The 110,135-nt window shown below is 57.1% G+C and carries 116 protein-coding genes, 1 tRNA gene and 1 pseudogene; 73 read left to right on the top strand and 45 right to left on the bottom strand.

Going from position 1 to position 110,135, the window contains the following annotated elements; all coding sequences use genetic code 11:
• Positions 1 to 664: 664 nt before the first annotated feature.
• The gene (locus ACFO5Q_RS12455; protein WP_068143105.1) at positions 665 to 1,012 is read right to left on the bottom strand and encodes a PilZ domain-containing protein; all 348 of its coding nucleotides are present in this window, start codon (positions 1,010 to 1,012) and stop codon (positions 665 to 667) included.
• A gap of 213 nt (positions 1,013 to 1,225) precedes the next feature.
• Here ACFO5Q_RS12455 and ACFO5Q_RS12460 point away from each other — a divergent pair, with 213 nt between their 5' ends.
• From ACFO5Q_RS12460 to cysK, 3 genes are all read left to right on the top strand, one after another.
• Complete coding sequence (locus ACFO5Q_RS12460) at positions 1,226 to 1,984, top strand: lysophospholipid acyltransferase family protein (RefSeq protein WP_197420905.1); 759 nt, start codon at positions 1,226 to 1,228, stop codon at positions 1,982 to 1,984.
• A gap of 129 nt (positions 1,985 to 2,113) precedes the next feature.
• Entirely contained in the window at positions 2,114 to 2,989 is an 876-nt protein-coding gene (gene epsC / locus ACFO5Q_RS12465; protein WP_068143108.1) for a serine O-acetyltransferase EpsC, read from the top strand.
• A 48-nt stretch (positions 2,990 to 3,037) separates the two neighbouring features.
• Positions 3,038 to 3,961 carry a cysteine synthase A gene (gene cysK, locus ACFO5Q_RS12470; RefSeq protein WP_068143110.1) on the top strand — a complete coding sequence of 308 codons (924 nt, stop codon included), beginning with the start codon at positions 3,038 to 3,040 and terminating at the stop codon, positions 3,959 to 3,961.
• Positions 3,962 to 4,066: 105 nt separating this feature from the next.
• On the opposite strand, the gene ACFO5Q_RS12475 is transcribed toward cysK, so the two are convergent.
• From ACFO5Q_RS12475 to ACFO5Q_RS12495, 5 genes are all read right to left on the bottom strand, one after another.
• Positions 4,067 to 4,420: a hypothetical protein gene (locus ACFO5Q_RS12475; RefSeq protein WP_068143113.1), complete on the bottom strand. Its 354-nt coding sequence runs from the start codon at positions 4,418 to 4,420 to the stop codon at positions 4,067 to 4,069.
• Between the two features lie 77 nt (positions 4,421 to 4,497).
• Complete coding sequence (locus ACFO5Q_RS12480) at positions 4,498 to 5,571, bottom strand: AI-2E family transporter (RefSeq protein ID WP_068143117.1); 1,074 nt, start codon at positions 5,569 to 5,571, stop codon at positions 4,498 to 4,500.
• Between the two features lie 77 nt (positions 5,572 to 5,648).
• Positions 5,649 to 6,443 carry an SDR family NAD(P)-dependent oxidoreductase gene (locus tag ACFO5Q_RS12485; RefSeq protein ID WP_068143120.1) on the bottom strand — a complete coding sequence of 265 codons (795 nt, stop codon included), beginning with the start codon at positions 6,441 to 6,443 and terminating at the stop codon, positions 5,649 to 5,651.
• Between the two features lie 52 nt (positions 6,444 to 6,495).
• Positions 6,496 to 7,587, bottom strand: a complete 1,092-nt coding sequence (locus ACFO5Q_RS12490; protein ID WP_156431831.1) for a ZIP family metal transporter — start codon at positions 7,585 to 7,587, stop codon at positions 6,496 to 6,498.
• A 157-nt stretch (positions 7,588 to 7,744) separates the two neighbouring features.
• Positions 7,745 to 8,848 carry a serine hydrolase domain-containing protein gene (locus tag ACFO5Q_RS12495; protein WP_068143123.1) on the bottom strand — a complete coding sequence of 368 codons (1,104 nt, stop codon included), beginning with the start codon at positions 8,846 to 8,848 and terminating at the stop codon, positions 7,745 to 7,747.
• A gap of 176 nt (positions 8,849 to 9,024) precedes the next feature.
• On the opposite strand from ACFO5Q_RS12495, the gene ACFO5Q_RS12500 reads away from it, so the two are divergent.
• Positions 9,025 to 9,561 carry a winged helix-turn-helix domain-containing protein gene (locus ACFO5Q_RS12500; RefSeq protein ID WP_197420906.1) on the top strand — a complete coding sequence of 179 codons (537 nt, stop codon included), beginning with the start codon at positions 9,025 to 9,027 and terminating at the stop codon, positions 9,559 to 9,561.
• Here the strand turns inward: ACFO5Q_RS12500 and ACFO5Q_RS12505 are convergent.
• Positions 9,558 to 10,526 (bottom strand): GNAT family N-acetyltransferase, encoded by a 969-nt coding sequence (locus tag ACFO5Q_RS12505; RefSeq protein WP_068143127.1) that lies wholly within the window; start codon positions 10,524 to 10,526, stop codon positions 9,558 to 9,560. The two genes, ACFO5Q_RS12500 and ACFO5Q_RS12505, sit on opposite strands and share 4 nt — an antisense overlap.
• Before the next feature lie 28 nt (positions 10,527 to 10,554).
• Here ACFO5Q_RS12505 and ACFO5Q_RS12510 point away from each other — a divergent pair, with 28 nt between their 5' ends.
• Positions 10,555 to 10,758: a hypothetical protein gene (locus ACFO5Q_RS12510; RefSeq protein WP_156431832.1), complete on the top strand. Its 204-nt coding sequence runs from the start codon at positions 10,555 to 10,557 to the stop codon at positions 10,756 to 10,758.
• Here the strand turns inward: ACFO5Q_RS12510 and ACFO5Q_RS12515 are convergent.
• Positions 10,755 to 11,783 (bottom strand): FKBP-type peptidyl-prolyl cis-trans isomerase, encoded by a 1,029-nt coding sequence (locus ACFO5Q_RS12515; protein WP_068143132.1) that lies wholly within the window; start codon positions 11,781 to 11,783, stop codon positions 10,755 to 10,757. The genes ACFO5Q_RS12510 and ACFO5Q_RS12515 overlap by 4 nt on opposite strands.
• A gap of 99 nt (positions 11,784 to 11,882) precedes the next feature.
• Here ACFO5Q_RS12515 and ACFO5Q_RS12520 point away from each other — a divergent pair, with 99 nt between their 5' ends.
• Together ACFO5Q_RS12520 and ACFO5Q_RS12525 are read left to right on the top strand one after the other, a co-directional pair.
• Positions 11,883 to 12,137, top strand: coding sequence for a DUF3253 domain-containing protein (locus ACFO5Q_RS12520; protein ID WP_068143133.1), 255 nt, complete (start codon positions 11,883 to 11,885; stop codon positions 12,135 to 12,137).
• Between the two features lie 67 nt (positions 12,138 to 12,204).
• On the top strand, positions 12,205 to 12,552 hold the full coding sequence (locus ACFO5Q_RS12525; RefSeq protein WP_068143135.1) for an Hpt domain-containing protein: 348 nt from the start codon (positions 12,205 to 12,207) through the stop codon (positions 12,550 to 12,552).
• 26 nt (positions 12,553 to 12,578) lie between these two features.
• Here the strand turns inward: ACFO5Q_RS12525 and yihA are convergent, their stop codons facing one another.
• From yihA to rpmH, 5 genes are all read right to left on the bottom strand, one after another.
• A complete protein-coding gene (gene yihA, locus ACFO5Q_RS12530; RefSeq protein WP_068143138.1) occupies positions 12,579 to 13,271 on the bottom strand; it encodes a ribosome biogenesis GTP-binding protein YihA/YsxC in 693 nt (230 codons plus the stop codon).
• Positions 13,234 to 14,973 carry a membrane protein insertase YidC gene (gene yidC, locus ACFO5Q_RS12535; protein ID WP_068143139.1) on the bottom strand — a complete coding sequence of 580 codons (1,740 nt, stop codon included), beginning with the start codon at positions 14,971 to 14,973 and terminating at the stop codon, positions 13,234 to 13,236. Before yidC ends, yihA begins: the two co-directional genes overlap by 38 nt.
• Positions 14,966 to 15,310 (bottom strand): membrane protein insertion efficiency factor YidD, encoded by a 345-nt coding sequence (yidD, locus tag ACFO5Q_RS12540; RefSeq protein WP_082719688.1) that lies wholly within the window; start codon positions 15,308 to 15,310, stop codon positions 14,966 to 14,968. The genes yidC and yidD overlap by 8 nt, the downstream gene beginning before the upstream one ends.
• A 32-nt stretch (positions 15,311 to 15,342) precedes the next feature.
• Complete coding sequence (rnpA, locus tag ACFO5Q_RS12545) at positions 15,343 to 15,759, bottom strand: ribonuclease P protein component (RefSeq protein ID WP_068143143.1); 417 nt, start codon at positions 15,757 to 15,759, stop codon at positions 15,343 to 15,345.
• A gap of 110 nt (positions 15,760 to 15,869) precedes the next feature.
• A complete protein-coding gene (rpmH, locus tag ACFO5Q_RS12550) occupies positions 15,870 to 16,004 on the bottom strand; it encodes a 50S ribosomal protein L34 (protein ID WP_074519531.1) in 135 nt (44 codons plus the stop codon).
• 313 nt (positions 16,005 to 16,317) lie between these two features.
• Here rpmH and ACFO5Q_RS12555 point away from each other — a divergent pair, with 313 nt between their 5' ends.
• Positions 16,318 to 17,712: a sensor histidine kinase gene (locus ACFO5Q_RS12555; RefSeq protein WP_082719626.1), complete on the top strand. Its 1,395-nt coding sequence runs from the start codon at positions 16,318 to 16,320 to the stop codon at positions 17,710 to 17,712.
• A 43-nt stretch (positions 17,713 to 17,755) separates the two neighbouring features.
• Positions 17,756 to 18,646, top strand: coding sequence for a P1 family peptidase (locus tag ACFO5Q_RS12560; protein ID WP_068143145.1), 891 nt, complete (start codon positions 17,756 to 17,758; stop codon positions 18,644 to 18,646).
• Here the strand turns inward: ACFO5Q_RS12560 and ACFO5Q_RS12565 are convergent.
• On the bottom strand, positions 18,643 to 19,185 hold the full coding sequence (locus ACFO5Q_RS12565) for a hypothetical protein (RefSeq protein WP_068143146.1): 543 nt from the start codon (positions 19,183 to 19,185) through the stop codon (positions 18,643 to 18,645). The genes ACFO5Q_RS12560 and ACFO5Q_RS12565 overlap by 4 nt on opposite strands.
• A 159-nt stretch (positions 19,186 to 19,344) precedes the next feature.
• Here ACFO5Q_RS12565 and ACFO5Q_RS12570 point away from each other — a divergent pair.
• Together ACFO5Q_RS12570 and ACFO5Q_RS12575 are read left to right on the top strand one after the other, a co-directional pair.
• Positions 19,345 to 19,421, top strand: a tRNA-Arg gene (locus ACFO5Q_RS12570).
• Between the two features lie 277 nt (positions 19,422 to 19,698).
• Positions 19,699 to 21,264, top strand: coding sequence for a PAS domain-containing sensor histidine kinase (locus ACFO5Q_RS12575; RefSeq protein WP_068143148.1), 1,566 nt, complete (start codon positions 19,699 to 19,701; stop codon positions 21,262 to 21,264).
• 35 nt (positions 21,265 to 21,299) lie between these two features.
• Here the strand turns inward: ACFO5Q_RS12575 and ACFO5Q_RS12580 are convergent, their stop codons facing one another.
• The 3 genes from ACFO5Q_RS12580 to ACFO5Q_RS12590 all read right to left on the bottom strand — a co-directional run bounded on the left by ACFO5Q_RS12580 (position 21,300) and on the right by ACFO5Q_RS12590 (position 22,557).
• Positions 21,300 to 21,890 (bottom strand): GNAT family N-acetyltransferase, encoded by a 591-nt coding sequence (locus ACFO5Q_RS12580; RefSeq protein WP_068143150.1) that lies wholly within the window; start codon positions 21,888 to 21,890, stop codon positions 21,300 to 21,302.
• A gap of 78 nt (positions 21,891 to 21,968) precedes the next feature.
• On the bottom strand, positions 21,969 to 22,208 hold the full coding sequence (locus tag ACFO5Q_RS12585) for a hypothetical protein (RefSeq protein WP_068143151.1): 240 nt from the start codon (positions 22,206 to 22,208) through the stop codon (positions 21,969 to 21,971).
• A gap of 133 nt (positions 22,209 to 22,341) precedes the next feature.
• Positions 22,342 to 22,557, bottom strand: coding sequence for a DUF3126 family protein (locus ACFO5Q_RS12590; RefSeq protein WP_068143154.1), 216 nt, complete (start codon positions 22,555 to 22,557; stop codon positions 22,342 to 22,344).
• 177 nt (positions 22,558 to 22,734) lie between these two features.
• Here ACFO5Q_RS12590 and ACFO5Q_RS12595 point away from each other — a divergent pair, with 177 nt between their 5' ends.
• Entirely contained in the window at positions 22,735 to 23,127 is a 393-nt protein-coding gene (locus ACFO5Q_RS12595) for a hypothetical protein (RefSeq protein WP_068143156.1), read from the top strand.
• A gap of 100 nt (positions 23,128 to 23,227) precedes the next feature.
• Positions 23,228 to 23,710, top strand: a complete 483-nt coding sequence (locus ACFO5Q_RS12600) for an MmcB family DNA repair protein (RefSeq protein WP_068143158.1) — start codon at positions 23,228 to 23,230, stop codon at positions 23,708 to 23,710.
• A 3-nt stretch (positions 23,711 to 23,713) separates the two neighbouring features.
• Here the strand turns inward: ACFO5Q_RS12600 and ACFO5Q_RS12605 are convergent, their stop codons facing one another.
• On the bottom strand, positions 23,714 to 25,786 hold the full coding sequence (locus tag ACFO5Q_RS12605) for an HD-GYP domain-containing protein (protein ID WP_068143160.1): 2,073 nt from the start codon (positions 25,784 to 25,786) through the stop codon (positions 23,714 to 23,716).
• A 213-nt stretch (positions 25,787 to 25,999) separates the two neighbouring features.
• Here ACFO5Q_RS12605 and ACFO5Q_RS12610 point away from each other — a divergent pair, with 213 nt between their 5' ends.
• The gene (locus tag ACFO5Q_RS12610; RefSeq protein ID WP_068143161.1) at positions 26,000 to 26,689 is read left to right on the top strand and encodes a transglutaminase-like cysteine peptidase; all 690 of its coding nucleotides are present in this window, start codon (positions 26,000 to 26,002) and stop codon (positions 26,687 to 26,689) included.
• A gap of 60 nt (positions 26,690 to 26,749) precedes the next feature.
• A complete protein-coding gene (locus ACFO5Q_RS12615; protein WP_156431834.1) occupies positions 26,750 to 28,075 on the top strand; it encodes a hypothetical protein in 1,326 nt (441 codons plus the stop codon).
• Positions 28,076 to 28,117: 42 nt separating this feature from the next.
• Here ACFO5Q_RS12615 and ACFO5Q_RS12620 read toward each other — a convergent pair whose 3' ends face one another.
• The 4 genes from ACFO5Q_RS12620 to ACFO5Q_RS12635 all read right to left on the bottom strand — a co-directional run bounded on the left by ACFO5Q_RS12620 (position 28,118) and on the right by ACFO5Q_RS12635 (position 31,547).
• Positions 28,118 to 28,666 (bottom strand): ActR/PrrA/RegA family redox response regulator transcription factor, encoded by a 549-nt coding sequence (locus tag ACFO5Q_RS12620; protein ID WP_068143165.1) that lies wholly within the window; start codon positions 28,664 to 28,666, stop codon positions 28,118 to 28,120.
• A gap of 4 nt (positions 28,667 to 28,670) precedes the next feature.
• The gene (locus ACFO5Q_RS12625) at positions 28,671 to 30,029 is read right to left on the bottom strand and encodes an ActS/PrrB/RegB family redox-sensitive histidine kinase (RefSeq protein ID WP_068143166.1); all 1,359 of its coding nucleotides are present in this window, start codon (positions 30,027 to 30,029) and stop codon (positions 28,671 to 28,673) included.
• 20 nt (positions 30,030 to 30,049) lie between these two features.
• On the bottom strand, positions 30,050 to 30,781 hold the full coding sequence (locus ACFO5Q_RS12630; protein ID WP_068143168.1) for a hypothetical protein: 732 nt from the start codon (positions 30,779 to 30,781) through the stop codon (positions 30,050 to 30,052).
• Positions 30,782 to 30,977: 196 nt separating this feature from the next.
• Positions 30,978 to 31,547, bottom strand: a complete 570-nt coding sequence (locus ACFO5Q_RS12635) for an ankyrin repeat domain-containing protein (protein ID WP_068143170.1) — start codon at positions 31,545 to 31,547, stop codon at positions 30,978 to 30,980.
• Between the two features lie 150 nt (positions 31,548 to 31,697).
• Between ACFO5Q_RS12635 and ACFO5Q_RS12640 the strand changes: the two genes are divergently transcribed.
• From ACFO5Q_RS12640 to ACFO5Q_RS12655, 4 genes are read left to right on the top strand one after another with little or no spacing between them, the layout of a single operon-like run.
• A complete protein-coding gene (locus tag ACFO5Q_RS12640) occupies positions 31,698 to 32,291 on the top strand; it encodes an SCO family protein (protein ID WP_068143171.1) in 594 nt (197 codons plus the stop codon).
• A complete protein-coding gene (locus ACFO5Q_RS12645) occupies positions 32,291 to 32,719 on the top strand; it encodes a YcgN family cysteine cluster protein (RefSeq protein ID WP_068143173.1) in 429 nt (142 codons plus the stop codon). Before ACFO5Q_RS12640 ends, ACFO5Q_RS12645 begins: the two co-directional genes overlap by 1 nt.
• A gap of 47 nt (positions 32,720 to 32,766) precedes the next feature.
• Positions 32,767 to 33,408, top strand: coding sequence for a hypothetical protein (locus ACFO5Q_RS12650; RefSeq protein WP_068143175.1), 642 nt, complete (start codon positions 32,767 to 32,769; stop codon positions 33,406 to 33,408).
• The gene (locus ACFO5Q_RS12655) at positions 33,405 to 34,103 is read left to right on the top strand and encodes a M48 family metallopeptidase (RefSeq protein WP_068143177.1); all 699 of its coding nucleotides are present in this window, start codon (positions 33,405 to 33,407) and stop codon (positions 34,101 to 34,103) included. The genes ACFO5Q_RS12650 and ACFO5Q_RS12655 overlap by 4 nt, the downstream gene beginning before the upstream one ends.
• Before the next feature lie 5 nt (positions 34,104 to 34,108).
• On the opposite strand, the gene ACFO5Q_RS12660 is transcribed toward ACFO5Q_RS12655, so the two are convergent.
• Together ACFO5Q_RS12660 and ACFO5Q_RS12665 are read right to left on the bottom strand one after the other, a co-directional pair.
• A complete protein-coding gene (locus tag ACFO5Q_RS12660; protein WP_068143180.1) occupies positions 34,109 to 34,513 on the bottom strand; it encodes a group III truncated hemoglobin in 405 nt (134 codons plus the stop codon).
• Between the two features lie 104 nt (positions 34,514 to 34,617).
• On the bottom strand, positions 34,618 to 36,606 hold the full coding sequence (locus tag ACFO5Q_RS12665) for a transglycosylase domain-containing protein (protein ID WP_197420907.1): 1,989 nt from the start codon (positions 36,604 to 36,606) through the stop codon (positions 34,618 to 34,620).
• A 146-nt stretch (positions 36,607 to 36,752) separates the two neighbouring features.
• Here ACFO5Q_RS12665 and ACFO5Q_RS12670 point away from each other — a divergent pair, with 146 nt between their 5' ends.
• Both ACFO5Q_RS12670 and ACFO5Q_RS12675 read left to right on the top strand, forming a co-directional pair.
• The gene (locus ACFO5Q_RS12670; RefSeq protein ID WP_082719627.1) at positions 36,753 to 37,322 is read left to right on the top strand and encodes a TetR/AcrR family transcriptional regulator; all 570 of its coding nucleotides are present in this window, start codon (positions 36,753 to 36,755) and stop codon (positions 37,320 to 37,322) included.
• Between the two features lie 148 nt (positions 37,323 to 37,470).
• Positions 37,471 to 38,034, top strand: coding sequence for a NifU family protein (locus ACFO5Q_RS12675; RefSeq protein WP_068143186.1), 564 nt, complete (start codon positions 37,471 to 37,473; stop codon positions 38,032 to 38,034).
• A gap of 8 nt (positions 38,035 to 38,042) precedes the next feature.
• Here ACFO5Q_RS12675 and ACFO5Q_RS12680 read toward each other — a convergent pair whose 3' ends face one another.
• Positions 38,043 to 39,086, bottom strand: a complete 1,044-nt coding sequence (locus ACFO5Q_RS12680; RefSeq protein WP_068143188.1) for a polysaccharide deacetylase family protein — start codon at positions 39,084 to 39,086, stop codon at positions 38,043 to 38,045.
• A gap of 160 nt (positions 39,087 to 39,246) precedes the next feature.
• Here ACFO5Q_RS12680 and ACFO5Q_RS12685 point away from each other — a divergent pair, with 160 nt between their 5' ends.
• The 3 genes from ACFO5Q_RS12685 to rimI are packed head-to-tail and all read left to right on the top strand — an operon-like array spanning position 39,247 to position 41,003.
• A complete protein-coding gene (locus ACFO5Q_RS12685) occupies positions 39,247 to 39,849 on the top strand; it encodes a malonic semialdehyde reductase (protein ID WP_068143190.1) in 603 nt (200 codons plus the stop codon).
• Between the two features lie 12 nt (positions 39,850 to 39,861).
• The gene (gene tsaB, locus ACFO5Q_RS12690) at positions 39,862 to 40,527 is read left to right on the top strand and encodes a tRNA (adenosine(37)-N6)-threonylcarbamoyltransferase complex dimerization subunit type 1 TsaB (protein ID WP_197420908.1); all 666 of its coding nucleotides are present in this window, start codon (positions 39,862 to 39,864) and stop codon (positions 40,525 to 40,527) included.
• The gene (gene rimI / locus ACFO5Q_RS12695; protein WP_068143195.1) at positions 40,524 to 41,003 is read left to right on the top strand and encodes a ribosomal protein S18-alanine N-acetyltransferase; all 480 of its coding nucleotides are present in this window, start codon (positions 40,524 to 40,526) and stop codon (positions 41,001 to 41,003) included. The genes tsaB and rimI overlap by 4 nt, the downstream gene beginning before the upstream one ends.
• A 33-nt stretch (positions 41,004 to 41,036) precedes the next feature.
• Here rimI and ACFO5Q_RS12700 read toward each other — a convergent pair whose 3' ends face one another.
• Entirely contained in the window at positions 41,037 to 41,336 is a 300-nt protein-coding gene (locus ACFO5Q_RS12700; RefSeq protein ID WP_156431835.1) for a sulfurtransferase TusA family protein, read from the bottom strand.
• 108 nt (positions 41,337 to 41,444) lie between these two features.
• On the opposite strand from ACFO5Q_RS12700, the pseudogene ACFO5Q_RS12705 reads away from it, so the two are divergent.
• The 19 genes and pseudogenes from ACFO5Q_RS12705 (at position 41,445) to ACFO5Q_RS12795 (ending at position 61,930) form a co-directional block, all read left to right on the top strand.
• Positions 41,445 to 41,854 (top strand): annotated as a pseudogene (locus ACFO5Q_RS12705) (MucR family transcriptional regulator).
• 152 nt (positions 41,855 to 42,006) lie between these two features.
• On the top strand, positions 42,007 to 42,429 hold the full coding sequence (locus ACFO5Q_RS12710; protein ID WP_068143199.1) for a Fur family transcriptional regulator: 423 nt from the start codon (positions 42,007 to 42,009) through the stop codon (positions 42,427 to 42,429).
• A gap of 33 nt (positions 42,430 to 42,462) precedes the next feature.
• A complete protein-coding gene (locus tag ACFO5Q_RS12715; protein ID WP_068143201.1) occupies positions 42,463 to 43,398 on the top strand; it encodes a lysophospholipid acyltransferase family protein in 936 nt (311 codons plus the stop codon).
• Between the two features lie 135 nt (positions 43,399 to 43,533).
• Complete coding sequence (miaB, locus tag ACFO5Q_RS12720; protein ID WP_068143202.1) at positions 43,534 to 44,937, top strand: tRNA (N6-isopentenyl adenosine(37)-C2)-methylthiotransferase MiaB; 1,404 nt, start codon at positions 43,534 to 43,536, stop codon at positions 44,935 to 44,937.
• A 4-nt stretch (positions 44,938 to 44,941) separates the two neighbouring features.
• A complete protein-coding gene (locus tag ACFO5Q_RS12725) occupies positions 44,942 to 46,012 on the top strand; it encodes a PhoH family protein (RefSeq protein WP_231727040.1) in 1,071 nt (356 codons plus the stop codon).
• 19 nt (positions 46,013 to 46,031) lie between these two features.
• Complete coding sequence (ybeY, locus tag ACFO5Q_RS12730; protein WP_082719629.1) at positions 46,032 to 46,598, top strand: rRNA maturation RNase YbeY; 567 nt, start codon at positions 46,032 to 46,034, stop codon at positions 46,596 to 46,598.
• A gap of 13 nt (positions 46,599 to 46,611) precedes the next feature.
• Positions 46,612 to 47,544 carry a hemolysin family protein gene (locus ACFO5Q_RS12735; RefSeq protein WP_231727041.1) on the top strand — a complete coding sequence of 311 codons (933 nt, stop codon included), beginning with the start codon at positions 46,612 to 46,614 and terminating at the stop codon, positions 47,542 to 47,544.
• Positions 47,545 to 47,609: 65 nt separating this feature from the next.
• Positions 47,610 to 49,223 carry an apolipoprotein N-acyltransferase gene (lnt, locus tag ACFO5Q_RS12740; protein ID WP_068143204.1) on the top strand — a complete coding sequence of 538 codons (1,614 nt, stop codon included), beginning with the start codon at positions 47,610 to 47,612 and terminating at the stop codon, positions 49,221 to 49,223.
• 74 nt (positions 49,224 to 49,297) lie between these two features.
• Complete coding sequence (gene trmB / locus ACFO5Q_RS12745) at positions 49,298 to 50,038, top strand: tRNA (guanine(46)-N(7))-methyltransferase TrmB (protein WP_068143206.1); 741 nt, start codon at positions 49,298 to 49,300, stop codon at positions 50,036 to 50,038.
• 183 nt (positions 50,039 to 50,221) lie between these two features.
• Positions 50,222 to 50,740, top strand: a complete 519-nt coding sequence (gene rimP / locus ACFO5Q_RS12750; protein WP_068143207.1) for a ribosome maturation factor RimP — start codon at positions 50,222 to 50,224, stop codon at positions 50,738 to 50,740.
• A gap of 57 nt (positions 50,741 to 50,797) precedes the next feature.
• Positions 50,798 to 52,444 (top strand): transcription termination factor NusA, encoded by a 1,647-nt coding sequence (gene nusA, locus ACFO5Q_RS12755; RefSeq protein ID WP_068144048.1) that lies wholly within the window; start codon positions 50,798 to 50,800, stop codon positions 52,442 to 52,444.
• Positions 52,445 to 52,464: 20 nt separating this feature from the next.
• On the top strand, positions 52,465 to 53,124 hold the full coding sequence (locus ACFO5Q_RS12760; RefSeq protein ID WP_269448940.1) for an RNA-binding protein: 660 nt from the start codon (positions 52,465 to 52,467) through the stop codon (positions 53,122 to 53,124).
• A gap of 1 nt (position 53,125) precedes the next feature.
• Positions 53,126 to 55,762, top strand: a complete 2,637-nt coding sequence (gene infB / locus ACFO5Q_RS12765; protein WP_068143210.1) for a translation initiation factor IF-2 — start codon at positions 53,126 to 53,128, stop codon at positions 55,760 to 55,762.
• An 80-nt stretch (positions 55,763 to 55,842) separates the two neighbouring features.
• Positions 55,843 to 56,247, top strand: coding sequence for a 30S ribosome-binding factor RbfA (gene rbfA / locus ACFO5Q_RS12770; RefSeq protein ID WP_068143212.1), 405 nt, complete (start codon positions 55,843 to 55,845; stop codon positions 56,245 to 56,247).
• 2 nt (positions 56,248 to 56,249) lie between these two features.
• A complete protein-coding gene (gene truB / locus ACFO5Q_RS12775; protein WP_068143215.1) occupies positions 56,250 to 57,149 on the top strand; it encodes a tRNA pseudouridine(55) synthase TruB in 900 nt (299 codons plus the stop codon).
• Positions 57,150 to 57,169: 20 nt separating this feature from the next.
• A complete protein-coding gene (gene rpsO / locus ACFO5Q_RS12780; protein WP_068143217.1) occupies positions 57,170 to 57,439 on the top strand; it encodes a 30S ribosomal protein S15 in 270 nt (89 codons plus the stop codon).
• A gap of 213 nt (positions 57,440 to 57,652) precedes the next feature.
• Positions 57,653 to 59,815, top strand: a complete 2,163-nt coding sequence (pnp, locus tag ACFO5Q_RS12785) for a polyribonucleotide nucleotidyltransferase (protein WP_068143220.1) — start codon at positions 57,653 to 57,655, stop codon at positions 59,813 to 59,815.
• Between the two features lie 176 nt (positions 59,816 to 59,991).
• Positions 59,992 to 61,386: an NAD(P)H-dependent flavin oxidoreductase gene (locus ACFO5Q_RS12790; protein WP_068143222.1), complete on the top strand. Its 1,395-nt coding sequence runs from the start codon at positions 59,992 to 59,994 to the stop codon at positions 61,384 to 61,386.
• Between the two features lie 79 nt (positions 61,387 to 61,465).
• The gene (locus tag ACFO5Q_RS12795; protein ID WP_068143225.1) at positions 61,466 to 61,930 is read left to right on the top strand and encodes a YybH family protein; all 465 of its coding nucleotides are present in this window, start codon (positions 61,466 to 61,468) and stop codon (positions 61,928 to 61,930) included.
• On the opposite strand, the gene ACFO5Q_RS12800 is transcribed toward ACFO5Q_RS12795, so the two are convergent.
• The 5 genes from ACFO5Q_RS12800 to ACFO5Q_RS12820 form a co-directional block, all read right to left on the bottom strand.
• On the bottom strand, positions 61,927 to 62,394 hold the full coding sequence (locus ACFO5Q_RS12800; RefSeq protein ID WP_068143226.1) for a GNAT family N-acetyltransferase: 468 nt from the start codon (positions 62,392 to 62,394) through the stop codon (positions 61,927 to 61,929). The genes ACFO5Q_RS12795 and ACFO5Q_RS12800 overlap by 4 nt on opposite strands.
• Entirely contained in the window at positions 62,391 to 62,888 is a 498-nt protein-coding gene (locus ACFO5Q_RS12805) for a GNAT family N-acetyltransferase (RefSeq protein WP_068143228.1), read from the bottom strand. The genes ACFO5Q_RS12800 and ACFO5Q_RS12805 overlap by 4 nt, the downstream gene beginning before the upstream one ends.
• Positions 62,866 to 63,837: a bifunctional helix-turn-helix transcriptional regulator/GNAT family N-acetyltransferase gene (locus tag ACFO5Q_RS12810; protein ID WP_068143230.1), complete on the bottom strand. Its 972-nt coding sequence runs from the start codon at positions 63,835 to 63,837 to the stop codon at positions 62,866 to 62,868. Before ACFO5Q_RS12810 ends, ACFO5Q_RS12805 begins: the two co-directional genes overlap by 23 nt.
• Positions 63,838 to 63,967: 130 nt before the next feature.
• Positions 63,968 to 66,019: a hypothetical protein gene (locus tag ACFO5Q_RS12815; RefSeq protein ID WP_380084376.1), complete on the bottom strand. Its 2,052-nt coding sequence runs from the start codon at positions 66,017 to 66,019 to the stop codon at positions 63,968 to 63,970.
• Between the two features lie 157 nt (positions 66,020 to 66,176).
• Positions 66,177 to 66,692 (bottom strand): SH3 domain-containing protein, encoded by a 516-nt coding sequence (locus ACFO5Q_RS12820; protein WP_068143235.1) that lies wholly within the window; start codon positions 66,690 to 66,692, stop codon positions 66,177 to 66,179.
• A 116-nt stretch (positions 66,693 to 66,808) separates the two neighbouring features.
• Here ACFO5Q_RS12820 and ACFO5Q_RS12825 point away from each other — a divergent pair, with 116 nt between their 5' ends.
• The 4 genes from ACFO5Q_RS12825 to ACFO5Q_RS12840 all read left to right on the top strand — a co-directional run bounded on the left by ACFO5Q_RS12825 (position 66,809) and on the right by ACFO5Q_RS12840 (position 72,181).
• Positions 66,809 to 67,801, top strand: a complete 993-nt coding sequence (locus tag ACFO5Q_RS12825; RefSeq protein ID WP_068143237.1) for a 2-hydroxyacid dehydrogenase — start codon at positions 66,809 to 66,811, stop codon at positions 67,799 to 67,801.
• An 84-nt stretch (positions 67,802 to 67,885) separates the two neighbouring features.
• Complete coding sequence (gene lepA, locus ACFO5Q_RS12830; RefSeq protein WP_068143239.1) at positions 67,886 to 69,688, top strand: translation elongation factor 4; 1,803 nt, start codon at positions 67,886 to 67,888, stop codon at positions 69,686 to 69,688.
• The gene (locus ACFO5Q_RS12835; RefSeq protein ID WP_068143241.1) at positions 69,689 to 70,996 is read left to right on the top strand and encodes a 2OG-Fe(II) oxygenase; all 1,308 of its coding nucleotides are present in this window, start codon (positions 69,689 to 69,691) and stop codon (positions 70,994 to 70,996) included. It abuts the gene before it with no gap.
• A 306-nt stretch (positions 70,997 to 71,302) separates the two neighbouring features.
• A complete protein-coding gene (locus ACFO5Q_RS12840) occupies positions 71,303 to 72,181 on the top strand; it encodes a hypothetical protein (protein WP_068143243.1) in 879 nt (292 codons plus the stop codon).
• Here the strand turns inward: ACFO5Q_RS12840 and ACFO5Q_RS12845 are convergent.
• Positions 72,178 to 72,390, bottom strand: a complete 213-nt coding sequence (locus ACFO5Q_RS12845) for a hypothetical protein (protein ID WP_068143245.1) — start codon at positions 72,388 to 72,390, stop codon at positions 72,178 to 72,180. The genes ACFO5Q_RS12840 and ACFO5Q_RS12845 overlap by 4 nt on opposite strands.
• 4 nt (positions 72,391 to 72,394) lie before the next feature.
• Positions 72,395 to 74,005 carry an EAL domain-containing protein gene (locus tag ACFO5Q_RS12850; RefSeq protein ID WP_068143247.1) on the bottom strand — a complete coding sequence of 537 codons (1,611 nt, stop codon included), beginning with the start codon at positions 74,003 to 74,005 and terminating at the stop codon, positions 72,395 to 72,397.
• Positions 74,006 to 74,192: 187 nt separating this feature from the next.
• On the opposite strand from ACFO5Q_RS12850, the gene ACFO5Q_RS12855 reads away from it, so the two are divergent.
• Positions 74,193 to 76,250, top strand: a complete 2,058-nt coding sequence (locus ACFO5Q_RS12855) for an alpha/beta hydrolase family protein (protein ID WP_068143249.1) — start codon at positions 74,193 to 74,195, stop codon at positions 76,248 to 76,250.
• A gap of 145 nt (positions 76,251 to 76,395) precedes the next feature.
• Positions 76,396 to 77,829: a dicarboxylate/amino acid:cation symporter gene (locus tag ACFO5Q_RS12860; protein WP_068143251.1), complete on the top strand. Its 1,434-nt coding sequence runs from the start codon at positions 76,396 to 76,398 to the stop codon at positions 77,827 to 77,829.
• A gap of 44 nt (positions 77,830 to 77,873) precedes the next feature.
• On the opposite strand, the gene ACFO5Q_RS12865 is transcribed toward ACFO5Q_RS12860, so the two are convergent.
• Entirely contained in the window at positions 77,874 to 79,574 is a 1,701-nt protein-coding gene (locus tag ACFO5Q_RS12865; protein ID WP_068143252.1) for an amidohydrolase, read from the bottom strand.
• 101 nt (positions 79,575 to 79,675) lie between these two features.
• Between ACFO5Q_RS12865 and ACFO5Q_RS12870 the strand changes: the two genes are divergently transcribed.
• Entirely contained in the window at positions 79,676 to 81,106 is a 1,431-nt protein-coding gene (locus ACFO5Q_RS12870) for a putative O-glycosylation ligase, exosortase A system-associated (protein WP_068143254.1), read from the top strand.
• Here the strand turns inward: ACFO5Q_RS12870 and ACFO5Q_RS12875 are convergent.
• Together ACFO5Q_RS12875 and pspF are read right to left on the bottom strand one after the other, a co-directional pair.
• Positions 81,103 to 81,456, bottom strand: a complete 354-nt coding sequence (locus ACFO5Q_RS12875) for a hypothetical protein (protein WP_068143256.1) — start codon at positions 81,454 to 81,456, stop codon at positions 81,103 to 81,105. The genes ACFO5Q_RS12870 and ACFO5Q_RS12875 overlap by 4 nt on opposite strands.
• Positions 81,457 to 81,545: 89 nt before the next feature.
• Entirely contained in the window at positions 81,546 to 82,571 is a 1,026-nt protein-coding gene (gene pspF / locus ACFO5Q_RS12880) for a phage shock protein operon transcriptional activator (protein WP_068143257.1), read from the bottom strand.
• A 219-nt stretch (positions 82,572 to 82,790) separates the two neighbouring features.
• Here pspF and ACFO5Q_RS12885 point away from each other — a divergent pair, with 219 nt between their 5' ends.
• From ACFO5Q_RS12885 to ACFO5Q_RS12905, 5 genes are all read left to right on the top strand, one after another.
• Entirely contained in the window at positions 82,791 to 82,958 is a 168-nt protein-coding gene (locus ACFO5Q_RS12885) for a hypothetical protein (RefSeq protein WP_156431836.1), read from the top strand.
• Positions 82,959 to 83,113: 155 nt separating this feature from the next.
• Entirely contained in the window at positions 83,114 to 83,812 is a 699-nt protein-coding gene (gene pspA / locus ACFO5Q_RS12890; protein ID WP_068143259.1) for a phage shock protein PspA, read from the top strand.
• A 38-nt stretch (positions 83,813 to 83,850) separates the two neighbouring features.
• Positions 83,851 to 84,081 carry an envelope stress response membrane protein PspB gene (gene pspB / locus ACFO5Q_RS12895; RefSeq protein ID WP_068143261.1) on the top strand — a complete coding sequence of 77 codons (231 nt, stop codon included), beginning with the start codon at positions 83,851 to 83,853 and terminating at the stop codon, positions 84,079 to 84,081.
• The gene (gene pspC, locus ACFO5Q_RS12900) at positions 84,068 to 84,457 is read left to right on the top strand and encodes an envelope stress response membrane protein PspC (protein WP_068143263.1); all 390 of its coding nucleotides are present in this window, start codon (positions 84,068 to 84,070) and stop codon (positions 84,455 to 84,457) included. The genes pspB and pspC overlap by 14 nt, the downstream gene beginning before the upstream one ends.
• Positions 84,458 to 84,679: 222 nt before the next feature.
• On the top strand, positions 84,680 to 84,910 hold the full coding sequence (locus ACFO5Q_RS12905) for a hypothetical protein (RefSeq protein ID WP_068143265.1): 231 nt from the start codon (positions 84,680 to 84,682) through the stop codon (positions 84,908 to 84,910).
• 15 nt (positions 84,911 to 84,925) lie between these two features.
• Here the strand turns inward: ACFO5Q_RS12905 and ACFO5Q_RS12910 are convergent, their stop codons facing one another.
• Positions 84,926 to 86,263 carry a spinster family MFS transporter gene (locus tag ACFO5Q_RS12910; protein ID WP_068143267.1) on the bottom strand — a complete coding sequence of 446 codons (1,338 nt, stop codon included), beginning with the start codon at positions 86,261 to 86,263 and terminating at the stop codon, positions 84,926 to 84,928.
• Positions 86,264 to 86,412: 149 nt separating this feature from the next.
• Between ACFO5Q_RS12910 and ACFO5Q_RS12915 the strand changes: the two genes are divergently transcribed.
• On the top strand, positions 86,413 to 86,829 hold the full coding sequence (locus ACFO5Q_RS12915) for a SufE family protein (protein ID WP_068144050.1): 417 nt from the start codon (positions 86,413 to 86,415) through the stop codon (positions 86,827 to 86,829).
• 147 nt (positions 86,830 to 86,976) lie between these two features.
• Here ACFO5Q_RS12915 and ACFO5Q_RS12920 read toward each other — a convergent pair whose 3' ends face one another.
• The 4 genes from ACFO5Q_RS12920 to pdxR all read right to left on the bottom strand — a co-directional run bounded on the left by ACFO5Q_RS12920 (position 86,977) and on the right by pdxR (position 91,671).
• Positions 86,977 to 88,413 carry a sodium-dependent transporter gene (locus ACFO5Q_RS12920; protein ID WP_082719635.1) on the bottom strand — a complete coding sequence of 479 codons (1,437 nt, stop codon included), beginning with the start codon at positions 88,411 to 88,413 and terminating at the stop codon, positions 86,977 to 86,979.
• Positions 88,414 to 88,548: 135 nt separating this feature from the next.
• Complete coding sequence (locus ACFO5Q_RS12925) at positions 88,549 to 89,349, bottom strand: hypothetical protein (protein WP_068143271.1); 801 nt, start codon at positions 89,347 to 89,349, stop codon at positions 88,549 to 88,551.
• A complete protein-coding gene (locus ACFO5Q_RS12930; protein ID WP_068143272.1) occupies positions 89,333 to 90,091 on the bottom strand; it encodes a carbonic anhydrase in 759 nt (252 codons plus the stop codon). Before ACFO5Q_RS12930 ends, ACFO5Q_RS12925 begins: the two co-directional genes overlap by 17 nt.
• A 110-nt stretch (positions 90,092 to 90,201) precedes the next feature.
• Complete coding sequence (gene pdxR, locus ACFO5Q_RS12935) at positions 90,202 to 91,671, bottom strand: MocR-like pyridoxine biosynthesis transcription factor PdxR (protein WP_068143275.1); 1,470 nt, start codon at positions 91,669 to 91,671, stop codon at positions 90,202 to 90,204.
• A gap of 105 nt (positions 91,672 to 91,776) precedes the next feature.
• Between pdxR and ACFO5Q_RS12940 the strand changes: the two genes are divergently transcribed.
• Genes ACFO5Q_RS12940 through ACFO5Q_RS12950 form a run of 3 tightly spaced genes read left to right on the top strand, consistent with a single transcriptional unit; the run spans position 91,777 to position 93,455 of the window.
• Positions 91,777 to 92,439, top strand: a complete 663-nt coding sequence (locus ACFO5Q_RS12940) for a pyridoxamine 5'-phosphate oxidase family protein (protein WP_068143277.1) — start codon at positions 91,777 to 91,779, stop codon at positions 92,437 to 92,439.
• A 7-nt stretch (positions 92,440 to 92,446) separates the two neighbouring features.
• Positions 92,447 to 92,755, top strand: a complete 309-nt coding sequence (locus tag ACFO5Q_RS12945; protein WP_068143279.1) for a DUF1272 domain-containing protein — start codon at positions 92,447 to 92,449, stop codon at positions 92,753 to 92,755.
• Between the two features lie 4 nt (positions 92,756 to 92,759).
• Positions 92,760 to 93,455, top strand: a complete 696-nt coding sequence (locus ACFO5Q_RS12950; protein ID WP_231727044.1) for a GNAT family N-acetyltransferase — start codon at positions 92,760 to 92,762, stop codon at positions 93,453 to 93,455.
• A gap of 189 nt (positions 93,456 to 93,644) precedes the next feature.
• On the opposite strand, the gene ACFO5Q_RS12955 is transcribed toward ACFO5Q_RS12950, so the two are convergent.
• Positions 93,645 to 94,565 (bottom strand): DMT family transporter, encoded by a 921-nt coding sequence (locus tag ACFO5Q_RS12955; protein ID WP_068143281.1) that lies wholly within the window; start codon positions 94,563 to 94,565, stop codon positions 93,645 to 93,647.
• A gap of 143 nt (positions 94,566 to 94,708) precedes the next feature.
• Between ACFO5Q_RS12955 and ACFO5Q_RS12960 the strand changes: the two genes are divergently transcribed.
• Positions 94,709 to 95,179 (top strand): Lrp/AsnC family transcriptional regulator, encoded by a 471-nt coding sequence (locus ACFO5Q_RS12960; protein ID WP_068143283.1) that lies wholly within the window; start codon positions 94,709 to 94,711, stop codon positions 95,177 to 95,179.
• Positions 95,180 to 95,212: 33 nt separating this feature from the next.
• Entirely contained in the window at positions 95,213 to 95,506 is a 294-nt protein-coding gene (locus ACFO5Q_RS12965) for a hypothetical protein (protein WP_156431837.1), read from the top strand.
• Between the two features lies 1 nt (position 95,507).
• Here the strand turns inward: ACFO5Q_RS12965 and ACFO5Q_RS12970 are convergent, their stop codons facing one another.
• Positions 95,508 to 96,023: a J domain-containing protein gene (locus tag ACFO5Q_RS12970; RefSeq protein WP_068143286.1), complete on the bottom strand. Its 516-nt coding sequence runs from the start codon at positions 96,021 to 96,023 to the stop codon at positions 95,508 to 95,510.
• Positions 96,024 to 96,178: 155 nt separating this feature from the next.
• Here ACFO5Q_RS12970 and ACFO5Q_RS12975 point away from each other — a divergent pair, with 155 nt between their 5' ends.
• Together ACFO5Q_RS12975 and ACFO5Q_RS12980 are read left to right on the top strand one after the other, a co-directional pair.
• Positions 96,179 to 96,934 (top strand): LytR/AlgR family response regulator transcription factor, encoded by a 756-nt coding sequence (locus ACFO5Q_RS12975; RefSeq protein WP_068143288.1) that lies wholly within the window; start codon positions 96,179 to 96,181, stop codon positions 96,932 to 96,934.
• A 160-nt stretch (positions 96,935 to 97,094) separates the two neighbouring features.
• Entirely contained in the window at positions 97,095 to 98,210 is a 1,116-nt protein-coding gene (locus ACFO5Q_RS12980) for a serine hydrolase domain-containing protein (protein ID WP_068143290.1), read from the top strand.
• Here ACFO5Q_RS12980 and ACFO5Q_RS12985 read toward each other — a convergent pair.
• On the bottom strand, positions 98,149 to 98,556 hold the full coding sequence (locus tag ACFO5Q_RS12985) for a VOC family protein (protein ID WP_068143292.1): 408 nt from the start codon (positions 98,554 to 98,556) through the stop codon (positions 98,149 to 98,151). The two genes, ACFO5Q_RS12980 and ACFO5Q_RS12985, sit on opposite strands and share 62 nt — an antisense overlap.
• 152 nt (positions 98,557 to 98,708) lie before the next feature.
• Here ACFO5Q_RS12985 and ACFO5Q_RS12990 point away from each other — a divergent pair, with 152 nt between their 5' ends.
• From ACFO5Q_RS12990 to ACFO5Q_RS13005, 4 genes are all read left to right on the top strand, one after another.
• Positions 98,709 to 99,377 (top strand): DNA-3-methyladenine glycosylase I, encoded by a 669-nt coding sequence (locus ACFO5Q_RS12990; RefSeq protein WP_068143294.1) that lies wholly within the window; start codon positions 98,709 to 98,711, stop codon positions 99,375 to 99,377.
• 135 nt (positions 99,378 to 99,512) lie between these two features.
• Complete coding sequence (locus ACFO5Q_RS12995) at positions 99,513 to 101,597, top strand: sensor histidine kinase (protein WP_068143296.1); 2,085 nt, start codon at positions 99,513 to 99,515, stop codon at positions 101,595 to 101,597.
• Positions 101,598 to 101,672: 75 nt separating this feature from the next.
• Positions 101,673 to 102,782, top strand: a complete 1,110-nt coding sequence (locus ACFO5Q_RS13000; RefSeq protein ID WP_068143298.1) for an FG-GAP repeat domain-containing protein — start codon at positions 101,673 to 101,675, stop codon at positions 102,780 to 102,782.
• An 89-nt stretch (positions 102,783 to 102,871) separates the two neighbouring features.
• Positions 102,872 to 103,312, top strand: a complete 441-nt coding sequence (locus ACFO5Q_RS13005) for a tellurite resistance TerB family protein (protein ID WP_068143302.1) — start codon at positions 102,872 to 102,874, stop codon at positions 103,310 to 103,312.
• A gap of 53 nt (positions 103,313 to 103,365) precedes the next feature.
• Here ACFO5Q_RS13005 and ACFO5Q_RS13010 read toward each other — a convergent pair whose 3' ends face one another.
• A complete protein-coding gene (locus ACFO5Q_RS13010) occupies positions 103,366 to 104,985 on the bottom strand; it encodes a phosphoenolpyruvate carboxykinase (protein ID WP_082719636.1) in 1,620 nt (539 codons plus the stop codon).
• Between the two features lie 430 nt (positions 104,986 to 105,415).
• Here ACFO5Q_RS13010 and ACFO5Q_RS13015 point away from each other — a divergent pair, with 430 nt between their 5' ends.
• From ACFO5Q_RS13015 to ACFO5Q_RS13040, 6 genes are all read left to right on the top strand, one after another.
• Positions 105,416 to 106,126 (top strand): response regulator transcription factor, encoded by a 711-nt coding sequence (locus tag ACFO5Q_RS13015; protein ID WP_068143305.1) that lies wholly within the window; start codon positions 105,416 to 105,418, stop codon positions 106,124 to 106,126.
• Between the two features lie 31 nt (positions 106,127 to 106,157).
• Positions 106,158 to 107,828: a sensor histidine kinase gene (locus ACFO5Q_RS13020; RefSeq protein WP_068143307.1), complete on the top strand. Its 1,671-nt coding sequence runs from the start codon at positions 106,158 to 106,160 to the stop codon at positions 107,826 to 107,828.
• Between the two features lie 42 nt (positions 107,829 to 107,870).
• Entirely contained in the window at positions 107,871 to 108,320 is a 450-nt protein-coding gene (locus tag ACFO5Q_RS13025) for an HPr kinase/phosphorylase (RefSeq protein ID WP_156431838.1), read from the top strand.
• A 4-nt stretch (positions 108,321 to 108,324) separates the two neighbouring features.
• Positions 108,325 to 109,212, top strand: coding sequence for an RNase adapter RapZ (rapZ, locus tag ACFO5Q_RS13030; RefSeq protein ID WP_068143311.1), 888 nt, complete (start codon positions 108,325 to 108,327; stop codon positions 109,210 to 109,212).
• Positions 109,213 to 109,260: 48 nt separating this feature from the next.
• Positions 109,261 to 109,659: a PTS sugar transporter subunit IIA gene (locus ACFO5Q_RS13035; RefSeq protein WP_068143312.1), complete on the top strand. Its 399-nt coding sequence runs from the start codon at positions 109,261 to 109,263 to the stop codon at positions 109,657 to 109,659.
• Between the two features lie 90 nt (positions 109,660 to 109,749).
• Positions 109,750 to 110,031: an HPr family phosphocarrier protein gene (locus ACFO5Q_RS13040; RefSeq protein ID WP_068143314.1), complete on the top strand. Its 282-nt coding sequence runs from the start codon at positions 109,750 to 109,752 to the stop codon at positions 110,029 to 110,031.
• Positions 110,032 to 110,135: the final 104 nt, after the last annotated feature.

Consider the following 110,135-nt stretch of genomic DNA (forward strand, 5'->3'; position numbering starts at 1 on the left):
GCCCCCGGCTATCATATCAACCATATCCATACTGGCTCACTTTTACGCCGCCCTATGGCCTAATTTTGCTCCGCCCTTGACACCTGGATGGGAGTTTCGTCTGCAAAGGGTCAGCAGCTGACTTCATGATGATAATGTTAGAAAGTCCTGTTAGTTCCTGAAGCGGACACTATTGAATTGGCTGGAGGTAGGGCTGTGAATATAGCCGTTCCAACTTATGAGTCGGACAGTTATTAATTTTCAAACTTTATTCAAAATAATTGAATTAATTTTCAAACTTTATTGTTTCTGCACACCTTTGAAATACAGTCATTTTATATTTTGGCATGCCCGTTGCTGATATGAGAGGCAACAGGCCAAAAGGCCGAACGACACGACGACAGCAAAAAACACAGGTTTCAGACAGATCCAAAAACGGACAGCGGAAACCAGAAAAACGATAGCGAGGAGAAAAACAATGACCTTCTTGAACGAAGTGACAAAGCCCGAGCCAAGAGACAGCAAACCAGAAGGCGCGAAGGTATTTACCGGCTTTAGCCGCCGGCGCCAGCGCCGCTACAAATAAGCATAGAATAAAGGAGGGTAGAACCCTCCAGACACTCAGCGAGGAAGTTTGAGCGGCCCGTTTTCCAAGCCACGGGGCCGCTCTTTTTTTGGAATGCCTTCAACTGGTCTTGAGGGGATCCTCGCCCAGTTCTACCGGCCGCTTGGAGAGGTTGGCGCCTGACCCTTCGGCAAATTTCTTGAGCACGAGATCGGGCCCCGCCAGAATCATCAGGCCCAGTTGTTGCGACCCCTGCCATTTCACCACGCCTGCAAATTCGCCCAAGTCCTCGATCATCAGGATCAGTTCCGTGCCCATGGGGAATTCTTCCTCACACGTCACCAGTGTGCCAGCGTGCGATACGTCGCGTATTTCGCACGGGTAGCTGAATTCCGCTTCGTCGATCAATGTGCCGTGCCACAGGACCGGAAGCCTGTCATCGCTGCGCTTGTCGTCGGTGTCTGTCATTATTTTTCCTCTGGCTCAAGGAGGGCCGGTTTTCTTGGGGCGGCCTTTTTTGACTAACTTAATCAGAAGGTTACCTGATTTTTTTGCCAAGCGAAAGCCAGTTAGGCTGGCGTTCCCGTTGCGGGGCGGCTAAAAGACTCTGACCAAAGGTCGTCTGTATGGACAGTCATGGTCGCCAAGAAGGCGGTGCAGCCAAGCGAATGGAGTAAAAGCGTGAAAGCTTTGATGAACGGGATACGGTCTATTCTTTTCAATCTGACCTTTTATCCATTCACCCTGATTTATTGCGGCTTGATTCTGGCGCCGATCAGTCTGTTTGTATCCGAAGCCAAAACCCGTAAGGGCGTTGATATATTTTGCCGGAGCTGCCTTTGGATTGCGCGCGTGTTCGGCGGTATCAAGTATGAATATCGCGGCGTCGAGAAACTGCCGAAGGAGGGCGCCCTGATCCTTGCGGCCGCCCACCAGAGCAATATGGACCCGATTATGACCTTCCCGCTCAGGAATGATGTGACGGCCCTGGCGAAACGCCAGCTGTTCAGCGTTCCCTTCATCGGGATGCTGCTCAAGAAAATGCGCATCGTTCGCATCGACCGCGAGTCCCGCACCGCCCACAAGGGGATGGACGAGGTTGCAAAGCATGTGGTGGACCTGGGCCGCCCGCTGATCGTTTATCCGCAGGCTACTCGCGTGCCGCCGGGGCAGACGCGTCGGCTCAAGTCGGGCGCTTTCCACTTGCAGGAAGCAACCGGACTGCCGGTCTACACCGTTTCCACCAACACAGGCCTTTTCTGGACTAAGGGTTTCTGGCACCGGGCGGGCACGGCTGTGTTCGAGATAGACGGTCCTTTTGCGCCGGGGCGCACCAAGGAAGAGTTCATGGCGCTCCTGCAAGATAAGGTGGTGGACCGGTCCCACGAGTTGATGGCAGAAGCCGGTTACGAGCATTTCATTCCAAAAAAGGCGGGTTAACCCCACCTTTTCCCGGCCTATACAAAAGCTTTCCTCTCGGTTTTGTGAAGAAATTCTAGCGCGCTTTGGCCTTGTAGATGGCTGTGGCGCTCCTAAACTGTTATAAAGATAAAAACGCGAGGGCATCCAATGACGGTGACGCCAAAGAATCAGTCAGCTTCGGCAAGCAGTTTTGACGATATTGCGGCCAGGCTGAAAAATCATCATGAGAAATATGGCGACCTGTCTGGCATGTCGCTTGGCAAGATCGGCAATCTCCTGAAAAAGACGGCGGCGGTGATGTTCCCGCATTATGCGGTCGCAGAAGAGGATGATCTGTCGCTTGAAGAGCGGCTACGCGTTCTTGAAGATTCTTTCTACGATCTGGTTGATCCGCTATGCCGGGGCAAGGATGTTGGTTGCGCACGACTTCTGGTGCATGGCTTCCTTTCCGATCTGCCGGACATCGCGGACCTGTGTTATCTGGACGCCCAAGCGCTTGTGGCCGGTGACCCGGCGGCCCAGTCTATTGAGGAAGTGATCCTGTGCTATCCGGGGTTTTATGCCGTGGTGGCCTATAGACTGGCCCATGCGCTTCATAAAAGAAGTGTGCCGCTGCTGCCGCGGATGATCACCGAATACGCCCACCAAAAGACGGGTGCGGATATCCACCCAGGCGCACAGATCGGCCATTCGCTGGCGATTGACCACGCAACTGGCGTGGTTATCGGTGAGACGGCGGTCCTTGGCAACAATGTGAAAATTTACCAGGGCGTGACACTGGGCGGCCTGAGGGTGGACCCTGACCAGCGGTCGAAAAAACGCCATCCCACCATTGGCGACAATGTGGTGATTTATGCGGGTGCCACCATTCTTGGTGGTGAAACCATTGTTGGGCACAATTCCGTGATTGGCGGCAATGTCTGGATCACCCGGTCTGTGCCGGCCTGGTCCCGCGTGATGTTCCGGCCCGCAGACACTGATGAGATTGTACCGATGCGCAGCAAGAAGGCTGTGGAACGGTAAACCGGCACAACAGCAGAAATTCAACCGACCCAAAGAGGGGGAAACACGATGAAAGCTGCATCCATTCTTGATGCAATTGGCGGCACGCCGCATGTGCGCGTTTCGCGCCTTTTCCCGGACCATGAAGTCTGGATCAAGCAGGAACGATCCAACCCCGGCGGTTCGATTAAAGACCGGATCGCCCTTTCGATGGTGGAGGAAGCCGAAAAAGATGGGTCGCTGAAGCCCGGCGGCGTGATTATTGAGCCAACGTCCGGTAATACAGGCATCGGTCTTGCCATGGTGGCGGCGGTGAAAGGCTACCGCCTTATTCTGGTGATGCCAGAGAGCATGTCTATCGAGCGCCGCCGCCTGATGTTGGCCTATGGCGCCGAATTTGTGCTGACGCCGAAGGAGCTGGGCATGAAAGGGGCGCTTGCCAAAGCCAGCGAGCTTGTCGAGGAAACTGACGGCGCCTGGATGCCGCAGCAGTTCCAGAACCCCGCTAATGTGAAAGTGCACCGTGAGACAACAGGCCCTGAAATCCTGGCGGATTTCCCTGAAGGGCTGGATTATATGATCACCGGCGTTGGTACGGGCGGCCACATCACAGGCTGCGCCGAGGCGCTTAAGGCCAAGTGGGCGGATATCAAGGTCCTGGCGGTGGAGCCGACCCTGTCGCCTGTGATGTCGGGCGGTGAGCCTGGTCCGCACCCTATTCAGGGCATTGGCGCCGGCTTCATCCCCGACGTGATGAACATGGACCTGATCGACGGTGTGGTGAAGGTTGACCCGGCTGACGCCAAAGACATGGCGCGCCAGTCGGCAGCCAAGGAAGCCATGCTTGTGGGAATTTCCTCCGGTGCGACGCTCGCAGCGATTGCCCAGACCATCAAGGAAAAGAACTTGCCCAAGGGCACGCGGATCCTTGGTTTCTGCTATGACACCGGCGAGCGGTATCTGTCCGTGCCGGATTTCTTGCCAGAGGAGTAGGCCGGAAGAGTAGGTCGTGAGATTACGATATCCTGCGATAAAATAAGAAAGGGCTGCCATCTGGCAGCCCTTTTCTTCGTCTGGCGCGATTGCGCTAAGGCGCGGTTATTCCTCGTCTTCGTCGATCCCCGAACTGACCTTGCCACTTTCAAGGCGTACAATCAGGGCGACATGGTCACCGCGGATCGCAAGCTCCTTGTAGGACCCGCGCGGCAAAGGCACGCCCTGGTCGATACAGTGGTTGAGCACGGCGGCACCAACCTCACGGCTGTTGAAAAGGATGTTGTCAGACCCGTCAGACAGGATCATCTGAACGGATACTTCGCCTTCTTCATCCAACTCAGAGATGATGTTCTTGAGTGGTGGATTGGTAGACTGGCCCCGCCCTTCAAGAACAGGACGAAGTGCGAGGACGAGTTCTTCATCGGAGAAGATGATACTGCGAGACTCAAGAATCATAAAACTTACTTGCCTGTGTTTGGTTTCGCTGCCCTAATTTAGGCAGAATTGAACCCACTTGAAAAGTTTTTTTAAAATCAAGCCTTAGCCGTGCCGTTGTTGCCCTGCGAACGGTCGCGCCATGCGCGGATGATGGCGTTGGCCACCGTCGCCAGCGGAATAGCAAAGAAAACACCCCAGAAGCCCCAGATGCCGCCAAAAACCAGGATGCCGATGATGATGGCATTGGGATGCAGTTTGACGGCTTCAGAGAACAGAAGCGGCACCAGAAGGTTGCCGTCGAGCGCCTGAAGGACAAGGTAAGCAATGACTGCTGTCGCCATCTCGCCGCCCAGGCCCCATTGGAAATAGGCCACAAGCGCCACCGGGAAGGTAACCATGGCCGCACCGAAATACGGGATGATCACGCTGAGGCCAGTGGCCACCGCAAGGAGCGTGGCATAAGGCAGGCCAAGAACGCTGTAGGTGACGAAAGCGGCACTGCCGACGATCAATATTTCATAGACCTTGCCACGGGCATAGTCCCCGGCGCGTTCCAGCACTTCGCCCCAGACTTGCTCGAGCACAGGCTTGTCGCTGGGCAGGAAGCTGGCGAACCAGCCAAGGATCTGTGCCTTGTCCTTGAGGAAGAAAAAGACCATCACCGGCACCAGTACCACATAGACGACCACGGCTACAGCCCCGGTCAGACCGGACAGGGAATATTGCAGAAGCTTCGGTCCAAAGTTGGCGATCTCGTTGCCAAGGCCGGTCAACCAACTGTTGACCTGTGCCTCAGAGATCAGGTCCGGGAAGCGCTGCTGCAGCGACAGAAGCGCGTTACGCATGCTGCCGACCATGGCCGGGCTGTCATTGATGAACTGGCTGACCTGCTGAATAAGCAGCGGTACCACGGTGAGCATGGCGATAACTGAGAGAAGGATAAAGCCCAGGTAGACGGCGGAGAATGCCATCCAACGCCGTGCACCGCGCCGGATCAACCACTCTGTGGGCCCGTCCAGAAGGAAGGCGATCACAACAGCCGCAATGGCTGGGGCAAGCATATGGCCGAAGAGTGAGATGGCAAGCACGGCCGCCAGCGCGAACAGCACCAGAAGTACCATTTGCGGGTCCGAAAAAGTCCGGCGATACCATTCGCTTAGCATATTCATTCGTGCGTGCTCCCGGGGTGGGCCCTATGAGTATTATTGGTGTTCGGCCATCAGTTTCAAGCCAAACTGTGGCAATTTCATGCGTGCTGGCCCGATGACGTACCGCCGTCGACGATCACGTTGGCGCCGTTCATATAACCGGCTTCATCGCTGGCGAGATAGAGCACCGTTTTGGCGACATCATGCGGGTCTGCCGGCCCGCCCTTCGGAAGGCCGCCCGCGAATTTGCTCATGTCTCCCCCGATGTCTGCCAGCGCCCGCTCGAACATGGGTGTCAGCATCGGCCCTGGTGAGACGGCATTGATGCGGATGCCGTGGTCGGCATAGTCCAGCGCCGCGCTTTTTGTCAGGCCCACAACGGCATGTTTGCTGGTGCCGTAGGCTGCCATCCACTCAGCGCCGGATCGGGACAGGATGGAAGCTGTGTTGACGATGGCGCCAGCGCCTTGCCTCAGCATGACCGGAATTTCGTGGCGCATGGCAAGCCAGATGCCCATCACGTTGGTGCGGAAAACGTCTTCTACCATTGCCATGTCCTGGTCAGCGAAGCGCGCGGCCGTGTGGCTGATGCCCGCGTTATTAACCGCGATATCCAGAATCTCATGCCCGTCGGTCGCCTTCTCAATGAAGGACTTGACCGAGGCCTCCTCACGTACGTCGGCGTGGTGATAGTGTGCGCTGCCTTCAAGGCCTTGGGCCTGAGCCGCGACACGCTCGCCCTCTGCGTCGATCAAGCCACAGAAATGCACATGTGCGCCTTCAGCTGCGAAAGCCTTAACAATGGCCTCGCCGAAGCCCGACGTGCCGCCGGTGACTATCACTCGTTTCGCCTTGAAGCGCATGAAATGGTCCTGCTTGTTTGCGTGCGCCATGGCTACCGCCAAACGACTTGCGGTGCAAGGAAAACTAGGGGGGCGAGATTAGCTAGTGGCTGTGCCCGTGACTATGCTTGTGCCCCCGCATGGTGGGGAGAAGCTGGGAGAAAAAAACACGGGCGCCGGTGTGCACAAGCACTGCGCAGATGATGGCCAGCCACAAGGTGAACATGATCTGCCCACCTGAGGGGGTCGGGATTTCATAGGGCAACAGTTCGGCAACGACAGTCATGGCGAACCAGGCCACCAGTGTCCAGGGCGCTATCCGGCGCAGTGTCTGGTACGCCGCTTTAACGGTGCCTCCGTAGATTTTGGTATAGGTCGCAGCCCCCAACAAAATCAGGATCATCAGTGGTGCGGCCAACCGGCCGATCGATGCCATCAAGTCCACAACATGATGGGCTTCATGGGCCAACATCATTGTCACGTCGCTCGGCGCATGGTGCAGGTAATGGGCGCTGACCAGCGCAAAAAGAAACCCTATGCCGGCCCCTGTGCCAATCCGGTGGGCCCACAGGTTTTTGGCGTTTGGCGCGGTGTTATGATCGTCAAGTGGATGCAGAACCACATGAAGGAGCGACCCTGCAGCAAACGCCTGCCAATAGCCGACAAGCGGGATGTGATACCAATCGCCCGCGTAAACCACCATGACATAACCGATGATGGTCATGACCCCAAGTGCGGCCAATACAGCAACACCGGCCCAGGTGGTCAGGACTGGCCTGAGAAGCCACCAGACGGCGACCGCTACACCGATGCGGTGCAACAGGATCCCGGTGGCGACAAAGGAACCGTGTTCGCTCTGGCCTGCGAAAGCCAGGATGGCGCCATCGGATGCCGCATGCACCACAAGCGCCAGGGCCGCGACCAGCATAACGACGCGGTGGGTCATTTCTTCAGCGCGGTGGAACAGGAATTCAGCGATCCAGGGCAGGCAGAAGCCGAAGACGGCGATCAGGATTGCCCAGACACCGCTGTGTGCGAGTGCTTCAGGAAGCAGGGTGAGGGTGACAAGGCCCAGGACTGTCACCAGCACGAATCCGTCCAGCCCGCCCTTCAGGGCAGGTAGGCGTGCAACAAGCCGAGCCAACAGCGGCGCAGCCAGCAGCAGCAAGACAGACAGGATCAATGCCAGTTCCAAAACTCAAACCTCATACGTACCGGTTATGTACAGTTATAATATCACAATATGGAAAGCCAGCCAAAAAACGTCAATAAGCGGAGGTAATTTTGCATGAAAAATCCCGCAGATGGTTCTTGCCACCTGCGGGAGCCACCTTGTGAACCAAGAACTGGCGTTATTTGCGTTCAGGTGCCGATGACGAACTGTTTAAAATTTTCGCCAGCGCATCTGCCATGAAATAGGGCTCTACATCCTTTGAATGGGTGGCGATGAAGATGGCCATACCCGTTTCGGGAAAGCGCCAGAATTCTGCCCGGCTGAAATGGCTGCCGCCATTGTGCCAAACCAGTTTTTTACCCTTATAGTCCGGTACGATCGACCAGCCATAACCGTAATAGTAACCTTCTTCCCCTTCTGACACATGAGGGGCGAACAAAAGTTCTTTCGATTCTGCGCTTAGTATCTTGGTGCCCAGAAGCGCCCGATGCCACCTCAGCATGTCAGGCGCGGTGCTGAGCACGCCCCCATTACCAAATAGGTGCCATGTCTTGCCGCCTGTTCGGTCCAGGACGTCCTTGGCTGAGGACAGGCCGTCGTGCGGCACGGCGATCTGAGGGACGGTGCGTTCGCTCCAGTCAGGGCGGTAGTAGCCGGTGGTATACATACCGGCAGGCTTCCACAGGTTGTCAAAAAGATAGTCCTCGTATGCCTGGCCGCTCGTGACTTCGATAATCGCAGCCAGAAGCGAATAGCCCATATTGGAATATTCGTAGCGTGTGCCGGGTTTGGCCACCAGAGGAGCTGCAAAGGCGCGCGCCAGATAGTCATCCCTTTCTATCGCTTCCTGATCCTGGCCGACCACATCGGCAAGCCCTGCGGTGTGGGTCAGAAGCTGGTGCAGGGTGATGGCTTTTTTGTTTTCCGGTACGTCCTTGAAAAAATCATCCAGTCTGTCAGAGAGCTGGACCTTGCCTTGCTCCCGAAGTTTGAGGATTGCGGCGCCGGTGAACTGTTTGGTGATGGACGCTATGTCTACCAGCGTGACTTCACCATAAGGCGCTTCACCGGCGACGGCGTCTCCCACCGCAAAGCTAAAAATAGTGCTGCTTCCGTCGGAAATGCCGACAACGCCGACAAAGCCATCGCGTGTGGCTTGCCTCAACACTTCGTCCATTGCGGCCCTGTCGATCCACCTTGGCGCATCATGGGTTTCTGAAGCCTGAACTGCAGGAGAGGAAATCCACACCAAAAGGCACACATATAAAAATATCTGTTTCATAATTGTCTCGCTGTTGCTTTGTTTGACGACACAGGCAAAGGTGCCGTAACTGATTTTCCATTGCCGAATGGCGCTGATAAATGTCCTGACGGAAAGGTTGAGAAATGTTGCGAGAGGAAGAAAATCCTGCAATTTCAAATGCTTTGCCGCAGCGATTTCGGCTCGGGGATGTCCTGGTGGATGGTTCTCATAACTGTCTTGTCCATTCAGATGGGCGCGAAATTCGCCTTGAGCCGCGTTTGATCAGACTTCTGACAATGCTTGCCCAAGCTGGCGGCGAACCGGTGGCGCGGACAGAGTTGCTGGCTGAGGTGTCATCATTGCCCTATGCCGGCGATGAAGCGTTGACCCAGGCGATATCGAGGCTTCGACAGGCCCTGGGCGACACCCCAAAAGCACCGACCTTTATCAAGACAATCCCGCGCAAAGGCTACGCGCTTGTGATGCCAGTGAGCCTTGAGGGGATCGAGACAAAACACAGGTCAGATACCGGGTCGCAAATCACGGGTTTGACTTGGCCAAATTCCAGCCAGCTCCTGCCGCTCCTTATGGCGGTGGCTATTCTGCTGCTGTCGGGCCTTGTGGTGTGGTTCGTTTTGTTTCCCAGGGAAATCGTGCGGGAGACTGAGCTGATCCTGAATAGCGATCAGGAATTTATCGAAAAGAAAGATCAGGAGTTCACAGAAAAGGAAGATAAGGTTGGGGTGCCCTAGAGCCAGGTGCCCGCGAGGGTGACCGGGTCTGTGCCCAACCCCAGCTTGAATCGGGCGATGCCCGCGCCTTCCTCCGTGTTCAGGCCGCCCATGTCGAGGAAGCGGATGCCGCGCTCCTTCAAGGCCATGATGCCGTCCCACAGAACCTTGTTTTGCGCATTAAGTGCGCGGCCGTCATCGCCTGACCAGCCCACATGATAGGTTGCGCTGTTGCCGTGGAGCATGAATATCGCACCCGCCACTTTCTTGCGGCCAGCAAGGGCTGTCACACTCATGACGCCGATGCTGTTGTCTGTGGGGCTGAAGCGCTCAGCGATGCCAGCATAGATCGGTACCAGCCCGATGGGTACAGCCTGATAGCCGCGCCGGGTTTGCTGTTCCGCCTCGCGTTCAGTGAGCCAACTATACTGGTGCTGCTTCCTGCCGCCGATCACAGTTTCCAGCTTGCCGGATGATTCTGCCTTTTTCAGCTGATTGCGCCATTTGCCGGCCAGGTTCGCGCGCAGGGTGTCTGCGTCTGGCTCAAGATTCATCCAGATGGTGCTATAGCCTGTCATCACACGGCGATAGCCCGCCGTTTTTAAGACTTTTTGGTTTTCAGCTGTATCGGCCAGTTCCGGCTGCAACAGCATGAAGTTCCAGCGCCAGGGGCTGTAGTGCCGCCGAAGCGCCTTGAGGCCGGCGGCTTGTGTGTCGGCACTGATACCCGGCAGCCAAAGCGGGCCCCGCATCAGGCTGTTCATACGGATAAGGCGGTAAAAGCTACGCTTGCCCACCAGCGCAATAGCGATGGGGGAGCCTTCATGCGACAGGGTCAGCTGGCTTATATCGGCGCCGATGGCCTTGAGGGTTTCGCCGTATGCCCAGTGTTGCTGCAAGGGCAGCGGCTGGTCGCCGGTGAAGGTCGGCCAGAGGTTGGGGGCGATTTCGCCAAAGTCCAAATGGATGTCAGCGGCGCTAGGCAAGGGCGGGATCCCCTGTTATGGTCCGGCTATGATCGGAAAAAGACCAGTACCGGAAGATGTGATGGGGTGGCGCATTGCCCCACCCCGAATAACTTTGGGGGCCGCCATCGCAGTGCTCAAATATCTCGCCTTGCCGCTCTTTGGGGCTCTGGCGCTGCTGGACGTGATCTTTTATCTCTATTTCCAGCATGTTCTCGGGCGTTGCTATGGCGTCCTGTGTCTTTTGTCCTAGCTGTCTACAGAGACCAGTTCAACGATAAAGATCAGCGTGGAATAGGGCGGGATGCTGCGTGAACCGCGCTCGCCATATGCCAGGTCGTATGGAATGTAGAATTCATACTTGGCGCCTTCTTTCATCAGTTGCACGCCTTCTGTCCAACCCTTGATCACACCATCAAGCGGGAAGGAAGCTGGTTGGCCGCGGTCGTAGCTGCTGTCAAATTGCGTGCCGTCGATCATGGTGCCTTTATAGTGCACTGTCACCATTGAGGTTGCTTCAGGGCTGGTGCCTTCGCCTTCCTCAATTACGCGGTATTGAAGGCCGCTATCAAGCGTTACGACGCCGTCGTTCTTGGCGTTTTCTTCAAGCCATGCAAGCTGCTCGGCTTTATGGGCTTCCATCTGCTCTTCAGCTTTTTTCTGGGCTTTCTCAAGCGTCATCACGTCCAGAAGCTCAACCTCGAACACGAGCGTTGCATTGCCCGGAATGACGCCGCCGGCACCGCCTTCACCGTAGCCGAGATCAGATGGGATCGTCAGCTCCCACTTGTCGCCCACGCTCATCATCTGAATACCCTCAACCCAGCCGGGGATAACCCGGCCTACAGGGAAGGTGGCGGGTTCGCCGCGCTTGTGGCTGGAATCGAACTCGTTACCGTCAATGAACCTGCCTGCATAATGAACGGTGACATAATCATCCGCAGATGGGCTTTTGCCTTCGCCGCTTTCAATCACACGGTATTGAAGGCCGCTTTCGGTAACCTGAACACCGTCTTTTTGGGCGTTCTCTTCAAGGTATGCCAGGTTCTCTGCGCGGAACGCTTCTCTCTCACTCATTGTCTCTGATACTTTCTGTTCATCTGTTTGTGGTGCTGCAGCCTTTTCAGCTTTTTGCTCTGCGACGGTTTCTGATTGTGTTTCCGCGCTTTCGGCACTATTGCTGCCGGTGTCGGATTTTTTCTCTTCGTCGCTTTCGCCGCTGCAGGCTGCTAAGCTCAGCGCGGCAACGGTGGCCACGACCTTAAAGCTAACTTTCATGGGAACTCCTCGCCAAGATTTCTGCGGGGACACTAGCCTTTGAGCGCGTGTGGGAAAAGGAAAAATCGGGCAGGGGTGCCAGAAACAAGGGGAATTGATATGGCGAAGGCCGATACAGACATCCGTCAGGCGATTTTGGAGGCGACCGAGGACAGCAGATCAGTCGCTCCGCGGGAAATTGCACAAGTTCTGGCTGAAGAAGGTGAAGACTGGCGCAAGTATTTGCCCAGAATTCGTCATGAAGCGGTGAAGCTTCACGCCGATGGCCTCTTGGTGTTTATCCGAAAAAAGAAGGTGGTTTCCCCCGAAGGACTGAAGGGCGTCTATAGATTCTCCAGTCCAATACAAGACTAAAAGCGTAAGACTTCTTGGCAAATATGCAGTTTCGCCATAGAATAAAGACGCAAGAGAGGAGTGCTCTATGGGGGGTCAGATACCTTTGCTTGACATGCCTGTCCTTGACAGGCTCGCGGCAGAAGTAGGTAAGGAATCAGCAGCGTTCCTGCTGGATTCACTTAAGCAGGAAATTCGAAATTCCGGGTGTGAGTTGATGCAGCATGCGTCAGTGGGCGACCTGGAACAGCTTGAAATCCAGGCGCATGCGCTCAAGAGCGCGGCTCGCAGTTTCGGGGCGATGCGGCTCGGGGAGGCCTGTCAGGCAATCGAATATGCGGCCAAGGCGGACGGCAGTCCTGAGATCGAGGGGCTTTTGAGCCAGTTCCAGATTATATCGGAAGAAACGCTTGAGGCCTTCAATCAGGCAAACTGAAAGGCGGGAAGTGCCTGAGATGGGCGCTAGAAAGCTGTCAGTTGACCGATTTCCGCCCTCAGCTCCTGCAGACCCCAGCCTTTTTCGCTTGAGGTCGCCATGATGATCGGGTGGCAGGCGATGAATTTCTTCGCGTCTTCCTGCGTCTTTTTCACGATCTTCTCGCGGTCGGCTACCTTCAGCTTATCAAGCTTTGTCAGCACGATTTGATAGTTGACCGCGGCTTCATCCAGCATGTGCATGATCTCGCGGTCGTTTTCCTTCAGGCCATGGCGGCTGTCGATCAGAAGGAGCACGCGCCTTAGGTTTGGGCGGCCACGTAGATAGTCTTTCACCAGCCGCGTCCAGGCATTCACCTTCTTGCGTTCGATCTTGGCATAGCCGTAACCCGGCAAGTCCACAAGATAGGCGGGCGTGTCCATCTCCATGCCCATCTCGAAGTAATTCAGCTCCTGGGTGCGGCCCGGCGTGTTCGATGTACGCGCCAGCGTCTTGCGGCCCGTCAGCGCATTCACAAGGCTTGATTTGCCCACGTTGGAGCGTCCCGCGAATGCCACTTCGGGGCGGTCCGCGCCCGGCAGGGTCTTCAAGGATACCGCGCCCATGACAAAATCCACGCGACCGGCAAACAACAGCCGGCCACGCTCCAGGTCAGATTGGGTGTATTGCTCTTCGCTCACCTTAGCTGCTCGTCTTGCCTTGTGCCTCACGGCGGGCATGTTCGCGCTTCATGATGAAGGACTGCTGCGCAATGGACAGAAGGTTGTTCCATGTCCAGTAGAGCACCAGGCCGGAGCTGAAGCCCGCCATGATGAAGGTGAAAATGATCGGCAGGAAGCTCATGACCTTCTGCTGGGTCGGGTCCATGCTGGTCTGTGGATTCAGCTTCTGCTGCAGCCACATGGTGATGCCCATCAGAATCGGCAGCACGCCGATGGCAATCATGGCAGGTGGCGTCCAGTCAATCAGGCCGAACAGGTTCACCGGCGTGAGTGTGTCGCGGGCTGATAGGTCAGTGATCCAGCCAAAGAAGGGCTGGTGGCGCATTTCGATAGTAACGTAAAGCGTCTTATAAAGCGCAAAGAAGATGAAGATCTGAGGGATCATCGGCAGACAGCCGGCCATCGGGTTGATCTTTTCCTTCTGATAGAGCGCCATCATTTCCTGCTGCAGCTTCTGCTTGTCGTCCTTGTAGCGTTCCTGCAGCTTTTTGATCTTCGGCTGAGCGTCCTTCATGTGGCTCATGGAGCGGTAGGACTTGTTCGCCAGCGGGAACAGGATCAGTTTCAGGATCACAGTCATGGCCAGGATGGCGATGCCATAGTTTCCGGTCGCCTGGAACAGCCAGTGCAGGCCAGCAAAGATCGGCTTGGTGAAGAACCATAGCCAGCCCCAGTCGATGGTACGATCAAACAGGGCAATGTCATACTTTTCGGCATAAGCGTCGATGGTGCTGACGATTTTGGCGCCAGCATAGAAGCGGCTTTGGCTCTCAAGCGAGCCACCAGCATCGATTTGTTGCCAGTTTTCAACATAGTCCACGCGGTAAGCGCCGCCGCTATGTTTCATGCGTGCAACCGAAAGGCTGGCCTTCTGATCGGGGATCAGGGTCGCCATCCAGTATTTGCCGGTGATACCCATCCAGCCGCCGGTGATATCCGTGGCTTCAAAATTTCCATCGTCCTTGATGTCGCTGTAGGTGCGTTCTTCCAGTTTGTTGTCAAAGACGCCGAGCGGTCCTTCATGCAGGATGTAGAGGCCGTCAGTCTTTGGCTCACCACGACGGGTGATCATGCCGTATGGGGCAACTTGCAAGACTTCATCGGTGGAGTTGATCACAGTCTGGGTAACCGTGAACATGAACTTATCGTCCACTTCCACTTTCATCAGATAGCGGACGCCGTCGCCATTGTCCCACGCCAGCGTTACCGGCTGATCAGGCGTCAGCGTGTCACTGTCAGCGGTCCATGCACTGCGTGGGCCGGGTACGAAATCGCTTTCCTGACGGCTTGCGGCCCAGCCGAAGCGGGCGTAATAGGCATCAGGCTGGCCGGCGTTCCTGAGCAGGCGAATCTCATCCGCGCCTTCTTCCATGCTGACCTTGTGGTTCACCAGCAGAAGGTCGTCGAACCGGGCGCCACGGAGTGACAGGCTGCCGCTCAGCTCGGGCGTAACGATTTTGACGTGGCCGATGTCGCTATTGTCTGGTTCGGGCAAGGCCGTGTCGGATGCTTCCGCAGAGTCCATATCGACAGGAGCAGCCTCCTTGGGCGCAATGCCATCTTCCACTTGCGTTGCGGCTTGCTGTGCCGCTTCGCGCTGCAGGGCTTCCTGCTGCGGCGAGATGAAGAGCGCATTATAGCCGAAGAAGACAGCAATCGAGATTGCTGCAAACAGCACGATATTCTTAGTTTCACCCATGAGACGTCATACCCTGATCATCTGACCGGTCTGTGCCGGCCTCCAAATTCTTGTCGCATCCGCAGCCTGAGCCGTGATCATGCACACCACCCTTAGGCGTTTCGCCCGGGCGCATGCTTTGTGGCACAGGATCGTATCCGAATCCACCCCAAGGGTGGCAGCGGGCGATGCGCTTTATTGCCAGCCATCCGCCCTTAAGTCCACCATGAAGACGCAAAGCTTCCACAGCATAGCTGCTGCAGGTGGGCTGATATCGGCATCGGGGGCCGAGCATTGGCGAGATGACAAGTTGATAGAAGCGAACCAAGCCATAAAGAAGGAACGCAAGTGGGCTCATGCGTTGCCCTGTCTTCTGTTCCTTGTCTGCCATCAGGTTTTTCCCCGGCCTGCCTTGGTTTTCTGCGGTTTACCGTGTGGTTTACCTGGGCTTAGATCGGCACCCGCATGCAGTTTTGCAAGGGCCCATTTCATATCGGCCTGCATTTTCATGAAGTCGTAATCAACGGAACATGGGCGGCCGACGAGCACGTAAGTCCACCCGGCTTGCCCGAATTGCGGTAAAATAGCGCGGCAGGCTTCTTTCAGCCTTCTGCGAGCCCGAGAGCGGATCACGGCCTTGCCGACCTTCTTGGATACGGTAAAACCGGCGCGTGGGGGCGAATCACCTTCACCTGGTTTGGCCTGCAGAATAAAGCTTGGGGTCACCCACTTGCGGCGGGTGTTTGCCACGGCCAGATAGTCTGGCCGTTTGGTGATGCGCGCAAGTTTTAAAGCCTGTTCGGTCATGATGCCGATGCCCGTGAGCTAGAGCCCAAAAACAACAAAAGCCGACCGGATATCTCTCGGTCAGCTCTCATCGTGTGTGATAGAGGTGCCCCAAGGGGGCGCCCAGACCTTTACGCCGACAGGCGCTTCCGGCCTTTAGCACGGCGTGCGCGAAGCACAGCACGGCCACCTACAGTTGCTTTGCGAGCACGGAAACCGTGACGGCGTTTACGCACCAGCACACTCGGTTGAAAGGTCCGTTTCACTTGACTTACTCCAGTTAATCGCCTTGCTCTGCGGTTTCCCACGGCCCGGCGTCCAATTTCGAGCGCGCTGTATAACCGCCAGAATTGCCTAAGTCAACAACCCATCTCGCGCTTTTCCATTTCCGGCTAGCCTTCTACCATATTTTCGCCGGTTTTGCCCATAAATTAAGGACTTCCGCCGTTTCCAGGCTTTTATTTCCGAGCGCCGGGTCTGGTGGTGCGGCGAATCGGCGCTGGACTGGATGGAAAAAGTGCTATTATACGCCAATTAGTTTACTTGCATTTCCTCGCCGGATGAGATTCATAACAGGTTATGCCCGAGCATTATAAACCGCTGACATCCAGCCTCAGGTCGCGCCTATTGATCCTCACCTTCCTTTTTGTGATGGTGATATCGGCCCTTATTTATCCAACATCAATCGCGTCCTTCCGGCAGGATTATCTTGAGACACGGCTCGAAAACGCCCAGATTGCGGCGCTGGCCCTTGAGGCCGCCCCCGGCAATATGGTGAGCCCCGAGCTTGAACAGCGTCTCCTGAGCCAGTCCGGCGTGATCGCCCTTATAATGCGGCGCGAGGACAAGAGCTTGCTCCTCGGCTATGACGTCATGCCCGAAGAGGTGCAGGCTACGTTTGACCTCAGAAACCCGTCACTGGGGACGCTCATTACCGATGCCTTCGGCACGCTAGAGATGGGCGGCAACCGTGTTATCAGGGTTGTGGGTGACCCCATGGTGCCCGGAACGCGAATGCTTGAAATCACGATGGACGAATCGGGGCTTTATGCGGCGCTCAAGAATTATTCCAATAATGTGCTGGTCTTGTCGCTGATTACGTCGCTCTTTACCGGCATCCTTGTCTATCTGGCGCTGCATTGGCTTCTGGTGCGGCCCATGCGCCGCCTGAAGGACCGCATTGTTGCTTTCCGGCGCAAGCCAGAAGCCGTCCCTGCGAAGATAAAGCAAAACAGGCGGCCTGATGAAATCGGCCTTGTAGAGCGTGAGCTTGCGCGCATGCAGGAAGAGCTCAGGCTAAACCTGAAGCAGAAATCCAATCTGGCGTCGCTTGGTGAAGCGGTGGCCAAGATCAATCATGATCTCAGGAACATTTTGGCGACGGCGCAGCTCGCGTCCGATTCGCTCCAGCGGGTGGACCACCCGGGCGTGCAGAAGATTTCCCGCAGGCTTGTGAACAGCGTCAGCCGGGCTGTGGCCCTTTGCGAAAGCACGATCCGCCACGGCAAAGCAGATGATCCGGTGCCGGAGAAGGCTTGGACGCCGCTGGGCGAACTGGTGGACGATGTAGTCTTGTCTCTTGGTCTTGATGAAGACAGCAAGTTCGATTTCGTCTGCGACATAGATGAAGAAATGATGGTTTACGCGGATGCGGAGCAGTTGCACCGCGTTCTTCTCAATCTGTGCCGCAATGCGCATGACGTGCAGGGTGAGACGGGCACCATTTTGGTGGGTGCAAAGAAAGACAAGGACGGCACGGTCCATATCAAGGTGACGGACAAGGGGCCGGGCATTCCTGAGGCTATTCGACCAACGCTCTTCAAGGCGTTCCAGTCCAGCCGCGCGGGAGGCACAGGCCTTGGCCTGGCGACAGCCCGGGACATTGTCTTGTCCCACGGCGGGCAAATCGGGCTGGCGGAAACCGGGCCTGACGGCACGACATTCATGATCTGCCTGCCGGGTGAGGAAAACTGATACGCTCCCGTATCGTATGCCGGAGCAGCTGGGGAGAGACACCATGCGCATCATCGCCAAACCAGGGCTGCGCGATTCGATCACAGATATTGGCGGACTCAAGGTCGGTCAGGTGGCTTGTGAAAAAGCGGTGACCGGCGTGACGGCCGTTATCCCCGATGCGCCTGTTGCCATGGGGGTAGATGTACGTGGTGGTGGTCCGGGTACACGCGATACAGATGCGCTCGACCCCACCTGTCTGGTGGACCGCGTACACGGGGTGGTGCTTTCGGGTGGCTCTGTATTTGGCCTTGCAGCAGCGGACGGCGTGATCGCCGCTTTGTCAGAAAAAGGCATTGGCCTGCCTCTGGGGCCGCGCACAGTGCCGGTTGTGCCGTCGGCGATCCTTTTTGACCTGATGAATGGTGGCGACAAGGATTGGGGCATGGATGCGCCCTACCGGGCCTTGGGCGAGCAGGTGGTCCTGGCGCTTTCGGAAGATGTGGATCAGGGCCGGGCCGGCGCGGGCTTTGGCGCGCGGGCTGGGGCAAAGGCTGGCGGCATCGGCACTGCAAGCTTTGAAACAGAAGACGGTCTGAAGGTGGGCGCCATAGTCGCTGTAAACAGTTTCGGTTCCGTAATGAATGAGTCAGGCGTCACCCTTGGCGATGTTAGTCTGCCGAAACTCGGGTTCGTTGGCGCCAATACCACCATTGCTGTGATCGCAACGAATCTTGCGCTCGACAAGGCGGGATGCAAGCGGCTAGCGATGATGGCGCAAGACGGTTTGGCGCGATCAATCCGGCCGATTCATACACCGTTTGATGGCGATACGGTATTCGCGCTATCTACAGCGTCGAAACCGCTGGATGGGGATCTGGCGCCGACAATGGCGGTTCTGGGCACACTGGCGGCAGACTGTCTGGCCCGCGCTGTGGAGAAAGCGGTGGCTTAAGGCTTGGCTTCAAAAAGTTTCTGCCGCTCACCAACGACGAATCGCTCCATGATCTCGGTTTCTGCACTGGCCTCGGCTACAATGCGTGGCATGTCAAGCGCTAGCAAGGTATCAAGGCGGCTGGCGGTCCGGCTAAGGCGTGTAAGCGCCAGCTGGGCCGAGAACCAGGCATCCTGCTGAGCGTCGCCTTCTTCTGCCTCGGCGATTTTGGCCTTGGCCTTACGGTATGCCAGTGTTTCGTCCCTGAGCGCTTCCTTGATTTTCAGCAAAAGATCAGACGCATCCTTTTCTGTGCCTGGTATGGGGTCGGATGCAGGCGCGGGTGCTACGCCCCCGCTTAGTGCTGGACGAACAGGTGGTTGAGGCTTGCTGTTGGGAATTGCCGGTGGGATTTCCGACCGGACAATTTCGCGCTCCCTTTCCGATGGGTCCGGCACCGGGTCGGAAAGATTCGGCCAGTCACCTTTTCCGCCCGAACAGGCCGAAAGCAGCAGAATGGCACTAAAAATCGGGACAAATTTCGCGCTAATTTTCACCATAAAAGCCTTATATTATGGGGATTTGAGGGTTTTAACCTATCTCTGAAATGTGGCGGAAACAAGAAAAAGCGATTTCCCTCTTGCAATATAAATGCAATCTGATTAGGTTCCGCCGCACACCACGAGGGCAAGCCCTTGTGGTCTACAATTTGATGGCATGCACCGGTAGCTCAGCTGGATAGAGCACCAGACTACGAATCTGGGGGCCGGGGGTTCGAATCCTCCCCGGTGCGCCACTCAAAAACAACCGCCGCCTAGGCGGTTTTTTTATGGCGTACCAATTTCTATCCCATCTGGGCACCACTCAAAAACAACCGCCGCCTAGGCGGTTTTTTTATGGCGTAGCAGTCAGCCTTTTGATGTTCCTTAAGAAAATCTACCTGACCAAAGGCATTTTTGCGGGCGCGCTGATCAATAGGGGGTGTCTTGTTAACCATTTTTAGCTAAGGTCAAATTCTATCGATTGTGGGGAGGTGGTGCAGGCATCACTGAGATGATAGGCACAAGGATTTTATGGTTAAAGATTTCGTATCTTTGATTTCAGACCTCGTTGGCATTGCAAACGATGCCGCTCTGTTGGTGGACGAAAACGGGGAAATCGTGTTTGCAAATGCGGGCGCAACACATTTGACGGGATATGAGATACAGGAACTGATTGGTGCAAGCTATGAGATGCTCGTGCCGAAAGAAAGCCTGCCCAGCCACAAGGGCCTGTTCAAAAACCATATGGAAAGCGGTCCTTCCAAACATCTGATGGGCGCTCGCCGCGGCATCGACCTGATCACCAAAGACGGCGAACGGCGCCAAGTTGGTATTTCGCTGGCTAAGCAGACCTCGCTGGGGCAAAAGTTTGTAGGGGTTGTGCTGACTGATTACACCGAGATGGAAATTGCGCTTTCCAAACTCCGGGCCAATGACCTTCTGTTGACTCAAACCATCACGCAGCTCAAACGCGCACAACGGCGCTTCACATTTGCTCAGGCACTGTCTGGTGTGGGCAGTTGGGACTGGGACATAGCGTCAGGCGAATTATTCTGGTCTGATGAGGTTTATACCATTTTTGGTCTAAAGCCGGGCGACATCCAGCCGACCTATGAGGCTTTTTTGGAATTCATTCACCCGGAAGACCGCGCGCAGGTGGAAACTGCTGTGCAAAACACCCTTGATGACCCAACCGAGCGTTATGACATCATCCACCGCATTTTTTTGCCCAGTGGTGAGGTGCGCATCGTCCGCGAAATGGGGCTGGTAGAAGTGGATGAAGGCAGCAAGCCAGTATTGATGGTCGGGTCGGTTCAGGACATTACCGAAGCTCAGCAGCTTAAGCAGAAAACCGAGAATGCGCTGATGCGCGAAATCGAGGCAAGCCGCACGAAAACAGAATTTCTGGCAAACCTGAGCCATGAGCTGCGGACACCGCTGAATGCCGTTATCGGTTTTTCAACTTTGTTGAAGGACACTCAATTGGACAATCTGGATGCCCAATCTGTCGCAGAATATGCAACTTATATCCATGAAGCAGGAACGCACCTGCACCATCTTGTGGATGATATTTTGGAAGTGTCGCGCATTGATCTTGGTATTGTCGAACTGAAGGAAGCAGACGTGGACCTGGGCAAGGTTGTCCAGACAGTTCAGGCTATCCTGAATTCACGCGCCCTCGAAAAAGGCATCGCAATCATTTACGATTTCGATCTGGACCTTCCCTTCCGACTTGACGGTGATGAACTGCGTATCAAACAGATGCTGTTGAACCTCATGGGCAACAGCGCCAAGTTTTGCCCGCATGGCAGTGTGATCACTGTTCGCGTTCGGTTGCGTGAAGATAACGGTATTCAGATCGAGGTGGCCGACAACGGCCCTGGTATGGAGCAGGAGCAGGTGGAAACTATCCTGGGGCGTTTCAATCGGGCGGAGTCTGCTCTTACAAGAACTTTTGAAGGGGGGCTGGGGCTAGGGCTGACCCTCACGAAGGCTTACCTCAGTCTCCATGATGCCACGATGGCCATTGAAACGGCTCCGGGCAAAGGTATGAAAGTGCAGCTTAATTTCCCGCCGGAGAGAACCATCAACCTCTAGCCCGCCCCGGTAACAAGCTGGAGAGGCCCGCCTGACTAACGGGCTTCGCGCCACATCAGCCACATGGGTGGACAGCCCGGTGCTGGTACAATTTCTTCCGTTACACGAAAACCGTGACGCTCATAAAAGGGGGTGTTGCGAGGTTTGGAATTCTCAAGGAATGCCGGCATGTGCGCGGCATCGACCTGCGCCAGCGCCTGTTTCATCAACCGGCTGCCCACCCCCTGTCCCTGGAGTTCTGGGTCTACCGCGATAGCGAACAAGTAAAAGTGCGGCTTCTTCGGGTGCTTGTCGGTGAGGACCCGATCAAGCGCCATACCCCGCTTCAGGGCAGTTGGGCCGCTGTATTTCAGAATTACTGTCGCCAGGGCCAGATTGCCCAGGAAGCCATAGCTCTTGTTGTCCTTGGGCGGCAGCCAGAGCGTTCCGGCCAGCCCATCGTTTGTGATGTGCCCGAATCCGCGTTTCAGATAACAATGTTTTGCCATGGCGGTGAAGGCGGGGCGCATCGCCGCTGCGCCGTTGAAGGCCCAAAGGTTTACGGGGTCGTCCGCGAAGGATTTGGCCACAACGGACCCGATCAGGTCATGTTCATTGCGGCCGAGGGGGCGACAAAGGTTGGACAAAGTGCCTTCTCCAAAAAATGAAACAGTTTCACTTTAATTGGAGCAAAAGAGGATCAAGGCAAGTCAATGCTCTGGCGCCTACTGGAACCGATCCTTGATGTCATCAGACCTGATATCTTCCATCATACGGCGTGTATTACGGTCCCGCACCACCATGATCGCCCACACAGCCAGGATAAGCCACATGATGAACCCGGCGCCAAAGATGGCCAGGATCCAGGCCAAAATCCAGATAACGGCACTCAGGATGGCCTGAAAGGGCTTGCCTGCCAGCAACAGGGCAAGCGGCGGAATAATCAAGGCGATCAGATACAGCATGAAGTCTCCCCTAGAACTGTTGGGCACAAGGTATGCCCGGCGGGCTTCCTGTGGCAAGCTGCAAAATTCAGACGCCACAAAAAAGCCGGCCATTTGGGGCCGGCTCAATCACGGTTCTCTTTGGGTGGATAACCTATAGCTTCGGCAGGTCTTCCTCAAGAACGCAGACATTCATCGAATAGGACACCTCGCCTTCATCGTCGTCTTTGTATATCACGCCGATGAATTCATCACCCAACATCATCTCTACCGAATCCCCAGCCTTGGGGCGGCGCACCAGCTTGATCATATTGTTATTGAATTTTCCCTGCAGGTAGGCCTGCAGCCGTGCGATCTCGTTCGGTGTCACCCTATTGCTCCTCGGTCCAGATTAGTCGTTGCCTTGGTTTATCGAAGGCTCCCCCTACATTGCAAGGAAAACCATGAATAAAAGCACTCTGGCACCAGTTGGGCGTTTTATCGCTTGTTAATGTTTGCTAGTTAGATAGCTTTATAGGGGTCGAAAACAAGTTAAGGGCGAATCCCAGTGACGGACGATCAGTTTTCATACGCAAACGACGAAGAGTTGGTAGGCCAGTTCCTGGAGTGGACCGGCAATGCCGTGGTGGAAATGCGTGAGATCGTCGATGGTCTGCCCGAGCATGAAAGCCGCGAAAGTGATGCCTCTAGCCGTTTGTATGACCTGTCGCACAACATCAAAGGCATGGGCAGCAGTTTCGATTACCAGTTAATGACGGCCATCGGTACGTCCCTGTGTGTCTATATCAAAAAGCTTGAAGGCGAACTGAGCCGCCGCGTTGTCGATGCTCATGTGCGTGCGTTTGAGGTGATTCTCGCCAACAAGATCAAGGGTGATGGCGGGGAAAAAGGCGCCGCGCTGGAAAGCCGCCTTTCGGCCATTATCGCTGAAGAATCCTAAGGCTGATTCCACATTTGTTCACTTTTTGTTCTTTATGGTTGCGTGTGCCCGCAGGTTCCGCCATCCTTAGGCTTTCATGCTGTCAGCCTGGAGGATTGTGATGGAGGATATCGCGACCACACCCTGTTCTACTGACGCCGTGCGCCCTGTTGTGACCGATTCGGTTACCCGGGGTGTCTTGCGGTTTTTCATGGACCTCGGCTTCGCACCGATGACAGAAATACCGCTCACCAATGGTCGCCGCGTTGATGTGCTGGCACTTGACCGGCGTGGCAAGGCAGTGATCGTTGAGGTGAAATCGTCTGTTGCCGATTACCGTGCTGACAGGAAATGGACAGAGTATCTCGACTATTGCGAGGAGTTTTATTTCGCGGTGGACGCATCATTTCCCCGCGAGCTGTTTGACGAATCAGATAGCTTGCCCGAGACAGTCGGTGTGATTGTGGCTGATTCTTATGGCGCGGATATCCTACGACCTGCCGCAGTGCGACCGGTGAACGCTGCCCGCCGCAAAACACTGACGCTCAGGATGGCGCGGGCCGGGGCCCAGCGCCTGTCTTCACAGATGATTGGTCGGCCCTGAACCCTATTTGGCGTCAGTTTCCAGAACGGTGGTGTAGCTTTCCCAGCGCTCGCGCCCGCCTTTGTTTTCAAGCACATTCTGAAGGGCAGCGACCGTACGCCGTTCATAGCGTGTCCCAGCATCCCCGTTCAGGATGTCGAGCGCTTTGTCGAAGCCGAGGCCTGTGCGGTGTGCCCGGGCGGAAACCATGCCGACAAAGGCGTTGGCGACGCTGAGGACGCGGGCACCGGGCTCGATCGCATCGCCTGCCTTGCCTTCCGGTTCGCCACTGCCGTCCCAATGCTCGCGCATCTGGCCAAGGATCGCTGCGACAGGACCCTTGAAATCAAGGCCTGCCACCAGCGTGGCGCCTTTCTGCATACTGTCGCGCACCAGCGCCAGTTCTTCTTCGGTAAGCGGCGTTTGCTTGGTCAGAATCGCAGTGGGCACGAAAATCTTGCCAAGGTTCACCAGCTGTCCGGCAATGCGCACGCTTTCAAGCGCGTCATTATCCCAACCCATTTCCCGGGCAACCGTATGGGCCACGTCAGCGACCCGGTCAGAATGGTGTTTGCTCCATGGGTCGCGGGCATCAATGATCTGCGTCAGGGTGCTGACAAGCTGTTTGAAGAGCGTTTCTGACTGTTCCTTTGCGGCCACAAGGTCTGAGATGTCTTGCATCACCAGAAGCGCTGCAGCTTCCTTGTCGCCTTCCGCTTTCAGGGGCAGAAGCTGTGTCTGGAAAATCTGCTCCGCACCATCCTTTTGAATGCGCAGATGCTGGCTTGTAGCCTCACCTGCCACGGCCTTATCAAGTGCTGCGCGAAGCTTGTCGGCAATCTCGCTTGGGAAGGCTGTATCAAGCCGGCGGTTGTTCAGCTCCGCAACCGGCAGACCCGTGACATTGCCAAGATGCTTGTTGGCAAACTGCACCGTCATATCGTCGCCCAGAGCGGCAATGGCAGTGGGTTGATTGTCGCTGACCGACTGAAGGAAACGGCTAAGGGCCTCATTTTTGGCCGATAAAGCAGCTTGTTCCCGCCAGGCGGTTTCAAGGCGCCGCGACACGCCGTGCCGCCAGACCATCACGAGAGCCGCCAGAACAAAGAGCGCGGCGAGTGACAGTGTAATCATCAGGCTGTTACGGCGTTCAATGATTTCCGCCATGGCCTCGTCTGCATTGATGGTGCGCACCAGAACCCACGGCACAGGTGCAGAAAGTTCACGTCCTGTAACTAGTACTTCAGTATCGGCATAATTGGTGAGTGAGGCGAAGCCACGGGGTTGGCGGGCAGCAAAGGCCGCAGCCATGTCCACCCGCGGGTCACCGATTCGGCCCCCCTTTGCAAGAGGTGTCAATGGCACGATGATGTCACCGTCCTGGGGCATCACCAGGTAGGTTTCGCCCGTCTTGCTGGCAGCACCTGGCTGTTCCAGCGTCTTGAGGAAATCTTCATTCAGCGGGCGCGCGCCGACCACCCAGATGTCCTGCGCGGTTGCGGCTGTCATGCCTTCGCCGGTGATTCGGGCGCCAAAAAGCACAAGCGGGGTTTTGTCTTCCAGCCGAGGTCCCAGGGCGATAAAGGAGCCGCGCGCATCCGCTGGCCATTCGCCGGGGCGGAGTGCCGGCATGCCGGTGGTGGCAACAAGCGGCGTGCCGTCGCCTTTGATGATGGCCAGGCCCGCACGCTGCGGTCGTTTGACGTTGGCTGCAACCTGGTCAATGGCGCGCTGCTCATGGAAGCCTTCGCGTTCAGCCGCAGCGGAAAGAAGGGCAAACACATAACCGCGCTGGCCTTCGGCGAAGCCACTGTCGCCGCTTGTGGACTGGTTGGCATAAAGCTGGACAGTGGCGTCGGCGGCCAGTTCTTCAACGCTTGCGATATGACGGTTCAGCCATTTGGCCACTTCGAGAGCCCGGCTGTCAGCCACCAGATTCAGCCGGTCGTGCCAGCGTGTCAGGTTCTGTTCAGCCTGCGACTGCGCGAACTGGAAGATCAAAAAGAAGCCCACGGCCGCAACGGCCAAAATGCCGGTACCGGCCGCCAGAATGGATTTGCCTGATTCTGATCTATCTGACTCTTTGGCGCGCGCCATATGGTCCCCCTGCGGTTCAGGCCGCGAAAGCGCGGCCTCAGGTTTTGCCCGAAAAGTCGGGTTCGTTAAAATTATGGTGAGACATTGCCATTAGGCTTGGCGTCCCTTACCCCGGACACTATGTTGAAGCAGAATGCGTCCGATCTCAAATGGTTTTGCGGCGCACAGCATGCGGGGTATGTGTGCATCCTATGAAGGCATGAAAAAGGTTATATGACTGTATTTGCAAGGATATTGGCAATTTTGGCTCTTTTGGTCGGGTTCAGCCTGCCTACTTTTGGGGCACCAAAAAAAATTGTCATGAGCGGTTTGTTCGGCAGTCGCGAAATCCATTCCACTAACATGAAGTCCTTTGACAAATGGACCGAGATGTGGCGGCGTCACAATCTCCCTCATGCGACTGCGGAAACCCCGTCCGCCCAACCGGAAGGGGCACCCTGCCGGGGGCTGGCCCGTATTCAGTGTGGTCGTGACGCTTGGGAAAAGTTCATTGCCGATCATGCAAATTCCAGCGGATTTGATCTTTTAGAAGCTGTTAACGAATATATGAATAAATCCCCTTACATCGTCGATCCGGTGAATTGGGGGATTCCGGATTATTGGGCCACGCCCGATGAATTTTTCCTCAAGGACGGTGATTGCGAAGACTATGCAATCAGCAAATACATTACGCTCAAGCGCCTTGGCGTTCCGATAGAGGCGATGCGGCTGGTGATTTTGCAGGATGAAAATTTGCGTACGGCTCATGCGGTTCTGGCCGTCGAGAGCGAGGGGGAAAGTTATATTCTTGATAACCAGATTGATGCGGTTATGCCGCACGGCCAGATTCTGCACTACCGGCCGGTATATTCGATCAACGAAAACGGCTGGTGGTTGCATCAGGTGAAGCGGTTTTCACGCTAAATTAATGTTTTTTCTGTTCAATTGCGTCAGACAGCGGCGCATTTTCTAGGTTGCAACAAGGTGAGCAAAAACAAAACACTCGAACGGATGGTAGACTATGTCCGTGGCCTTCGGCGGCACGCTGAAGGGCGGCGGGCTGTGCATGTCAAAATGTCTGCACTCGAACGCGAGTTCCGGCAGGAACACTACCGTCTGTTTGCCGCCTCTGCCCTCAGGGGGCTTGTTACCAAGTTTGGCGCGACCATCTTTTCGCTGCCGAATGCCGATATCGTTCTTGTTGTCAAAGAGGCTTCTGTCGATGATATCGACCCGCCTCTGAACAATATCCGCCGCAAGCTCAAGAAATCAGCCGTCGTGGCGCGCCTCGACCCTGTGCAAGGCGCCAGCGATGATTTTGTAACCTGGTTCGACCTGGAAAAGGACTATGAAGGCTTCAAGACTTATGTCGAGCGCCTGTCTACCGCGCTGGAGGCCGGAGCTGCCTTCCGCGACGATCTTGAAGAAGCCATCAAGGCCCCGCCAGGCAAGAAACTTGAAATAAAAAAGCCTCAGTCTTCCGAAGGCCCGCCGATGAAGCCGCCCGCCCGCTATGTGCGGATGATGCCCATTGACGCGCCGGCCCACACATTCGAAGACCGCGAGCTGGACCCGGAATTGCTGTTGGCTATCACGAAGGCGCTGCAGGGTGCCGATGTCGCTGGGCAGCTCAGGAAACAGCATGTCATGGCCATCATCGGTGAGGGCGAGATGATGCCCGTTCTGGTGCATAAATGGATCCCGCGGCATCTTTTGTATGAAGTCCTGCTAAAGGGGCGTGTGCTAGGTTCGAACCGCTGGCTGGATGGCTATCTAGAGGATTATATCGCCAAGCGCGTGCTGGCTTCGACACCGTCGATGGCCAATGAAGACTCTTTGGCTTCCAGTATCCGCGTGACCTCAGCGGCTGTCTTGTCTGATTCGTTTGACCTGTTCGACAGTTCTATCGGTGGGGCGCCGAGGTCCAAGGTAGTGCTGGAGTTCGGCGCAGTGGATATCATCGCCAACCCGGTTGTCTATAGTGCCGCAAGCGAAAAGGTGCTTGGGCTTGGCTACAGGATCTCCATCGCAGACCTGCACCCGCTTTCGTTCCTGGCTATCGAGTATGACAAGCTGAATGGCACGTTCGTGAAGCTGGTGAAGCCCGAAGGCCCGGTGGGTAAATGGCTGACGGAAGAGACCGAAACCGCCATTCACCGCAAGGTGGACCGCGTGGGCCAGGCACGGGTTATCCTGGATGCCTGCCACGAACCGGCGGACATTGATCTTGGGCACCTGATGGGTATCACGCTGTTCCAGGGACAGGCGGTTGCACCGCTGGTGGAGCTTCAACCAGACGAGCTTGCCTAAGCCTCAGTATAATCGGAATTCGTTGTGGAACTGCCCGGCCACCTATTGTGGTGACCGTTTAGCAAGGATGCGCTGCAGCGTACGCCGGTGCATGTTCAGCCGACGTGCCGTCTCAGATACATTGCGGTCGCACAGTTCATAGACCCGCTGGATATGCTCCCATTTCACCCGATCGGCTGACATGGGGTTTTCCGGTGGTGGTGGCGTCTGCCCTTCCGGTGTCAGCAGGGTGCCTGCAATCTGGTCCGGATCTGCGGGTTTGGACAGATAGTCAACAGCGCCTGCCTTCACTGCAGCAACCGCGCTCGCGATATTGCCGTAGCCAGTCAGAATCACAACCCGCATGTCAGGATTGATCTGGCGAAGCGTTGGCACCAGGTCCAGGCCGTTGCCATCTTCCAGGCGCATGTCGATAACGGCATACTCAGGCTTGTGCTGAGCCGCCAGTTGGGCGCCTTCCTCGATACCTTCCGCCGCGAAAACATTAAAGCCCCGGCGTTCCATCGAAAGGGTCAGTCGGCCCCGAAAGGCCTTGTCGTCTTCCACTACAAGCAGGCGCATTTCGCCTTCATCGGTTGGTTCATCCGCCATTCTTTTATTCCTGTTCCGGGGTCGTCGGTTGACCCGCTTGTACCCCATGGGGCGTTGCTTCTTCAAGTGCGCTCCGGGGCCATTCGATAAGAATTTGCGCGCCGCCCATCGCGGCATTCTCGAAAGTGACCTTGGCGCCAGTGCGCTCCAGCAGCGTCTTTGCGATGAACAGTCCAAGCCCCAGACCGCCATCCTTGCCGGGTGTAGGTTGGCGTGTCGTGACATAGGGTTCGCCAAGGCGCTTGATGATTTGCGGGTCGAAACCCGGTCCGTCATCCGAGATTGAAACCGATACGATCTTTTCGTCCCAGCCCGCACTGATCTGCACTGCAGTGCGTGCAAAGCCGCTGGCATTTTCAATGATATTCCTCAGCGCATGGATCAACTCAGGTGTGCGCATGACCTTGAGCGGGCTGTCGCCCCCGGTGGCATACCGAATGATGACACCGCGGCTTTCGTGGGGGGCTGCAGCTTCGCGCAGCATGGCTTCAAGGTCCACTGTTACGAAATGCTGGTCATCCCCCGCCTGCCGGTGTTTCCGGAGTTCTGAAAGAATATCCCTGCATCGTTTCGTTTCCGAAACGATAAGTTCCAGGTCTACACGGGTTTGTTCGTCACCATCCCAATGATCAAGGAGCTCTTTGGATGCCAGCATGATGGTCCCAAGAGGAGTGCCTAGTTCATGCGCTGCGGCGGCAGCAAGCGTGCCAAGGGCAGCCAGGCGCTGTTCGCGCTCCAGTGCAATCTGCGTCACGGCAAGCGCGCGCGCGCGGCTTCGGCCCTCGCGTCCCACCCGTGCCATATAGAGCGCAAGGAAAACAAGCGTGAAACACAGGCTGACCCAAACCCCGGCCTCAAGCGTGATGGGCAACTCCGGCGGCGGCCCGGACCAGGGCAGGGGGAAGGGCGTCAGCGCCAGCGCAGATACAAGAATGAGCGACAGTGCGATCAGGAATTTGGTGCTGTGTTGCCCCAGGATGGAGGCCGATACGCTCGTTGGAGCAAGCAGAAGGACAGCAAATGGATTGTTCAGCCCGCCGGTTGCGAACACAAGTGCGAACAGGTGAATCAGATCAAACGCCAGGTGAGCGGCAGCCTGGTTATCGCCCAGGCGCCTGTTAGGATCACCCTTGAGGGTGAACCACAGATTGAGCGCCGCCGACGTCAGCACGATCGGTATAGTAATCTCCGGGCGGACATCGAAATTCAGGCCCCAACCGACGACTGCCAGCGCAAGCAATTGCCCTGCCACGGCCATCCAACGAATGAGCACAAGCGTGCCCAACCGAACGCCGCCGTCTTGGCCCAGGTCCGGGTTAACCTGCAGCAGGTCGCTGTCGTTTGTATAAAGCTGGTTCGGCATCAGGCCTGCGTCCTTTGCATCTAGGGGGTGGCGAGCGTAAACGCCAGCAGCATTAACACCGCCAGAAGACCAAGGAGTGTTGCGACCACAAGCACGAGCCCCGCTTTCCGGAGGTCGGCCCCTGTTTGTTTGGCGCGTCCATCTTTAGGGCCGATCCACGGCTGGCGCTTTCCGGGGGCAAAGCGGAACGATAAGTTTAGTCCATGCGCCAGCGCGGACAAGGGCATCAGGCGGGATGGCAGCGCGCCTTTCCGCCCCCTTAGCGGCGCGAGGAACGCGACAAGGTGAGTACCCGGGATAAAGATATGGGCTGCCGCGATTGCCAGCGTCGCAAGGATGCTTCCCGGCAGGGCTGCCAGCTCCCCGATCAACCAGAAGGGCCGCAGGAATGGGCTGTCGGGGCGCGCAACATTGAGGCCGATCTTCTGGTCAATGGCAGCACGCAGGAACCGGTAGGGCAACAAAAGCGAAAACCCGCCAACGGCAAATAGGACCAGATTGCAGGCAACCCCATCGGTAAAGCCGAAGGTGGCGCGCATGACGTTGTCACGTGTCAGGTCATATTGCTTCGGGCCGGCGATTTTGCTGTCCCTTATGATATCGGCCCATAGCCGGTGTTGCCTCAGGAACAGCGACAAGGCAAAGGCGAAGGCCACGAAGCTTATGGGGCTGGCAAACAGGAGCGGATCCAGCAACCGGCCCAGCCAGAAAAGGGCAGGCAGGAAAAGCGCCAGCACAATAATACCGCGCACCAGTCGCTCGCCATTCGAACGGGTTGAACGGTCCAGCCTTTGGGTCAGGAATGAGGTCAGTCTGGAGAAGAAATCATCAGGGCCAGGAAGCCACCCAAGAAGGCGGCGGGAGCCGAAAGCAAGGTCCAGAACAAGGGCCAGGCCGAACAGTGTAACCAGGTTCGGCCAGGGATTCCCTGTTATGGCAGCAAGGCCGTTAATATGACGCCCCCGCTTCTTCCAGCATACGCACCACGTTGCGGTTGCGGCTCAGCTTGGCATATTCAAGCGCGGTCTTGCCGGTGAAATCCTGCACATTCGGGTCGGCACCCGCTTCAAGAAGAACCCGGACAACACGCGATTTGCGTGCGCGGACAGCCTTGATGAGAGCCGTTTCCTGGCCAATGTCAGCCCGATTCGGATCTGCCTCATAGCTGAGGAGGAGCTTCACGCCGGTCACATCGCCCGCTATTGCGCGGCGCATCAGGGCGGTTTCGCCCCGATCCGGGTCGCTGATATCCGGATTGGCTTCATAGTCCAGAAGGAGTTTAACCAGCGCCAGGTTGGATTTGTCCACAGCGATCAGAAGTGCCGGTACCCTGTCAGACCGGCGGCGCGTGTCTGGCGACACGCCTTGCGCCAGAAGGTTGGTCACTTCCTGGATGTCTTGTTCGTCTACCGCCTTCAAGAGATCATACTGGGGCGAGGCCGAAACCTGCAAGGATGCACCAGCGACCAGGAACAGGAAGGAGGCGATTAGGGACAAAGTGCGTTTAAGCGCTAACATGAAATCTCCGTATCAAAATTGTGTCATAAGGCCCCAGGCATGCCGTTGGGCCGTGACATGTGCGGCACATATTTCTATAAGACTTGCGCGATCACAACCCCCAAGCGGTCAAATCGGGCCCACGGGGCGATCAATTTATGGAGATGTGGCATGAAAGTGATACGGATTGTTGCCTGGGTAGCCGTTGTGGCCGTGGGCATATTTGTCCTGTTTAACCGTTACCAGAGCATGCAGGAAACCAGTACAGGGCCCGGCGGCCCGTTCGTGCTGACTGCTCACACGGGCCAAACCGTCTCCAACAATGATTTCAAGGGCCGCTATATGCTGATCTATTTCGGCTACAGCTTCTGCCCAGATGTCTGCCCCATCGAGCTTGGAAAAATGTCAGCGGCGATGACCATGCTGGAAAATGAAGGCTATGACATCAGCCCTCTGCAGCCCATCTTCATCACCGTAGACCCGGAGCGGGATACGGTTGAGGAATTGGCAAGCTATGTCACCGATTTTCACCCAAGCCTTATTGCGCTGACCGGTAGCCCGGAAGAAATTGATGCCGTCGCGAAGGCCTACCGGGTATATTATAAGAAGCGTGAACAGGAAGGCCTGGATGGCTACCTGATGGATCATCAGTCGGTAATTTTCGTGATGGACCCTGAAGGCAAGTATGTCCGCCTGTTCTCAAGCCGCAATACGCCCGCCGATATTGCGGACGCCATGAAACCGGTTCTGGAGAAAGCCAGTTAATGCCCTTCTGGAAAGAAAAGTCGCTGGAGGATATGACCCGCGAGGAATGGGAAAGCCTGTGCGACGGCTGCGGTAAATGCTGCCTGCACAAACTGGAAGACGAAGACACGGGCGAAATCCATTTCACCGAAGTGGCGTGTCGTTTCCTTGACCCGGATACCACCAAGTGCGGAAAATATCTGGTGCGCCAGCGATATGTGGGCAATTGCGTGGTCATGAGCCCTGATCTCCTTCAAACGCTGCCTTGGATGCCCTCCACCTGTGCTTATCGCCTCCTTTATGAGGGCAAGGACCTATTCGACTGGCACCCTTTGGTTTCGGGCGACCCGGAAAGCGTTCACAAGGCCGAGCAGTCGGTGAAAGGCCGCACGGTGGACGAGCGGGAAGCAGGCGACTACGAAGACCATCTGGTAGACTGGCCCGCCTGATCTTCGTATAATCACAGCCAGTGGGATTATGGGGAACTAACTGGGCCATGAGCATTGTTTTTGGGGCATTCTTCACTGTTGGGGTACCTGTTGCCGTCACAGCTTATCTGTTGATCGGCTGGCTGATCCATAATGGCAGACTGCAGAGCTTTTCCAGCCGGAAGGAGCTCGATGAGCATATCAAAGGCATCAAGCAGCAGAAAAAAGAGCGCAAAAAAGAACAGAAGAAAAAGAAGGAAGCCAGAGAGAAAGAATCCGATCTGGCTTTCAGGAAGTGGCTGCAGTTTGGGGGCGGCTTCTATGGCACCGCGGCTCTCTATACCTTCGTTATCAATGAAATTGGCGATATCTTTCGCTTTCTATTCAAGGTCCTGAATATCGCGGATTGGCAGATAGACTGGTCCCTGGGCGGCATCATTAATTTTCTGGTCACAGCTTTCGTTGAGTTCCTGCTTAACAGCCTGCAGAATTTCCTGGCTGCGATCCTGTGGTTTATGGAGTGGGGTGAAGGTGACGGTGGCCTGCGCATCCTCATGAATTTTGCGATGGCCTATGTGGGCTACGGTATCGGCTCCAGGCTGGCAAGCGAACATGCGACCACGGACAATGGTCACCGCCATCTGTGGCGATGGATCGAAAGCAAAAGGAACCGCGGAGAGCAGCAAGAAATCATTGAGGAGGAGACGTGAGCGATCCGCTTCATGTCCTGCTTGGTGAGGAGGAAGTGCCTGTCACAGTGCGCCGGAACGCCCAGGCACAGCGTATGGTGCTGCGTGTCTGCCCCACAAGCGGGGACGTAAAGCTGACACTGCCCAAGCGCTCCAGCCTGAGACAGGCAAGGAAGTTCCTGAACCAGCACCTGGACTGGATCGGTGATCAGCGCGAGCAGGCGGAGAGTGTTCCGCCGCTTGGCCACGGCGACAGCATTCTCTTTCTGGGTATCCCGCATGAAATAGAGTTTACCGACAGATCACCGAGGAAGGTGGTCGCCGAAGGCGGCAAGCTAAGTGTGGGTGGGCCCAAGGATCTGGCGGCAGGCAGGCTCAACAAGTGGTTCAGGGCAGAAGCCAAGGCCAGTCTTACTGAGGCATCTGAAGCCTATGCTGAGCTGCTGGGCGTGCGCTTCAACCGGGTGAGCATCGGGGACATGAAAAGCCGCTGGGGCAGTTGTTCCTCGCGCGGGACGCTGCGCTATAACTGGCGGCTGATGCTGGCGCCTGAAGCGGTGATGAAATATGTCGCCGCGCATGAAGTTGCCCATCTTCTGGAGATGAACCACTCCGATAGATTCTGGGGGCATGTGGCGCGGTGCGAACCAGACTTCCAGCTGCACCGCCGCTGGCTCAAGCGCCATGGCAGCGACTTGTTTGCCGTGAAGCTTTGAGGAGTTTATTCGGCGGCGCTCAGGCGAAAAAACAGGCCCTTGCGTAGGCTGTCGGCAATCCGCCGGGCTTTTTCCCGCGCGATCGCAGCAAGCTCAGGTGGCAGTGTATCTTTCACCGATGCATCGAAATAGGTCAGCCAGATATCGAAGTGCTCAGCCTTCATGCGGTGCTGTCCTTCCTTGACCACCTTGTGGTGGGCACCGAACGGATTGCCTTTGTAGGCTGGAATCCCGCCCAGCACCGTCATCCAGAAATCGGTCAACTTCTCGAAATGCTCGTCCCATATGCCTTCAAGCCGCTCGTTGAAGATCGGGCCCAATGTGTTGTCGGCGCGTACACGGCCATAAAAATCCACCACAAAGGTGCGGATCATCGGACGGTTAACAATGGGTTCCAGGGGCAGTGGCACGGGATTTCCCTCTCTGATATCCCTTTTCCCTAAATGGGATCAGCTAGGGGAACAAGGCGTAATTTGGTCGCACCCCCCCCTTTGCCCAATCAGGATGACAGCAGCTATGAACCGCCAAAGAGGCGCTTGAAGAAGCTCTTTTTCTTTTTGGGTTTGTCAGTCTGTGTTTCGGAAGGTTGGCGGGAAGCAGGATCAGACGCCGAATCCGCATACAGGCCCGCGTCTGCAAGAAGCGGCCTGACAGGTGCCCCCGCGTGGGCTTCCAGCATAAAATCAGACCAGATACGGGCGGGCAGGCCACCACCGGTGACCCCTTTCATCGGGGTACCATCATCGTTGCCGACCCAGACAGTGGCTGTCATATCGCTGGTGAAGCCGGCAAACACGGCATCGCGGCTGTCCTGGCTGGTGCCGGACTTGCCGGCGGCGTCGCGGTCAACCTTCGCGTTCTTGCCAGACCCCCAGTCCACCACGGATTTCAGCATGCTGGCCATATCCTCAACGACAGGAAAGGCCAGAACCGGGCGCGGACGCTCCGGCAGCTTGCGGTAGATGACTTCGCCTTCAAGGGTGGTCATTTCAAGAATTGCGTAGGGTTCAACGGAAAACCCGCCGTTGGCGATAGAGGCATAGGCGCCGGTCAGGTCGATCAGCTTCACTTCCTCGGTGCCCAGCGGCAGGCTTGGAAGCGGTGTCACGTTGGTGGAAATCCCCAGCCGCTTGGCCATGGCGGCCACCCGGTCGCGGCCCGCACGTTCGGCCACCTGCACAGCTACAGTGTTGATGGACCGGGCAAAGGCTTCGCGCACCGTCATGTCGCCACCGAATTCGCCGCTATAGTTTTTAGGTGACCAGCCATCAATACTGATGGGGGCATCCTTGAAATGATCCTCCGGCTTGATGCCTGCTTCAAACGCCGCCAGATAGGAAAACAACTTGAAGGCGGATCCTGGCTGCCTGAGCGCCTGAACCGCGCGGTTATATTGGCTTTCACCATAGTCGGCACCACCCACCATGGCCCGAACGGCACCGTCGTGTTCCAGCGCAACAATAGCACCCTGGCTAGCGCCGCGTTTTTCGCCTTCGCCGGAAAGCCCGCGCTCAAGCGCCATGGCTGCCGCGCGCTGCACGCCCGGGTCCAGCGTAGTGTATATCACCAGCGATCGGCCTTGCGCTTCCGGCAGGACACGTGTGGCCTCGCTTGTGACCCAGTCGGTAAAATAGCGTACGTCGTTGCCCGCGGCGGACCCGCGAACCGTTGGTGGCTGGTTTTTGATTTTGTCAGCGGCGGCTTCGGTCAGCGCTCCGGAATCGACCATGGCCCCCAGAACCACCTTGGCCCGGTCCCAGGCACCCTTTGGATTGATGTGCGGCGCCAGGCGTGATGGTGCCTTCACGAGGCCTGCCAGCATTGCCGATTCCGCAATCGACAGGTTTCTGGCCGAATGGCCGAAAAATTTGCGGGAGGCAGCATCGACGCCGTATGCACCCCCACCGAAATAGACCCGGTTCAGATAGAGCGTCAGGATCTGTTCCTTGGTGAACTTCTGTTCCAGCCAAAAGGCGAGAAGCAACTCACGCGCCTTGCGGGTCATGGTGCGGTCGCTTGAAAGAAACAGGTTCTTCGCAAGCTGCTGGGTGATGGTGCTGCCACCGGCCCGGATGCGGCCACGCTTCACATTGGTAACCACTGCACGCGCGAGACCGCGGCCGTCAACGCCGCTGTGCTCAAAGAAGTGCCGGTCTTCAACGGAAGTAAAAGCGCGCACGAGAGCGTCCGGCACTTCCTCATACCTGATCCAGTCACCGTAGATGGGACCGTTTCGTACTAGTGTTGCACCGTTGGCGGCTTTGATGATGATGGCCTGATCGCCAGCACCCGGAGCTGGCAGGTTGTCCAGGTCCGGCAGGTCGTGCGCCAGATAAGCCATCGTGATGATGCCAAGAATGATGCCCCAAACACCAGCCACGGCGCCGCCATACAGAATCCGGCGCACCAGCGGACGTTTGGCCCTATTGGCCTCAGTTGCGGTCGCTTGGGCGCTCTGTCGGCCTTTGGTTTTCTTCGGGCTTTTCGGTTTCTGGTTACTCACGGACATGTCCTGCTTGTTTGGCCGCTTTGTAGCATGGCAGGCAAATGAGGCAAAGTTGCGAAGCATTTGCCATTGATATTTGCATGGTTCGGCGGCATTGTTAATTTACCGAACGATTGGTTGGTAACTAGCGCAAGGCCTAAGGCATGACCCGTCCACCGAAATTCAGCAAGGCAGCCATGGCAGAATTCCTAGAGCAAGTCTTTAAGGAAAATGGCTATGAGGGCGCGAGCCTCAAGCTGCTGGCAGCCACGACCGGTCTGTCGAAAGCAAGCCTTTATCATCATTTCCCGAAAGGGAAATCCGAGATGGCGGCATATGTGCTGGCCTATTCCGGCGCGCGGTTGTCGAAGTTGGTACTGGCGCCTTTGCGCAGCGCAAACAAGGAAGGGCTTTTGGCGTCGCTACGCGGGGCTGTGACCTACTATGGCGGCGATGTGCCAATTTGTCTGATGAACAGCCTGCTTCTTGGGGAAGGGCGGGAGCTGTTCGGCTCCCAGATTCGCACTGCCGTCGATGCCTGGCAGGCTGGGCTTTCAGCCTGCCTTGTGGGTGAGGGTACTGAAAAAGGTGAAGCTGATGCCTGGGCGTCGGATGCCATTGGCCGCATTCAGGGTGCCTTGGTGCTGTGCCGCGTGGAAGGGACGCGCGTGCCCCTCGATAATTGCCTCGAAGCGCTGTCCAGCGATGTAGAAAGCTGGCTTGCCGAAGGGTAGAAGCTACCTGTAACTATGCCATTGACCTTGGCGCGACAGGCAATAAGGTGCCGCGGCAGTGTGCCGTATTCCATGATTTTGACGTCTTTGGGCTTGACCTTTTGCTAGCAACACGCCACATCAGGGTCAAATCAGGAAGGATTTAGTCATGTTTATCGAAACCGAAGTCACCCCAAACCCGGAAACGCTCAAGTTCCTGCCGGGCCGGACGATCCTGGAAACCGGCACTGCCAGCTTCAATGACCCTGAGGGCGCCGATGCCTCTCCGCTCGCTGAAGCCATGTTCGGGCTCGACGGTGTGACAGGTGTGTTCCTTGGCTATGACTTTGTCACGATCACTAAATCCGAGGCGGCCGACTGGTCTGATGTGAAGCCGCAAGTTCTTGCAGGCCTGATGCAGTTTTTTGCCTCCGGCGCGCCGATCCTTAACCACGAGGGCGCGGCTGATACCTCCACGGCTGTCGACGAAGACGAAGCCGACGCTGAGATCATCGAGCAGATCAAGACGCTACTCGACGAAAAAATCCGCCCGGCTGTGGCGGGTGACGGCGGCGATATTATCTACCGCGGCTTCAAGGAAGGCGTTGTGTATCTGACGATGCAGGGCGCTTGTGCGGGCTGTCCAAGCTCCACAATCACGCTGAAGCATGGCATCGAGAATCTTCTGAAATATTATGTGCCTGAAGTGGTGGACGTCCGCGCGGTCGACTAATCCGTCGATTAATCCAGGGGGCCACCGGGCACCAGGAAAAACTTCCCATGCCAGTACCAGCGCCCGCCGCCGGCGGGCAGCGTACAATTGATACGATTCCGCCCTTTGGGAAACGCCTTGTCAAAGCGGACCTCAACGCGGTTTCCGAGGCGGATCAGCTCCGCCGGTTCGCCCAAATGGCTTGGATAGCAGGCAAGCGCTGAAAGCCCCCTGACATTATCATCCACCGTGAAGCCATAGACAGGCGGGTTGCGCTCTTCTGTGAGCAGCGTGGCTGTTGGCACTACATCTGATACCGGTAGGGCCATCGCCTGGCTGATCAGCTTGAAGCGCTGCATTTCCCCATAGCGTTCGTTCACTGGAAAACGCGGCAGGGCGAAAGGGTCGCTCCAGGTGGCTGCCGGGCTTGAAAATTGCGCAAATGCAGCATCAAAGCCCTCGGCCTCGACGGCTTGTTTGATGGCGTCGTCATACTCGCCATAAGGATAGGCGAATAAGGCGGGTACTTTGCCCAATTCTGTTTTGAACCGGTCGCTGGCACGACGCACATCTGCCATCGAGGTCTCAAGTCCCGCGTGCGGCATGTGCAGATGGCTGGCGCTATGGTGGCCGATCTCGACGCCCTCTTCGCGCAGTTGCCGCACGTCATCCCAGGTCATGTAGTTGCTGCTGACCTGATTGCTGGCGCTGTCCACCGGGTCAGTGGAGACAAACAGCGTCATTGGAATGCCGGCTGCTTTCAGCCGTGGCCAACCATGTGTAATCACCGACTTGTAGGCATCATCAACCGCGACGGTGATGGTTTTTTCCGGCAGCTGTTCCTTGGCTTTCAATTTCGCCGCGATATCGCCAAGTGCCATGAAATGATAGCCGCCATCCTTCAGCTGTTTGATCTGGGCTTCCAGTTGCTCGATGCGAATGTTGGTTGTGGGGTAGCTGTCTTCACCAAAGCGGTGGTACAGCAAAATAACAGCAGATTGGTCCGCAATGGCGGCGCCAAAACTGACAGCTGCCATGACAAGCGAAAAAACTATACGTGCGGCCCTTGTCATCAATGACCCCCTTAATTTAGCGTTCCGGGATCGATTCTGTTGCCGATCACCAATACGCAGTCTTGCCTTGTTTCATGCAAACTGGCAAGAGGGGCGATAAAGTTTCATATGAAACCGAATTGGCAACCGTTTGAAGAGTATAATAGGAAAGGGAATCAAGATGGCCGTTACCCCGTCCAATAAACTGGATGATGCAGCGCTTGATCAGCTGTTTCGAGAAGCACGCACCATTAATGTCTGGACCGACCGCGACGTCAGTGATGACCAGGTCAGGGCGCTTTTTGACCTGTTGAAAATGGCCCCGACCAGTGCCAACTGCTGCCCTGCCCGTTTTGTATTTGTGAAAAGTAAGGAAGCCAAGGAACGCCTGGTCCCGCATCTGATGGACGGCAACAAGGAAAAGGTGATGCAGGCGCCGGTGACGGCGATTATCGCCACCGACACTGCTTTCGCCGATCAACTGCCGAAGCTTTTCCCGCACGAGCCAGACGCCAAGAACTGGTTCGCCGATCCGGCCGTCAGCGAGGAAACAGCTTTCCGGAACGGTACGCTGCAGGGTGCGTATCTGATCATGGCGGCCCGAAGCCTTGGGCTGGATTGCGGCCCGATGTCCGGTTTCGACAAGGAAGGTGTGGACAAGGAGTTTTTCTCTGGTACCACCTTTAAGTCCAACTTCTTGTGCTCTATCGGCTATGGTTCTGACGAGCGTATTTTCCCGCGCAGCCCACGCTTCGACTTCGACGAGGCAGCGCAAATTCTTTAAGGACGAAGCCTGGTGACCGATCCGATCCTGCTGGCCATTGATACTTGTGAAGGGACTTGTTCCGCAGCCCTGGTGCGCGGTGAGGAGCCTCTCGGCAGTCGTATGGAGCGTATCGGTCGGGGGCATGCCGAACGCCTGTTGCCCATGATTTCTGAATTGATGGCAGAAGCGGGTCTAGGGTACGCGGACCTGACGCGCATCGCGGTATGCACGGGCCCCGGCACCTTCACGGGTCTCAGGATCGGCCTTTCTGTGGCACGTGGGCTGGCGCTCAGCAAAGGTTTGCCGTGCGTCGGGCTGATGAGCCTGCCAGTTTTGGCCGCGCAGGCCGGAGCGGATCCAGACACGGCTGTTCATGCCATTGTAATGGGCCGTGGCGGCCAGGGGTTTTACCAGGCATTTGAGGGCGTCAGCCCGGATGGCCTGCCCAGGCCCGTCTGTGATGCCGCTTGCCTGGACGGCGACGTGATCGCGGCCAAAGTTGCGGCGCAGCCGGGCATCGTTGTCGGTAGCGGCGCGCCCCTTGTGGATATGTCGAGCGACCAGGATGCGGTGAACCCGGTGGTTCTGGCACGGCTGGCGCGCGAGCTGAACCCGGCCGATCACGCCCCAGAGCCAGCCTATCTCAGGGAAGCCGACGCCAAGAAGGGCAAGGCCCTTTTGCCGGTTGAGGCATGACAGAGCTGAGTATATCGCCCTTCCCGAAGGGCTGGGACGCGGGATACGGCATTCTGGCCGACTTGCATGATGCGGCATTTTCCCCTCAGGGCGATCGGCCCTGGTCTGCGGGCGAATTTCGCCACCTGGTAGAGTCTCCCGGTATAGAAGTGTTTTTCGCACACGAGGATGACCGTCCGCTTGGCTTCATGATGGTCCGAACCATCTGTGATGAAGCCGAACTGATTTCCATTGGTGTCGATCCTGTGTGCCGCAAACAGGGCGTGGGTGGGCGATTGCTTGATGCGGCGATACAGGCGCTGGCGTCAGCAAAAGTCAGAAGCTTTTTCCTGGAAGTGCGCGAAGACAATGCTGCGGCCATCAGGCTTTATGAAAGCAGGCGCTTCAGACGATCCGGGCGCCGCCCGGAATATTATCAAACTCAAAGTGGTAGTAGGGTGGATGCGCTTTGCTTGACTTTGATTATAGATATCTAGGGCAAATCAAACCAAATAAAGATATTACACTGTTTATCTCTTTACTTCGATTTCCAGGATGGTTAATTGTACGTCATCGCTTGGGGGAGGGATGTCGGTAACAGCGTCATCATCTGTCAGGAAAGATGCCTCAATGGTCTTTTCAGACAGGATGGTGTGCCCCAAAGAGCAGATGGAACGGATCAGAGGTTCGTTTCCTGGGGACTGTTCGAAAACAACGGTTGTTGTTCCTCCGGGTGAAACTTGGTCCAGGTGGAGTTTTGTTTTGACAAAAGCCATGGGGCATGTGGCGCCGCGCAAATCTAGAAAGTCTGTCAGGTTGTGGCGTTGCATATGGGTGGCCCTTTGATTGCACGGGATGCTTATCTCATCTGCGGTCAGCTTTTGTAAAGCCAAACAGAGAATTGGCTCCAGACCATCTGGCGAGCTGGAATGAGGGTTATGGAACAAAAAGAAGTATTGAAGGAAGAATTGTTGGGGCTGACGGCCGAGATCGTCTCGTCGCATGTCGCTAACAATTCCGTGGCAGTAGCTGAGCTGCCGCAACTCATTGAACAGGTTTTCAAGACGCTCCAACAATTGGGAGCAGGCACCACAGGACAGGAAGCCAGGCCTGACCCGGCTGTGCCGATCAAGAAGTCGATTACGCCTAACTATATGATTTGTCTTGAGGACGGTAAGAAGCTCAAGATGCTCAAACGGCACCTGAAACTCAATATGATATGTCGCCCGAAGATTATCGGGAACGTTGGGGTCTTCCTGCCGATTATCCGATGGTTGCGCCAAATTACGCCAAGCAACGGCGTGAGCTGGCGAAAAAAATCGGGCTGGGGCGCAGCCGAAAAAAATAGCCTGTTTCAGGGCTTTTATTCCTGTCGGGTCAATCTCCGCGACAGAAGCGTACAAAAGGCGGCATGCATGGGTTGCGTGCACGCCCCTGCTGTGCCATCTTCCGGACATATTCCAGCAATAATTCAGAAGCTATCAGGAGTGTCTTGAGGTCATGACTACGGATCATCCAAACATTGAGGACCTGTGCCTGCAGAAAGGCATGCGGATGACGGATCAGCGACGCGTGATCGCCCAGGTTCTTACCGAAGCCGATGACCACCCGGACGTTGAAGAGGTGTATCGCCGTTCGACTGCGATTGATGAGGGCATCAGCATCGCGACCGTATACCGTACGGTGCGCCTTTTTGAAGAGGCAGGCATCCTGGAGCGTCATGATTTTCGCGACGGCCGTTCACGGTATGAGCCGGTATCAGACGAACATCATGATCATTTGATCAACGTGGAAACGGGCGAAGTGCTCGAGTTTCACAATGATGAAATAGAAAAGTTGCAGGAAGAGATAGCGCGCAAGATGGGCTACCGTCTGGTTGACCACAGAATGGAGCTCTACGGCGTGCCTATCAAGGACAAGTAAGAGCCGCCCACTGGGTCGGGCACGGAGTAGGATATGGCGGAGGAATATGGCGGGCTTAGAGCCAATCTGGATGCGGAAGGCTGGACCTTCCTCGGCTTTATGAGATTGCTTGCCGTTATTGTTGCGTCCATCCCGCTCTTGCCGCTTCAATATATCATGGTGAAATTCTTCCCACGGACATGGTGGCCCGTTGCGGGCCTTTGGCACCGGACTATGTGCCAAATCCTTGGCGTCAGAGTACGCATAAGTAAGCGCAACGCAGATGCCCACCTGGTCCACAAGGGATCAGTGCTCTATGCAGCCAATCATATTTCCTGGCTGGATATTCCCGTGCTCGGCGGCCATTTGGAAAACGCCAGTTTCATCGCAAAATCCGAGGTGGCGGGCTGGGGCTTTATCGGGACCATGTGCAACCTGCATAAAACGATTTTCGTAAACCGCATGCGCCGTACCGACAGCCTCAAGCAGCGGGATGCGCTTGTTGACCGCGTACAGGAGGGGCATAGCCTGATCCTGTTCCCAGAAGGCACGTCCACTGACGGCATGAATGTGGCACCCTTCAAATCCGCTCTTTTTTCTGTAGCGGAGCGGGCAGATGAGGCATGCGATCATGATCTTCTTATCCAGCCTGTGACACTGGCCTACACCGAAGTGAACGGCATGCCGCTTGTACGGTCCCAGAAGCCATGGGTTGCCTGGCTTGGGGATGTGGAATTGTTCCAGCACCTAAGGCAGGCGATGGGACGTGCCCGCATTGAGGCGATTATCGAATTTCATGCGCCGATCACCCTTGCTGAGGCCGGATCCAGGAAGGCGCTCGCAGCTTACTGCGAGCAGGAAGTGCGCCTGGGGCTGGAGCGTGCGCACCGGGCGGAAATGCGCCTTGGGCCGCGCGATCATGGAGGCCTTTTGCCTGCAACAGGTGACGGCGAAGGCGAACTTCTCGACAATGGCGCCGAACCCGCCTGAGGCAGCGTGTTCTGATAATAGCGCTATCCGTTGGCAATTCTTGACTCTCAAGGGGTGTCTGGACTAGGTTCCGGCACCTTTTTCACGCCGGGCTGGTAACCCGGCAGGACACAAGCTGCGGCAGGAGCAGAGACCTTGAGTAAAAAAGTTTTCATCAAGACCTATGGTTGCCAGATGAATGTCTATGACAGCAAGCGTATGGCTGACGTGCTGAAGCCCCACGGCTATGAAGTGGTGGACCAGGCTGACGGCGCTGACCTTGTGATCCTGAACACCTGCCATATCCGCGAAAAAGCGGCGGAAAAGGTCTATTCGGAAATCGGTCGCCTTCGTGCGGAAAAAGATGCCAAGGCGGCTGAAGGCAAGAATATGTACATCGCAGTCGCAGGCTGTGTGGCTCAGGCCGAAGGTCCGGAGATGATGAAACGTGCGCCAGCGATCGACATGGTGCTCGGGCCCCAGACCTACCACCGCTTGCCTGACATGCTGAAGTCTGCCGAAGAGCAGCGCACCGGTGGTCGCCGGTCTGCACGCGTTCTCGACACCGAATTTCCCATTGATACCAAGTTTGACCACCTGCCGACCGACAGTGATTTCGACGGCCCGGCGGCTTTTCTGACCATTCAGGAAGGCTGCGATAAATTCTGTGCTTTCTGCGTGGTGCCTTATACCCGCGGTGCGGAATACAGCCGCCCGGTGGCCGATGTGCTCAAGGAAGCGCAGGCCTTGGTGGACAAGGGCGTCGTGGAAATCACGCTTCTTGGCCAGAATGTGAATGCCTATCACGGTGACGACGGCAATGGCGGCACCATGACACTCGGCGGTCTGATCAAGGCGCTCGACAAGATCGAAGGGCTTGGCCGTATCCGCTATACCACATCGCACCCGCGCGATATGGACCAGGAGCTGATTGACGCTCACCGGGATATTAAGTCCTGCATGCCTTACCTGCATCTGCCGGTTCAAAGCGGCTCGGACGCCATTCTGGAAGCCATGAACCGCAAGCATACGCGCGATGAATATTTCGAGATCATCGACCGTCTGCGCGAAGCGCGGCCCGACCTGGCGCTCTCAAGCGATTTCATCGTTGGTTTCCCAGGTGAAACCGATGAAGATTTCGAAGCAACGCTGGATCTCGTTCGCCGGGTGAAATACGCCCAGGCCTACAGCTTCAAATACAGTCCGCGTCCTGGCACGCCCGCAAGCGTGAACGAAGATCAGGTGCCGGAAGAAGTGAAATCCGAGCGGCTCGCGCGCCTTCAGGCGCTGCTGAACGAGCACCAGCTGGAGTTCAATGAAAACAGCATCGGTCAGGAAATGGATGTGCTTCTGGAGCGCGAGGGCAAGCAGCCAGGGCAGCTTCTGGGGCGCAGCCCTTACCTGCAGTCGGTTCATGTCGATCTGACAAAGGGTGACAATGCGCTGGACGTGGCAGGCGATAAGCCATACACTGACTTTATGGGGCAGTTGGTGCGGGTGAAAATCGTTGAAGCCGGCCCTAACAGCCTTAAAGGGGAACTTGTCAGCGCCCTGCACTAAAGGCATGGCGCGGCAATCAAGGAGCCGCAAACAGCACAATATGTACGCCAAGGCAAGCTCAGCTTCCGCCCGACCGGGCGCCTCATCATCCAGCCACAAGAAAGTGGTTGAATTCGAAGACAACCGACTAGCGGCCGTCGTATTTGGCCAGCATGACAGAAACCTGACCCGCATCGAACAGCGGCTCGGGGTTGTGCTGATCAACCGCGGCAACAGGATCGCAATTGAAGGCACGCCTGAGCGCGCCGAAGTCGCGCGATCTGTGCTTGCTGATCTCTATGACATGGCGCGCCGCGGCCAGCCTGTGGATGTCGGTGAGGTAGACGGGGCGATCCGAATGGCGGAAGGTGTGCCGCTTGAGCCGATTGAACAGTCCATCTCCGCCCGCCCAGATGTGGTAAAGCCCAAGGACGCGGACATGAAGATCACCACCCGCAACCGGGTGATCATGCCACGGTCGCCGGGGCAGGCGGACTATATCAAGAATCTCGTCAAGCATGACATGGTGTTCGGTGTTGGCCCTGCCGGTACCGGCAAGACCTATCTGGCGGTTGCCATGGCGGTGGCGAGGATGCTCTCGGGTGAGATCGACCGTATTATCCTCAGCCGCCCCGCGGTGGAAGCGGGCGAAAACCTTGGTTTTCTGCCGGGCGATCTGAAAGACAAGGTAGACCCTTACCTGCGGCCACTATACGACGCGCTCTATGATATGATGCCCGCCGAACAGGTGGAAAAGCGCATCGCCTCCGGGCAGATCGAGATCGCGCCTTTGGCCTATATGCGGGGCCGGACGCTGGCGAACGCCTTTGTCATTCTTGATGAGGCCCAAAACACTACGCCCATGCAAATGAAAATGTTCTTGACCCGGTTTGGCGAGAACAGCCGGATGGCCATATGCGGGGACGTGACCCAGGTGGACCTGCCGCGCGGTACGCGTTCGGGTCTCCGGGACGCACTTGATATACTGAAGGGTGTGGACGGCATCGCCGTTACCCGCTTCACCGAGAAAGACGTAGTGCGCCATCCGCTGGTTGGGCGGATCGTAGAAGCTTACGGCGATGAAGACGGACGCTAGGAGCAGTCAAGGTAGAGAGATGAGCGACGATCCTTCACCGAGTATCCCCGGCCGGGCGGGCCTTGATGCACTGCCTGGCCTCACCTTCGATTTCGATCTTCTGGATGAAAGCCTTGGTGAGGCGGCCTTCGTGCGGCCAGTGATTGAGGCTGCTGTGAGCGCGGCGCTTTTCGAGACCATTGCCCGCACCCGCGTGCCGATGGAGCTCAGCGTCCGGATCGTTGGCAACGATGAAAGCCAAGCGTTGAACCGGGAGTATCGCGGCAAGGACAAGCCAACGAATGTGCTTTCTTTCCCCGGTGTTGATCCCGACGATCTGATGGACGCTTTTGATCAGGCCGAGGCGGGCGGACCGCCCGTCATGCTGGGTGATCTGGTGATCGCGGGGCCGGTTGTGGTCAAAGAAGCGGCCGAGCAAAACAAACAGGTGCATCACCATCTTGCACATTTATCGGTGCATGGGGTTTTACATTTGATGGGTTTTGACCATATCGAAGAAGAAGACGCGGAAGAGATGGAAGCTCTGGAACGCGAAATTTTGGCGGGTTTTGGGATCAGTGATCCTTATGCCCTTCCTGATGAATGATGGACGACAAAGAGTGACAGACCAATCGGCAAGTTCGCCTTCGGGCGATAGTGGCAGCGCCTCCTCAAAGGGGCAGGGCGGCTTCTGGCGTACGATAAGAGACCTGTTAGGGTTTCGGGCCAGCGAAGTCAGCCTGCGTGAAAGCCTAGAGGAGGCGATCGAGGAACATGAAGAAGAAACCCGTGGGCAGGCCCTGGGGGAGGAAGAGCGTGAGATGCTCTTCAATGTACTCCGTTATGGGGCGCTCAGGGTAGATGATGTGATGGTCCCCCGCGCCGATATCGTGGGGGTCGCTGCTGATATTGCCTATGATGATCTGATCAAGGTGTTCGCTGAGGCCAACCATTCCCGAATGCCGGTCTACCGCGAAACGCTCGATACCGTTCTGGGCATGGTGCATGTAAAGGATGCGCTCAAGGCAACGGCACACGGCGAAGTCGGCGAAGACTTCAAGGTCTCCAATATCCAGCGACCGGTTCTTTTTGTGCCGCCATCGATGAAAGTGATCGACCTTCTGGCCAAGATGCGCCTGTCGCGCACTCATATGGCCATGGTGGTTGATGAATATGGTGGAACCGATGGCCTGTTGACCGTTGAAGATATCGTCGAGGAAATCTTTGGTGAGATCGAAGACGAGCATGACGAGATAGAAGACCCGTACATCACCCCACTTGAAGGCGGCGGCTATGACGTAGACGCTCGGCTTGAGGTTGACGAACTTGAAGAAGTGATCGGTGTGGACCTTCTGCCCGAAGAATTGGACGAGGACGTGGATACAGTCGGCGGGCTTGTCTTCTCACTCGCGGGTTGCGTGCCTGAGATTGGTGAGGTTATGGTCCATGAAAGCGGTTACCGATTCGAGGTGGTTGATGCCGATCCGCGCAGGATTCACAGGGTGCGGATCCATGTGGGTACGGAAGAGACCTCGCAGGCAGCCGACGACTAAGGGCGCACCAGAGGCGCCTGACAAGAATAATTGATAAGAACTGGCGAGAACAGGCAGAGTAGCCAATGAACGATCAAAGTCGGGATCAGTCCATGCTGGGCGCGCAACTGGCGCGCCTTTTTGATTGGCTGGATAAACGCAGCAGTTATGCCATGCATGCCTTTGCGTTTCTTCTGGGTGTTCTTCTGTCGCGCACTTTCGCGCCAGCGAATTTCTTCCCGCTTCTGTTCATCGCCATCCCATTGATGATCGCCCTTATTGACCGCTCAAGGAACAGTGTGCAGGCTTTTGCCTACGGCTGGTGGGCCGGTTTCGGCCTTTTCGCCGTAGGGCTCAACTGGATTGGCTATTCCTTCACGCAGCAACAGGCCGTGCCTGTCATCCTCGCACCCATCGCCATTCTTGGATTGTCCGCGCTGCTGTCGCTCTATGTCGCCATCATATTCGTGATCTGCCGCAAGCTCTGGTGCGCTGGTTGGTTCAGGGTTCTGTTGTTTGCGGCTGTCTGGACTCTTTTTGAGGTGGCACGCGGCATGTGGTTTACCGGCTTTCCGTGGCATCTCGTGGGGGCCGCATGGGCCGAATGGCTGCCGGTTGCTCAGAGCAGCTACTATATCAGCGTCTATGGCCTGACATTCCTGACCGTGCTGGTCGCCGGTTCGTTTGTCATGCTGCTTGATGGAGGGGCTTGGCAAAGAACCATCCTGCCTCCCGCATTGGCGGTGCTTGCCTTTGTCGGTCTGTCTGTTGCGGGCTATCTGCGGCTTGAAGCGGGGCAGACCCACTATCACCTGGGCATTTCCATGCGGCTGGTGCAGGCCAATGTGAAGCAAAGCGAAAAGTGGCTTTCCTATTTGATCGAGGATCATTTCGATAAACATATGAGCCTGTCGCGCGCCGCAGACCCGGACGGTAAAGCCAAGGGCGTGCGCCTCCTGATCTGGCCCGAGACCGCAGTTCAGACGGAAAGCTTTGACCGCGATGGATCGATCCACCGCTGGCGCATGTCGAAGCTTCTGGAATATGGCTCGTTCGCCATCACCGGCGCACCCCGCTATGTGCGCACGGAAGACGGCTATGATTATTACAACAGCCTGTTCGCGCTGAATTCAAGCGCTGACCTTTATGCCCGTTATGACAAAGTGCATCTGGTGCCGTTTGGCGAATATCTGCCCTTTGAAAACCTGCTAAAAAAGCTTGGCCTCAGCCAGTTGACCGGCGGAAGCGCCTGGACGGCCGGTCGCAGGCGCCAGACGGTGGCACTACCCGGCACGCCCGGCTTTTCACCGCTGGTCTGCTATGAAGCGGTCTTCCCTGGGGAAGTCATTGACCGGCGCGACCGGCCAGAATGGATTTTGAACATCACCAATGACGCCTGGTTCGGCGCGACCGAAGGGCCGTACCAGCATCTGGCCCTTGCCCGTATGCGTGCGATCGAGGAAGGCCTGCCCCTCGTGCGCGCGGCATCCACGGGCGTGAGCGCGGTGATTGACGGGTACGGCAGGACGCTTTCAAGCATGCCGGTAGGGCGCGAAGGCATCATGGACAGCCCGCTTCCCAAGGCGATCGACGTCCCGCCGCTTTCCACGGGCACACGGATCATCCTGGCGACACTCTTGTGTTCCCTGATCGCCCTCGCCCGAGTGATCTATTGTTGGCGGCGCGATCATACACCCTGAAAAAGGGCACACCACGCGCAAAAGGGCACAAAAGGGGCTTTGTCATAGGGCCCGTTTGCGCTATAGGGGCGGCCATGAGCGACAAAGACACAGACATCAAGCAGTTCAAACTGCCAGAGCAGCGCTTTTTCGGGCGCCGCAAGGGACAGAGCTTCTCGCAGCGCCAGCAAGCGCTCTTGGACGACTTTCTGCCGACGATCTCGGTTGACGTGCCGGACGGCGAGAATGATGTGCTGGATGTGGACAAGGTCTTTGGCAAGCCGGTGAAGGAGCTGTGGCTGGAGATCGGTTTCGGTAAGGGCGAGCACCTGGCCTGGCAGGCGCAGGCACACCCCGACGTGTCGCTGATCGGATGCGAACCTTACCTTAATGGTGTGGTTGGCCTGTTAACCCACATCGAGGAAAACGACATCCAGAATATCCGTGTCTATGGCGACGACGCGCGGCACGTGATCTGGAAGCTGCCGGACGCATCCGTTGACCGCCTGTTTCTGCTGCATCCGGACCCATGGCCCAAAACCCGCCATGCCCGCCGCCGGTTCGTCAACCAGCATAACCTGGATGACCTTGCGCGAATCATGAAGGACGGTGCAGAATTCCGCGTTGGTACGGACCATCCGATCTACCGCGAATGGACCATGCTTCAGATGGCTGAGCGCGATGATTTCGAATGGCTCGCCGAAGGCCCGCAGGACTGGCTCACCCGCCCGGATGACTGGCCGGAAACCCGCTATGAAGTAAAGGCGCTTGAAGGCCGCGCTACCTATTTCCGCTTCCGCAGAATTCCCCGCGCAGAAGTGCCAGAAGCCCGTTAGGCAAAGTGGTTAGATTCGGGCTTGCCCCAAAGGCGGGTTCGCTGTATACAGGGCCCGCTTCTCCTAGAGTATTGGTTGATTATTCCAGGAGTGGGCTTCGGCCCACTGCCCGCGATAACCCATACCTAGAACGTAGTGGGCCATGGTGTTCGGCCCGACGTGAAGTGTGAAAGGACAGGACTAGTGAGCGACGCTGCGACAAACATTGCTGATCTCATCGAACCAACCGTTGAAGCTCTTGGGTTTGAACTTGTTCGCGTAACCTATGGCGGTGGCCGCAAGCCAACGCTGCAGGTAATGGCGGAAAGGCCCGATGGCACCATGGGGGTTGATGATTGCGCAACCTTGTCTCGCGAGCTTTCGCTCATTCTGGATGTCGAGGATCCATTGCCTGGTGAATATCTTCTTGAGGTAAGCTCACCAGGGATCGACCGTCCGCTCACAAGGCGCAAGGATTTCGAGCGCTGGGTGGGCTTTGAAGTGAAGGTCGAAATGGAAGAGCAGATGGATGGCCGTCGCCGTTTCCGGGGGCGCATGACATCGTTCAAGGACGATGTGGTGACGCTGGAAACAGACGAGGGTGTGGTCGAGCTCGATTTTGACGGCATCTCGAAAGCGAAGCTGCTCCTTACCGATGAACTTCTTGAGGCTGTGCAGAAGGATGCAAAGGCTCAGGCGAACCCTGACGGGACGAACACATAAGGTTTTTTGCTGGTGTGGGCCAATTGGGCGCCACGCTCTGAAAGCGACGGAGTAAAGATGATGGCTGCTGCTGTCAGTGCAAACAGGTTGGAATTGCTGCAGATCGCAGATCTCGTGGCACGTGAAAAAGCGATCGACAAGGACATCGTTCTTGAGGCCATGGAAGAAGCGATCCAAAAGGCGGCTCGTTCCCGCTATGGCGCTGAAAACGAAATCCGGGCGCAGATCGACAAGAACACTGGCGACATTCGCCTGTTCCGCGTTCTCGAGGTTGTCGAGGAGGTTGAAAACCCTGCTGTGGAAATCAGCCTGGAAGATGCCAAGGAAGACAAGCCGGACGCCGAGATCGGCGATTATCTGGCGTCCAGCCTGCCGCCAATGGATTTCGGTCGTATCGCAGCCCAAACCGCCAAGCAGGTGATTGTGCAGAAGGTGCGCGACGCCGAGCGCCAGCGCCAGTATGACGAGTTTAAGGACCGGGTGGGTGAAACCATCACCGGCGTCGTCAAGCGCGTTGAATATGGCAACGTGATTGTGGATCTGGGCCGCGCGGAAGCCATCATGCGCCGCGACCAGGTGATCCCGCGCGAGCATATCCGCCAGAACGAACGTATCCGCGGTTACATCTATGAAGTGCGCCGCGAAAACCGTGGCCCGCAGATCTTCATGTCCCGCACCAAGCCGGAATTCATGGCAGCCCTGTTTGCACAGGAAGTGCCGGAGATCTATGATGGCATTATCGAGATTCGCTCCGTGGCCCGTGATCCGGGCAGCCGTGCGAAGATCGCCGTGATCTCCAACGACCCGGGCATAGACCCTGTTGGCGCCTGCGTTGGTATGCGCGGTAGCCGTGTGCAGGCCGTTGTGAACGAACTGCAGGGCGAGAAGATCGACATTATTCCTTGGTCCCCTGATGTGGCGTCCTTCATCGTGAACGCGCTGCAGCCTGCGGAAGTGTCCAAGGTGGTTCTGGACGAAGAGCGCTCCCGCGTTGAGGTGGTTGTGCCTGACGATCAGCTGTCGCTCGCGATCGGCCGTCGTGGCCAGAACGTGCGCCTGGCATCGCAGCTCACGGGCTGGACCATTGACATCATGACCGAAGCGGAAGAAAGCGAACGCCGCCAGGAAGAATTCATGACCCAATCCAAGCGCTTTGTTGAAGCCCTGGATGTGGACGATACGCTGGCACACCTTCTGGTGGCTGAAGGCTTCACCGAAGTGGAAGAGATCGCCTACGTTGAGCCTGAAGAGCTTCTGGCCGTTGAAGGCTTCGACGACGATCTGGTTGCTGAGCTTCAGCGCCGCGCGAGCGACTTCCTGGAAGCCGAAGCACGTGCTGCAGACGAGAAGCGGATCGAGATGGGCGTTTCTGACGATCTGGCCGACGTTGAAGGTCTGACGCCGCAGATGCTTGTGAAGCTGGGTGAAGACGAGGTTAAAACCCTTGAGGACTTCGCAGGCTGTGCAGCGGATGAGCTGACAAGCAAGGAAGACGGCATCCTGCGCGACTTCGGTCTGACCGAAGAAGAAGCAAGCGACATGATCATGTCTGCCCGCGTTGTTCTTGGCTGGATTTCTGCTGAAGAAGCATTTGGTGGCGCTGAGGAAGCTGAGGAAGCTTCCGAAGAGGCTGCTGAAGCTGAAGAAGCAGCAGAAGAAGTCGCAGAAGAAGCGGCGGAAGAAACTAAAGGCGAGGAGGCCTAAGGTCTCCTCAGCGCCGCAGGTTGGAGCAGAAAATGCGCGAACGGCGGTGTATACTAACGATGCAGCCTGCATCCGAGGACACTCTGGTCAGGCTGATGGTAAGCCCCGATGGCACTTTGGTGCCGGACGTGGCAGCCCGGTTGCCCGGGCGCGGTATGTGGATTACCGCTGACCGGGCAATGATCGACCAGGCGGTCGAAAGTGGCCAGCTTGCAAAAGCGGCCAGCCGGTCCCTGAAGGCACAAGTGCAGAAAAGTGCGGTGCCCCAGGACCTTGGTGCGACGATCGACCGCTTGCTTGAGCGCCGCTGTCTGGACCGCATGGGTCTGGAACAACGCGCAGGCCACCTGGTAACAGGCTTTGACAAGATCAAGGCCGCGCTTACCAAGAAAGGCACCGGCAAGCCGGCGCTTCTGGTGACTGCGACAGACGGCGCCGAGGATGGTCGGCGAAAGATCAAGGCCGCAGTTGGCACGGACGTGCCGGAAGTGGCTATCTTTGACCGTGAAGCGCTCTCAGGTGCGCTCGGTCGGGAAAATGTGGTACATGTGCTGCTGATGGAAAGCGGCGGCACGGACAGGCTTAAGGTCGATTTTGGTCGGCTTTATGGAATGCGCGGGCTAGGCCCGCTGATCAGTGAAGCGCCCTCTCATGATGAAGGGCAGAGGAACGAAGATTAGTATGACTGACGAAAAGAAACTGACACTGTCTGGACGCGGCACCCTTGGCGTAGGTAAGGGGGTTGAGACCGGCCAAGTTCGTCAAAGCTTCAGCCATGGGCGTAGCAAGGCAGTCGTTGTTGAGCGCAAGAAGAAGCGTATCCTCAAGAAGGGCGCGACCGATGCCGCAGCCCCTGAGGCAACGCCGGCGGCACCAAAGCCGCAGCAAAAGACTTACGTTCCGAAAAAACCAGCAGGCGAAGGTGCAGGTAAGCTTTCAAATACCGAGCACGAAACCCGCCTGAAGGCTCTTGAGGAAGCGCAAAAACGCGCTGAAGAAGAAGCCAAAGCAAAAGCCGAGCGCGAAGCCCGTGAAGCTGCGGAGGCCGCCGAGCGCAAGAAGCGTGAAGCTGCGGAAGCTGCGGCGGCAGAGGCCGCGCACGATGACGAGGCTGACGCCCGTGCCCGCGCCGAAGAGGACGCGAAGAAGAAGAAAGCTGCCGAAGCTGCGAAGAAGGCAGAAGCGGATGCCGCCAAGAAAGCTGAAGAAGAGCTGAAGGTTAAGGAAAAGGCTGAAGCGGAAGCCCGCAAGAAAGCTGAACTTGAAGCCCGCGCTGTGCAGCTTAAGAAAGCAAGCGAAGCCCGTCAGGCTGCTGGTGGCGATGACGATGCGCGCAAAGGCAAGCAGAAGCGCGGCAAGGAACGCAAGGCAGGCCCGGGCGGCGATGATCGCAACCAGCGTGGCCGTGGCCGTGGCGACGACCGCCGCAAGGGTGGCCGCCTGACCATCTCAAGCGCCATGGGTGACGGTGAACGCCAGCGTTCGCTCGCAGCTTACAAGCGGGCACAAGCCAAGAAACGTCAGGCCGAGATGGGCGGTGGCCAGCAGCAAACGCGCCAGGCTCGCGAAGTAACTATCCCTGAAGCAATTACCGTTCAGGAACTGGCGAACCGGATGGCTGAAAAAGCCGTTGCCGTGATCAAGGTTCTGATGGGCCTTGGCGTGATGGCAACCATCAATCAGGTTCTGGACCAGGATACCGCCGAGCTGGTGGTTCAGGAAATGGGCCACACGCCGAAGCGCGTTTCTGACGCTGACGTCGAAATCGGCCTCACCGGCGGTGAGGACCAAGAGGGCGAACTGCTGCCGCGTGCGCCAATCGTGACCGTTATGGGCCACGTTGACCATGGTAAGACCTCGCTTCTTGATGCGCTCCGTAAAGCCAATGTTGTGTCGGGCGAAGCCGGTGGCATCACTCAGCATATCGGTGCCTATCAGGTTAGCGTGAATGACAGCAAAATCACCTTCCTCGACACACCTGGCCACGCCGCCTTTACCCAGATGCGGGCACGCGGTGCAAGTGCGACCGATATCGTGATCCTGGTGGTGGCTGCTGACGACGGCGTGATGCCGCAAACCATTGAAGCCATCAACCACGCCAAAGCGGCTGAGGTTCCGATCATCGTGGCCATCAACAAGATGGACCGTGAAGGCGCGAACCCTGATCGCGTGCGCAATGAACTGCTGCAGCATGAAGTGGTGACCGAGAGCTTCTCGGGTGACGTTCAGGAAGTTGAAGTGTCCGCCAAAACCGGCGACGGCCTCGACAAACTGAAAGAAGCCATCGCCCTGCAGGCTGAAATTCTCGAACTGAAAGCCAACCCGAACCGGTCGGCTGAAGGTGTGGTTGTTGAAGCCAAGCTTGATAAAGGCCGCGGCCCTGTTGCCACGGTTCTGGTACAGCGCGGTACGCTCCGTGTGGGTGACATCTTCGTGGCCGGTGCTGAATGGGGCCGGGTACGCGCGCTGATTAACGACAAGGGTGATCAGGTACAGGAAGCCGGCCCAAGTGTGCCGGTGGAAGTGCTTGGCCTGAACGGCACACCAGACGCTGGTGACGAGTTCGCAGTGGTGGACAACGAAAGCCGTGCCCGTGAGGTGACGTCTTATCGCCAGGACCAGAACCGCAAGAAACGCCAGGCTGCTGCCGCTGCGCCGAAGACGCTGGAGAGCATCTTCACGCAGATGAAGGAAAACGAAGGCCTGCAGACGTTCGAAGTTGTCATCAAGGGCGACGTGCAGGGCTCGGTGGAAGCCATTACCCAGGCGCTTGAAAAAGCCGGCAACGACGACATCCAGTGCCGTGTTATTCACGGTGCTGTGGGTGGTATCACCGAATCCGATATCACGCTTGCCCAGGCCAGCCACGCGCTGGTTATCGGCTTCAACGTACGCCCGAACAAACAGGCGCGCGAAGCAGCCGAAGCCGAAGGCATCACCATCAAATATTATTCCGTGATCTATGACCTGATCGACGACGTGAAAGCGGCGATGGCTGGTCAGCTGGGTCCGGAGTACAAAGAGAATGTGATTGGTCAGGCGGAAATCCGCGAAGCCTTCCAGGCTGGCAAGGCCGGCAAGGCTGCAGGCTGTTTCGTGGTCGAAGGCTCGATCCGCAACGACCTCAAGGCCCGTATCCTGCGTGACGATGTGATCATCTACGAAGGCCAGATCGAGAACCTGCGCCGCTTCAAGGATGATGTGAAAGAAGTTCGCGCGGGCCAGGAATGTGGCCTGACGTTCGAGAATTACCATGACTTCAAGGCTGGTGACGTTCTCGAGGTTTACGAGCTGGAGGAAATGGAGCGCAAGCTTTAAGCCTGCGACCAGCAGCCCGTTAAGAGTGTTTGGAGGGGTGGCCTGTTGGGGCCGCCCTCCGCTGTTTTAAGGAACTATCGATGTCTAAGTCTTCTCATTCCGGCGAGCCAAGCCTGCGCCTGTTGCGTGTGGGCGAAAACGTGCGCCACGCCATCTCCGCGATCCTGACCCGCGGTGACGTGCAGGACCCTGACCTGGTCCGCGCATCCGTGACGGTATCGGAAGTGCGTGTAAGCCCGGACCTCAGGAACGCCACGGTGTTCGTGATGCCGCTTGGCGGCGACCCTGAGCTGAAGATCACCAAGGCCCTGAACCGTAACAGCGCTTTCATCCGCGGTGAAATGAGCAAGGTCGTGCATATGAAATATATGCCGCGGCTCAAGTTCAAGCTGGACGAAAGCTTCGACGAAGCCAGCCATATCGACGCGCTACTCCGTGATCCGCGCGTGACCCGCGACCTCGACCACAAGGACGAGGAAGAGTAGGCGTGGCCCGGCGCAAGAAGGGCATCAAGGTTGACGGCTGGCTGGTGATCGACAAGCCGCTCGGCATCACAAGCTCGGGCGTTGTCGGCAAGGTGAAATTCCTGACCAAGGCGCAGAAGGTGGGCCATGGTGGTACGCTGGACCCGCTCGCCAGCGGCGTCCTGCCCATCGGGCTTGGGGAAGCCACCAAAACCATGCCTTTCATCGTGGACGCCTCGAAAGAGTATGCGTTTACCGTGAAATTCGGCACCGCGACCGATTCGGACGACCTTGAAGGCGAAATTATCGAATCCGGCGGCCGTATCCCGGCTGAAGACGAAATTCTTGAGGTTCTGCCGCGCTTTACCGGTTCGATTGAGCAAATCCCCCCGGCCTATAGCGCCATCAAGGTGGATGGCCAGCGTGCCTATAAGCTGGCGCGCGACGGAGAACTGGTGGAGCTGAAGGCAAGACCTGTTGAAATTCAAGAGCTTAGCCTTGTGTCTTTCGATCTGGATAAGGGTGAGGCAGCTTTTCACGTGACCTGCGGCAAGGGCACCTATGTGCGCTCGCTGGCGCGCGATATCGCGCGTGCTGTGGGCAGCTGCGGCCATGTGGTGGCGCTGAGGCGCCTTCGCGTTGGCCCCTTTGGTCTTAAAGACGCGATTTCACTGGAAAAACTGGAGGAGTTGGGCCATAGTGCGCCCGCTCAGGACTATGTAAGTCCGATTACGACAGCGCTGGACGACATCCCGGCGGTTGCCGTGACGGATGAGGAAGCGAAACGCATCAGATGCGGCATGACCCTCCTCAGGCCTGAGATCAAGCAAGGAACGCTTGTGTTGATGGACGGCGACGTGCCGCTGGCGGTCGCTGAAAACACCCATGGCACTATTCGCTCCTTGCGGGTCTTCAATATGTAACTTTTTTGTAGGAGAAGACGATGTCGATTACTGCTGAACGGAAACAAGAACTGATCAAAGAATACGCTACCAAAGAAGGCGACACCGGCTCCCCTGAGGTGCAGGTTGCAATTCTTTCCTCGCGTATTGCTACTTTGACCGAACACTTCAAAGACCACAAAGGGGATCACCATTCCCGTCGCGGTCTGATCAAGATGGTAAACCAGCGCCGCAAGCTGCTGGACTATCTTAAAGGCCAGGACGCCGAGCGTTACACGACGCTCATCGGTCGTCTGGGTCTTCGGAAGTAATTCAGTTCGGGGAGGCCGGTTCAAGGGAACCGGCCTTCTTCGCTTTTGGGGCTTCCGTTTCGAATTTCCCCTGAAAGCGACAAGAAGACACACCTTGGCTTCTAATCCGGGAGGCCTGGGATTTTTATTTAAGCGGGGCGTCTTCATAGGGAAGGCGCCGAAGTTGTCCGGCAGTGTAGTGCGATACCCGGGCAGCTGCTGAAAGGTTAGAAAATGTTCAATATTCATCGCAAAGAAATCGAATGGGGTGGCCGTACCCTCTCTCTGGAAACCGGTCATGTAGCTAGACAAGCTGACGGGGCCGTAATGGCCAAATATGGCGACACTGAAGTGCTGTGTACCGTTGTTGGTGCCAAGTCTCAGAAGCCAGGTCAGGACTTTTTCCCACTGACCGTAAACTATATCGAGAAATTCTACGCTGCCGGTAAGATCCCTGGCGGCTTCTTCAAGCGGGAAGGCCGCCCAAGCGAAAAAGAAACGCTTGTGAGCCGCCTGATCGACCGTCCGATCCGTCCACTGTTCCCATCGGGCTTCAAAAACGAAGTTCAGGTGATCTGTACGGTTCTGAGCCACGACCTGGAAAACGATAGCGATATCGTTGCCATGATCGGCGCTTCCGCCGCTCTCACGCTTTCCGGTCTGCCATTCTTTGGCCCGATTGCCGGTGCGAAAGTCGGCTACAAGGACGGCGAATACATCCTTAACCCAACGCTTGAAGAAGTTAAGGAATCCGAGCTTGAGCTCGTTGTTGCAGGCACCAAAGACGCTGTTCTGATGGTTGAGTCTGAAGCAAAAGAGCTTTCCGAAGAAGTGATGCTGGGCGCTGTGACTTTCGGTCATGACGAGCAGCAAAAAGTAATCGACGCGATCATCGAGCTTGCTGAAGTTGCTGCGAAAGATCCTTGGGAACTGGCTGAAGGCCCGAACAAGGATGATCTGGTGAAAGCCATCGCAGACGCTGGTGAAGCTGACCTGCGCGCCGCTTACGAGATCACGACCAAGCAGGACCGCGTTGCTAAAATCAGCGAAGCGAAAGCGAAGATCGCTGAAGCAGTAGCCCCTGTTCTTGAAGCCAATGAAGAGCTGACCGAGCAGATGGTTGGTGACCTGACCAAAAAGCTTGAGAGCAAGATCGTTCGCGGCAACATCCTGGAAACAGGCAAGCGTATCGACGGTCGCGGCCTCGCGGACGTTCGGTCGATCATGTCTGAAGTTGGCGTTCTGCCACGCAGCCACGGTTCCGCGCTTTTCACCCGCGGTGAAACGCAGGCACTTGTTGTTGCAACCCTGGGCACCGGCGAAGATGAGCAGATCATCGACGCGCTTGAGGGCAGCTGGCGCTCCAACTTCATGCTGCACTATAACTTCCCACCATTCTCTGTGGGCGAGTGTGGCCGCGTTGGCTTTACAGGCCGTCGTGAAGTGGGCCACGGCAAGCTGGCTTACCGCGCTGTTCGCGCTGTACTGCCGGAAGCCGAAGCCTTCCCTTACACCATCCGTCTGGTATCCGAGATCACTGAATCCAACGGTTCAAGCTCCATGGCGACCGTGTGTGGTGCAGCTCTCGCCATGATGGACGCAGGTGTGCCAATCAGCCGTCCGGTTTCCGGTATCGCCATGGGCCTGATCAAAGAGGGCGACGATTTCGCTGTTCTCTCTGACATCCTGGGTGACGAAGACCACCTCGGCGACATGGACTTCAAAGTGGCCGGTACTGACAAAGGTGTGACTGCGCTGCAGATGGACATCAAGATCACCGGTATCACCAAGGAAATCATGGAAAAGGCTCTTGCACAGGCTGCAGGCGGTCGTGCCCACATCCTTGACGAGATGAACAAGGCGCTCACTGGCGCGCGTACGGAACTTTCCGAGCACGCACCACGCATTGAGACCATGAAGATCCCAGTGGACAAGATCCGCGAAGTGATCGGCACGGGCGGTAAAGTGATCCGCGAGATCGTTGAAGTGACTGGCGCGAAAGTGAACATCGAAGACGATGGCACGATCAAGATTGCCTCTTCCGTGGCTTCCGAAATTGAAGCTGCGAAAGCGTGGATCAACGGCATCGTTGCTGAGCCTGAAGTAGGCGCGATCTACAAAGGCAAGGTTGTTCGCATCATGGACTTCGGCGCATTCGTGAACTTCATGGGCAGCCGCGATGGCCTCGTGCACATCTCTGAGCTTGTTGAAGAGCGCGTGGAAAAAGTGACCGACGTTGTGAACGAAGGTGACGAAGTATACGTGAAGTGCCTTGAGATCGATGGCCGCGGCAAGGTCCGCCTGTCGATGCGGATGGTGAACCAGGAAACGGGTGAAGAAAACCCGGATGCGCGTCCACCAAAAGAGTCCCCTAAAAAGGGCGGCCGCCGCGACTAAGCAATTCTGAGCAAAGCCCCTCGTGCTTTTTGTGCATGGGGGGCTTTTCTTCATTTGAAGAACTGCTTAATTGATTTGAAACCGGCGTATGGTACCATCACGCCGGTTTCACCCCTTTAGGAAGGTTCGTTTTATGCGACAGATGGCTGAACGGGCTGGGGTTTTGGGAGAGTTTGATGAGTTTCAGTTTGAATAGCATCCGCGTTGGCGGCAAAGAGGTTCTGCCCCTGATCGAAGGCGGTAAAGGCGTTGCCATTTCAACAGGTGCCAGTTCGGGCCCGTGGGCCGCAGCCGGTGGCATCGGCACAATTTCCGCTGTGATCGCAGATCAGTATGACGCGCACGGCAATATCGAGCCCCATGAATATCTGGGCCGCACGCGCAAGGACCGCCATGAAGAGATGGTCCAATATTCCATTAAGGGCACCATCGACCAGGTGCGCAAGGCATGGGAACTGTCGCGCGGCGAAGGCCTTATCAATATCAACATGCTTTGGGAAGTCGGCAGCGCGCAGCGTATCCTGCACGAAGTGCTCGAGAAAACCAAAGGCATGATCCACGGCGTGACCAGTGGTGCTGGCATGCCCTTCAAGCTGGGTGAACTGACCGCCAAATATGGCGCCCATTATTATCCGATCGTGTCTTCCGGCCGGGCCTTTGGCCTGTTGTGGAAGCGCGCATACAAGAATTTCGCAGAGCGCCTTGGCGGCGTTGTGTATGAAGATCCGTGGCTTGCGGGCGGCCATAATGGCCTCTCGAACGCCGAAGACCCCAACAAGCCGGGTGATCCATACCCGCGGGTTGTTGAGCTGCGCGCCATCATGCGCAAGCTGGGGCTTGACCATGTGCCGATCATCATGGCCGGTGGCGTGTGGAACCTGAAGGAATGGAAAGACTGGATCGATAACAAGGAAATCGGCCCAATCATGTTCCAGTTCGGCACGCGCCCGCTGGTGACCAAAGAGAGCCCGATTTCCGACAGCTGGAAAAAGAAGCTCCTGAGCCTGAAGCCTGGCGATGTGCTGTTGCAGAATTTCAGCCCGACCGGCTTTTTCTCAAGCGCACTCAAGAACAGCTTCATTGGTGAGCTGGTGCAGCGGAACGAGCATCAGATCGACTTCCGCACGGAAAAGGACGAGGAGTTCGATACCGAGCTGGTGGTTGAGCGCAAGACCTATATCGTGCGCCGCGCTGATGAAGGCAAAGCCCGCGCCTGGATGGCTGAAGGCTTTGAGCGCGCGATGAAAACCCCTGACGGGAGCCTGATTTTCGTCACGCCTGAAAAGTGTGCAGAAATCCGCAAGGACCAGGCCGACTGTGTTGGCTGCCTGAGCCAGTGCCGCTTCTCTTCGTGGGCCACGAATGAGAAGAATTCCACAGGCCGCCTCGCGGACCCACGCAGCTTCTGCATCCAGAAGACGCTTGAGGATGTGGCCCACGACGGCAGCGTGGACGATAATCTCGTGTTCGCGGGGCATAACGCGTTTCGTTTCGGGTCCGATCCATTCTATTCGAACGGCTTTATCCCAAGTGTGAAGCAGTTGATGGACCGTATCGTTTCTGGCGATTAGTACGCGCAACACATGAATTTGAAAAAGGGTGGCTTGTCGCCGCCCTTTTTTATGGGCAGCATGCCGGGAGGAGGACCAAATGATGCGACTGATTTTATCCCTTTGGATTTTGCTGATCTTTTCCGCAGTGCCCGCGTCAGCAGATGACCGGCAAGAGGTTGTCGACCTTTATGAAAGTTACCGGCAAATCTGGCTCAGGAATGACAGTACGGTGCAGCCTGACATTATGGCGCTTTTGACACCGCGCGCCGCCGTCATGCCGCAGGGTATGCCCTTGTTGGGCACCCATCAGCAGATCCGGGATTTCTGGTTCCCCGCTGACGCGCCGCCAACCAGGGTTCTGGCCTATGACCAGTCTGTTGAGCGGGTCGAAGTGTCCGGCGGGCTGGCGTATCTTTATGGGAACTTCGCGCTGTCCTTCAAATGGGACGGAGAAACCACCTCAACGCAGGGCACGCAGATGATGGTTGCCCGCCGCCTGGGTGGGGACTGGAAGATCGAGGCGTTGATCTGGACGTCCAGTCCCGTTGAAGAAGCCGACTAAAGCGGCTTCGACATATAAACCACATCGTCTTCCGGGTTGAAGTTATAGGGCTCGATCTCGGTGAAGCCGAGCTTGCCATATAGCGCTACGGCAGCCTCAAGGCGTTTCAGGCTATCCAGCAGCATGGTCTTGTAGCCCAGCGCTTTTGCTTGCGTGAGAAGTTCTTCGCACAGCCGCCGCCCGGCGCCCGTGCCCTGGCCTTCAGGCAGAACATAAAGCCGTTTCATCTCGCACACGTCTGCGCTGTGTTCCTTCAGTGCCACGGCGCCAATGGGTACGTCCCCCTTCTTGGCGATCAACAGAAGCACATAGCCTTCCGGGAACCGCGCCATTTCGGCTTCAATGCCCTGGAAGTCCAGATTGATGGGCAGGAACTCAACGAATGCCCGAAAGATGGCTTTGACGGCCGCGATGTCTTCGGCGCTCTCCGCTGTTGTGACGCGGGTTTCGGTTGTTTTTGTCATTGCTGGCCAGTCCATTCCATATAGCAGTCTGTCCCCTGATAGTGTGCGTCTTCGGGCTTGTCCATCAGGGTGAAGTTCAGCGTTTCATAAAGCCGCATGGCGGGCACAAGCTTGGTGTGTGTTTCAAGATAAAGGCGCGTGCCGCCCATGACGCAGAAATGGTCGATGACCGCCTCGCACAAAAGGCGGCCCAGCCCGAGGCCCTGTGCCGATGGGTCTACGCCAAGCTTTGTCAGTTCATAAACGCCGCCCCCGTCCGCGCGGATCGCGACCGTACCCAGAACGTCATCCCCGCGCACGGCGAAGAAAATCTCGCCGCCGCCCTCAATGATCTCGCTTTCCGGGTTTTCAAGCGCGTGCCGATGCACGGGCTCGACCGTGAAATACTTTTCCAGCCACGCCATGTTCAGGTCATGGAAAGCCTGCTTGTAGCCTGGTCTGTAGGGCACAATGCGAATGCCGTTCCGCGCATTATTCGGCAGCGATGCGGTCATTCGGGCGTCCTTTCCATTCCATATAATGGTTGGCCCGCTCATAGGGACTGGGCTCACTGGGGGTCAGTTCCACAAAACCTAGTTTTTCATAAAGCCTGATTGCCGGTTCAAGCTTGGTGTTGGTTTCCAAGTAAAGCGTTTTGCCGCCCCGCGCCTGAAAGCGTTCGATCACCTTTTCGCACAGCGCGCGGCCCATGCCGCCCTGCTGCACGTTGGGGTCCACCCCCAGCTTTGTCAGTTCATAAACCCCAGGGGACTGCAGCTTCATGGCAACGGCGCCAACAGGCTTGCCGCCGATCAGGGTGAAATAGATCTCACCGCCTTTCGCAAGGATATGCGTCTCCGGATCAGACAGGACAGTCTCGTCAATGGGCTCCATTTTGAAGTATTTCTCCACCCACCAGGCGTTGAGGTCATAGAAGGCCTGTTTGAAGCGGATGTCATAGGGCACCAGTTCAAATTCCGGCACGGTTTTCTGGCGTGCGGCCTGGCGTTCCTTGACCCGCTCATACAGGCTCTTGTCGGCATAGGTGGCTTCCATGGCGTCAATGCCCGCCAATAGTTTGGAAGCGCCGGCTTCGGTGTTGACGGCCTCAAGGTCCTGCCAAATGGGGCGCGCTTCATCTACCATGGCCTGGCCCGCGGCGGTCAGTTGCACGCACTTTTGGCGACCATCATCCATGGCTGTGGTTTCCACGAGCCCTTCGCCCGCCATGCGCTTGACTGTCTGGCTGACAGCAGAGTGGGAAAAACCCGCCAGGCGCGCTATCTCGCCAATGGGCATGCTGCCGTATTCAGAAAGCGCATACATGGCATAGAAATAGCTGACCCGGAACTTCAGTCCAGCCTCTTCATAGATGCGGTCGGCGTCGGCGGTCAGTTGCTCCTGAAGGCGGCGCATGCGGGTGCCAACGCCAAGCTCGAAAAAAATTTCATTGGGAATGCTCATGGGCCCGTTCCTTACTGTGATGTAAGAAATTATATAAGTTCTTATGTAATTGCGTCAAGAGGGCGGAAACGCAAAAAAAAGCCGCCCCGAAGGGCGGCCAGCGAGCGCTTGGTCGTGGGAAGTCCAGGCTCTAGAAATCGAACCAGCTACTGTCTATCGGGTCATCCACGCCAGCCAGCAGCAGGGTGCCACCCGACCAGGAGATTAGGAGCCCGCCGTCTGTCGCTTCGGCCGTGATGTCGTTGAAGGTGACACCCGCCCCAGTGAAGTCCAGCACGTCATCGTCTCCATCGAAACCGTAGATGACATCGTCACCTGCGTTTTCTTCAAAGACAAAGCGTTCGCTGCCATTGGCTTTGCCGCCATAGAGCGTGTCGTTGCCTTCGCCGCCAGCCAGCGTGTCGCTGTCCTTGCCGCCGAATAGCTGGTCATCACCGGCGCCGCCCTCGATCAGGTCGTTCTGGTTGCCGCCGAACAGCACATCGTCGCCGTCTCCGCCGATGATGGTGTCATCACCCATGCTGGCATAGACTGTGTCGTCACCAGCCCCGCCGTCGATCATGTCGTCACCGGTCTGGCCGCTGAACAGCAGGTCATCGCCGGCGAGGCCATAGAGCGTGTCGTCACCCACGCCTGCGCCCATGATGTCGCTGCCGCTGCCGCCGAACAGTTTGTCGTCGCCGATACCGGACCAGATGCTGTCACCTGTGTTGCCGTCGACGGTGTCGTCGCCGCCATCAATTGTGTCGTTGCCATCGTCGTTGGCACCGCCGTCATCATTGGCACCGCCGTCATCATTGGCACCGCCGTCATCATTGGCACCGCCGTCATCATTGGCACCGCCGTCATCATTGGCGCCACCGTCATCATTGGAGCCGCCGTCATCATTGGCACCACCGTCGTCATTGGCACCACCGTCGTGGTTGGCACCGCCGTCATCATTGGCACCACCGTCGTCGTTGGCACCGCCGTCGTCATTGGCGCCTGGGCCGCTGTCATCAGGCAGGAAGTCATCTATATCGACGATGCCGTTCTGGTTCAGGTCAACCCATGAACCGCCGACGATTGTGTCGTCTCCGGCACCGCCAAAGAGGGTGTCGTCGCCTTCCACGTCATCGGCGCCGTCGCCATCACCGATCAGAAAATCATGGCCGCCGCCACCACCGATAATGTCGTCACCCTGGCCACCATAGGCCTTGTCATTACCGTTGGCGTCAGACCCGGCCCAGATGAAGTCGTCGCCGTCGCCACCATCAATGGTGTCGTTGCCGTTGAAGCCGGACAGCGTATCGTCGCCACTGCCGCCAGCCATGGTGTCGTCATCCTGGCTGCCCTTGACGCGGTCGTCACCCCCGTCATCCCCGTCGTCTCCATCGCCCACGACTTCTTCCCATTCTGCGTCCTGCGCAGCTTCAAGGGCGTCGCGTTCGGCTTCGTGGGCTTCCTCCAGCGCCTGATAGTCCGCCTCCTTGGCTTCTTCCAGCGCTTCCCATTCTGCATTCTGTTCTTCGTCTAGGGCATCAATCCGGCCATGTAGGTCACCTTCAAGGGCATCCCATTCGGCTTCATGCGCCTCTTCAAGGGCATTCCATTCCTCTTCCTGAGCTGCGGCAAGATCAGCGATAGTCGCCTCATAGTCTGCCTCGAACTCAGCCAGTTGGGCTGCATGGTCTTCTTCCTGAGCGGCCCTCAGGGCGTTCTGTTCTTCTTCGAGGGCATCATCGGCGGTGCCTGCCGCCTCGGCTGCGGCCCATTCGTCAGCCAGTTGTGCCTCAAGGGCTTCCCATTCTGCGAACAGGGCAGCATCAAGCGCGTCATAGGCTGCGTCCAGCTGCTCCTTGAGGGTAAGCATTGCTGCCTCATGCTCTTCTGCAAGCGCCGTGGTTTCCGTTTCCTGTTCGGCGGCTAGTGCCTCGAGCGCGGCGTGCTTTTCTTCGTACAGGGCGTCCCACTCGGCCGCATGTTCGGCCTCAAGGGCATTGATGGCCTCATTCCATTGGGCGTCGAGGTCAGCATGTTCCTGTTCCTGCCGGGCCTCTAGTTCTTCCCACTGGGCTTCATGTTCGGCCTTAAGGGCTTCGATTGTCTCATCACTGACATCATTTTCGTCGTCATGTGCTTTTGGGGAAATGCCAGCAGTGCTGGCCGCCAACGGTGACGTTGGGGTAATAGATGTGATCACGTGTGCCTCCTACTATGTGCCTGTTTAGGCGGCTATGTTTTTGCCTGAAGGCACATCTTGTAGGTGGGCAATTAAGAAAACGTCAAATATTACAAACACTTAATTTATAAGTGTTGTAAAATTTATGTAGAATTTTCAGGGATCGGAGGCCCTAGGGTCAATCAATGATTTCGCGCTCGTAAACGCCCCAAAGGTACCGCCGTTCGATCCAGCCTTCCGTGCCATCTATTTCCAGCCGGCACCAGATTCCGTCACAGGCCTGCACTTCTCCGATCACGCCTGCGTCGGCGATCAGGCGCGCGGGGGACGCGGGGCTCGGGTCTTCATAGAGTTTGCGGGTGGTGCCGATGATCATGGCTGTCCGGCGGGACGACAGAAGCGACACATGCATCCATCCGGTCGTGCCCTCATGGTCGCGTACCTTGCGCCAGGCGCGGTGCTCGTCGATCACCTCCAGCGGCAACCGGGTGCGCTCATAGACCCACAGGATCGGGTACTGGCGACCGGGGCCGGTGCGCATGAAAGCCTTGCTGGCGGCGAGCGAGATCAGCCGCGGCAAGGGCTGACCGCTTTCACCGACGCGTGGCGTTTCACTTGCCGTTTGGGCGTGTGTAGGCAGGGATTGCGACAGAATCCCGCTGAAAAGTATCAAAATCGACAAAAAGCGCAGCATTACACCCCTTTCCCCGTCGCTTGGCGTTTGAACTGGCCTCCACCTTCTGGTACTAGATGCGCATGGTCTGAGGCAAGCTCTCTGTCTCGTGGTTCTGAAAAAGGTAATGAAGGCCCATGGCTCAAAAAGGAAACCGGCAGCGTACCAAGGTTGTCGTCACGCGCAAGTTGCCGGACAATATCGAAACCCGCATGGCGGAGCTTTTTGATGTGCAGCTCAATCTCGCGGACAAGCCGCTTGGCAAGGAAGGCCTCATGAAGGCTGTGCAGACGGCGGACGTTCTGGTGCCGACGGTGACCGACAATGTAGATGCGGAAGTCATTGCGGCGGCAGGCAAGAACCTGAAGATGATCGCCAACTTCGGTGCCGGTGTGAACCATATTGACACCAAGGCAGCGCATGAAAAAGGCATTGTGGTAACCAACACGCCGGGCGTGCTGACGGAAGACACGGCAGACCTTGCCATGGCGCTGCTTTTGTCCGTGCCACGCCGCCTTTTCGAAGGCGAAAAAATCCTGCGTGCAGGTGAATGGACCGGCTGGACGCCCACCTTCCTGATGGGGCACCGCATACAGGGCAAACGTCTTGGCATTATCGGCATGGGCCGAATCGGCTCTGCGATTGCCCGTCGTGCCAAGGCCTTCAACATGGCTGTGCACTATCATAAGCGCACGCGCCTGCCGGAAGACGTGGAAGCGGAACTTGAAGCGACATATTGGGATGATCTGGATGAGATGCTCAGCCGGATGGATTTCGTGTCTGTCAACTGTCCGCTGACAGATAAAACCCACCACCTTCTGGACCGCACACGCATGAAAAAGCTGCAGCCGCACGCCGTGATCATCAACACCGCCCGCGGTGAGATCATTGACGAGGAAGCTTTGGCGGACCTGATTGAGGTGGGACGTATTGCAGGCGCTGGCCTTGACGTGTTCGAACAGGAACCCGAGATCAACCCGAAGCTGCTGGAGCTCGACAATGTTGTGCTCTTGCCGCACATGGGCTCAGCAACCGTTGAGGCCCGCATGGCCATGGGCGAGAAGGTGCTGATCAATATCCGCGCCTACGCAGACGGCCACCGGCCGCCAGATCGGGTAATCCCGAGCTAAAATAGAAACAATGTCGACCGCACCTGATGTGCGGTCGTTGCCCATCGGGGCCAACAACAGTCACAGTATGAGTTAGAAACGGTTATGACCGACCAGAAGAATATCCGCAATTTTTCGATCATTGCGCACATTGACCACGGCAAGTCCACGCTTGCTGACCGCCTGATACAGAATACCGGCGCGCTGACCGACCGGGAAATGAAGTCGCAGATTCTCGATTCGATGGATATCGAGCGCGAGCGCGGCATCACCATCAAGGCGCAGACCGTGCGGCTGGAATATAAGGCCAAGGACGGCCAGAATTATACCCTGAACCTGATGGATACACCCGGCCACGTTGACTTTGCCTATGAAGTCAGCCGCTGCCTGGCCGCGTGCGAGGGCTCTATCCTGGTGGTGGACGCCAGTCAGGGCGTTGAAGCCCAGACGCTGGCGAATGTTTATCAGGCCATCGAGAATGATCACGAGATCGTGCCGGTCCTGAACAAGATTGACCTGCCTGCCGCGGAACCTGACCGCGTGCGCCAGCAGATCGAGGACGTGATCGGCATTGATGCCACGGAGGCCGTTGAATGTTCCGCCAAATCCGGCATCGGTATCGACGATGTGCTTGAAGCTATTGTAACAAAGCTGCCAGCCCCAGAAGGTGACCCAAACGCGCCGCTGAAGGCCATGCTGGTGGACAGCTGGTACGACGCCTATCTGGGTGTGATGGTGCTGGTGCGTGTGATCGACGGCAAGATCAAGAAGGGCCAGACCATCAAGATGATGGCGGCAGATGCCGAACACAAGATCGAGCGTGTTGGTGTGTTTACGCCCAAGGGCGTAATCGTGCCGGAGCTCGGCCCCGGCGAAGTGGGCTTTATCACAGCGTCGATCAAGGAAGTGGCCGACACCCATGTGGGTGATACCATCACCGATGTCGCCAGGCCGTGCACTGAAGCCCTGCCGGGCTTCCAGCCCAGCCGGTCGGTCGTATTCTGTGGCCTGTTCCCGGCTGATACAAGTGAGTTCGAACGCCTGCGCGACGCCCTGCAGAAACTCAGGCTCAACGACGCCAGCTTTGAGTTCGAGATGGAATCGTCCGCGGCGCTCGGTTTCGGGTTCCGCTGTGGCTTCCTTGGCATGCTGCATCTGGAGATCATTCAGGAACGCCTGCTCAGGGAATTCGACCTTGAGCTGATCACCACCAGCCCGAGCGTGATTTACAAGATCCATAAGACCGACGGCACAATGGTAGAGCTGCACAACCCGGCCGACATGCCGGATGTGGTGCGCATCGACCATATCGAAGAGCCCTGGATCAACGCCACCATTCTGGTGCCGGATGAGCACTTGGGTGCTGTGCTGAAGCTCTGTGAAGACAAGCGCGGCATCCAGGAAGACCTGACATACGCCGGCACACGCGCGATGCTGAAATACCGCCTGCCGCTTAACGAAGTGGTCTATGATTTCTATGATCGGCTGAAGTCCGTCAGTCGCGGCTACGCGAGCTTTGACTATGACCTATACGGCTATGAGCAATCCGACCTGGTGAAAATGTCGATCCTGGTGAACGGCGAGCCAGTGGACGCGCTTTCGATGCTGGTTCACCGCAGCCAGGCTGAAGGTCGGGGCCGGGCGCTTTGTGAGCGCCTGAAGGACCTGATCCCGCGCCAGCTCTTTAAAATTCCGATCCAGGCGGCTATTGGCGGCAAGGTGATTGCCCGCGAGACCATCTCTGCCATGCGTAAGGACGTGACGGCCAAATGTTACGGCGGTGACGTTACCCGTAAGAAAAAGCTTCTGGAAAAGCAGAAGAAGGGTAAGGCGAAGATGCGCATGTACGGGAAAGTGGAAATCCCGCACAACGCCTTTATCGCTGCGCTCAAGATGCGGGAAAACTAGGTGGTTGAAGGCATCGATATCCAGAAGCTCGCGGCTCAAGCAAAGGCGGGTGACGCTGACGCCCAATATAAGATGGCAGCCTACCTGTCTGGCGAAGGCCAGAAAGACGCCGCGATCAAAATGCTGCGCCAGGCCGCGACCGCTGGTCACCTTGATGCCCGGTTCACGCTTTCGAACTTCATGCTCTCGGGCCATATGGTTGACCGCGATGTCAGCCACGCCGTTCAGGTTCTAGCCCAGGCTGCGGCCAAGGATCACGAAGCGTCCATGCGGCTGCTGTCTGTGTTGAAGGCCATGGGCCATGGCTGTGATGCGGATTGGCCGGCGGCTGTGGCGCTTCTGGTTACCGGTGCACGCAAGGGCCATATGCTCGCATTGGCGGAGCTGGCGCTGTTGCGCGAGCTATATGGATTTGAAGATGACCTCAATACAGCGCTTCTTTTGGCGGCTGCAACCCGCGGTAATATTATCGCAGCCATGCAGCTTGTCAGCCGTCACCTGAAGGGGGACGGCACCATTGAAGCCGGGCTTGCCAAACAGTGGACAATGCAAGGGCGCCAGCTTGGCCACCCGCTTGCCGGCAACCTTCTGGTGCGCTTTGAAGGCGCCACTGCCGCGGCGCTGCCTGAGCCAACGGAGCTGCCGAAAATTCCGGAAGATATCCTGTCTGACCTCGCGACTGCGCCAGAAGCGCTTGCGCGCCCGCAGGCAAAAGTGGAACTGGATCGCCCGCATGTGGAAACGGTACCCGGCCTTATCGGGCCGAGCCTGTGCGAGCATATCATCGCCTCGTCCGCGCCAAGCCTTGCGCCCGCGCGGGTGGTGGACCCGAACTCGGGCGAGCTGCGCGCCGATCCATACCGCCATTCCTACAATATGACCTTCTGGCCCGCAGACCTGGACCTTGTTCTGCATGCCATCGGGGCGCGCATGTGCGCCGCCGCAGGTGTTGCGCCTGACCATGGTGAGATGCTGAGCGTGCTTTACTATCAACCCGGCATGTACTACGGCCCGCACTATGACTGCCTGGTCCCGGGTGCTGACGGCCAGAATGCGGAACTTGAGCGCAGCGGCCAGCGGCCAAAGACGGTACTGATTTACCTGAATGACGGTTATGAGGGTGGCAGCACAAGTTTTGTCCGCGCCGGATTCGCTCACAAAGGCGGCGTTGGTGACGCAATTGTGTTCCAGAATGTACTCGCAGACGGTGAAATTGACGAACAATCGCTGCATGAAAGCACGCCTGTGACGGCTGGGGTGAAGTGGATCGCTTCCAAATGGATCAGGGAAAAAAGCTATCAATTTTAAGGACTTTTGCTCTTTTCTTGATAGGCCTGATATGGGACAAACGAAAAATTTTTTCGCCAGATTCCAACTTTTTGATTTTTCGAGACTCTGTTTACCGGTTGTTAACAGGCTTCATTCTATAAAGAGGGTGCTGATACAGCCTAATAGCTCCCTTGATCTGACTGTGTCGCGCGGAACCGCATGTCCTCCCCCGATTGCGGTTCCGCTTTTTTATGCACGCAGCTTTTTTCCGATTGATGCGCCTTCCTCTTGCATGTAGCCCGAAGATGACTTTGAATAAGCCCTGATAACAACGGCAGGTCTGGTATGCGTTTGATTCAGTTGATCATTTTGACAATGTCTTTGGTGGGCACGCTTGTGCTGGCTCCGCATGCCGTCGCGCAGATACAAGGCGATGGGGCCGATCCGCGTCAGCTCGCACATGACATTTATGTGGGTGTCAACCGGGGCTCGCCCCCGGCGGCCGTGGCGCTCAAGCTTGCCGAAGTGATTCAGGTGTACCGATTCCGCTGTACCCGGGTGACTGACTATCAGGTTTTTGTTTCGCGCCCGAATCTCTTGGATATCAAGGCAAAATGCAGTGGGGACCCGCTTTACGGGGTGACCGTGGCGTCGAACGGTTATGTGGCAGTTTATGGCGGTAACGGCATTCTTGGGGCGCTCGACCGGCGCGACGGGTTGATCTACAGCTTTTCGGCCTCGGGTGAGATGGAATCCGATTCGCGCCTGACGGCAGATCAGGCGATCGACGAAACCGTTGAGCGCCTGCAACTGGGGGACGGCTTGAACCTTTGGTATATTCTGGCGATGTTCGCGGTTCTGCTGGCCATCTTCATATTGATTGCAGGGGTGTGGCTCAAGATGTGGCGCCGCCGCACCACCAAGGAGCGGCAGCGGCGCAAGGTCAAGCCCATGGCACGGCACACGATTCAGGCCACAAGCGATATCAAGGATATGCTGCTGAAGGAAAGCACGCGCGTTGCGGCCAATATCTACAAGCACCCGTCAGGTATTTTCATTGCCCGTGGCAAGCGCGGTAAACGTCGGTTCTACAGGTCACGTTTCTGGGCGGCAATGTATCGGTCTCTTGGTCTCAGGATGTTTGAGACCAGCGCCCCGCAACTGATGAATGTCGAGATTCTGGGGGCAGATGCACAACCAGAAGACGGACGTCGGGAAGACTAGCGCCGGAAAGGCGGGGTCCAGTCCAGCCCTGTGGTGATGGCGATCAGGTGGGCGGCAAAGACAAAGAACCCTACAATCCCAAGGAACTGGATATAGAAAGGCGGCACCAGGGAGACCGTGCCCAGCTCGTGTTTCTTTTCGCGCCAAAAGCCGAAGGCCCAAACCAGTACGCAGGCTGCAAGGCCGATAATCGTTTCTTTAACTGACATAATGCTAGTCTGTCTGCGGTGAGAAATCGGGCTTGCCGAAATGGAAGCCTTGGGCGAAATCTACTCCCAGCGAACGCAGGAAGTCTGCCTGGAAGCGGTTTTCCACGTGTTCGCCGATGGTCTTGACACCAAGGTCATTGCACAGGCGCACGATCGACAGAAGGAAAGTTGGCCGGTAACCCGGTGTGTTCATGTCTTCCACATAGGAACCGTCAATCTTCACATAGTCCACATTGAAGGCTCGCAGATACTGGTAGCCCGCCGCCCCTGCGCCGAAATCGTCCAGGCAGATGCGGTAGTCCATGGCCTTCAGGTCATTGAGGATGGCTTCAACCTTCTCAAGATTCTCAATGGCGGCTGTTTCGGTCAGCTCCACCAGGATATTGCGGGAGGCATCCTTGCCGGCGGTAAATTCTTTCATCAGCTGGTCAGTATAGCGGCTGTTGTCCAGCGTCCGCCCTGAGATGTTGACCGCAAGCGTCAGCGGGTTCCCCAGCTTCTTCATCTTCTTCACATAGTCGATCGCCTTGTGGCACAGGGCGATGTCAAACTCTTCGATGATACCCACTTCTTCGGCGAAGCGGATGATATCCAGCGTGCTCTGGTCGCCCATGCGGTCGTCGAACCGGCTCAGCACTTCATTGTGATGCACTTCGTTCGTCGACAGCGAATAGACCGGCTGGAATGCCATCTTGAAAGTCCCTGTCTCGATCATATGGCGCATGCCAACCACGCGGCGCTGGGCTTCGGACGCCATATCTTCATAGGCCGTGGATAGCGATTCGAAATCCACTGCTCCCGGGTCTTTTACAAACTGGTTCAGCACGTAAGTGAGGGTCCTCAATACCTGGTCCTCGGTGCCTTCTTTCGGGATGTCGGAGGCCACCGTTGAATAGGCGGTCTTCAGCGTGACGTTTTCATCAACATGCTCAAGGGTGCTGCCCAGGTGCGATCCGTCCGATTTGGTGCGGTGCAGGAAAGCAAAATGCTTGTCGCCGATCTGCCCGGCAATCTCGCCGTCCACCGAAAGTGTCTTGAGGTGCGCGGCCACCTGCTTGAGCAGCGTCCGCATATATTTGGGGCCGAACTTCTTCTTGGCATCCTCGATGCCTTCCACTTCGACAGCTGTCATATAAAGATTGCTGCCGACCGGGTTGTCTTTCATGGTGCGCGCCGCCAGTTCCATGAAGCTGTCGCGCTGCAAGAGGCCGGTTTCCGGATCGGTCATATTGTCCGTACCGCCGCCGCCCAGGGGCGCGGCCCGAAGCGCCAGGAAAGTGTGGCTGTCATCGCCGGGCATCTTCAGCGCAAACAGCCGAAGCGCCAGGCTGCGGCCACCATGCGAGATGAAACGTAGCGGAATTGGACCGATTCTACCCTTGTGGTTCAGATGTTGTTGAAGCGCCGCATAGACATCGCGGTCGTCTTCATCGATCTGGTTGATGATCGGTTCACCAATCAGGCTGCCTGCGTCTGTGCCCACGCGCTCTGTGGCGCCACCCTCGAAAACGATCTTGCCTTTGTCGTTGACCTCGAAAAAGATCTCGGCAGCGGCAAAAGCAAAGGCGACGAAGCGTTCACGTTCTTTTTTGATTTCTTCAATAGGGCCGGACATAGCGTTCCTGTTTGGCGTCGCAGCTTGTGCTGCGAAAAATTCCTACCCCCTTCCTTCTATTGCTATTCGGGAAAGGTAAAGGATTTATCATGAAACCACTAAAAACTTATCGCGCTTGTGATGCAAGGACAAGCTCTGCTAGGTTTTCGGACAACGAATTTACCTGACTGACAAGGGGATATAAGAAATGCGTATCACGGGGACACTCACGGCGGGCTTTCTGTGCGCTGCGGTCATGGCACCGATATCTGCGGCAGCCGATGAAGACGCCAGAAAATTTGAACTTTCAGACATTTTCAATCTGGAATATGCCACCGGCCCACGGCTGACGCCGGACGGTGAGGCTGTTGTGTATGAGCGCCGGTCGCTCGATATCATGACAGACAGCACCCGGTCCAATATTTGGCGTGTAAACCTGGATGGCAGCGGTCACCGCCCAGTGCTGTCGGGCAAGGCCAGCTACCGCATGCCGCGTTTCTCATCAGACGGCAGCCGCATGGCTTATGTGTCGTCCGTAGAAGGCAAGAACCAGATTTACGTGCGCTGGCTGGATACCGGGGAGACCGCCCGTGTGACCGACCTGCAGTATGGCCCCGGGTCGCTTTCCTGGTCGCCCGACGGCAGCATGATCGCTTTCACCATGTTTGTGCCGACAGACGCCAAACCGCTCTATAGCCTGCCACCCGCCCCGAAGGGGGCAACTTGGGCTGGGCCGGCCAAGGTGGTTGACCGGGTGACCTACCGGGCGGACGGCGCAGGCTATTTGCCGCGCGGCTTTACCCATGTGTTTGTGGTGCCGGCTGACGGCGGCACCCCGCGTCAGGTAACAAGCGGTGACTATAACCACGGCGGCGCGCTGGCCTGGACCGCTGATTCGCAGAATATCATCTTTTCCGCCAACCGCGTGGAAGGGTGGGAGCTCAACGGCCGTGAATCCGAAATCCACAGCGTGAACGTCGCTTCGGGTGACATCACGACCCTGACGAACCGCAAAGGTCCGGACGTTGCGCCCCAGATTTCGCCGGACGGCAAGCTGGTCGCCTACCTGGGCTTCGACGATGATGGCCTCTCCAGCAAGAATGCCCAGCTTTATGTCATGAATACAGACGGCAGCGGCAGCCGCGCCCTGTTGCCGACGCTTGATCGCGGTATCGGTGAAATCCAATGGGCGCCCGATGGCCGCGGCATCTTCTACAGCTATGACAATAACGGCAAGAGGCTGGTGGCTTATGTAAACCTGGTGGGCGGTGGCCGCGTGATGACCGATGCGGTTGGCGGCACCACGCTGGGTCGCCCCTACACCAGCGGCACGTTCCGGGCCACGGCTGATGGCCGCGTGGTCTTTACCCAGTCGCGCACCGATCGCCCGGCTGACCTGGCGGTGGTGGACCGGATATCGAATGTCACCACGCTGACAGACCTGAACGGCGACGTGCTAGGCCACCGCGCGATGGCGAGCGTGGAGGAGATTTCCTTCCCAGCCAGCGTTGGCGGACACCAGATACACGCGTGGGTCGCCAAGCCCGCTGACTTCGACCCGTCGAAGAAATACCCGCTGCTTCTGGAAATCCACGGTGGCCCGCACACGGCCTATGGCCCGCAGTTCTCCGCCGAAATTCAGGGGTATGCCGCTGCCGGCTATGTTGTGGTCTACGGCAACCCGCGGGGCAGTACTTCTTATGGCGAATCTTTCGCCAATGAGATTCACCAGAACTATCCGTCGAACGACTATGACGATCTGATGGATTCGGTGAACCAGGTCATCGCCCAAGGTTATATCGATGAAGACCGGATGTATGTCACGGGTGGTTCCGGCGGCGGCGTGCTGACGGCCTGGATTGTCGGCAAGACAGATCGCTTCCGCGCAGCCGTGGTGGCCAAGCCGGTGATCAACTGGACCAGCTTCGTGCTGACCGCCGATTTCAGCCCCTTCTTCACCAAATATTGGTTCGACGGCTTCCCATGGGAAAACCAGGAAAACTACTGGAAACGGTCACCGCTCAGCCTTGTCGGCAATGTGAAGACACCAACCATGCTGTTGACCGGCGAAGAGGATTACCGCACGCCCATGTCGGAAACTGAGCAATATTACCAGGCGCTGAAGCTTCAGAAAGTCGATAGCGTGATGGTACGCATCCCGGGCGCTGGGCACGGTATCGCTGCCAAGCCGTCTAACCTGGTGCAGAAGATCGGTAACATTCTGGCCTGGTTTGACAAATACAAACCGGAAGCCGAAGCCGACTAGCGGCTGAGGCATAAGGAATAGGAAAGGGCGTCATTCGGCGCCCTTTTTATATGTTGAATGCGGCCGATGGTCCCAGCCGGTTGACATAAAAGCCCTGCCAATCAAGGATTGGTCGAACGCACCAGCCGATACCGGGGGAGAACCGATGGCAGGAGAGCAACAGGCGCACCAGCCGGTGGAGATGCTACACCCGCGGTCGCTGAAATATCTGAGCCGCTATCTGCGCATCTTGGTGCGGGGTCGGCTGTGGTTGCAGGTGGTGATCGGCATGATCGCGGGGCTTGTGCTGGGCTATGGCCTCGGGCCGACAGCCGGTCTGGTGCCAGCCGACATTTCCGCCACCATTGTCAGCTGGGTGGCGCTGCCGGGGCATCTGTTCCTGGCGCTTATTCAGATGATCGTGATTCCGCTGATTTTCGCTTCCGTCATCCGCGGGCTGGCAGCCAGCGAAAATATGGAACAGCTCAGAAGCCTTGGCATGCGCATCGTGCCCTATTTTATCTGCACCACGGCGATCGCCATCACCATCGGGCTGGTGGCTGCGATGGTCATCCAGCCCGGCCATTATGTAGACGCTGAAACCGTGCGCGCCACGCTTGGTGGCCTGCCGCAGGTCTCTGCGCCCGTATCGGCTGAGATCATCGGTATCGGCGACATACCTGAGAAGATACTGGGTATCCTGCCCACCAACCCGCTTGTCGCCATGACGGACATGGACATGCTGAAGGTGGTGTTGTTTGCCGTGATTGTGGGCGTGGCACTGGTGCTGATGGAACCCGTGCAGGCCAAGCCGCTTCTTGACCTTCTTGGGTCGTTGCAGGCGGTGTGCATGACCGTTGTGCGCTGGGCGATGCTTTTGGCGCCATTCGCAGTTTTTGGCCTGATGACACAGCTGACCTCCAAGATTGGGTTTGATGCCCTTTTCGGCATGGCCGTTTATGTGCTGACGGTTTTGGCGGGGCTTGGCGTGCTGTTTCTTTTCTATATGACGGTTGTCACGCTTGTGGCGCGCCGGAACCCGATTGAGTTTGTGGGCCAGATCAGGGAGCTGCTGCTGCTGGCTTTTTCCACCTCAAGCTCGGCTGCCGTGATGCCGCTGTCGATCCGCACGGCGGAAGACAAGCTGGATGTCCGGCCCTCCATCAGCCAGTTTATCGTGCCCATCGGGGCCACCATCAACATGGACGGCACAGCACTTTACCAGGGCGTGGCTGCCGTATTTTTGGCGCAAGTGTTCGGTGTCGATATCGGCCTTTCTGGCTATCTGCTTATTGTCCTAACGTCTGTTGGGGCCTCCATCGGCACACCCGCCACGCCGGGGGTGGGGATTGTGATCCTCTCGATGGTGGTTACATCTGTTGGAATTCCGGTTGAGGGCATTGTGCTGATCATGGGGGTGGACCGGATTTTGGACATGTGCCGCACCATGCTGAATGTCACCGGCGATATGGTGGCCTCCACCGTGATGGACCGCTGGGTGGGCGGTGCGCGGCCGCTGCAGATGGAACTGGCAGCCGAAGCCCGGCGCGAAAGTATCCGCCGCGAAACCGGCGAAGACATCATCATCACCAAGCATTAAAAAAGGCGCCCTGCGGCGCCTTTTTCTCGTCTTTCGATAGGTCTTTATTCCGCCATATAGGCGACGTCGCCCTTCACCACAGTCAGGATGGCCTTGGTTTTCGGGATATCCGCCGGGGTTGCCGTCATGATATCGCGGTCGAAGGCCGTAAGGTCCGCATCCTTGCCCACGGTGATGCTGCCGAGCCGGTCTTCAGCAAAAGCGGCATAGGCAGGCCACAGGGTAAACATCTTCAGCGCTTCAGTGCGGGTGACCGCTTCTTCCGCGTGCCAGTTTTCACCCTGGAAACCCTTCAGGTCATGGCGGTGAACAGCAGCGTAAAATTCAATCATCGGATCGCCGCGTTCAACAGGCGCGTCTGACCCGCCGGCAACCACGGCGCCGCTTGCAATGAGGCTTGACCAGGCATATGCGCCCACGAGCCGGTCGTCACCCAACCGGTCCGGTGCGAAATGCAGGTCGCCGATCGCATGGCTTGGCTGCATGGACGCAATCACGCCAAGTTCAGCATAGCGCGGCAGGTCCTCCGGGGTCACGATCTGGGTATGCTCGTCGCGCCAGCGCGGGTCTGCAATGGCGCGCTCTGGCACAGCCACATCCTCAAAGGCTTCTTCAAACCAATTGAGCACCAGGCGATTGCCGCGGTCCCCGATGGCATGCATGGCGATCTGGATACCAGAGCCGAGCGCTTGGCGCAGAAGCGGCATGGTTTCGTCCTTGGTAGTCAAGAGAAGGCCGGAAGACGCGGCGTCGCTGTATGGCTCGAGGAGCGCCGCCCCGCGGGAGCCAAGCGCCCCGTCCATGTAAAGCTTGATGGTGCGGGTGACGATGCGGCCGTCCGCATTCTGGCGCATGCCGGAGGCGAACAGGCTTGGGGCATCCTCTGGCTCAATGGCGTTATAAACACGGATTTTCACATCGCCAGCGTCCGCGAGGCGCTCAAGTGCTTCCACTCGTGTCATGGGCACGGACATATTGTGAAGCCCGGTCCAGCCATACTGGGCATAGACGTTCGCACCGGTCACCAGCGCACGGTCAACGTCTGCTTGGGTGGGGGCGGGAACAAGGCCGTAAACCAGCGGCATGGCAGCATCGACCAGCATGCCTGTGGGTTCCCCAAGAGCGTTTTTGATGATCTCGCCGCCATAAGGGGCTTCGGTCTCACCTGTAACACCCGCCATCTCAAGCGCTTTCGAGTTGGCAACAACGGCATGGCCGTCAGCCCGGGTCAGGATCACCGGAATGTCGCCGACCACTTCGTCGATGTCCCAGCGTGTTGGGAAGCGTTTTTCCGGCCAGTGGGTTTCAATCCAGCCGCGTCCCACGAGCACGCTTGGTTGTTCTTTCGCCCGCCAGTCGGCAACCGTCTTTTTCACGGCTTCGAGAGAATCAATACCTTCCAGGTTCAGCGTCAGTTCGCGTTCGCCGATGCCGTGCAGGTGTGCGTGGGCATCCACGAAGCCCGGATAAAGGGCTGCGCCGTCGAGCGACAGCACAGTGGTAGTGTCCCCCACAAGGGCCTCCGCTTCAAGCCGGGTGCCGACATGGATGAAGACACCGCCCTTGATGGCAACGGCTTCAGCCGTGGGGTTGGCGTCATCTGCGGTGTAGATGGGGCCGCCCCAGATGACCATGTCGGCGACAGGCGTGGCGGCGGGTGCATTTGTTGTATCCTGCGCGAACACACCTGCTGCGGCAGTGCCAACAAGGGCAAAAAGGGTGGCAAATAGTCTGATGGGGCGCATGGTGCATCTCCTGATCTGAGACCATCATGCTATGGCTGCAAAAAGGAGTGTCAAGAGAAAGGGTTAGTCCACCCTTGCGCCCGGCATGCTGACAGGCCACAATGCAGGGCAATCCCACCCGGGAAGGCGGGGGGCTGTGGAAGGTTCGGGCTGTGCGTGACGCGATTGTTGCATTGATTGTTCTAGGCTGGTTGCCTTTCGCCTTTTTTCGTCCTGTTGTTGGTGTTTTGCTGTGGTTTTGGCTGTCGCACATGAACCCCCACGCCTATACCTATGGCTTTGCCGCGAGTTTCGGTTTTCTGGATTACGTCGCGCTGGTGACCCTGGCGGGCCTGGTGATGGACGGCACCAGAAAAAAGATTCCCGGGCATCCCATTGTCGTCATCCTAATGACCTATCTGGTCTGGATCATCCTGACCACCATCATGGCGTTCGACCCGGGCAATGCGATGGAGAAATTCGTCCATTTGTTCAAGGTGCTCTTGTTCACGTTCGTGGCCATAATAACCATGCAGACGCCCAATCGGCTCAAAGGCATTCTATTTGTTCTGATGATGTCGATGGCCTACATTGGTGTGAAGGGTGGTCTCTATACCATTGCAACAGGCGGCGGCGGTCGGGTGCAGGGTGCCGGCGGCATGATGGGGGACAACAACCAGCTTGCGGTTGCCATGGCCATGTCCCTGCCGCTGGCGATCTATTTCTTCCAGCACCCGCCAAAACCCTACCTTAAATGGCCGGCGCTTGGACTGGCGCTGTGTTTCGCCATATCGGTGGTGGGGACACAGTCCCGCGGGGGCTTTGCCGCCTTGGCGGCTGTATCCTTCATGATGCTGATGAAAACCCGGCGGAAATTTACCGCGCTATTCGTCATGGCCGCATTGGCGGTGGGGGGCTATTACTTTGCCCCGGACAGTTGGAAAAACCGTATCGAGAGTAGTGAAAAAACCACGGAAGACGACAGTTTCCGCGGGCGTGTGGTGATGTGGAAATTCTCCTCTAACCTGGCGGATGACAACCCGATCGAAGGTGGTGGATTTGATGTCTTCTATGTGCCGCGTGCGCGGGAACTGTATATGTCGCCTGGCGAGAAGGCCAGGGCGCCGCACTCCATTTATTTCGAAGTGCTGGCAGAGCATGGCTACACAGGGCTTGTGCTATGGCTGACAATATTGTTCACCGGGTGGTATGCGGGCGGCACGGCGGCGAAGCGTTACAGAGCGCATGAGGAGACTCGGTGGCTGGGGGACCTGTGCGCCGCGTGCCAGTTGTCGATGGTGGGCTACGCCGCCGGTGGCCTGACGGTGAATATCGCCACCTTTGACTATTTCCATGACCTGCTGGCCTTCATTGTGCTCAGTTCTGTAATTGGCGAAAAGCTGCTTGCCCGCGCCGAGAGAAGGGGGGCCGACATTGGTGGCGGCTCAGATGCCGAGGCGGTACCTGTCAAATCGAAGAAATGGTCACCTTACCAGAATAGGGATGGGCAGGCGGTAAGGGCGCTGTCGCGAGAGAGCGGACATAGAGCTTAGCCTTGTTCTTTCGTCTCGTCTTCTTTCAGAGGCTGGCTGGCGCTGGCATCAAATTTGGATGCAAAATCCATGGAGCTGGCGCCAGAGCGCCTGCGCACCAGAGCGACCACCACCCCAATGACCGCACCCGCCAGAATGACTGTGCCAAGCATGATGGCGAACCCGAGAATCCACCCCACTAGGCTGTACATGCTTTCACAGTCGTCGCCGCACAGGCTTTCCATGGGATTGCCAACCCAAAAACGGAAAGCGCCATAAGCCACGAGGCTCAAAAGGATAAGCCCGAACAGATGTTTGAGGCGTAGGTCCAGTGCTCCGGCCCTGCGCCGTTTCTGGCGTTTTTTGATCATGAGATGCTCTGACATGGGCGGCACTATGGGCGCGGGGCAATTCATGGTCAAGATGTGATCGCAGGGATCACGGTAAATTCACAGCTCTCTCAAAGCAGGTCGTGCTTCTTCAGGCCGTGGCGGAACTGGTCATAGGTCAGCCCAACATGCTTGGCCGCCGCGCGTTGATTGAAGCGGCTTTCTTCAAGCGCATGCCTGTATAGTTTTCGTTCGAACGATGCAGCTTCTTCCTTGAGATCAAACGGGCCGTCCGGCAGGGCAGAGCCTGCGGGTGTTGCTTGGGGCATGGGCGTAGCGGGGGCGGCAGGCTGTTTGCGGTTGGTCTTAGCAGGCGGACGGAAAGGGCTTTCGAACGGATCGAAGACAATATCGCATACCGGCTGTTCGCCGTCCCACGCGCGGTAGATAGCGCGCTCCACCACATTCTTGAGTTCCCGGATGTTGCCCGGCCAGTGATAGTCCATCATCTGGGCCGTGGCCTTCTTTGAAAAGCCGGGGAACACCAACCATTCAAGTTCACGCGCCATGGCCATGCCGAAATGTTCGGCCAGCAGCATGATGTCTTCCTTGCGTTCCCGAAGTGGTGGCACGGTAATAACGTCAAACGCCAGCCGGTCCAGAAGGTCATGGCGAAATTCACCGGCATCCGCGGCCGCTGGCAGATCGATGTTTGTGGCGCCAATCACGCGCACGTCCACATTGATGGTGTCGGTGCCGCCGACGCGCTCGAACTCGCCATATTCAATGACGCGCAGGAGCTTTTCCTGCGCCGCCATGCTCATGGTGCCGATCTCATCAAGGAACAGGCTGCCTTCGTCTGCCGCTTCAAACCGCCCCGCGCGGCGGTTCCTGGCACCTGTGAAGGCGCCGGGCTCGTACCCGAACAGCTCGCTTTCCAGAAGTGTTTCGGCCAAAGCCGCGCAGTTCATCTTCTGGAAGACCCTGTTCCAGCGGTTCGACAAATAGTGCAGACGCCAGGCGATCAGTTCCTTGCCCGTGCCGCGTTCGCCGATCACCAGCATCGGCCGGTCAAGGGGGGCTGCCCTGCTGATTTGGTCCATCATGTCCAGGAAAGCCGGGCTGTCGCCGATGATTTGTTCTTGTTTTTTAACCATGTGCTAATAATAGGTGAAAAATACTAAATATTGGTAATTATTTTTATCATGAATATCAGTTATTCAAGAGGTTAAATTTTTTATCCATTTAAAACAATGGGTTAAGAAATTTTCAAAAACTGGCACACCCCCTGCAAACAAGGGAAATGTCAGCGACAAAAAAGACTGACACGAAAAAACAAACACAAGACAGCGAACAAGAACTAGAGGACGACGAAGATGACCAAGATGCTCCACATGATGCCGGTAACGCCCGGGACACGACGCGAGGGGATGGATGCTGTTGGGGTAATTGCAGGGGTTGAGCTCGCGCGCCACACAGATGGCCGCCTGCCAGAAATAAGCCGCCGCATGCGCCGCATGGAACGTCAACGTCGTCTCAACTAGTTCATCCTGGCCCCGGCTTAACCCCGAGAAGAGGGATGCCGGGGCCGCGACTAACACCGCCCCCGAGAATAATAAAAAGCGAGGATCGGGGGCATGTCCCAAAAAATGGCAAAAGCCCGGGACACGTAGCGAGGACATACGAAAGGAAGTACAAAATGGGTATCTTTTCACGCCTGACTGACATCATTAACTCCAATATCAATGCCATTCTGGACAAAGCGGAAGATCCTGAAAAAATCATCCGTATGGTGATCCAGGAAATGGAAGACACGCTTGTTGAAGTGCGCTCTTCCGCTGCCAAGACAATCGCCGACCAGAAAGACCTGGAGCGCCGCATCAAGAAGGTGAAGCAGGCGCAGGGCGACTGGGAGAAGAAAGCCGAGCTGGCCATCTCCAAAGGCCGTGACGACCTGGCGAAAGGCGCGCTGATTGAAAAATCCAAGGTTGCCGAAATGCTGGCCCATCTTGAAGAAGAGATGAAGCATCTCTCTGAAGCGCTTGGCCGCAACGAGGAAGATGTTATCAAGCTGGAAGCCAAGCTTCGCGAGGCCCGCGCCAAGAAGGCAAGCATGCAGGCCCGCCACAAGTCAGCGTCGAACCAGGTGCGTGTCCGCAAGAATCTGTATGACAACCGCATCCAGGATGCATTCGACCGGTTTGACAAAGTCGACGCCCGCCTTGACCGCCTTGAAGGTGAAGCCGAAGCAATGGCCATTGGTCGCGGCGAAAACCTTGAGGACGCCTTCAAGGAGCTTGAGAGCAACGATGAGATCGAACAAGAGCTGGCAGCTCTGAAGGCAAAAGCTTCGGGTGAAACGAAGAAAGCTCCTGCAAAAAAATCGGCGTCGAAATAATCGGCGCCCAACAACAATAAAGACATAGGGGAACTAAAATGGACGAAGCCATACCAATCCTGCTCGTAGTCGTCGTGATCCCGCTCTGGATCATCTTCCACTACATCACCAAATGGAAGCAGATGAATGGCATCACCGCCGAAGATGAAGCATCGCTGGGCGACCTGCGCACCGCCGCCGACCGCCTGGAAGACCGCCTTCGCACCATGGAACGCATCATGGATGACGAAGTGCCAGACTGGAGGAGCCGTCACCATGACAAATTTTAACAACCGCCCGACCAAACTTTACAAAGACCCAGTCCATGGTCGTGTTATGGGTGTGTGTGCCGGCATCGCAGATTACTTCGACATCAAAGTTGGCGTGGTGCGTTTTCTGGCTTTCTTCGGCATCCTCTTTACGTTCCCGTGGCTTCTGATCGGCTATTTCATCCTGGGGATGGCGCTGGACCCAAAGCCCGAAGGCCTTTATGAGGACGAAAAGGAAGAAGAATTCTGGAAGCAGACGCGCAAGAGCCCGGACTATACGGCCGCTGAGCTGCGCCGCCGGTTCCGGGACATCGAACGCCGCACGTCCGAGATGGAGGCCTATATGACCAGCAAACGCTTCCGACTGGAGCGGGAACTGAAGGCTCTCGAAGACTAGACTTTCAAGGGACTATATGTCGGAGCCTTCCCTTCCTGGAGAGCTTTCCCTTTCTCCCGAGAGAAGTGTTGCGACAACGGGCAGGTGCTGATCGGACCTGCCCCTTTTTTCATAAGCCGGATGGTTTAACCTGATGGTAACAAAGAGCGCCTAAAAGGCGCCGACGACAGCCGAAGAGCTCGCTCATAAGAGCCGCGGCAGACAGCAAGGATAGTGAGTGACATGAGTGTAGCCGTTATTGGTTTGGCCCTTGGGCTGAACGCCACATCACCTGCGATCACGAGTGAGATGAACCCCCACATGCTGGCGGCAGACCGCCACTATCAGGAACTGGTGTACCAACACAAACCTGTTTTCCGTGTTGCCCCGACAGAGGCCAGCCGGCTGGTTCTCAGGCAAAGGACGCGGCCCGAAAGGCGCGCCGAGGGCGACGCGCAGACCGAGGTCCGCTAACAGAAGTGCAGCATCCTAAGAGTGCTGGGCGTTAAGGCGGGCTTCTTCTTCCTCAAGCGCCTTCGCGTAGGCCTTGCGACCCCAGAGCAAAAGGGCAATGCAGGCTGGCGTCGTAATCGCGGCCACTGTCGCCAGCGAATAGTTCAGCATCATTTCATCACCAAATAGATGGTCGGTGAAGGCGCCTATCAGCAAGGGGCCGGCACCATAGCCGATGATGCTGGTACACAGCACATACATCGCGATTATCTGACCACGCATCTGATTTGGCGTGATGATCTGCAGCGAGGCGAAGGCGATGCCTGACGGCAGATTGATAAACAGGTTTGAAATGCCGAGAACCCACCATGCCGTTGTGGTGTCTGCGATAAAGGGTAGTATCAGGCTGGGCACCAAGTAGCCAATGGGGGCAACCAGAAGCGCCCGGATGTGGGCATCTTTCTTGCCTTGGCCCAGCCAATAGTCCGCAAGAAAGCCGCCGAGCAAAAGACCAGCCGGCCCTGTGAGCAGCGAAATTGTACCAAAAATTTTGCCCACTTCACCGGGTGCCAGGCCGTGGTAGCGGTGAAAGAAAAAGGCCAGGAAACTGAGTGTGCCGAAACCAAGCGCCGCCACACAGGAAACACCGAGGCAGATGCCGGCATAGGCTCTGAAACGGTCTTTCACATGCTTCACGACCTCTTTTACCGGTATACTGGCCCCACTTTGAGACACACCTTTTCTACTGGGTTCCTTGACCGTCAGCATAAGAAACGTCAACAGGATGCCGGGCAGCCCAACCATGAGGAAGGCTTTTTGCCAGCTGCCCATCAGGCCAACGCCGGGGATTTCCACATCCGGCAGGCGTTCTGCCAGGTCTATCGCCGCTCCCCCCACAATGAAGGCCAGAGCTGAGCCTACCGGAATGCCCATGGAATAGACGCTGAGTGCGGTGGCCAGGCGTTTTTTGGGAAAGCTGTCTGCAAGAATGGAATTGGCGGCTGGGGCCAGCGTTGCCTCGCCAATCCCCACACCCATACGCAGCAGGAACAGCGAAATGAAATTGCTGGCCAGCGACGATGCCGCTGTCATCAGGCTCCAGAGAAACAGGCCGACGGCTATCAAGCCGCGCCGGCTTTTGCTGTCGGCAATACGGGCGCAAAAGAGGCCGAAGACGGTGTAGAAAACCGCGAAGGCAAAGCCTGTCAGGAGGCCAAACTGGGTATCCGAGATGCCAAAATCCGCCTTGATGGCTGGGCCCAAAAGCCCGAGAATCTGGCGGTCGATGAAGGAAAAGGTATAGATAACCAGCAGCAGCGCTACCATGTACCAGGCATAGGCCGGGCGTGGATAGCCGTCTTGGTTTGGTGACATGTGCGCTTCCCCTCGCTTGTGTCGCATGCCCTTTTTCAGCTTTAGGCCTTTAACTTGAGGGGCCAATCCGATAGACACACTGTCGTTAGGTAAGCATTAAGTCGGGCGTTTGGCCCGACTGTCAAGGCGCTGGTGTTTGGATAAAGATGATGTCTCTTGAAAATACGACGATCGCTGAAATTTTGGACACATTCGAGTTTCTCGATGATTGGGAAGACCGCTACCGCTATGTGATCGACCTGGGGCGCAAGTTACCGCCGCTCGACGAGAGCGAGATGACGGATGACTATAAAGTGCGCGGTTGTCAGAGCCAGGTGTGGCTGGTGCCTGAGGTGGACGCGGAAGGCCGTATCCATCTGCGCGGTGACAGCGACGCCCATATCGTCAAGGGCTTGGTGGCTTTGATGCTGCTGATCTATTCCGGCAAGACGGCTGAGGAGATTTTGGCCACAGACGCCAAGGGCATCCTGGACCAGCTTGGCCTTGCGGCGCACCTGTCGCCCATGCGGGCCAACGGCCTGTTTTCCATGGTCGAACGGATAAGGGCCATCGCCGAAGCGGCCTAAGTTTAGCCCATCAAATTGCAATGTTATGTTCAATGGATGCTGAACTTGTTTCAGGGTCTATGTCAGGTGGTAATGGCGCCAGCTTACCCTGCAAAAGAAAAGGCCCCGGATTTTCCGGGGCCTTCTTTGTGTCTGCTGGTATCTGTCTTAGGCGATGAAGTTGTCAAAGATAATCTTGCCGAAGATGATACCGATGGCCGTTGGGCTCACGAACCGCACCAGGAAGTACCAGATGCGGAAGGTCTTATCGCTGAGCGCCAGCTCATCCATCATGTTCTTGCGTGTCACGAACCAACCCACGAACAGCGCCGTGAACATGCCGCCAAGTGGCATCATGATGTTGTTGGTCAGGAAGTCTTTCACGCCCATGATGTCCAGCTCAAGCCCAAGCATGTTGATCTTGATGTCCGACAGCAGGTTTGTGCCCTGGCTGTAGGCTGACAGAACGCCAAGAAGCCCTGCGGCCACGCCCATGGTGACGGCAACCTTACGGCGGTTCCAGCCGGTTTTCTCCTCGACATAGGATACAGGTGGCTCCAGAAGCGAGATGGAGCTTGTAACTGCCGCCACAGCCAACAGGCCGAAGAACAGTGTGCCGAATACGATCCCGAAAGGCATCTGGCCGAAGGCGATTGGCAGGCTCATGAACACCAGGCCGCCGCCACCGGCAACATCAAGGCCATATGCGAATACGATTGGGAAAATCGCGAGACCAGCCATCAGTGCAACGGCACTGTCTGCTGCCGCAATGGTCACGGCGGACTTGCCGATCTTCACGTCTTTCGTCAGGTACGAACCATAGGTCATGATGGAACCAAGCGCGAGCGAGAGCGAGAAGAACGACTGGCCCAGCGCCTGCAGGACCGTGTCCAGGCTGAAGCGTGTTGCCGGTTCGCCGGCTGCGATGGCTTCAGCGGTGTTCGGCTTGAACAACAGTTTGTCGAAATCCGGGTTGAACAGGAAGTCGATGGTCTTGGCGAAGTCGCCCGTGAAGCCGGAATAGATCACCAGAATGATCAGGATGGCGAACAGCGCCGGCATCAGCACGGTTACGGCTTTTTCGAGGCCGCCCTGAACGCCTTTCGCCACGATGAAGATGGTAATGGCCATGAAGGCAAAGTGGGACACCAGCGTTTTCACCGGGTCAGAGATATAACCAACGAAGGTGTTTTGCGCCGTTTCCGCGTCAATGCCGCTGAAGGTGCCCATGGCCGCTTTGGCCATATAGGCCAGTGTCCAGCCGCCCACGACCGAATAAAAGCTGATCACGATGAAGGCGCCAACCACGCCAGACCAGCCGATCAGGCTCCACCAATGACTTTTCTTTTCGTCTTGTGCGATCTTTTTCATCGACCCGATTGGTGACAATTGCCCGCGCCGCCCAAGCGAAAGCTCTGCCACCAGCATGGGTGTGCCGATGAAGAATACAAACAGCAGGTAAACCATGACGAAGGCACCGCCGCCGCCTTCACCTGCTTCATATGGAAATTTCCAAATATTGCCCAATCCGACGGCGCTACCGACGGCGGCCATGATAAAGGCCCAGCGCGATGACCAATGAGCGTGTTGTGCTGCTCCAGCCATAAATCCCTCTCCCCGAGTTACTATATTTTTTGCGCAGTATGACAGCCCATGCGCAATTTGGGCGCCATCATAGAAAGAAGGCGCCCCAGTGGCTAGCGGAATCTTTGGTGGCGAAACAAGGCCTTAAACCAAGGCTTACGGCGACGTGTCGAGCACTGCGCAATAGTCGCCGTTGCTTTTGACCTGTTGGCAAAGGCGGCGGGCGTCATCCCGATTGTCCAGCCGCACGCCCAGGCGCACAACGCCGCCCGAAACATTGACCTCCCACTGGTCGATATAGCCCTTAAGGGATGGGAACTTGGCCTCAAGCGTCGGCTTGTTGCCCTGGGCGGACTGGTATGTCTTGTAGCTTTCCAGGTGCGCGAACCAGCGCCCAAGTGGCGAGGTGGACTGAGGCCTGTAAACGGTCATCGGCGAGCTGCTGAATCCGCTTGAAGGACGGACGGAACTGATCGCGCTGCCGCCGTCCAGGGTCGGCAGGCCTTCATGCAGTTGTTGCGGGCGCGCGGAGGCGACATCCAGCGACCGCAGGTTCTGTGCGATCAGGGCCAGGCGGCGGGCCGCTTCGCTTGAGACGGTGCCATTCGCAAGAAGTTCGGTGCCGCAGTGCAGATACACAGGGTCTGTGGACCCTGCTGCCATCAGCCCAGCATAGAGTTTGCGGGCGGATACAGGGTGCCCGCTTTTCTCCATCGCGAGCGCTGTGAAGAACTGGTCAACAGGGCTGGCGAGCGGCTCGGCGCTCAGGATTTCGACAGCGTCGGCTGCACGTCCTTCACACAGGGCATTGGCCACCGGTTTTGGTGCGCGCTTGGCGCCTGCTGTAGGCTTGGTGCCCACAGGCGCGCTTGAGCATGCCGCGACAAGCAGAAGGGACAGCGCGAAGCCTGCGCCTTTTGCGATAGCACTGATGCCGGAATTATTGAGACTGCGCATCGAGGATAATCCGGTTGTCGCGAGGTTGCACAGGGCGGTTGTTGGTGCCGACAATGCCCTGAACCAGTTTGATCTGGTCCGCGGAGAATTCGATCGGTGTCTTTAGCACATACCAGTTTACGCCCGGTGTGCATGGCGGATGGCTCAGGGACCCCATATAGCGGAAATAGTCTTTTTCCTGCGGCATGAAGTCCCGCGCATTGATTTTCACATTCGGCAGGTTCACGCCCTGGCCTGTTTCAATCGGCAGGTGCGGCAGCAGTTCTTCCGCCGCTTCGTTTGTTCCGCCTTCCTTCACCAGAACCGACACGATGGCCATTTCACCGCTCAGCGCCTGATGGGTGAACTGAATTTCAAGGGGGAAGGTGCGGTCCAGAACCTGGTGTTCTGCCGGTGTATGGAAATGGAATTCCTTCAGGACGAAAACCTTGGCCCCCACCCGCAGGATGCTGCCGGGCGCATAATTCTGGCGCACGGTGCTGCCGTCATTATGGGTGGCGACTGAGGTGACATTGTAAAGAGGCTCCAGCCGGTACATCACGGCGGGTTCGGTGCCGGAGATCACGATCGGGGACTGCATGCCCGCACCGCATGCCGGTGCAATGGATGACCATGCATCCGGGCCGGTACTGCCGCTGTAGCTCCACTCCTGTCCAAAGCTCCAACTGTCCTGAAACGCGGACGCTGCCGTCGCCGTGCCGATGATGGCGGCAAAAGCAGCCAAGGCATGTTTTCGGATCATAATCCCCTCCTGATACGGCGCCGGGCGGCTGAAAATTACAGCTGGCCGCCTTCGTCACTCAATCTGGCCTCAACCGATCTTGGCCCTAAGCTACTATGCTGGGCGCGCTATTAAAAGCCTGTAATTTCATCTAGTTCCCGGGCAAACTGTGCCAACCTTGCGGGCATATCGGCCTCTGCCATGTTGGCGAACCCAAACAACAGCCCTTTTTGTGGCTTGGCATGGCTGTAGCTGGCCGAAAGCGGCACGGCGCCAAGGCCAGCGCGGTGGGCGGCGGCCGCCAGCTTCCGGTCGTCCATATGGGCAAGGGAGGGGGCGGCAAGTCCGACAACATGCAGTCCTGCATCTGTCGGCAATAGCGTGAAATAGGGCGCGAGGCATTCGCTCGCCGTGTCGAAGAAGCACTGCAGCCGTTCCTTGTGGATCGACCGAAGCCGCCTCAGGTGGCGGGCGAAGTGACCGTCGGCGATGAAACGCTCCAGGATCATCTGGTCTGAGAGCGGTGGGAAGCTCTCTGTCTGTTCCCTGTGCCGGATCACGCGTGAAGCCATGCTGGGTGGCAGCACCAAATATCCGATCCTGAGAGACAGAAACAGCGACTTGGAAAAGCTGCCGCCATAAATCACATGTCTGCCGCCATCCAGCCCCTGAAGCGATTGCACGGGGCGCCCGCCATAGCGGAACTCGCTGTCATAGTCGTCCTCAAGGATATAGGCGCCTGTCTCTCTGGCCCATTCCAGAAGCTCAAGGCGGCGGCTGACCGGCATGGTGGAGCCCAGCGGATAGTGCCTGCTGGGCGTCACCAAAAGCATGCCCGGTGCCTCACGGGACCGGGCGGGCACCACGGCGCCGCTATTGTCGACTTGGGTAAAAGCAACCTTGTGCGGCAGGGATTCGGCTGTCCGCAGGATACCGGGATAGCCCGGATCTTCCAGGATAAGCGTCCGGTCATGTGGGATGATGCTTTCGGCCACGAACTTCAGGCCCTGCTGCAGCCCAGTGGTGATCATGATCTGGTCTGCATCCGCTAGCACGCCGCGCGCTGTTTGCAGGTAACTTGCGATGGCTTCCCTCAGCGGTCGGTACCCTGCCGGGTCATTGTGCTCCAATTCACTTGTGCCGGCATGCCGCCACACGCGTCCGGCAATTCGCGCCCAAAGGGCGAAGGGGAACTGGTCCAGCGCCGGCATGCCCGAAAGCGGCCTCTTTGCGCGGCCTGATGGCCTGTCTGTCTGCGCCTTTGGGCTGTCGCCAACCGTCAGATAGTGGTCTGGAAGGTCACTGCTGACAAACGTGCCCGCGCCAACCCGGCTTTCAAGATAGCCTTCGGCCATCAGCTGGTCATAGGCGGCAAGAACCGTATTGCGGGAAAGCGAAAGGCGTGTGGCCATGGCGCGGCTGGCGGGCAGGCGGTCCCCGGCATGCAGGTGGCCTTTCAAGATGGCGTCCTGCAGCAGAAGCATCAGCTGTTCATTCAGCGGTGTGTCGCTTTCCGGGTTCAGGCCGGGTGTCAGAAGGGTTTCCACCATCCGATCTGTGCGGCGGCGGGCGTTTGCGCCAGCGTTGATTTGACCGGACATAATTGGACCCTTGAAAAATTATAAATTGGACCTTCTTGTGGGATCAATATTATCCCAAGCTGCGGCCATGTCCAGTCCTGAAGAGAGAAGAGCGAAAGATCAGAAATGGCCGAGTTCACGATAAACGAGCGAAACAGGGTAAAGCGCGGTCACAAGCGCGCCCGGTATGATGAAGAAACCATATATGGCATCCTCGACAGTCACTTTCTTTGCCATGTGGCCTATGAGGTCGGTGGCCAGCCGCAGATCATTCCCACCAGCTACTGGCGGGAAGGCAACCGGCTTTATTGGCATGGGGCATCTAAAAGCCGGATGATCGTTGAGGTCACAAGCGGCAAAGATGTGTGTGTGAGCGTCACCCATCTGGATGGGCTTGTGCTGGCGCGCTCGGCCTTCAATACCAGCGCCAATTACCGCTCGGTGGTCTGCTATGGCCGTCCCGAACTGGTGACGGACACGGCAGAGTTCGACCGCCAGATGGAGCTGTTTTTCGAACAGCTTGCACCGGGCCGCTGGCCGCAGCTTCGACCGGTCACGGATCAGGAGCGCAAGGCCACGGGCCTTGTGGTGATGGAAATAGAGGACGCAGCGGCAAAGGTGCGCGATGGCGGCCCCGGTGACGGTGACACGGAAGATGTCGACTGGCCGGTTTGGGCCGGGCATATTCCGCTCACGACCCAGCAGCGTGGCCCAGTGGGCGTGCATGAGGGCGTGCGGGCAGCGCTTAATCACCCCTTGATGCCGGGGTACGACTGGAACAACAGGTAGGTGCGCCATGCTGGATATCAGACCCAACTGCGAGCATTGCGACAAGCATCTGGCGCCAGATGCGACTGACGCCATGATCTGCTCGTATGAATGCACCTTCTGCGCTGACTGCGTGGAAAGCGTGCTTGAAAATGTGTGTCCCAATTGTGGCGGCGGCTTTGTGTCGCGCCCTGTTCGCCCAGCCACAGAATGGCGAACAGGTGTGTCGTGCGCGCATCAGAAGCCGAGCGAGAAAAGGGTTTTAAAGCCGGTGGACAAGCATGCCCACAAGGCTTTTGCGCAAACGATCAAAACAATCCCACCCCAAAAGAGGTAGCGCCATGGACGGCATGACAAAAGCAAGCCTGAAGAATTGGGGCGGATGTAAAACACCGGGCGGTGCGGTTCTCAAGGGCCGGTATGCCGTGCTTGAGCCCCTTGACTGGGACCAGCACAGAGACGGCCTTTACGGGGCTATCGCTGGTGAGGAGAACCGGTCGATATGGGACTATATGCCCGTTGGCCCGTTCGAGGACGGCGCTTCAGCCTTTCAGGAAACATTTGAAGCCATCCGCCAGCAGGGTGGTTGGCGCACCATGGTGATCCGCGACGCACAGTGTGGCGACGTGTTGGGCATGGCCAGCTATATGCGTCTCCGCGAGGCCTTCGGCAGTTGCGAGGTAGGCTGCGTGGCCTTTGGCGAGCGCCTCAAACGCACGCGCGTCGCCACCGAAGCCATTTTCCTGATGGCCGCCCATGTGTTCGACGACCTGGCCTATCGCCGGTTCGAATGGAAATGCGATGACGGCAACGCCGCCAGCATGCGCGCGGCCGTGCGCTTCGGCTTCACTTGTGAAGGCACCTTCCGGCAGGACATGGTGGTCAAGGGCCGTAACCGCGACAGTGCCTGGTATTCCATGCTGGACAGTGAATGGCCTGCCCTGAGGGCAGCCTTCCGGACCTGGCTTGCGCCGGAAAATTTCGGTTCTGACGGCGTTCAGAAAGCTTCACTTGAAAGCTACCGCGCAGCGCTCTGAAAAAAAGAAACCCGAGCAGGGCAGGTGCCACGCTCGGGAATGAGGGCCTGAGGCAAGCCTGAATGGGAGGTTCAGCTTTCTCAGGAGGGGTTCTGTTATTTTTGTTGTTCGAGTGTCCAGTCGGTTGCGCTATTGGGTGCGGTCGGGAACGAGTTTACTCTTTGACAAAAGCGCGCCCACGGTGGCTCATCAAATTTTTCCTTTGCGAAGGCGCACCCCCATGGCGATGCCGATGCCGCCGATGATGGCCACAAGCCCCAGAAGTTCGACCAGCGTTGGTTCTTCGCCGAGCACAAGGAACGACAGGATCACCGCCACCACAGGGATCAGGGCATTCAGGGTTGCGGCCCGGCTGGTCCCCAGATAACCAACGGCCTTGTTGAACAGCACCAGCGCCAGAATGGCGGAGACAACTCCCTGCCAGAGGCCTTGGGTAAGAAGCGTTGCAGGCGAGACGCTGGTGATGCCTTCGGCAAAGCCGAACACGCAGCCGATCGCCACCAGGAGGAGTGACAGAAAGGACACGCGTGCCGCAATGACAAGGCCGTCCGTTGGCCACTGGCGCACGAAGAAAGTATAGCCTGCCCACAAAAGGCCGCCTGCCATGAACAACAGATCACCCTTCAGCGACGGCGTCATGCCGCCAGATGCAAGGCAGATCAGGCCGATAAGAATGGCCCCAGCGCCCAGTGCCCGCGTGCGGGTGATTTTCTCCCCAAACCAGATGTGCGCCAGTATAAGGCTTGTTACCAGCATGGTGCCGGGAATGATCACGCCGCCATGGCCAGCGGGTGCATGCTCAAAAGCGCTTGAAACCACCAGGCTATAGGTGAAGCCCGCCCCCAGCATCATCACGAAGGCCTGCCCCCATTCCTTGAGGCCGGGCCTGCCGCGGAAGGCAAAGGGCAAAAGCAAAGGCCCCGCCACAGCAAAGCGCAAAAGCACAATCTGGAAAGGCGTGAGGGCATCGGCATTGACCCCGATGGAGGTCACGACCGGCCATGTGCCCCAGATGAAGGCTGCTGACAGGCCACATACAAGGCCGACGACGGGAACCGCCGGCACCGGCATGGCGCCAAGCGCGGGTGTGGGCTGAACATTGTCGGTCATATTTCTATCCTGCTGTCCATCTTGCTGTGGTTTTCTTATTTTGAATAATATGGCGTGAGCGGCGCGTTTAATCTTCGCAAAATTCGCATTTTGATGATAAAGTTCATCATAATTTTACTTAAGGGCGCGGAAAAAATACGCATATGTCTGATTTAGATGGTTTTGACGTCAAGATACTCAATGAACTTCAGGACAACAGCCGGCAGACATCCGAAGTGATCGCCGACAAGGTCGGCCTGTCGCCTGCTGCCACGCAGCGCCGCATCAAGAAGCTGCGCGAGGACGGTACGATCAAAAAGGAAGTCGCCATCCTGTGCCCTAAATCACTCGGGGGGCGAACAACGCTGATTGTGCAGGTGGCCTTTTCCTGTGGCGGGGAGGCGACGATCGAGACGTTCAAGCAGCAGATGCTTCAGGTGCCTGAAGTGCAGCAGTGCTATTATGTCACCGGGCAGACCGATTTCATCCTGATCATGACGGTGAAGGATATGAAGGATTTCGACCGCATCACCCGCGAGTATCTGTTCACCAACCCGTCTATCGGAAGGTTTGAAACCATCGTCGCCATCGATACCTTCAAGGAAGGCTTCAAGATTCCACTTGATGGTGTATAAATGTGCCAGCGACAATAATTATTGGGGGCAAACGTGTCGGGTGGATTTCTATGTCAAAATATGGAGTGCAGGGCTTTTGTAAAGCCTGGGTATGACTTCAAATCAAACAAATTTATGGCCGTTTCCTGCTCGTCGTGCGGGCGGGAATATGGTTCGGAAGAAGCAGCATCCGAGGTTGAAAAAACAATTAGTGGAAGGGCTGCAAGAACGGGTGATGAATTCAAAGTCAAAGCCGGTGGCCAGTTTGGCTATGCGGTAGTCTGGGTCTGGGGGGCGTATATTCTGGGGGCTGTTCTAGTCTACCTAGTACTTTCCACCATCTACTGAATCAGGCGCTCTTGTCGCGCAGCAGGTCGTAGGCGCTCTGGATCTGGTGGAAGCGTTCCGCCGCTGCGGGGTCGCCCGGGTTGGCGTCGGGGTGATAGATTTTTGCCAGCTTGCGATACTGCTTCTTCAGTTCATCCTGGCCCGCACCCGGGTCCAGCTCCAGCGCGTCATAGGCGGCGTTTTCCGTCGACGTAAAGCCGTCATCATCCATCGCGCCACCCCATTCGAAGGTGCGGGCGCTGGCGAAGGCGTCAGACGTTTCGCTGCCATCGTTCATATGGCGCTGCGCTTCTTCGTCGCTCATGCCCTGGAAGAAATCCCAGTTGCGGTTATATTCGGCGGCGTGCGGGCGGCAGAAATACCAGCGCTCAGACGAACCCGGTGATTTGGGTGCCGGATGTGCGCCTTTTTCGCTGCAGCCGGAATAATCGCACATGCGAACGGGCTCCGCGTCCTTGTCGCGGCCGTACTCACCCCAGCGGGGGAACCCAAAGCTTTTTATATAGTCGTTCGCCATCAGATTATTTTAGGCCAGATTGGCCGCTTTGTCTTGTCCCAGTCACATTTTTACGGTGCCGCACTTTATATAAGCAGCCCATCAATGCAAACCTTTCTTGCGGGGTAGGCCGCTATTTGCATTATGGTGCATAAGGTTGACCTGAAGGGATACATATGACGCAACTGGCCCGTCGGTTCTGGCTTTTTCATTTGGGGTTCTGGGCTCTGGCAGGGGTGCTGCTGTTCCTATCCGGGTGGACACAGGGCGGTGCCTATGTGTCCATGGTGCGCAACCTGTATCTGACTGCCGTCGGGCTTTTGCTGGCCTGGCCGTTGATGCTGCTGTTGGCGCACACCCGCAGGTGGGAAGTGGCAAAGCGTGTTTTTGTTGTTGGCGCGGCCTGCTATGGCGCCAGCCTTGCGACGGTGCTGGTGATCAACCCAGTAACCTTTCTGCAGCTTGACGGCGTTTTTGCGGAAATGGATTTCCGCATTCTGACCGCCGGGTCGCTTAATTATGCCATGGTGCTTGCGCTCTGGTGCTTCTTTCACGAAACCCTTGAGAAGCAATCATCTGGCCAGCCCACGCATACGGAAGCCCCCCAAACCATTATGGTTCAGAAGGGCACGACCGCCCGGACACTGGATGTTGCGGAGATCGACTGGGTGGAGGCCGCGGGCGACTATGCCGAAATTCACGCGGCGGGGGAGAGCTATCTCAAGCGTACGACCATGACGGCAATGGAAAAGGCCTTGCCGATGGACCAGTTCCTGCGGGTGCACCGCTCCTATATTGTGGCAAAGGCTGCTGTCGCGACCGTGGAGGGCAAAAGCAAGGGCGCTTACCTGCTGCAGCTGCGTGACGGAGCCCGCATAGACACGGGACGCAGTTATTCAGAAAAGGTGAAAGAAGCCTTCCTCGGAGCTTAATGTCCCGTTCGTCTCCTGTTCGTCTCAAAATCGGGCTGTTTATCGCTCCAATGGTTCGTCCGTCGCAGTTTGCTTGTCTGGGGGGCGCACGCCCGGCACCGTCAGGCAAGGTCCGGCGCGCCTGTAGAGCTTTGCGGGCTACGACAGCAGGAGATTAGACATGAAATTAAAGTTATTTGCGGTGGCTTTTGCCGCTCTTATGCCCTTGGCCGCGCAGGCTGCGGACGATACGCTGGAGGCATCAATCGATGCATTGGCGGCCCGAACCATGGCTGAAAAACATATCCCGGGCCTCGCAATCCGCGTTGTGCACGATGGTAAGCTGCTTTTCGACAAGGGTTTTGGGGTGGAAAGCGTGGAGCGGCAGGTGCCAATGACCACCGACAGCGTGCTGCCCATCGCGTCTGTTTCCAAGATATTTGCGGGTACTACGGCAATGCTTCTGGTTCAGGATGGCAAGCTTGACCTGGACGCGCGGATCAGTGGCTGGTTCCCGGATGTGCCGGCAGACAAGGCAGCCATCACGCCCAGACATCTTCTAAGCCACAGTCACGGGATGGAAGACTATTATCATAGCGAACGCTTCAAGGCCCTGCCGGAAGAGGAGCGCGCGGCCATGACGACCGACGACCGCATTCGCTGGTCGCTCAATCAGCCCCTGAACACGAGCCCCGGCGAGACCTTTTCGTACAGCCTTGTCGGCTATGTAATGCTGCAGCAGATCATCGAGCAAATCGAAGGAAAGCCCTACCAGCAAGTAGTGCGCGAGCGCATCTTCGTCCCGGTCGGCATGGCAAGTGCAGCCTATGGCGGTAGTGATGTGATCGTCCCCGGTCGCTTCCCGCTGATATATGTCTGGAAGGACGGCGCTCTTGCGTATCATCATAGCGATTTTGCTGGGGATGATTTTACGGCAGCTGGCGCGAATGTCTCTGTGGCGGATTCGGTCAAGTTCCTGACGGCCCTCGCGGACGGCAGTCTGCTGAGCCCGAACCTTCGCGATGAGATGTGGCGAGCCTATGACTTCGAAAGCGTTGGTAGCAGGTTCTACGGCCTTGGCTGGTTCAGCTACAAGCGCCGCAAAGACGGGCGCTTTGTTGTCGGGCATGAAGGCGGGGGCTCAAGCTGGCTTCTTTATCTGCCTGAGGAAAAATTGGCCGTGGTGGCGCTTTCGAATATGAGTGGGGCGCGCGCTGATACGCTACCGCATGAGATCAGTTATCTGGTGCTTGACTATTTGGCTCAGACACACGCCAAGGCGGGTAGCGGCGGTTGACACCGGCGTGATAAAGGCATAGCCGGTTGCCCGAAGGGTCCGAAAGATAGGCTTCACGCCACAGCCAGCGCTGGTCCACCGGTTGGGCGTCAAAGGCAATGCCAGCTGTCTCAAGGCGCGTTACCTCGGCGTCCACATCTGGAACTTCGAAATAGATCAGGCCTGACCCCGTGTTGGTGGAGGGGCCTTCTACCTTGTGCAGGGATAAGGTGGCGTTTCCAGACGGCAGCTCAAACCGGGCATAGTGATTTTCGCTGAACACGATCAGGCGCAGGCCCAGCGTTTTATAAAAGGAGATGCTTGCATCGAGATCTATCGCGCCCAGGGTGACTTGGTTGAGGTCCATATCGCTGCCCTTTTCTAAAGTATATCTTTTATAAAATGGGAAATGCTTTTGCTGATTCAAGAGCGCGGATAGCGAAATTTTGAACAGCAGGGCGCTGGACGCAATGATGGTGGGTCTATACCTTCTAGGCAAACTGATCACGGGGGTTATCCATGCGTACTTTCGCAGAAATATTCGAGATGGCGGCTGAAAGAAAAGGCGGCGCTGAAGTGGTGGAAGGCATGCTGCCCGACATCAAGACCGCTGCGGAAATCAGCGCCATCCCCAGCGACCGTATTCTGGCGGGCATGACAAGGTCTGTGTTCCAGGCCGGGTTCAGTTGGAAAGTGATTGAAAAGAAATGGCCGGGGTTCGAAGAAGCCTTCGAAGGCTTTGTACCGGTGCGCTGGAAATTCATGTCCGATGACGATCTGGATAGCCTGTTGAAAGATACAAGGATCGTGCGGAACGGGCCGAAGATTCTGGCGGTGCGAGACAATGCCATTCTGGTGTGTGACCTTGAGGACGAATATGGCTCCGCCGCCAAATGCATCGCCGATTGGCCGGCGGAGGATTTTGTCGGCCTGCTGGATATGCTCAAGGCACGCGGTGGTCGTTTGGGCGGTATGACTGGCCAGATATTCCTGCGCTTTTTGGGGCGTGACGGCTGGGCGTTATCTAAAGACGTGGTGGCGGCACTGATTCGGGAAGGTGTGGTCGATAAGGCCCCGACCGGCAAGGGCGCCATGCGGGCCGTGCAGGCGGCCTTTAACGCCTGGGCGGAGGAGAGCGGTCGCCCGTTCGCGCATATTTCCCGCACGCTTTCCTACACGGTCGGCTAAGGCACGGACTCAACTTCTTGCTTCCGGGCGCCTTGCTGTTGCAGACTGATGCGGTTGGGGGCCAGTTGACCCGGGCGTGACGGGACAGCCACCGTCTGGTTTGGTGGCCACCCTGGCGTGCCGAAAGGTGTGTGGATGCATTCTGGCAAACCTGAAATAGGTACGGCAGCCTTGCGTGTTTGGCTGGGAGCGCTTTTTGCGCTCCTGCTTATCGCGCCGGTGAGCTATGTGGCCGCTTCGCCAGCCACGTCTTTTGAAAATAACGAACCAATGCAGCTGAAAGACGGCTGGTTTGTCTATCGCGATCAAATCGTTGATCCGACAAGCCTTGCCGCTACCGCGTGCGGTCAGGAAGGGGGCGAGGCGGTCAGCGCGCCTGATGTCTGGGGGCCGGCTTTCACAACCAGTCTTTCCACAGGGCACGGCAAAGCCACCTATTGCCGGGAAATCACACTGCCCCAGGATGACAATGCATATGCTTTCTGGATGGGGACGCTGAGGTCTGTTTCCCATATTTACGCAGTGGGGCAGAATGCGGACGGCTCACCCCAGACATGGCTTCTGTTCAAGAACGGCGAGCTGGAACCAGAGGGCGACCAGGTGGTGGCGAACCCGGCCACGCCCATGATCGCTCTGCCGTACGACACCGATAAATTCACGCTCGTGATCCAGCTTTCAAACTATATCCACAAGCAGGGCGGCATGATTGAGGTGCCGCTTCTGGACCTCAGGTGGCGCATGGCGGCGATGGAAAATCGCGCCACGGGCCTGCCAAGCGCTCTTGTGATTGTTCTTCTGTTCGTTGGTATTGCGGCGATTGTCATGGGGTACCGTCGTCGTACCGCGCGCTCGCATAATTTTTTCGCTCTGCTGGCCATTGCGGCTGCCGTTCGGGCGGCGTTCGTCAGCGACCTGATATGGGATTATCTCCCTTCCTTCAGCCTCGCCCGGAAATATGACCTTGAGTATCTGTCGCTCTATTTCATTGCGTTTGCCTACTATCTTTTCGTCACAGACCTCCTGCGGCAGGGCAGGCGGCTTCTGGTTGACAAGGTGATCATCGCCATTTCCTGCGCCATGATGGCCTTCGCCTTGTTGGTGACACCCTTCATGGCGCCAGGCACCATCACGCTAACACGCGAACCTGTTCAGATACTGTGGATGACCATCATCTGCATGGTGATCTATTCGGTGTTTCACGCCAGCATCAAGACCCCGGAAGTGCGCCGGGAAGCGATCTCGGTCAGCCTTGGTGGCTTGATCTACGGCGGCTATGAAATCCTGTCCGTGACCGGGGTTGTGGCCTCGTCTCTTGAATGGTCGCAGTTCATCATCTTCGCCGTGATCATGATGCACGCCCATGCGTTTGTCATTCAGGCCCGGCGGGTGGAGCAGGAACGCGACATCCTGATGGCCAGCCTTGAAGACACCAACCGCGACCTTCAGAACAGGGCGCTCGCGCTTGATGTGGCGCTGAAGGACGCGGAGCAGGCCTCAAACGCTAAAAGCCATTTCCTTGCCACCTTCAGCCATGAACTTCGCACGCCCCTGAATGCCATCATCGGCTTTTCGGAACTGATGTCGCGTGAGCTCCTGGGCAAGCTGGGGAACACGCTTTATAAGGACTATGCCCGCGATATTCACGCCTCTGGCACGCACCTTCTGGAACTGGTTGATGACCTGCTTGATCTGGCGCGCATCGAAGCCGGCGTGGACGAGGTGAAGTCGGAGCCCATGGATGTTGCAGCCCTGGCGGTCGAGGTGCTGAATATCCTCAGCCTGCTTGCTGAACAGCATGATGTGACCATGAAGCTGGATTGCAAGCAGAAGCTTCCGCTTCTTTTGGGCGACGAGCGCAAGATCAGGCAGGTGCTGATCAACCTCATCAACAACGCCATCAAGTTCAATGTGGAAAAGGGCAAGATCGATGTCAGGCTGTGGGCCGACGAAGCAGGCCTTAATATTGAAGTGGCAGACACGGGCATCGGTATTGCCGAAGCCGACCTGCCGCTTGTGCTGTCGCGCTTTGGTCAGGTGGACAGCGAACGCCGCCGCCGGAATGCCGGTGTGGGCATCGGCCTGCCGCTCAGCGGCCTTCTGGTACGCCAGCATGGCGGCAAATTTGATATCGCCAGCAAGCTTGGTGAAGGCACGCGCATCACCATCTGTTTCCCGCCCGATCGGCTCGCTGAAAACCCTCAGTTGGCGACGGCTGGCTAACAGCCGATATAAGGGAGGTTGCGTTTGTTCTCGCGGGCCCTAATCTTTATCGCGAATTCATTTCAAGGGGGGATTATGATCAAAACAGTTTTGCTTGCCGCGACCGTTGCCGGTGGTGCGCTGGCCGATGACGCGGCGCCACTTTTCAGTGACCACGCGGCCTATCCCATCAATGATGAAACGCTGCTGACAGCCGGCCTCGCCGCAGGTGATCTGGACGGCGACGGCGATATGGACATTGTCGAAGCCAATGGCCGCCACTGGGCCCAGCCAAGCTATGTTTACTATAACAGCGGGCGGCACTTTACCGCGCGGCGTATGCTTGGGGATATGGATACCACCAGCTATAGCGTGCGGCTTGCGGATATGGACGGCGATGGTGACCTGGATATTGTGGCGTCATCCGACCTGTTGGAGAACCAGATTTACTGGAATGACGGCAAAGGACAATTTGGTGCGCCCTCGTGGTTTGGCAGTGCGGCCTCATACACCCGCAGCATCACAATCGCAGACCTGAATGGCGACGGTCTTCTGGACATTCTGGAAATATGCCGGGGGACCACCAACCTGATCTATGTGAATCAGGGGGGTGGCGCCTTCGCGGCTCCTGCGCCTTTTGGCCAGGCGGATGACAGGACCCTGGATGTAGCCGTGGCGGACATGAACGGCGACGGCCACCCTGATCTGGTACTCGCCAACCGTGACGGGCAGCAAAATCAGATTCTGCTGGGGGACAGCACGCTTGCCTTTACGACCAGCATCCCGTTTGGGCTGGGCAATGATGACACGCGCGGCGTGGCCGTGGCGGATATGAACGGTGACGGCAGGCCCGATATTGTAACTGCAAATATTGCTGACCAGAACCAGCTGATCCTGAACCGCGGGAATGGCGACTTTGAGGTTGCCCAATCCTTCAGCGGAAATTCGTCCAGAAGCTATTCTCTGGCGCTGGTTGATCTGAACGGCGATGGCCATATGGATGTCGTCGTGGGGAATGACCGCAGCCCCACGGAGGTCTATCTGGGCGACGGCGCAGGTGGCCTTGTGCTGAATGCCGAGATTGAAGCCCATGGTCCACGCACCTATGTTGTTGCCGTGGCCGACATAAATGGTGATGGCAGGCCTGATATCATTGTTGGCAATTCAGGCGACAAAACCGTGGTGCATTACCAGCACGGAAATTGACGCAGCCGGTCGCGCAGAGAGGGCGACCTGTCGCAGGCGCCGTTGGCAGATTGGGGCAGCGTGCCTAGGTTCAGAGTGAAGGAGTAGCCATGTTCGAGAAGGTCAGCAAAATTCTGGGATTGAAGGGCGAGAATGAGGTCGGGGCTTCCGGCCTTGAACTTGCTACAGCAGCGCTTCTGGTGCAGGTCTCGAAAGCAGACGGCGAATTCACAAGCGACGAACGCGACCAGTTGGAAGCCTGCGTGAAAGAGCATTTCGACCTGACAAATCTTGAAGCTGCGGAGCTTCTGGCGCGCGCAGAGCGTGACCAGTCGGACGCCACCTGCCTTTATGCCTTCACCCGTACGATTGCGAAGGAACTGGATAACGAAGAGCGGCAGGAGATTGTACGCCTTTTGTGGCGCGTGGCTTTCGCCGACCGGCATATCGATAATTTCGAAGAGAATGTGCTGGCGAAAGTCTCCGGCCTTCTGGGCGTTTCCCCCCACGACCGCATCCGCATCAAGCAGGAAGTGCAATCAGCACAATAAAAAAGCGCGGGGCCGGAGCTCCGCGCTTCTTCATTTCGGTTTCGAAACTTCTTTTACTCAGCGGCTTTTGCCGTCTGGCGTGGGCTTGCGGCCAGCACGCTGTCGTCCACATGATCCGCGAACGTCTCGAAGTTCTTGATAAAGAGGCTTACCAGATGCTCAGCCTTGGCGTCATAGGCCTCTTTGTCTTCCCACGTGTCGCGCGGGTTCAGGATTTTGGCGTCAACGCCCGGCACTTCAACAGGAACTTCGAAGCCGAAGTTCTCGTCAATGCGCATCGGGGCATTGTTGAGGCTGCCGTCAAGCGCTGCGTGCAGGAGGGCACGGGTGGCCTTGATTGGCATACGGTTGCCGACGCCGTAAACACCGCCGGTCCAGCCTGTGTTCACCAGCCAGCAGTTCACGCTGCCTTCAGCGATTTTCTTACGGAGAAGATCGCCATACACGCTTGGGTGACGCGGCATGAAAGGCGCGCCGAAGCAGGTTGAGAAAGTCGCCTGTGGCTCTTTCACACCGATTTCGGTGCCAGCAACCTTCGCGGTGTAACCGCTTAGGAAGTGGTACATGGCCTGCTCTGGCGTCAGGCGCGCGATCGGAGGCAGAACGCCGAACGCATCAGCCGTCAGCATGATGATGTTCTTTGGCTTGCCGCCGCGGTTTTCTTCGCTGGTGTTCGGGATGAAATCGATCGGGTACGCGCCGCGGGTGTTCTCCGCCAGCGTGTTATCGTCCAGGTCCAGCTCACGAGTGTGCTCGCACATCACCACGTTTTCCAGGATGGTGCCGAACCGCTTCGTTGTCGCATGAATTTCAGGCTCAGCTTCTTCGGACAGGCGGATCATCTTGGCGTAACAGCCGCCTTCGAAGTTGAAGACGCTGTCGTCGGACCAGCCATGCTCGTCATCACCGATGAGGGTGCGGCTGCTGTCGGCAGACAGGGTCGTCTTGCCGGTGCCGGAAAGGCCGAAGAAGATCGCCACGTCGCCCTCTGGGCCGATGTTGGCGGAGCAGTGCATCGGCATGATGCCCTTCTCAGGCAGCAGGTAGTTGAGGATGGAGAAGACAGACTTCTTGTTCTCACCCGCATATTCGGTGCCGCCGATCAGCACGATGCCTTTCGAGAAGTTCACCGCGATAACGGTTTCGCTGTTGCAGCCCATGGTGGCCGGATCAGCCTTGAAGCTTGGCAGGTTGATCACGGTGAACTGTGGCGCCATGCCTTTGAGTTCGTCTTCGCTTGGGCGCACAAGCATGGTGCGGCAGAAAAGGCTGTGCCAGGCATATTCGCCGATGGTGCGAACAGCAACACGGTGCTCAGGGTCAGAGCCGCCCCACAGGTCCTGAACGAAAAGATCCTTGCCTTTCATGTGGGCAAGGAACGCATCATGCAGGGTGTCGAACTGTTCCGGGGTCATCGGGCGGTTGGTTTTACCCCACCAGATGGTCTCTTCGGTCATCTCGTCGCGAACGGTGAATTTGTCATTCGCGGAACGACCGGTGTGTTTCCCGGTTTTCACCACAAGCGGGCCATCTTTTGCAATCTGGCCTTCGCCGCGGCGAATCGATTCTTCATACAGGGCTGAAGTGCCCAGGTTCCAATATTGGTTTCCGGTTTCAAGGATGCCGTGTGCATCCAGACCGACGGTGCTTAGACAGGCGCCAAAGACTTGCAACGTCTTGTCCTCCAAGTGATTATTGGGGCACTCCGGGAATATGCTCACCGAAGCAATTTATGCCGGGCTCTTTATAATATCCACGCGCGCGTGCGGGCCCTGGTCAGTTCTTGTCCCGACCCATCTCGGGAAGGCCGATAAACTTGCGGATATGCCCCCTAAAATCAACCTGATTCTGAATGAAATCAAAATGATAGCGCTGTCAAAATGCTAAGTGCCGAAAAGAACTTGGACTCTTCGGTCGGGATATTTTCTTGTGTGTCGGATAAATTGCCACGGCGGTGTCCATTCTGCGCCTTTTTTTGGACTTAAAGTCGGCCTAACGCTTAACCTTGACAGGGATTTGTATCGGGGACCAAACTCCCCCATATAAGCCAGAATGAAAAAAGCGGTCGCAGGGCTTCAGGCTCGGCGAATTTGAGGGGACACTATGACAGCACAAATCGCACTGGTTGATGACGACCGGAACATCCTGACATCTGTGACAATCGCGCTGGAGGCCGAAGGCTTCCGCGTGCGCACCTACCCTGACGGCCAGAAAGCGTGGGAAGCTTTGTCCAAGAATCCTGCCGACTTGGCAGTGCTTGATATCAAGATGCCGCGGATGGACGGGATGGAGCTTCTGCGGAAGCTTCGCGAAGTGACAGACATGCCTGTGATTTTCCTCACCTCCAAGGATGAAGAGATCGACCAACTTCTGGGCCTCAGGATGGGCGCGGACGACTATATCGGCAAGCCTTTCTCCCAGCGTTTGCTGATCGAACGCATCCGGGCGCTGCTCAGGCGCATGGAAATGAACAAGCGCGAGCCTGAAGAAGTTGAAGCCGAACCCGGCGAAGAAGTGATGGAGCGCGGTCGCCTTGTGCTTGACCCCATGCGTCACCGCGTCACCTGGGCCGGCAAGGATGTGACGCTCACGGTTACGGAATTCCTGATCCTCAAGACACTGGCGCAGCACCCAGGGCATGTGAAAAGCCGCGACCAGCTGATGGACGCCGCCTATTCGGATGATGTCTATGTGGATGACCGTACAATCGACAGCCACATCAAACGCCTGCGCAAGAAATTCCGTGCCGTGGCGGATGATTTTGATGCGATCGAAACGCTTTATGGTGTTGGCTACCGCTACAGTGACGACTAAGCTTTGTGCATGACATGATCAGCACAAGTTTATGACCGACACCGAGCAGAAAAGAAAATCCGCCTCAAGCCGCCGTGACCGCGCGAAGCAATCCGCCCGGCCGCGCCACTATTCGCGCGGGCTTTCGCCCCTGATGGTGCGGATCATGGTGGTCAACGCTATTGCGTTGATCATTCTTGTGGGTGGCGTGCTCTACCTCAACCAGTTTCGCGACAATCTGATTGCCGAACGCGTCAATACACTCACGGTGCAGGCGCGCATCATTGCCGGTGCGCTGGGTGAATCGGCCGCCGGTGGCCCGGAAGCCGTTGATATTGATCTTGCGCCAGCGCGGCAAATCCTGACCCGGCTCGTGGGGCCAACGGATAACCGCGCGCGGCTTTTCGCCACCGACGGCCGCATGATCGCGGACAGCCGGTTCCTCGCGGGCGATAAGCGCCTGATTGAAGAGGAGCTGCCAGCGCTGGACGCACAGGTCAGCCTTCTGGATCAGATGGAAGACGCGGTTCACCGCCTGCTGGATAGCATCACCGAAGATATTGAGGCGCCGCCAAGCGTGGACCGGCCGGGCATGCGCGGGGAAGATTTCATTGAGGTGATGGCCGCGCTTGAGGGCGAGACCATGACCCAGATAAGGGTGCGTGAAGACGGCCGTTATATCGTCAATATCGCTGTGCCGGTACAGCGTTTCCGCCGTATCCTTGGTGTGATGCTCCTGACATCCCAGACCGACGATATCGATGCCATCGTGCGGCAGGAGCAGATGCTGACGGTGCGTGTTTTCCTGGGCGCGCTGGTGCTCACGATGCTGCTGAGCTTTTTCCTGGGGCGCACGCTGGTACGGCCCATCCGGGTGCTGGCGCGGTCCGCCGAGCGGGTGCGCCAGGCCATCGGACGCGAGGAAAATATCCCTGAATTCGCCGAGCGGATGGATGAGATCGGCGATCTTTCAAGGTCGCTTTCCGATATGACGCAGGCGCTTTATAACCAGATTGACCGGGTTGAACAGTTCGCCGCCGATGTGGCACATGAGATCAAAAACCCGCTCTCAAGCATGCGAAGTGCGCTTGAAACCCTGTCGATGACGGACAAGCCGGATGTGCAGGCCAAGCTGTTTGCCATTCTGCGCGATGACGTGAAGCGCATAGACCGGTTAATCACTGACATCTCGAACGCCTCAAGGCTTGAGGCGGAGCTGACCCGTGCCCAGACCGAACCTGTCGACCTGGCTGTGATGTTGGGCGTGCTTGTGGAATCCTACAAGACCGCGCACACGAACGGCGAGGTAGAGGTGGTGTATGACGACTATGAGTCAAATGTTTTCATGGTTGCCGGTGTTGAAGCGCGCCTGGGGCAGGTGTGGCGCAACCTGATCGATAATGCCATCAGCTTTAGCCCGGAGGGCGCCAAGGTGAAGGTGACGCTTGAGCGTCAGGACCGCTGGGTGATCGTGATGATCGAGGACGAAGGCCCGGGCCTGCCTGAGGGTGCGGAAGAAAAAATCTTCAGCCGCTTTTATTCAGAACGCCCGGACAAAGAGGACTTCGGCAAACACTCAGGCCTTGGACTTGCTATTTCCCGGCAGGTGGTGGAGGCCCACTCGGGTGTGATCCGCGCTGAAAACCGCACCGAAAATCATACTGGCGAGAATGCCACTATATTGGGTGCCCGCTTTATCGTAGAGTTGCCCATGTCCGCCTGATCGGCGGACGCTTTGATGCACTGAACACAGGGCTTGAGACGGGTGAACAACTATCACGGAACATTGGTGGATCTGGCGGGCGTTGGTGTGCTGTTGCGCGGTCCTTCCGGCTCAGGCAAGTCTGATCTGGCGCTCAGGTTGATGGACCGGGGGGCGGTTCTGGTGGCCGACGACCAGGTGGTTCTTGAGAAACGCTCCCGCGGCCTGATGGGATACGCCCCGGACAGGATTTACGGGCTTATCGAGGTGCGCGGCATCGGTGTTATGTCCCTGCCGGCGATCAAGACAGCGCTTGTGAAACTGGTGGTCGATTTGGTGGATGCTGATGCCGTAGATCGCCTGCCCGACCCCGCCAGCATCACCATAGAAGGCTTGGAATTGCCGCTTGTGAGACTGCATGCCTTTGACCTTAGCGCGCCGCAGAAAATTGAACTCGCCATCCATTATCCCGATCAGCTAGGGTTGGGTGTCGAGGACTATAAAAAGGGATAGCAGTATGGCCGAGGCCACGGCAGATAAAAGACAGCTTGTGATCGTTACGGGGCTTTCCGGCGCCGGGAAATCATCGGCCCTGCATTCCTTCGAAGATATCGGCTATCAGGCGATCGACAACCTGCCGCTGACCATGCTGGGCCGCCTGGTGGACGAAGCCCGCAGCGCGGGGGATATGACGCCGCTTGCCGTGGGGATTGATAGCCGGACACTGCATTTTTCGCCCGAACAGTTTGCCCAAACCATCACGGACTTGCGCGACATCGCAGATGTGTCGCTGCATGTGCTCTTTATGGATGCGTCCGACGATGAACTGATGAAACGCTTTTCCGAAACGCGGCGGCTGCACCCGCTTGGAAAGGGGCTTGTCCTGAGGGAAGCCATCCTGCGTGAACGCGAAATGATGGCACATATCAGGCCCCATGTGGACGGCTTGATTGATACAACGGGGCGAACAGGGGCCGAAACCCGCCGAACGGTGCTGAGCCGGTTCGCAGCCGAAGCGCTGCCCAAACTGATTGTTACCTTCATGTCCTTTGGGTTCGCCCACGGCGTGCCGCGGGACGCTGACATGGTGCTGGACGTTCGCTTTCTGAGGAACCCGCATTATGTGCCGGAGCTCAAGCCCCGAACCGGGCGCGAAGAGGATGTCGCCAATTTCGTCAAGGCGGACGAAGGCTTTGAACCCTTCGTTGAGAAGGTGGAAGACCTGCTGGAATTCCTGCTGCCGCGCTATGCACAGGAAGGAAAATCCTATCTCACGCTTGCATTTGGCTGTACAGGTGGCAAACATCGTTCTGTAGCAGTGGCGGAAACCATCGCGGCACGGGTGAAGCTGGACGGCATGGCCGTCAATCTTTGCCATAGGGAAATTGCCGGAGAAGAAGTTTAATCGGCAGATGCGGGCTACAGAGCCAGGATTAGAGAAGAGGGTGTGTGAATGATTGGCATGGTGTTGGTGACCCACGGACGGTTGGCGGACGAATTTGTTGCCGCGACAGAGCATGTGGTAGGCGCCCAGGAGCAGATTCGTGCCATTTGCATCGGGCCGGACGACGATATGGAACTCCGTCGTCAGCAGATCATGGATGCGGTCAAGGAAGTGGATAGCGGCAGCGGCGTTGTGCTGCTGACGGACATGTTCGGTGGTACGCCATCGAATCTGGCGATCTCGCTTCTTGAAAAAGGCAAGACCGAAGTGATTGCCGGTATTAATTTGCCAATGCTGATCAAGCTGGCAAGCGTACGGCATGGCTCAACGCTTGAAGAATCAGTCGAAGCCGCCAAAGAAGCGGGTGTTAAATATATCAATGTGGCCAGTCAGGTCCTTGGGGGCTGATAAAGCCGATAAATTGGCTGGATAGGAAAATAAAGCGGCGTTGCGCGGGGGCGCATCACGCTGGTGTTGGGGAGTGAAACAAAAGTGAGTATGGCAGTAGCTGGTGAAAAAAAGCGCGTGGACATCGTGAATGCGCGCGGGCTTCATGCAAGAGCATCAGCCCGGTTTGCAACGGAAGCTGGGCGCTATAACGCTATCGTTTCCGTATCCAAAGACGGCGTCAGCGTGGTTGGTACGTCCATCATGGGACTGATGATGCTAGGGGCGGCCAAGGGCGATTCCATTGAAATTTCCGCCGAAGGGGATGACGCTTTCGCAGCTGTGGAAGCCCTTTCCGCCATGGTTTCCAACCGCTTTGGCGAAGACGAATAAGTATCCAATCTTCGTTATATAAAGAAATCTTTATCTTTTTGATCCTACCTGCTATAAGCAGGCCAAATTAAGTTTGGCCTTGGTGCAAGTGCGCGGGCCCTAGA

It is taken from the genome of Kordiimonas lipolytica (assembly GCF_042651265.1).
Lineage (GTDB): Bacteria > Pseudomonadota > Alphaproteobacteria > Sphingomonadales > Kordiimonadaceae > Kordiimonas > Kordiimonas lipolytica.

Bases quoted from the DNA above. Each gene is read 5' to 3' on its own strand.
- ACFO5Q_RS12455 (WP_068143105.1), bottom strand. From the start codon at position 1,012: ATGACAGACACCGACGACAAGCGCAGCGATGACAGGCTTCCGGTCCTG.
- epsC (WP_068143108.1), top strand. From the start codon at position 2,114: ATGACGGTGACGCCAAAGAATCAGTCAGCTTCGGCAAGCAGTTTTGAC.
- cysK (WP_068143110.1), top strand. From the start codon at position 3,038: ATGAAAGCTGCATCCATTCTTGATGCAATTGGCGGCACGCCGCATGTG.
- ACFO5Q_RS12475 (WP_068143113.1), bottom strand. From the start codon at position 4,420: ATGATTCTTGAGTCTCGCAGTATCATCTTCTCCGATGAAGAACTCGTC.
- ACFO5Q_RS12480 (WP_068143117.1), bottom strand. From the start codon at position 5,571: ATGAATATGCTAAGCGAATGGTATCGCCGGACTTTTTCGGACCCGCAA.
- ACFO5Q_RS12485 (WP_068143120.1), bottom strand. From the start codon at position 6,443: ATGGCGCACGCAAACAAGCAGGACCATTTCATGCGCTTCAAGGCGAAA.
- ACFO5Q_RS12495 (WP_068143123.1), bottom strand. From the start codon at position 8,848: ATGAAACAGATATTTTTATATGTGTGCCTTTTGGTGTGGATTTCCTCT.
- ACFO5Q_RS12510 (WP_156431832.1), top strand. From the start codon at position 10,555: ATGATCGGAAAAAGACCAGTACCGGAAGATGTGATGGGGTGGCGCATT.
- ACFO5Q_RS12515 (WP_068143132.1), bottom strand. From the start codon at position 11,783: ATGAAAGTTAGCTTTAAGGTCGTGGCCACCGTTGCCGCGCTGAGCTTA.
- ACFO5Q_RS12520 (WP_068143133.1), top strand. From the start codon at position 11,883: ATGGCGAAGGCCGATACAGACATCCGTCAGGCGATTTTGGAGGCGACC.
- ACFO5Q_RS12525 (WP_068143135.1), top strand. From the start codon at position 12,205: ATGGGGGGTCAGATACCTTTGCTTGACATGCCTGTCCTTGACAGGCTC.
- yihA (WP_068143138.1), bottom strand. From the start codon at position 13,271: ATGCCCGCCGTGAGGCACAAGGCAAGACGAGCAGCTAAGGTGAGCGAA.
- yidC (WP_068143139.1), bottom strand. From the start codon at position 14,973: ATGGGTGAAACTAAGAATATCGTGCTGTTTGCAGCAATCTCGATTGCT.
- yidD (WP_082719688.1), bottom strand. From the start codon at position 15,310: ATGAGCCCACTTGCGTTCCTTCTTTATGGCTTGGTTCGCTTCTATCAA.
- rnpA (WP_068143143.1), bottom strand. From the start codon at position 15,759: ATGACCGAACAGGCTTTAAAACTTGCGCGCATCACCAAACGGCCAGAC.
- ACFO5Q_RS12555 (WP_082719626.1), top strand. From the start codon at position 16,318: ATGCCCGAGCATTATAAACCGCTGACATCCAGCCTCAGGTCGCGCCTA.
- ACFO5Q_RS12560 (WP_068143145.1), top strand. From the start codon at position 17,756: ATGCGCATCATCGCCAAACCAGGGCTGCGCGATTCGATCACAGATATT.
- ACFO5Q_RS12565 (WP_068143146.1), bottom strand. From the start codon at position 19,185: ATGGTGAAAATTAGCGCGAAATTTGTCCCGATTTTTAGTGCCATTCTG.
- ACFO5Q_RS12575 (WP_068143148.1), top strand. From the start codon at position 19,699: ATGGTTAAAGATTTCGTATCTTTGATTTCAGACCTCGTTGGCATTGCA.
- ACFO5Q_RS12585 (WP_068143151.1), bottom strand. From the start codon at position 22,208: ATGCTGTATCTGATCGCCTTGATTATTCCGCCGCTTGCCCTGTTGCTG.
- ACFO5Q_RS12600 (WP_068143158.1), top strand. From the start codon at position 23,228: ATGGAGGATATCGCGACCACACCCTGTTCTACTGACGCCGTGCGCCCT.
- ACFO5Q_RS12605 (WP_068143160.1), bottom strand. From the start codon at position 25,786: ATGGCGCGCGCCAAAGAGTCAGATAGATCAGAATCAGGCAAATCCATT.
- ACFO5Q_RS12610 (WP_068143161.1), top strand. From the start codon at position 26,000: ATGACTGTATTTGCAAGGATATTGGCAATTTTGGCTCTTTTGGTCGGG.
- ACFO5Q_RS12620 (WP_068143165.1), bottom strand. From the start codon at position 28,666: ATGGCGGATGAACCAACCGATGAAGGCGAAATGCGCCTGCTTGTAGTG.
- ACFO5Q_RS12625 (WP_068143166.1), bottom strand. From the start codon at position 30,029: ATGCCGAACCAGCTTTATACAAACGACAGCGACCTGCTGCAGGTTAAC.
- ACFO5Q_RS12635 (WP_068143170.1), bottom strand. From the start codon at position 31,547: ATGTTAGCGCTTAAACGCACTTTGTCCCTAATCGCCTCCTTCCTGTTC.
- ACFO5Q_RS12640 (WP_068143171.1), top strand. From the start codon at position 31,698: ATGAAAGTGATACGGATTGTTGCCTGGGTAGCCGTTGTGGCCGTGGGC.
- ACFO5Q_RS12645 (WP_068143173.1), top strand. From the start codon at position 32,291: ATGCCCTTCTGGAAAGAAAAGTCGCTGGAGGATATGACCCGCGAGGAA.
- ACFO5Q_RS12650 (WP_068143175.1), top strand. From the start codon at position 32,767: ATGAGCATTGTTTTTGGGGCATTCTTCACTGTTGGGGTACCTGTTGCC.
- ACFO5Q_RS12670 (WP_082719627.1), top strand. From the start codon at position 36,753: ATGACCCGTCCACCGAAATTCAGCAAGGCAGCCATGGCAGAATTCCTA.
- ACFO5Q_RS12675 (WP_068143186.1), top strand. From the start codon at position 37,471: ATGTTTATCGAAACCGAAGTCACCCCAAACCCGGAAACGCTCAAGTTC.
- ACFO5Q_RS12680 (WP_068143188.1), bottom strand. From the start codon at position 39,086: ATGACAAGGGCCGCACGTATAGTTTTTTCGCTTGTCATGGCAGCTGTC.
- ACFO5Q_RS12685 (WP_068143190.1), top strand. From the start codon at position 39,247: ATGGCCGTTACCCCGTCCAATAAACTGGATGATGCAGCGCTTGATCAG.
- rimI (WP_068143195.1), top strand. From the start codon at position 40,524: ATGACAGAGCTGAGTATATCGCCCTTCCCGAAGGGCTGGGACGCGGGA.
- ACFO5Q_RS12700 (WP_156431835.1), bottom strand. From the start codon at position 41,336: ATGCAACGCCACAACCTGACAGACTTTCTAGATTTGCGCGGCGCCACA.
- ACFO5Q_RS12710 (WP_068143199.1), top strand. From the start codon at position 42,007: ATGACTACGGATCATCCAAACATTGAGGACCTGTGCCTGCAGAAAGGC.
- ACFO5Q_RS12715 (WP_068143201.1), top strand. From the start codon at position 42,463: ATGGCGGAGGAATATGGCGGGCTTAGAGCCAATCTGGATGCGGAAGGC.
- ACFO5Q_RS12725 (WP_231727040.1), top strand. From the start codon at position 44,942: ATGGCGCGGCAATCAAGGAGCCGCAAACAGCACAATATGTACGCCAAG.
- ybeY (WP_082719629.1), top strand. From the start codon at position 46,032: ATGAGCGACGATCCTTCACCGAGTATCCCCGGCCGGGCGGGCCTTGAT.
- lnt (WP_068143204.1), top strand. From the start codon at position 47,610: ATGAACGATCAAAGTCGGGATCAGTCCATGCTGGGCGCGCAACTGGCG.
- trmB (WP_068143206.1), top strand. From the start codon at position 49,298: ATGAGCGACAAAGACACAGACATCAAGCAGTTCAAACTGCCAGAGCAG.
- nusA (WP_068144048.1), top strand. From the start codon at position 50,798: ATGATGGCTGCTGCTGTCAGTGCAAACAGGTTGGAATTGCTGCAGATC.
- infB (WP_068143210.1), top strand. From the start codon at position 53,126: ATGACTGACGAAAAGAAACTGACACTGTCTGGACGCGGCACCCTTGGC.
- rbfA (WP_068143212.1), top strand. From the start codon at position 55,843: ATGTCTAAGTCTTCTCATTCCGGCGAGCCAAGCCTGCGCCTGTTGCGT.
- rpsO (WP_068143217.1), top strand. From the start codon at position 57,170: ATGTCGATTACTGCTGAACGGAAACAAGAACTGATCAAAGAATACGCT.
- pnp (WP_068143220.1), top strand. From the start codon at position 57,653: ATGTTCAATATTCATCGCAAAGAAATCGAATGGGGTGGCCGTACCCTC.
- ACFO5Q_RS12790 (WP_068143222.1), top strand. From the start codon at position 59,992: ATGAGTTTCAGTTTGAATAGCATCCGCGTTGGCGGCAAAGAGGTTCTG.
- ACFO5Q_RS12795 (WP_068143225.1), top strand. From the start codon at position 61,466: ATGATGCGACTGATTTTATCCCTTTGGATTTTGCTGATCTTTTCCGCA.
- ACFO5Q_RS12800 (WP_068143226.1), bottom strand. From the start codon at position 62,394: ATGACAAAAACAACCGAAACCCGCGTCACAACAGCGGAGAGCGCCGAA.
- ACFO5Q_RS12805 (WP_068143228.1), bottom strand. From the start codon at position 62,888: ATGACCGCATCGCTGCCGAATAATGCGCGGAACGGCATTCGCATTGTG.
- ACFO5Q_RS12810 (WP_068143230.1), bottom strand. From the start codon at position 63,837: ATGAGCATTCCCAATGAAATTTTTTTCGAGCTTGGCGTTGGCACCCGC.
- ACFO5Q_RS12820 (WP_068143235.1), bottom strand. From the start codon at position 66,692: ATGCTGCGCTTTTTGTCGATTTTGATACTTTTCAGCGGGATTCTGTCG.
- ACFO5Q_RS12825 (WP_068143237.1), top strand. From the start codon at position 66,809: ATGGCTCAAAAAGGAAACCGGCAGCGTACCAAGGTTGTCGTCACGCGC.
- lepA (WP_068143239.1), top strand. From the start codon at position 67,886: ATGACCGACCAGAAGAATATCCGCAATTTTTCGATCATTGCGCACATT.
- ACFO5Q_RS12840 (WP_068143243.1), top strand. From the start codon at position 71,303: ATGCGTTTGATTCAGTTGATCATTTTGACAATGTCTTTGGTGGGCACG.
- ACFO5Q_RS12845 (WP_068143245.1), bottom strand. From the start codon at position 72,390: ATGTCAGTTAAAGAAACGATTATCGGCCTTGCAGCCTGCGTACTGGTT.
- ACFO5Q_RS12850 (WP_068143247.1), bottom strand. From the start codon at position 74,005: ATGTCCGGCCCTATTGAAGAAATCAAAAAAGAACGTGAACGCTTCGTC.
- ACFO5Q_RS12855 (WP_068143249.1), top strand. From the start codon at position 74,193: ATGCGTATCACGGGGACACTCACGGCGGGCTTTCTGTGCGCTGCGGTC.
- ACFO5Q_RS12860 (WP_068143251.1), top strand. From the start codon at position 76,396: ATGGCAGGAGAGCAACAGGCGCACCAGCCGGTGGAGATGCTACACCCG.
- ACFO5Q_RS12865 (WP_068143252.1), bottom strand. From the start codon at position 79,574: ATGCGCCCCATCAGACTATTTGCCACCCTTTTTGCCCTTGTTGGCACT.
- ACFO5Q_RS12870 (WP_068143254.1), top strand. From the start codon at position 79,676: ATGCAGGGCAATCCCACCCGGGAAGGCGGGGGGCTGTGGAAGGTTCGG.
- ACFO5Q_RS12875 (WP_068143256.1), bottom strand. From the start codon at position 81,456: ATGATCAAAAAACGCCAGAAACGGCGCAGGGCCGGAGCACTGGACCTA.
- pspF (WP_068143257.1), bottom strand. From the start codon at position 82,571: ATGGTTAAAAAACAAGAACAAATCATCGGCGACAGCCCGGCTTTCCTG.
- ACFO5Q_RS12885 (WP_156431836.1), top strand. From the start codon at position 82,791: ATGACCAAGATGCTCCACATGATGCCGGTAACGCCCGGGACACGACGC.
- pspA (WP_068143259.1), top strand. From the start codon at position 83,114: ATGGGTATCTTTTCACGCCTGACTGACATCATTAACTCCAATATCAAT.
- pspB (WP_068143261.1), top strand. From the start codon at position 83,851: ATGGACGAAGCCATACCAATCCTGCTCGTAGTCGTCGTGATCCCGCTC.
- pspC (WP_068143263.1), top strand. From the start codon at position 84,068: ATGACAAATTTTAACAACCGCCCGACCAAACTTTACAAAGACCCAGTC.
- ACFO5Q_RS12905 (WP_068143265.1), top strand. From the start codon at position 84,680: ATGAGTGTAGCCGTTATTGGTTTGGCCCTTGGGCTGAACGCCACATCA.
- ACFO5Q_RS12910 (WP_068143267.1), bottom strand. From the start codon at position 86,263: ATGTCACCAAACCAAGACGGCTATCCACGCCCGGCCTATGCCTGGTAC.
- ACFO5Q_RS12915 (WP_068144050.1), top strand. From the start codon at position 86,413: ATGTCTCTTGAAAATACGACGATCGCTGAAATTTTGGACACATTCGAG.
- ACFO5Q_RS12920 (WP_082719635.1), bottom strand. From the start codon at position 88,413: ATGGCTGGAGCAGCACAACACGCTCATTGGTCATCGCGCTGGGCCTTT.
- ACFO5Q_RS12925 (WP_068143271.1), bottom strand. From the start codon at position 89,349: ATGCGCAGTCTCAATAATTCCGGCATCAGTGCTATCGCAAAAGGCGCA.
- ACFO5Q_RS12930 (WP_068143272.1), bottom strand. From the start codon at position 90,091: ATGATCCGAAAACATGCCTTGGCTGCTTTTGCCGCCATCATCGGCACG.
- pdxR (WP_068143275.1), bottom strand. From the start codon at position 91,671: ATGTCCGGTCAAATCAACGCTGGCGCAAACGCCCGCCGCCGCACAGAT.
- ACFO5Q_RS12940 (WP_068143277.1), top strand. From the start codon at position 91,777: ATGGCCGAGTTCACGATAAACGAGCGAAACAGGGTAAAGCGCGGTCAC.
- ACFO5Q_RS12945 (WP_068143279.1), top strand. From the start codon at position 92,447: ATGCTGGATATCAGACCCAACTGCGAGCATTGCGACAAGCATCTGGCG.
- ACFO5Q_RS12950 (WP_231727044.1), top strand. From the start codon at position 92,760: ATGGACGGCATGACAAAAGCAAGCCTGAAGAATTGGGGCGGATGTAAA.
- ACFO5Q_RS12955 (WP_068143281.1), bottom strand. From the start codon at position 94,565: ATGACCGACAATGTTCAGCCCACACCCGCGCTTGGCGCCATGCCGGTG.
- ACFO5Q_RS12960 (WP_068143283.1), top strand. From the start codon at position 94,709: ATGTCTGATTTAGATGGTTTTGACGTCAAGATACTCAATGAACTTCAG.
- ACFO5Q_RS12970 (WP_068143286.1), bottom strand. From the start codon at position 96,023: ATGGCGAACGACTATATAAAAAGCTTTGGGTTCCCCCGCTGGGGTGAG.
- ACFO5Q_RS12975 (WP_068143288.1), top strand. From the start codon at position 96,179: ATGACGCAACTGGCCCGTCGGTTCTGGCTTTTTCATTTGGGGTTCTGG.
- ACFO5Q_RS12980 (WP_068143290.1), top strand. From the start codon at position 97,095: ATGAAATTAAAGTTATTTGCGGTGGCTTTTGCCGCTCTTATGCCCTTG.
- ACFO5Q_RS12985 (WP_068143292.1), bottom strand. From the start codon at position 98,556: ATGGACCTCAACCAAGTCACCCTGGGCGCGATAGATCTCGATGCAAGC.
- ACFO5Q_RS12990 (WP_068143294.1), top strand. From the start codon at position 98,709: ATGCGTACTTTCGCAGAAATATTCGAGATGGCGGCTGAAAGAAAAGGC.
- ACFO5Q_RS12995 (WP_068143296.1), top strand. From the start codon at position 99,513: ATGCATTCTGGCAAACCTGAAATAGGTACGGCAGCCTTGCGTGTTTGG.
- ACFO5Q_RS13000 (WP_068143298.1), top strand. From the start codon at position 101,673: ATGATCAAAACAGTTTTGCTTGCCGCGACCGTTGCCGGTGGTGCGCTG.
- ACFO5Q_RS13005 (WP_068143302.1), top strand. From the start codon at position 102,872: ATGTTCGAGAAGGTCAGCAAAATTCTGGGATTGAAGGGCGAGAATGAG.
- ACFO5Q_RS13015 (WP_068143305.1), top strand. From the start codon at position 105,416: ATGACAGCACAAATCGCACTGGTTGATGACGACCGGAACATCCTGACA.
- ACFO5Q_RS13020 (WP_068143307.1), top strand. From the start codon at position 106,158: ATGACCGACACCGAGCAGAAAAGAAAATCCGCCTCAAGCCGCCGTGAC.
- rapZ (WP_068143311.1), top strand. From the start codon at position 108,325: ATGGCCGAGGCCACGGCAGATAAAAGACAGCTTGTGATCGTTACGGGG.
- ACFO5Q_RS13035 (WP_068143312.1), top strand. From the start codon at position 109,261: ATGATTGGCATGGTGTTGGTGACCCACGGACGGTTGGCGGACGAATTT.
- ACFO5Q_RS13040 (WP_068143314.1), top strand. From the start codon at position 109,750: ATGGCAGTAGCTGGTGAAAAAAAGCGCGTGGACATCGTGAATGCGCGC.